The 115343-nt window shown below is 70.1% G+C and carries 99 protein-coding genes, 2 tRNA genes, 3 pseudogenes and 1 riboswitch (2 of these 105 cut by a window edge); of the genes and pseudogenes, 48 read left to right on the top strand and 56 right to left on the bottom strand.

Annotation, left to right across the window (positions count from 1 at the left end; all coding sequences use genetic code 11):
* On the bottom strand, positions 1–263 hold the beginning of the coding sequence (locus tag H516_RS0116655) for a glycerol-3-phosphate dehydrogenase/oxidase (RefSeq protein ID WP_022890838.1). The gene continues 1498 nt to the left of window position 1, outside the view; only the first 263 of its 1761 coding nucleotides appear in the window; the start codon lies at positions 261–263; its stop codon lies beyond the left edge, outside the window.
* Between the two features lie 117 nt (positions 264–380).
* Here H516_RS0116655 and H516_RS0116650 point away from each other — a divergent pair, with 117 nt between their 5' ends.
* From H516_RS0116650 to H516_RS0116600, 11 genes are all read left to right on the top strand, one after another.
* Positions 381–1382, top strand: a complete 1002-nt coding sequence (locus tag H516_RS0116650) for a sugar-binding transcriptional regulator (RefSeq protein WP_022890837.1) — start codon at positions 381–383, stop codon at positions 1380–1382.
* Between the two features lie 165 nt (positions 1383–1547).
* A riboswitch (FMN riboswitch) is annotated at positions 1548–1693 on the top strand.
* Positions 1694–1781: 88 nt separating this feature from the next.
* The gene (gene ribD / locus H516_RS0116645) at positions 1782–2840 is read left to right on the top strand and encodes a bifunctional diaminohydroxyphosphoribosylaminopyrimidine deaminase/5-amino-6-(5-phosphoribosylamino)uracil reductase RibD (protein WP_033197319.1); all 1059 of its coding nucleotides are present in this window, start codon (positions 1782–1784) and stop codon (positions 2838–2840) included.
* 1 nt (position 2841) lies between these two features.
* Positions 2842–3495, top strand: coding sequence for a riboflavin synthase (locus H516_RS0116640; protein ID WP_022890835.1), 654 nt, complete (start codon positions 2842–2844; stop codon positions 3493–3495).
* Positions 3492–4802, top strand: coding sequence for a bifunctional 3,4-dihydroxy-2-butanone-4-phosphate synthase/GTP cyclohydrolase II (locus tag H516_RS0116635; RefSeq protein WP_022890834.1), 1311 nt, complete (start codon positions 3492–3494; stop codon positions 4800–4802). The genes H516_RS0116640 and H516_RS0116635 overlap by 4 nt, the downstream gene beginning before the upstream one ends.
* Complete coding sequence (gene ribH, locus H516_RS0116630; RefSeq protein ID WP_022890833.1) at positions 4799–5269, top strand: 6,7-dimethyl-8-ribityllumazine synthase; 471 nt, start codon at positions 4799–4801, stop codon at positions 5267–5269. The genes H516_RS0116635 and ribH overlap by 4 nt, the downstream gene beginning before the upstream one ends.
* Positions 5270–5469: 200 nt before the next feature.
* Positions 5470–5823 (top strand): hypothetical protein, encoded by a 354-nt coding sequence (locus H516_RS0116625; RefSeq protein ID WP_022890832.1) that lies wholly within the window; start codon positions 5470–5472, stop codon positions 5821–5823.
* 262 nt (positions 5824–6085) lie between these two features.
* On the top strand, positions 6086–7492 hold the full coding sequence (locus H516_RS0116620) for an MFS transporter (protein ID WP_026378931.1): 1407 nt from the start codon (positions 6086–6088) through the stop codon (positions 7490–7492).
* A 163-nt stretch (positions 7493–7655) separates the two neighbouring features.
* Positions 7656–8843 (top strand): heparan-alpha-glucosaminide N-acetyltransferase domain-containing protein, encoded by a 1188-nt coding sequence (locus tag H516_RS20750; RefSeq protein ID WP_169513533.1) that lies wholly within the window; start codon positions 7656–7658, stop codon positions 8841–8843.
* Positions 8840–9850 carry a hypothetical protein gene (locus H516_RS22300; protein WP_022890829.1) on the top strand — a complete coding sequence of 337 codons (1011 nt, stop codon included), beginning with the start codon at positions 8840–8842 and terminating at the stop codon, positions 9848–9850. The genes H516_RS20750 and H516_RS22300 overlap by 4 nt, the downstream gene beginning before the upstream one ends.
* Before the next feature lie 141 nt (positions 9851–9991).
* Positions 9992–11941: an ABC transporter ATP-binding protein gene (locus H516_RS0116605; RefSeq protein WP_022890828.1), complete on the top strand. Its 1950-nt coding sequence runs from the start codon at positions 9992–9994 to the stop codon at positions 11939–11941.
* A gap of 257 nt (positions 11942–12198) precedes the next feature.
* Positions 12199–13026: a hypothetical protein gene (locus H516_RS0116600; RefSeq protein WP_022890827.1), complete on the top strand. Its 828-nt coding sequence runs from the start codon at positions 12199–12201 to the stop codon at positions 13024–13026.
* A gap of 2 nt (positions 13027–13028) precedes the next feature.
* Here the strand turns inward: H516_RS0116600 and H516_RS0116595 are convergent, their stop codons facing one another.
* A complete protein-coding gene (locus H516_RS0116595) occupies positions 13029–13550 on the bottom strand; it encodes a 2'-5' RNA ligase family protein (protein WP_022890826.1) in 522 nt (173 codons plus the stop codon).
* A 180-nt stretch (positions 13551–13730) separates the two neighbouring features.
* Entirely contained in the window at positions 13731–15608 is a 1878-nt protein-coding gene (locus H516_RS0116590) for a phosphoenolpyruvate carboxykinase (GTP) (RefSeq protein WP_026378929.1), read from the bottom strand.
* Between the two features lie 127 nt (positions 15609–15735).
* On the opposite strand from H516_RS0116590, the gene H516_RS0116585 reads away from it, so the two are divergent.
* The 3 genes from H516_RS0116585 (at position 15736) to H516_RS20745 (ending at position 18783) form a co-directional block, all read left to right on the top strand.
* Entirely contained in the window at positions 15736–17178 is a 1443-nt protein-coding gene (locus H516_RS0116585) for a helix-turn-helix domain-containing protein (RefSeq protein WP_022890824.1), read from the top strand.
* Positions 17179–17428: 250 nt separating this feature from the next.
* Positions 17429–17767, top strand: coding sequence for a PadR family transcriptional regulator (locus tag H516_RS0116580; RefSeq protein WP_022890823.1), 339 nt, complete (start codon positions 17429–17431; stop codon positions 17765–17767).
* The gene (locus H516_RS20745) at positions 17767–18783 is read left to right on the top strand and encodes a permease prefix domain 1-containing protein (protein ID WP_051138876.1); all 1017 of its coding nucleotides are present in this window, start codon (positions 17767–17769) and stop codon (positions 18781–18783) included. The genes H516_RS0116580 and H516_RS20745 overlap by 1 nt, the downstream gene beginning before the upstream one ends.
* A gap of 97 nt (positions 18784–18880) precedes the next feature.
* Here the strand turns inward: H516_RS20745 and H516_RS0116570 are convergent, their stop codons facing one another.
* From H516_RS0116570 to H516_RS0116560, 3 genes are all read right to left on the bottom strand, one after another.
* Positions 18881–19669 (bottom strand): SDR family NAD(P)-dependent oxidoreductase, encoded by a 789-nt coding sequence (locus H516_RS0116570; RefSeq protein ID WP_022890821.1) that lies wholly within the window; start codon positions 19667–19669, stop codon positions 18881–18883.
* Positions 19670–19781: 112 nt separating this feature from the next.
* Entirely contained in the window at positions 19782–20957 is a 1176-nt protein-coding gene (locus H516_RS0116565; protein WP_022890820.1) for a thiolase family protein, read from the bottom strand.
* Positions 20958–21095: 138 nt separating this feature from the next.
* The gene (locus tag H516_RS0116560; protein WP_022890819.1) at positions 21096–22589 is read right to left on the bottom strand and encodes a glyceraldehyde-3-phosphate dehydrogenase; all 1494 of its coding nucleotides are present in this window, start codon (positions 22587–22589) and stop codon (positions 21096–21098) included.
* Positions 22590–22776: 187 nt separating this feature from the next.
* On the opposite strand from H516_RS0116560, the gene H516_RS0116555 reads away from it, so the two are divergent.
* Both H516_RS0116555 and H516_RS0116550 read left to right on the top strand, forming a co-directional pair.
* Positions 22777–23340, top strand: coding sequence for a TetR/AcrR family transcriptional regulator (locus H516_RS0116555; protein WP_022890818.1), 564 nt, complete (start codon positions 22777–22779; stop codon positions 23338–23340).
* A gap of 60 nt (positions 23341–23400) precedes the next feature.
* On the top strand, positions 23401–24342 hold the full coding sequence (locus H516_RS0116550; RefSeq protein WP_022890817.1) for an AraC-like ligand-binding domain-containing protein: 942 nt from the start codon (positions 23401–23403) through the stop codon (positions 24340–24342).
* Here the strand turns inward: H516_RS0116550 and H516_RS0116545 are convergent, their stop codons facing one another.
* Together H516_RS0116545 and H516_RS20740 are read right to left on the bottom strand one after the other, a co-directional pair.
* Entirely contained in the window at positions 24343–24912 is a 570-nt protein-coding gene (locus H516_RS0116545) for a hypothetical protein (protein WP_157432305.1), read from the bottom strand. It abuts the gene before it with no gap.
* 16 nt (positions 24913–24928) lie between these two features.
* On the bottom strand, positions 24929–26440 hold the full coding sequence (locus tag H516_RS20740) for an APC family permease (protein WP_022890815.1): 1512 nt from the start codon (positions 26438–26440) through the stop codon (positions 24929–24931).
* A 247-nt stretch (positions 26441–26687) separates the two neighbouring features.
* On the opposite strand from H516_RS20740, the gene H516_RS0116535 reads away from it, so the two are divergent.
* The 4 genes from H516_RS0116535 to H516_RS0116520 all read left to right on the top strand — a co-directional run bounded on the left by H516_RS0116535 (position 26688) and on the right by H516_RS0116520 (position 31562).
* Complete coding sequence (locus H516_RS0116535) at positions 26688–28778, top strand: primary-amine oxidase (RefSeq protein WP_026378926.1); 2091 nt, start codon at positions 26688–26690, stop codon at positions 28776–28778.
* A gap of 34 nt (positions 28779–28812) precedes the next feature.
* Positions 28813–29175, top strand: coding sequence for a nuclear transport factor 2 family protein (locus H516_RS0116530; protein ID WP_022890813.1), 363 nt, complete (start codon positions 28813–28815; stop codon positions 29173–29175).
* Complete coding sequence (locus H516_RS0116525) at positions 29175–30827, top strand: amidohydrolase (RefSeq protein WP_022890812.1); 1653 nt, start codon at positions 29175–29177, stop codon at positions 30825–30827. Before H516_RS0116530 ends, H516_RS0116525 begins: the two co-directional genes overlap by 1 nt.
* 141 nt (positions 30828–30968) lie before the next feature.
* Positions 30969–31562, top strand: coding sequence for a TetR/AcrR family transcriptional regulator (locus H516_RS0116520; protein ID WP_022890811.1), 594 nt, complete (start codon positions 30969–30971; stop codon positions 31560–31562).
* Positions 31563–31595: 33 nt separating this feature from the next.
* On the opposite strand, the gene H516_RS0116515 is transcribed toward H516_RS0116520, so the two are convergent.
* Genes H516_RS0116515 through H516_RS0116505 form a run of 3 tightly spaced genes read right to left on the bottom strand, consistent with a single transcriptional unit; the run spans position 31596 to position 34866 of the window.
* Complete coding sequence (locus H516_RS0116515) at positions 31596–32699, bottom strand: phosphotriesterase family protein (protein ID WP_022890810.1); 1104 nt, start codon at positions 32697–32699, stop codon at positions 31596–31598.
* The gene (locus tag H516_RS0116510; RefSeq protein WP_022890809.1) at positions 32696–33865 is read right to left on the bottom strand and encodes a phosphotriesterase family protein; all 1170 of its coding nucleotides are present in this window, start codon (positions 33863–33865) and stop codon (positions 32696–32698) included. Before H516_RS0116510 ends, H516_RS0116515 begins: the two co-directional genes overlap by 4 nt.
* Positions 33866–33867: 2 nt before the next feature.
* Entirely contained in the window at positions 33868–34866 is a 999-nt protein-coding gene (locus H516_RS0116505) for a methyltransferase (RefSeq protein ID WP_022890808.1), read from the bottom strand.
* 196 nt (positions 34867–35062) lie between these two features.
* Between H516_RS0116505 and H516_RS20735 the strand changes: the two genes are divergently transcribed.
* On the top strand, positions 35063–35812 hold the full coding sequence (locus tag H516_RS20735) for an alpha/beta fold hydrolase (RefSeq protein ID WP_022890807.1): 750 nt from the start codon (positions 35063–35065) through the stop codon (positions 35810–35812).
* 58 nt (positions 35813–35870) lie between these two features.
* Here H516_RS20735 and H516_RS0116495 read toward each other — a convergent pair whose 3' ends face one another.
* On the bottom strand, positions 35871–36854 hold the full coding sequence (locus H516_RS0116495; protein ID WP_022890806.1) for an aldo/keto reductase: 984 nt from the start codon (positions 36852–36854) through the stop codon (positions 35871–35873).
* 112 nt (positions 36855–36966) lie between these two features.
* Between H516_RS0116495 and H516_RS0116490 the strand changes: the two genes are divergently transcribed.
* Positions 36967–37707, top strand: a complete 741-nt coding sequence (locus H516_RS0116490) for an SDR family NAD(P)-dependent oxidoreductase (protein WP_022890805.1) — start codon at positions 36967–36969, stop codon at positions 37705–37707.
* A gap of 77 nt (positions 37708–37784) precedes the next feature.
* Here the strand turns inward: H516_RS0116490 and H516_RS0116485 are convergent, their stop codons facing one another.
* On the bottom strand, positions 37785–39212 hold the full coding sequence (locus H516_RS0116485) for an amidohydrolase (protein ID WP_022890804.1): 1428 nt from the start codon (positions 39210–39212) through the stop codon (positions 37785–37787).
* 112 nt (positions 39213–39324) lie between these two features.
* On the opposite strand from H516_RS0116485, the gene H516_RS0116480 reads away from it, so the two are divergent.
* The 7 genes and pseudogenes from H516_RS0116480 to H516_RS0116455 all read left to right on the top strand — a co-directional run bounded on the left by H516_RS0116480 (position 39325) and on the right by H516_RS0116455 (position 46277).
* Positions 39325–40434, top strand: coding sequence for a zinc-binding dehydrogenase (locus tag H516_RS0116480; RefSeq protein WP_022890803.1), 1110 nt, complete (start codon positions 39325–39327; stop codon positions 40432–40434).
* A gap of 17 nt (positions 40435–40451) precedes the next feature.
* Entirely contained in the window at positions 40452–41414 is a 963-nt protein-coding gene (locus H516_RS0116475) for an aldo/keto reductase (protein WP_022890802.1), read from the top strand.
* Positions 41415–41416: 2 nt separating this feature from the next.
* Complete coding sequence (locus tag H516_RS0116470; protein WP_245561867.1) at positions 41417–42430, top strand: alpha/beta hydrolase; 1014 nt, start codon at positions 41417–41419, stop codon at positions 42428–42430.
* Complete coding sequence (locus tag H516_RS0116465; protein WP_022890800.1) at positions 42427–43419, top strand: alpha/beta hydrolase; 993 nt, start codon at positions 42427–42429, stop codon at positions 43417–43419. The genes H516_RS0116470 and H516_RS0116465 overlap by 4 nt, the downstream gene beginning before the upstream one ends.
* 72 nt (positions 43420–43491) lie before the next feature.
* A pseudogene (locus H516_RS22790) lies at positions 43492–43920 on the top strand (MFS transporter); the annotation flags it as partial.
* A gap of 58 nt (positions 43921–43978) precedes the next feature.
* Positions 43979–44740, top strand: a complete 762-nt coding sequence (locus H516_RS22785) for an MFS transporter (RefSeq protein WP_245561866.1) — start codon at positions 43979–43981, stop codon at positions 44738–44740.
* 103 nt (positions 44741–44843) lie between these two features.
* Positions 44844–46277, top strand: a complete 1434-nt coding sequence (locus H516_RS0116455) for an aldehyde dehydrogenase family protein (RefSeq protein WP_022890799.1) — start codon at positions 44844–44846, stop codon at positions 46275–46277.
* Between the two features lie 95 nt (positions 46278–46372).
* Here the strand turns inward: H516_RS0116455 and H516_RS0116450 are convergent, their stop codons facing one another.
* The 5 genes from H516_RS0116450 to H516_RS0116430 all read right to left on the bottom strand — a co-directional run bounded on the left by H516_RS0116450 (position 46373) and on the right by H516_RS0116430 (position 52192).
* Positions 46373–47209, bottom strand: a complete 837-nt coding sequence (locus H516_RS0116450) for an ABC transporter ATP-binding protein (protein WP_022890798.1) — start codon at positions 47207–47209, stop codon at positions 46373–46375.
* Positions 47206–49089 carry a dipeptide/oligopeptide/nickel ABC transporter permease/ATP-binding protein gene (locus H516_RS20725; RefSeq protein ID WP_022890797.1) on the bottom strand — a complete coding sequence of 628 codons (1884 nt, stop codon included), beginning with the start codon at positions 49087–49089 and terminating at the stop codon, positions 47206–47208. The genes H516_RS0116450 and H516_RS20725 overlap by 4 nt, the downstream gene beginning before the upstream one ends.
* Positions 49086–50027: an ABC transporter permease gene (locus tag H516_RS0116440; protein ID WP_022890796.1), complete on the bottom strand. Its 942-nt coding sequence runs from the start codon at positions 50025–50027 to the stop codon at positions 49086–49088. Before H516_RS0116440 ends, H516_RS20725 begins: the two co-directional genes overlap by 4 nt.
* Positions 50028–50109: 82 nt before the next feature.
* The gene (locus H516_RS0116435; protein WP_022890795.1) at positions 50110–51645 is read right to left on the bottom strand and encodes an ABC transporter substrate-binding protein; all 1536 of its coding nucleotides are present in this window, start codon (positions 51643–51645) and stop codon (positions 50110–50112) included.
* A gap of 241 nt (positions 51646–51886) precedes the next feature.
* Positions 51887–52192: a hypothetical protein gene (locus H516_RS0116430; protein ID WP_022890794.1), complete on the bottom strand. Its 306-nt coding sequence runs from the start codon at positions 52190–52192 to the stop codon at positions 51887–51889.
* Between the two features lie 116 nt (positions 52193–52308).
* Between H516_RS0116430 and H516_RS0116425 the strand changes: the two genes are divergently transcribed.
* The 3 genes from H516_RS0116425 to H516_RS22295 all read left to right on the top strand — a co-directional run bounded on the left by H516_RS0116425 (position 52309) and on the right by H516_RS22295 (position 55686).
* The gene (locus tag H516_RS0116425) at positions 52309–53514 is read left to right on the top strand and encodes a metallophosphoesterase family protein (protein ID WP_022890793.1); all 1206 of its coding nucleotides are present in this window, start codon (positions 52309–52311) and stop codon (positions 53512–53514) included.
* Between the two features lie 187 nt (positions 53515–53701).
* Complete coding sequence (locus tag H516_RS0116420) at positions 53702–55384, top strand: thiamine pyrophosphate-binding protein (RefSeq protein WP_026378920.1); 1683 nt, start codon at positions 53702–53704, stop codon at positions 55382–55384.
* A gap of 149 nt (positions 55385–55533) precedes the next feature.
* Positions 55534–55686: a hypothetical protein gene (locus tag H516_RS22295; protein ID WP_169513530.1), complete on the top strand. Its 153-nt coding sequence runs from the start codon at positions 55534–55536 to the stop codon at positions 55684–55686.
* A gap of 79 nt (positions 55687–55765) precedes the next feature.
* On the opposite strand, the pseudogene H516_RS20995 reads toward H516_RS22295, so the two are convergent.
* Positions 55766–57123 (bottom strand): annotated as a pseudogene (locus H516_RS20995) (MFS transporter).
* Between the two features lie 202 nt (positions 57124–57325).
* Between H516_RS20995 and hpaH the strand changes: the two are divergent.
* The 6 genes from hpaH (at position 57326) to hpaD (ending at position 64075) form a co-directional block, all read left to right on the top strand.
* On the top strand, positions 57326–58111 hold the full coding sequence (gene hpaH, locus H516_RS0116405; RefSeq protein ID WP_026378919.1) for a 2-oxo-hept-4-ene-1,7-dioate hydratase: 786 nt from the start codon (positions 57326–57328) through the stop codon (positions 58109–58111).
* On the top strand, positions 58096–58977 hold the full coding sequence (locus tag H516_RS0116400) for an HpcH/HpaI aldolase family protein (protein WP_026378918.1): 882 nt from the start codon (positions 58096–58098) through the stop codon (positions 58975–58977). The genes hpaH and H516_RS0116400 overlap by 16 nt, the downstream gene beginning before the upstream one ends.
* A gap of 98 nt (positions 58978–59075) precedes the next feature.
* Positions 59076–60593 (top strand): fumarylacetoacetate hydrolase family protein, encoded by a 1518-nt coding sequence (locus H516_RS0116395; protein WP_022890788.1) that lies wholly within the window; start codon positions 59076–59078, stop codon positions 60591–60593.
* Positions 60590–61309, top strand: a complete 720-nt coding sequence (locus H516_RS0116390) for a GntR family transcriptional regulator (RefSeq protein ID WP_022890787.1) — start codon at positions 60590–60592, stop codon at positions 61307–61309. The genes H516_RS0116395 and H516_RS0116390 overlap by 4 nt, the downstream gene beginning before the upstream one ends.
* A gap of 57 nt (positions 61310–61366) precedes the next feature.
* A complete protein-coding gene (hpaE, locus tag H516_RS0116385; protein WP_022890786.1) occupies positions 61367–62860 on the top strand; it encodes a 5-carboxymethyl-2-hydroxymuconate semialdehyde dehydrogenase in 1494 nt (497 codons plus the stop codon).
* 72 nt (positions 62861–62932) lie between these two features.
* The gene (hpaD, locus tag H516_RS0116380; protein WP_022890785.1) at positions 62933–64075 is read left to right on the top strand and encodes a 3,4-dihydroxyphenylacetate 2,3-dioxygenase; all 1143 of its coding nucleotides are present in this window, start codon (positions 62933–62935) and stop codon (positions 64073–64075) included.
* A gap of 176 nt (positions 64076–64251) precedes the next feature.
* Here hpaD and H516_RS0116375 read toward each other — a convergent pair whose 3' ends face one another.
* The 14 genes from H516_RS0116375 to H516_RS0116310 form a co-directional block, all read right to left on the bottom strand.
* Positions 64252–65193 (bottom strand): type IV toxin-antitoxin system AbiEi family antitoxin domain-containing protein, encoded by a 942-nt coding sequence (locus H516_RS0116375; protein WP_169513532.1) that lies wholly within the window; start codon positions 65191–65193, stop codon positions 64252–64254.
* Between the two features lie 294 nt (positions 65194–65487).
* Entirely contained in the window at positions 65488–65958 is a 471-nt protein-coding gene (locus H516_RS0116370; RefSeq protein WP_022890783.1) for an Lrp/AsnC family transcriptional regulator, read from the bottom strand.
* 95 nt (positions 65959–66053) lie between these two features.
* Positions 66054–66845 (bottom strand): ABC transporter ATP-binding protein, encoded by a 792-nt coding sequence (locus H516_RS0116365; RefSeq protein WP_022890782.1) that lies wholly within the window; start codon positions 66843–66845, stop codon positions 66054–66056.
* Positions 66846–66859: 14 nt separating this feature from the next.
* Complete coding sequence (locus H516_RS0116360) at positions 66860–67753, bottom strand: ABC transporter permease (RefSeq protein WP_022890781.1); 894 nt, start codon at positions 67751–67753, stop codon at positions 66860–66862.
* 30 nt (positions 67754–67783) lie between these two features.
* A complete protein-coding gene (locus H516_RS0116355) occupies positions 67784–68779 on the bottom strand; it encodes an ABC transporter substrate-binding protein (protein ID WP_022890780.1) in 996 nt (331 codons plus the stop codon).
* Between the two features lie 138 nt (positions 68780–68917).
* On the bottom strand, positions 68918–69997 hold the full coding sequence (gene hisC, locus H516_RS0116350) for a histidinol-phosphate transaminase (protein ID WP_022890779.1): 1080 nt from the start codon (positions 69995–69997) through the stop codon (positions 68918–68920).
* Positions 69998–70191: 194 nt separating this feature from the next.
* Positions 70192–70971, bottom strand: coding sequence for an alpha/beta fold hydrolase (locus tag H516_RS0116345; protein WP_022890778.1), 780 nt, complete (start codon positions 70969–70971; stop codon positions 70192–70194).
* Positions 70968–71579: an isochorismatase family protein gene (locus H516_RS20715; protein ID WP_022890777.1), complete on the bottom strand. Its 612-nt coding sequence runs from the start codon at positions 71577–71579 to the stop codon at positions 70968–70970. Before H516_RS20715 ends, H516_RS0116345 begins: the two co-directional genes overlap by 4 nt.
* Positions 71580–71717: 138 nt before the next feature.
* A complete protein-coding gene (locus tag H516_RS20710) occupies positions 71718–73178 on the bottom strand; it encodes a D-alanyl-D-alanine carboxypeptidase/D-alanyl-D-alanine-endopeptidase (protein WP_022890776.1) in 1461 nt (486 codons plus the stop codon).
* A gap of 203 nt (positions 73179–73381) precedes the next feature.
* Positions 73382–74644, bottom strand: coding sequence for an ABC transporter permease (locus tag H516_RS0116330; RefSeq protein WP_425393481.1), 1263 nt, complete (start codon positions 74642–74644; stop codon positions 73382–73384).
* Between the two features lie 134 nt (positions 74645–74778).
* A complete protein-coding gene (locus tag H516_RS0116325; RefSeq protein WP_026378915.1) occupies positions 74779–75456 on the bottom strand; it encodes an ABC transporter ATP-binding protein in 678 nt (225 codons plus the stop codon).
* Positions 75453–77117, bottom strand: a complete 1665-nt coding sequence (locus tag H516_RS0116320) for an efflux RND transporter periplasmic adaptor subunit (protein WP_022890775.1) — start codon at positions 77115–77117, stop codon at positions 75453–75455. Before H516_RS0116320 ends, H516_RS0116325 begins: the two co-directional genes overlap by 4 nt.
* Positions 77114–78091 carry a hypothetical protein gene (locus H516_RS0116315; protein ID WP_022890774.1) on the bottom strand — a complete coding sequence of 326 codons (978 nt, stop codon included), beginning with the start codon at positions 78089–78091 and terminating at the stop codon, positions 77114–77116. Before H516_RS0116315 ends, H516_RS0116320 begins: the two co-directional genes overlap by 4 nt.
* Positions 78092–78229: 138 nt before the next feature.
* On the bottom strand, positions 78230–79216 hold the full coding sequence (locus tag H516_RS0116310) for a Gfo/Idh/MocA family protein (RefSeq protein WP_022890773.1): 987 nt from the start codon (positions 79214–79216) through the stop codon (positions 78230–78232).
* Positions 79217–79307: 91 nt separating this feature from the next.
* On the opposite strand from H516_RS0116310, the gene H516_RS0116305 reads away from it, so the two are divergent.
* Together H516_RS0116305 and H516_RS20705 are read left to right on the top strand one after the other, a co-directional pair.
* On the top strand, positions 79308–80138 hold the full coding sequence (locus H516_RS0116305; RefSeq protein WP_022890772.1) for an SGNH/GDSL hydrolase family protein: 831 nt from the start codon (positions 79308–79310) through the stop codon (positions 80136–80138).
* Positions 80135–80959 carry an SGNH/GDSL hydrolase family protein gene (locus H516_RS20705; protein WP_022890771.1) on the top strand — a complete coding sequence of 275 codons (825 nt, stop codon included), beginning with the start codon at positions 80135–80137 and terminating at the stop codon, positions 80957–80959. The genes H516_RS0116305 and H516_RS20705 overlap by 4 nt, the downstream gene beginning before the upstream one ends.
* Before the next feature lie 344 nt (positions 80960–81303).
* On the opposite strand, the gene H516_RS0116295 is transcribed toward H516_RS20705, so the two are convergent.
* The 5 genes from H516_RS0116295 to topA form a co-directional block, all read right to left on the bottom strand.
* Positions 81304–81376: transfer RNA gene (locus H516_RS0116295), tRNA-Thr, on the bottom strand.
* A 130-nt stretch (positions 81377–81506) separates the two neighbouring features.
* Positions 81507–83087 (bottom strand): alpha/beta hydrolase, encoded by a 1581-nt coding sequence (locus H516_RS0116290; protein WP_084620749.1) that lies wholly within the window; start codon positions 83085–83087, stop codon positions 81507–81509.
* Positions 83084–84274: a DNA polymerase III subunit delta' gene (locus H516_RS0116285; RefSeq protein WP_022890769.1), complete on the bottom strand. Its 1191-nt coding sequence runs from the start codon at positions 84272–84274 to the stop codon at positions 83084–83086. The genes H516_RS0116290 and H516_RS0116285 overlap by 4 nt, the downstream gene beginning before the upstream one ends.
* Before the next feature lie 34 nt (positions 84275–84308).
* Positions 84309–84941, bottom strand: coding sequence for a dTMP kinase (tmk, locus tag H516_RS0116280; RefSeq protein WP_022890768.1), 633 nt, complete (start codon positions 84939–84941; stop codon positions 84309–84311).
* Positions 84938–87724, bottom strand: a complete 2787-nt coding sequence (topA, locus tag H516_RS0116275) for a type I DNA topoisomerase (RefSeq protein WP_022890767.1) — start codon at positions 87722–87724, stop codon at positions 84938–84940. The genes tmk and topA overlap by 4 nt, the downstream gene beginning before the upstream one ends.
* Positions 87725–87933: 209 nt before the next feature.
* Here topA and H516_RS0116270 point away from each other — a divergent pair, with 209 nt between their 5' ends.
* Positions 87934–88170, top strand: coding sequence for a hypothetical protein (locus H516_RS0116270; protein ID WP_022890766.1), 237 nt, complete (start codon positions 87934–87936; stop codon positions 88168–88170).
* Between the two features lie 48 nt (positions 88171–88218).
* Here the strand turns inward: H516_RS0116270 and H516_RS21910 are convergent, their stop codons facing one another.
* The 5 genes and pseudogenes from H516_RS21910 to H516_RS20695 all read right to left on the bottom strand — a co-directional run bounded on the left by H516_RS21910 (position 88219) and on the right by H516_RS20695 (position 91536).
* Positions 88219–88692, bottom strand: a complete 474-nt coding sequence (locus H516_RS21910; protein WP_022890765.1) for an Rv3654c family TadE-like protein — start codon at positions 88690–88692, stop codon at positions 88219–88221.
* The gene (locus H516_RS0116260) at positions 88689–88997 is read right to left on the bottom strand and encodes a TadE family type IV pilus minor pilin (RefSeq protein ID WP_245561865.1); all 309 of its coding nucleotides are present in this window, start codon (positions 88995–88997) and stop codon (positions 88689–88691) included. Before H516_RS0116260 ends, H516_RS21910 begins: the two co-directional genes overlap by 4 nt.
* Before the next feature lie 16 nt (positions 88998–89013).
* Positions 89014–89163, bottom strand: a pseudogene (locus H516_RS22950) (DUF4244 domain-containing protein); the annotation flags it as partial.
* 190 nt (positions 89164–89353) lie between these two features.
* Positions 89354–90382, bottom strand: coding sequence for a type II secretion system F family protein (locus tag H516_RS0116250; protein ID WP_022890763.1), 1029 nt, complete (start codon positions 90380–90382; stop codon positions 89354–89356).
* The gene (locus H516_RS20695) at positions 90379–91536 is read right to left on the bottom strand and encodes a TadA family conjugal transfer-associated ATPase (RefSeq protein WP_245561864.1); all 1158 of its coding nucleotides are present in this window, start codon (positions 91534–91536) and stop codon (positions 90379–90381) included. Before H516_RS20695 ends, H516_RS0116250 begins: the two co-directional genes overlap by 4 nt.
* A gap of 460 nt (positions 91537–91996) precedes the next feature.
* Between H516_RS20695 and acs the strand changes: the two genes are divergently transcribed.
* Complete coding sequence (gene acs / locus H516_RS0116240; RefSeq protein WP_022890761.1) at positions 91997–93952, top strand: acetate--CoA ligase; 1956 nt, start codon at positions 91997–91999, stop codon at positions 93950–93952.
* A gap of 207 nt (positions 93953–94159) precedes the next feature.
* Here the strand turns inward: acs and H516_RS0116235 are convergent, their stop codons facing one another.
* The 3 genes from H516_RS0116235 to sp36 all read right to left on the bottom strand — a co-directional run bounded on the left by H516_RS0116235 (position 94160) and on the right by sp36 (position 95666).
* Positions 94160–94675: a hypothetical protein gene (locus tag H516_RS0116235; protein ID WP_157432302.1), complete on the bottom strand. Its 516-nt coding sequence runs from the start codon at positions 94673–94675 to the stop codon at positions 94160–94162.
* A gap of 287 nt (positions 94676–94962) precedes the next feature.
* Complete coding sequence (locus H516_RS0116230) at positions 94963–95433, bottom strand: RidA family protein (protein WP_022890759.1); 471 nt, start codon at positions 95431–95433, stop codon at positions 94963–94965.
* Positions 95433–95666, bottom strand: a complete 234-nt coding sequence (sp36, locus tag H516_RS0116225; protein ID WP_022890758.1) for a Sp36 family protein — start codon at positions 95664–95666, stop codon at positions 95433–95435. Before sp36 ends, H516_RS0116230 begins: the two co-directional genes overlap by 1 nt.
* 149 nt (positions 95667–95815) lie before the next feature.
* On the opposite strand from sp36, the gene H516_RS20690 reads away from it, so the two are divergent.
* The 3 genes from H516_RS20690 to H516_RS0116210 all read left to right on the top strand — a co-directional run bounded on the left by H516_RS20690 (position 95816) and on the right by H516_RS0116210 (position 99570).
* A complete protein-coding gene (locus tag H516_RS20690; RefSeq protein WP_022890757.1) occupies positions 95816–98419 on the top strand; it encodes a transglycosylase domain-containing protein in 2604 nt (867 codons plus the stop codon).
* A 2-nt stretch (positions 98420–98421) separates the two neighbouring features.
* A complete protein-coding gene (locus tag H516_RS0116215) occupies positions 98422–99390 on the top strand; it encodes a metallophosphoesterase (protein WP_022890756.1) in 969 nt (322 codons plus the stop codon).
* Between the two features lie 106 nt (positions 99391–99496).
* Positions 99497–99570: transfer RNA gene (locus H516_RS0116210), tRNA-Pro, on the top strand.
* Between the two features lie 51 nt (positions 99571–99621).
* Here the strand turns inward: H516_RS0116210 and H516_RS0116205 are convergent.
* Positions 99622–100923 carry a UDP-glucose dehydrogenase family protein gene (locus H516_RS0116205; RefSeq protein ID WP_022890755.1) on the bottom strand — a complete coding sequence of 434 codons (1302 nt, stop codon included), beginning with the start codon at positions 100921–100923 and terminating at the stop codon, positions 99622–99624.
* Between the two features lie 175 nt (positions 100924–101098).
* On the opposite strand from H516_RS0116205, the gene H516_RS0116200 reads away from it, so the two are divergent.
* The gene (locus tag H516_RS0116200) at positions 101099–103495 is read left to right on the top strand and encodes a cell wall-binding repeat-containing protein (protein WP_157432300.1); all 2397 of its coding nucleotides are present in this window, start codon (positions 101099–101101) and stop codon (positions 103493–103495) included.
* A gap of 105 nt (positions 103496–103600) precedes the next feature.
* On the opposite strand, the gene H516_RS0116195 is transcribed toward H516_RS0116200, so the two are convergent.
* The 4 genes from H516_RS0116195 to H516_RS0116180 all read right to left on the bottom strand — a co-directional run bounded on the left by H516_RS0116195 (position 103601) and on the right by H516_RS0116180 (position 107920).
* Positions 103601–104686 carry a DUF418 domain-containing protein gene (locus H516_RS0116195; RefSeq protein WP_022890753.1) on the bottom strand — a complete coding sequence of 362 codons (1086 nt, stop codon included), beginning with the start codon at positions 104684–104686 and terminating at the stop codon, positions 103601–103603.
* Positions 104683–105534, bottom strand: coding sequence for a universal stress protein (locus H516_RS0116190; RefSeq protein WP_022890752.1), 852 nt, complete (start codon positions 105532–105534; stop codon positions 104683–104685). Before H516_RS0116190 ends, H516_RS0116195 begins: the two co-directional genes overlap by 4 nt.
* Positions 105535–105599: 65 nt before the next feature.
* Complete coding sequence (locus H516_RS0116185) at positions 105600–107144, bottom strand: hypothetical protein (RefSeq protein WP_022890751.1); 1545 nt, start codon at positions 107142–107144, stop codon at positions 105600–105602.
* Positions 107141–107920, bottom strand: coding sequence for a glycosyltransferase family 2 protein (locus tag H516_RS0116180; RefSeq protein WP_157432299.1), 780 nt, complete (start codon positions 107918–107920; stop codon positions 107141–107143). The genes H516_RS0116185 and H516_RS0116180 overlap by 4 nt, the downstream gene beginning before the upstream one ends.
* A gap of 61 nt (positions 107921–107981) precedes the next feature.
* Between H516_RS0116180 and H516_RS20685 the strand changes: the two genes are divergently transcribed.
* Both H516_RS20685 and H516_RS20680 read left to right on the top strand, forming a co-directional pair.
* Positions 107982–108431, top strand: coding sequence for a GtrA family protein (locus tag H516_RS20685; RefSeq protein WP_051138875.1), 450 nt, complete (start codon positions 107982–107984; stop codon positions 108429–108431).
* Position 108432: 1 nt separating this feature from the next.
* Positions 108433–108855, top strand: a complete 423-nt coding sequence (locus tag H516_RS20680; RefSeq protein WP_022890748.1) for a VanZ family protein — start codon at positions 108433–108435, stop codon at positions 108853–108855.
* A 93-nt stretch (positions 108856–108948) separates the two neighbouring features.
* Here the strand turns inward: H516_RS20680 and H516_RS0116165 are convergent, their stop codons facing one another.
* From H516_RS0116165 to H516_RS0116140, 5 genes are all read right to left on the bottom strand, one after another.
* Positions 108949–109977 carry an LCP family protein gene (locus tag H516_RS0116165; protein WP_026378910.1) on the bottom strand — a complete coding sequence of 343 codons (1029 nt, stop codon included), beginning with the start codon at positions 109975–109977 and terminating at the stop codon, positions 108949–108951.
* A gap of 146 nt (positions 109978–110123) precedes the next feature.
* A complete protein-coding gene (gene galE, locus H516_RS0116160; protein WP_022890747.1) occupies positions 110124–111122 on the bottom strand; it encodes a UDP-glucose 4-epimerase GalE in 999 nt (332 codons plus the stop codon).
* A gap of 97 nt (positions 111123–111219) precedes the next feature.
* Positions 111220–112923, bottom strand: a complete 1704-nt coding sequence (locus H516_RS20675) for a DUF4012 domain-containing protein (RefSeq protein ID WP_169513531.1) — start codon at positions 112921–112923, stop codon at positions 111220–111222.
* Between the two features lie 259 nt (positions 112924–113182).
* Entirely contained in the window at positions 113183–114616 is a 1434-nt protein-coding gene (locus tag H516_RS0116150) for a lipopolysaccharide biosynthesis protein (RefSeq protein WP_157432298.1), read from the bottom strand.
* On the bottom strand, positions 114588–115343 hold the 3' portion of the coding sequence (locus tag H516_RS0116140) for an O-antigen polysaccharide polymerase Wzy family protein (protein ID WP_022890745.1). Its footprint extends 705 nt past the window's final position; the window shows 756 of its 1461 coding nt (coding positions 706–1461); its start codon lies beyond the right edge, outside the window — the gene reads right to left on this strand; it ends in the stop codon at positions 114588–114590. Before H516_RS0116140 ends, H516_RS0116150 begins: the two co-directional genes overlap by 29 nt.

Genomic DNA, 115343 nt, shown 5'->3' with positions numbered 1-115343 from the left:
CCGTTCTCGAGGTAGCGGATGCCGCCGTGGATCATGTGCGACGAGGCCGACGACGCACCCGAGACGAAGTCACCGCGGTCGACGAGCACGACGTCGACGCCCTGAAGGGCGAGGTCGCGGAAGGTCGCGATGCCGTTGATGCCCGCGCCGATCACGAGCACGGATGCCTCGGGGCGGGCGCGGAGTGCGGCGATCTCGCCCCGGGTCGACGGAGCGCCGCCGTGGTGCTCCGGGCGGTGCTGGTTCGTCGATTGGGTTGACATCGCTGTCCTCTCGGAAGTGACGGGCTTGCATGAGCCTGCCGGGTGTGGATGAATACATCGTGAACACGTCGGCACGAACTTGCAAGCCGCATGAAAATATGTGCAAGGGTGGGAGCCATGATCGACAAGGAGTTCCTCGCGACGATCGACGTCGACGAGGCGGTACCGGGCAAGACCCGTGACGCGCTGCGCGCAGCACACCTGTACTACATGCAAGACCTCACGATGGACGCCATCGCGCAGGAGCTGCACACCTCACGCTCCTCCGTGTCGCGGCTGCTCAGCCACGCCCGCGCGAGCGGGCTCGTCGAGATCTCGATCCACTCCCCGCTCGACCTGCCGAGCCGCATCGAGCACGAGATCCTCGAGCGGTTCGCGGTGCAGGCCCACGTCATCCCAGTGCCCGACCACGCGAGCGACGTCGACCGGCTCGACCGGGTCGCGCTCTCGGCTGCACGCATTCTCGGCCGGTTCATCGACTCGAACCTCACCGTCGGTCTCGCCTGGGGTTCGACGATGGGCGCGATGAGCCGACACCTCGTGCCGAAGGCGACGCACAACTCCGAGATCGTGCAGCTGAACGGCGCCGGCAACCTGCGCACGACCGGCATCGTCTACGCGAGCGAACTGCTGCGCCGCTTCGGCGACGCGTTCGGTGCACGCGTGCAGCAGTTCCCGGTTCCCGCATTCTTCGACGACCCGGCGACGAAGCAGGCCTTCTGGCGCGAGCGCTCGACGCAGCGCCTGCTCGACCTGCAGGGCCGGCTCGATCTCGCGCTCTTCGGCATCGGGTCGCCGTTCGCCGAGGTGCCGAGCCACGTCTACCAGGGCGGCTACCTCGAGCGCCCCGACTACGAGGGCCTCAGCCGCGACGGGGCGGTCGGCGACGTCGCCACGGTGTTCTACCGCGCCGACGGCTCGACCGACGGCATCTCGTTGAACGAACGCGCAACGGGCCCCGACTTCGCGGTACTGCGACGGGCACCGCGGCGCATCTGCGTCGTTTCGGGCCGGGCGAAGCTCGCGAGCCTTCGCGGTGCACTCGCCGCGGGCCTCATCACCGACCTCATCGTCGACGAGGGCACCGCGCGCGTGCTCGTCGAGACCCAGGCGGGTTGAGGAGGGAGCGCAGCGACCGTCTCGAAAAGCGGGTTGAGGAGGGAGCGCAGCGACCGTCTCGAAACCCGACGCAGCGGTTTCGGGACGCTCCTTCGTCGCTCGTCACCCCTCCGTCGCGACGGGAATAGGGCGGCCTCCGCTGCGTTGACCTACAATCGACACGAGAAACGTGCTCCGGGGTCGGTGTAATTCCGAGCCGGCGGTGACAGTCCGCGAGCCAGGCGCGTTCGATCGCGAGATCGAATGTGCACGGTTGAACTGGTGAAACTCCAGTACCGACGGTGAAAGTCCGGATGGGAGGCGGCACGTGTCGGCTGCGCTGTGCGCCGCCGACGTTCGCGGTGACGACACCGCAGAACCAGCCGAGCATTCCCGGAGCCTTGGACACGAGGACGAGGAATGACGAGCGCTGATCACCGGGCGACTGCACAGTTCGCAGCGGATGCCGCGGCGATGCGCCGCGCCCTCGAACTCGCCGATCGCGGCCCGGCCGACGGGGTGAATCCGCGAGTCGGCTGCGTCATCGTCTCGCCGAACGGTGAGGTGCTCGCCGAGGGCTGGCACCGCGGCGCCGGCACCGCTCACGCCGAGGTCGACGCACTCTCGAAGCTCGCGCCGGGCGCCGCCGCAGGAACAACGGCGGTCGTCACCCTCGAACCCTGCAACCACACGGGTCGTACCGGGCCGTGCGCGCTCGCGCTCGTCGAGGCCGGCATCGCTCGGGTCGTCTACGCGGTCGGCGACCCCGGCGTCCACTCCTCGGGCGGCGCAGCGCGTCTTCGCGCCTCGGGTGTCGAGGTGTCCGGCGGGGTGCTCGCCGACGAGGTGGAGGCGCTCCTCGAGGACTGGCTGTTCGCCGCCCGCCACCGTCGGCCCCGGGTGATCGTGAAGTGGGCGTCGACCCTCGACGGCCGGGCGGCCGCCGCCGACGGCACGAGCCGGTGGATCACCGGTGCTGCGGCGCGCCGCGACGTGCATCGCCGCCGCGCTGCCGCCGACGCGATCGCCGTCGGCACGGGCACGGTGCTCACCGATGATCCCTCGCTCACCGCGCGCGACGACGCGGGCAACCTGCTCGAGCACCAGCCGGTGCCCATCGTCTTCGGGCGACGGCCCGTTCCGCAGGGCGCCGCGCTGCGCTCGCACCCGCGCACTCCCCTGTTCTTCGCGGGCGCCGAGCTCGCGGGCGACCTCGAAGAACTGGCGCGCCGGGGCATCCGTTCGCTCTTCATCGAGGGCGGACCGACCCTCGCGAGCGCCTTCATCACCGCGGGTCTCGTCGACGAGCTGCTCGTCTACCTCGCCCCCGCCGTCCTCGGCGGGCCGATGCTCGCGCTGGGCGATCTCGGAATCCCCACGATCGCCGACGCTCTCCGCTTCGATTTCACCGCCGTCGAGCGGCTCGGCGACGACGTACTGCTCGTCGCGCACCCGACCACCAGAGATGAGAGAGACTGACATGTTCACCGGAATCATCGAGGAGCTCGGACGCATCGCGGGCGTCGAGCGCACCGCCGACGCCGTGAGGCTGACCGTGCACGGGCCGCTCGCGGTCGAGGGCGTGAAGCACGGAGATTCGATCGCGGTCTCGGGCGTCTGCCTCACCGTCGTCGACTTCGACCAGCTGGGCTTCACCGCCGACGTGATGGCGCAGACCCTCGCGATGTCGACCCTCGACGGTGCGCACGAGGGCCTGACGGTGAATCTCGAGCGGGCCGCGAAGGTCGGCGACCGCATCGGCGGGCACATCGTGCAGGGGCACATCGACGGCACCGCACAGGTGCTCGAGATCCGGCCGGGCGCGTCCTGGCGGGTCATCCGCTTCTCGCTCGACCCCGAGCACGCGTCGCTCGTCGTCGACAAGGGCTCGATCGCCGTCGACGGCGTCTCGCTCACGGTCAGCGCCGTCGGTGTCGATGATGCCGGCGACTGGTTCGAGGTATCGCTCATCCCCGAGACGCTCACGGCGACGACCCTCGGCGAGCGCGAGGTCGGCGACCGGGTGAACATCGAGACCGACATCCTCGCGCGGCAGGTGGCGCGGATGCTGCGCTTCGGGGAGCACCGCACGCTGCCGTCGTCCGTTCCCGCGACGAGCGGGGGTCTCGCATGAGCCTCGCCACGATCCCCGACGTGCTCGACGCGCTCCGCGCGGGCAAGCCGGTCATCGTCGCCGACGACGAGGCCCGTGAGAACGAGGGCGACGCGATCATGGCGGCCGAGTTCGCCACGCAGGAGTGGATCGCCTGGATGGTGCGCAACACGAGCGGCTACCTCTGCGCGCCCATGCCGAACACGGTCGCCGACCGGCTCGAGCTGCCGCTCATGGTCGAGCGCAACGAGGACGCGCGCTCGACGGCGTACACGATCTCGGTCGACGCGGCCGACCGCAACTCGACCGGCATCTCGGCCGCCGAGCGCGCCCACACCCTGCGTGTGCTCGCCGATCCCGGTTCGACACCCGAACTGCTCATCAGGCCCGGCCACGTGATCCCGCTGCGCGCGGTCGACGGCGGCGTGCGCGAGCGCCCAGGCCACACCGAGGCCGCGGTCGACCTCATGCGCCTCGCCGGTCTCTCACCCGTCGGCGTCATCGGCGAACTCGTCGAGGACGACGGCGAGATGATGCGCCTGCCCGGGCTCATCGCGCTCGGCGAGCGCGAAGGGCTGCCCGTGACGACGGTCGCCGCGCTCATCGACTGGCTGCGCGAGTGGCACGACGGCGAGGCCCTCGACGCCGAGGCCGCCGCCGCCGCAACCACGGTGCCCGAGTCGTCGCCGGTCGCCTTCGAGGTCGAGACCACGCTGCCCACCGAGCACGGCGACTTCCGCGTGCGGGCCTATCGCGACCGCGGCACCGGCGCCGACCACGTCGCGATCATCGTCGGCGAGCCGGGCGACGACGAACGGGGCGCGGTCGTCCGGGTGCACTCCGAATGCCTGACGGGCGAGGCGTTCGGCTCGTTGAAGTGCGAGTGCGGTCCGCAGCTCGACGCCGCGCTCGAGGAGATCCAGCGCCGTGGCGGCGTCGTGATATACCTGCGCGGCCACGAGGGTCGCGGCATCGGTCTCATCAACAAGCTGCGGGCGTATCGCCTGCAGGAGGACGGCCTCGACACGCTCGACGCGAACCTCGCGCTCGGCCTGCCGATCGACGCCCGCGACTACTCTGCGGCCTCTGCGGTTCTCGCCGACCTCGGCGTCTCGCGGGTGCGACTGCTCACGAACAACCCCGACAAGGTGCGCCAGCTCGAGGCGCACGGCATCGAGGTCGTCGAGCGGCTGCCGCTCGTCGTCGGCGTCGGCACCGTCAACACCGGGTACCTCGACACCAAGCGTCGCCGCATGGGCCACGCCATCGAAGACCAGCAGCTCGCGGATGCCGCGACTGAAACCCTCCTGGAAGGACACGCATCATGAGCGGTCACGGCTCGCCCACCCTCGACATCGACGGCTCCGGCCTCCGGGTCGTCATCGTCGCAGGCAGCTGGCACGACGAGATCACGAACGGCCTCATCGCGGGCGCGACGCGCACCCTCGAGGCGGCGGGCGCCGAGTTCGAGCTCGTGCGGGTGCCCGGCAGCTTCGAACTGCCGGTCGTCGCGAAGGCCGCACTCGAAGCCGGCGCCGACGCGGTCGTGGCGCTCGGCGTCATCATCCGCGGCGGCACGCCGCACTTCGAGTACGTCTCGGCGGCGGCGACTGATGGACTCACCCGCGTCGCGCTCGACACCGGCAAGCCCGTCGGGTTCGGCGTGCTGACCCTCGACGACGAGCAGCAGGGCCTCGACCGTGCCGGCCTGCCGGGTTCGAAGGAGGACAAGGGCCGCGAGGCCGCCGAAGCCGCGATCGCGACCGTGCGCGCGCTGCACGCGCTGCCCGCCTGAGCGCGGTGTAGAACCATCGCGGGGGTGCTTTCCCGCAAGAATCAAGGCCGATTCGATCCGTGCCTTGCGTGAAAGCACCCCCACAATGCTCGATCGGTCGGGTGGTGCGGCTCCGGACCAGCGCACGACCGGTGGCGACACACCGTTCGTCGTTCAGGTTTCGACTTCGACGTGTCGTAGAACCGACTACACTCAGCACCATGGAGACCCTGCGCCACATCGTCGTGTTCGTACACCTGATCGGCTTCGCCGTGCTGTTCGGCGCCTGGGTCGTCGAGGCGGTGAACCGCCGCTACCAGCTGACCCGCCTCATGAACGTCGGGCTCCTCATCGCGGGCGTCGCGGGCCTCGCTCTCGCGGCGCCGTGGGGCATCGACTACGACATGAACTACGCGAAGATCGGCACGAAGCTCGTCGTACTGGTGGCGATCGGCGCGCTGCTCGGCATCGGCTTGGGGCGTCAGCGCAAGAACGGCGCGGTGCCGCCCGCGATCTTCTGGTCGATCGGCATACTGACGGCACTCAACGCGGCGATCGCGGTCATCTGGCGGTAGTCCGGCCACGAACGACGGGCGGATGCCTCGAGCCCACGTCGGCTCGGGGCATCCGCAGTTTCGACGCACGTGCCGTTCGCCGCGTCGATCGCGCCGTTCGTCGCACAGCCGCCCCCCGTTCGCGGGGTGGCGGTGCTGACGAGGCGTAGTGTAGGTGGGTTGCCACAAGCGACGATTCCACCCCCGCTGTCTCACGGCCAGACGCCAGACCGACGTGCCCGAGCGCAGCACCGTTTTCGCAACCCTGGAGTCTTCGCCAGCGATGTCAGCAACACCCGCGGCCCCCGCCGCACCCACCGGTTCCCCCACTCCGGCCGCCCCGGCCAATCCGCGCAGTCGCGTGATCCTCGCGAGCCTCATCGGCACGACGATCGAGTTCTACGACTTCTACGTCTATGCGACCGCGGCCGTGCTCGTCTTCCCGCACCTGTTCTTCCCGACGGGCGACCCGACGACCGCGCTCCTCTCCTCGTTCGCCGTGTTCGGCGCCGCGATGGTCGCCCGTCCGCTCGGCGCGATCGTATTCGGCCATCTCGGCGACAAGCACGGCCGCAAGGCGACCCTCGTCGGCGCCCTCCTCACGATGGGCATCGCGACCTTCCTCATCGGCGCGCTGCCGACCTACGAAGCCGTCGGCTGGTTGGCACCGCTCTTGCTCGTCGTGCTGCGCATCGCACAGGGCTTCGCCCTTGGCGGCGAGTGGTCGGGAGCCGCGCTCGTCGCGACCGAGAACGCGCCCGCCGGCAAGCGCGCCTGGTACGGCACCTTCCCGCAGCTCGGCGCGCCGATCGGCTTCATCATCGCGAACGGCCTGTTCCTCGTCATCGCGGCGCTGCTCCCGAGCGAGGACCCGACGATGCCGTCGCAGGCGTTCCTCGACTGGGGCTGGCGCATTCCGTTCCTCTTCTCGGTCGTGATGGTCGCCGTCGGCCTCTGGGTGCGTCTGCGCCTCGTCGAGTCGACGGCGTTCCAGTCGGCGGCCAAGCGCGGCAAGCTCACTCGTCTGCCGCTCGCGAGCGTCTTCAAGCACTACTGGAAGCAGCTCATCCTCGGCACCTTCTTCATGCTCGCGACGTACGTGCTCTTCTACCTGATGACGACGTTCTCGCTGAGCTACGGCCGGGCGGCGGCCGAACCGGCCGACGGTGCCCTCCCCGGTCTCGGCTACTCGTACAACACCTTCGTCCTGATGCTCATCGGCGGAGTCGTGTTCTTCGGTGTCTTCACCCTCCTCTCCGGACCGTGGGCCGACAAGTGGGGCCGCCGCAAGACCCTGATCTGGGTCACGCTCGGCATCATCGTGTTCGGTCTCGCCTGGGTGCCCCTGCTCGGCGCCGGCTTCTGGGGCGTCATGGCGTGGCTCGTCGTCGGCTTCTCGCTCATGGGCATGACCTTCGGCCCGATGGGCGCGCTCCTGCCCGAGCTGTTCCCGACGAACGTCCGCTACACGGGCTCGGGCATCTCGTACAACGTGTCCTCCATCCTCGGCGCCGCGGTCGCGCCGTTCATCGCGGTCGCCCTGTGGCAGGCCGGCGGCGGCAGCCCGTTCTGGGTGGGCGTCTACCTCTCGGTCATGGGCGTGCTCACGCTCATCGCGCTGCTCGTCTCGAAGGAGACCCGCGACGTCGACTTCGACGAGGCGGGGCTCGAATCCTCAGCGGTCCTGTGAGCGTCGGGTCGTGAAACGGGGTGGATGCCTCGACTCGCGCCGTGCGCGAACCGAGGCATCCACCCCTACGCTGTACCGCTCGGCCTCGCCCACGAGCGGCGGTGCACCAGAAGTGCGGACGCAGCGACGCCGGTGCCCGTGAGCAAGGCTTAGAATGTCTCGCGTGCCTACGGGAGACCGACCGACTGAGCCCGTGACCGACGAGGCTCCCATCGAGGTCCCCGACCTGAAACGCGCACGGATCGCAAGCCTCGATTGGGCGCGCGGCTGGATGCTCATCGCCAGCGTCACCGTCAACAGCCTGCTGATCGTGCCCGCCTGGTTCGACCATGCTCCCTGGGATGGTGTGCATCCCATCGACACGATCTTCCCGATCTTCGTGACGCTCTCGGGCTGCGGCCTCGCGTTCGCCATGGCCCGCACCGTCAAGGTCCGCCCGCTGCTCCGACGCGTGGTCGTCCTCCTGCTGCTCGGCCTCGTCTACAACGCCATCACCGAGTGGTCGCTCGATGTGTTCACCTGGCGAATCACCGGAGTGCTGCAGCTCTACGCCGTGCTCGTCGCGGTGATCGGGCTCCTGCATCTCGTGACCCGATCCTGGCGCGGATGGGCCGCCATCACCGCGCTCGTGGCCCTCGCGCACACGGCACTCCTGACCGTGTACGCGACGATCTGCCCTGCCTCCGTACTCACTCGCGAATGCAACCCGAGCGGACCGATCGATTCGGCCCTCTTCGGTGCGGCCCACATCTATGCGGAGGGCGCGGCCGGACACGACCCCGAGGGGATCGTCACCATCTTCGGCGCCTTGATCTCCGCATCCGCCGGCGCGACGATCGGCCACCTCCTGCTCGCGACGCGACGTCGTGGGCTGGCCCTCGGGCGCGGCCCCGAGGCGGCCATCGTTCCCGTCGTGTCGGCCGCGGCCGGCTTCCTCGTGTTCGCGGGTCTCATGATGGTGACGCTGCCGATCGCGCTCGGCGTCGAGTTGCCCGTCATGAAACGGCTCTGGACCGCGCCGTTCGCATTGACCATCGCTGCCGGGTCGGCCTTGGCGCTGCTCGTCGGCCATCTCCTCCTCGACCGTGCGAAGGTTCCCCGATTCATCGAGGTCTCGTCATACCCGCTGCTCGCGCTCGGCCGCAACAGCCTGCTCGTCTACTTCGGATCCCACGCGCTGATGAGCGTGCTGAAACGCCCTGTCGGGTCGGGCCCCTCGATCGCCGATCGCATCAGCGGTGCGTTGGCACTGGTCGGACCCCCGCAACTGCTCTGGACCGCGCTGCTCCTGATCTTCTGGATCGGGCTCGCGACGCTTCTGCACCGGCATCGAATCTACCTTCGACCATGACGCCGACCGATCCGCCCGCACCGGGCGCGCGCGGGCGTCACGTTGTCGCTTGGGCCGCGCTCATCGGCTTGCTCGCCCTCGTGACCGGCGGGCTGCTCGCGGTGTCGCTCGCGAACAGCCCGGCGCAACGAGTGGTGACCATCGCCGTCATTCCGCACCCCGACGACGAGTTCCAGCTCTGGTCGCTCGTGGAGGGCACGCCTGACGAGTACAAGATCTTCGTCTCGATGACCAACGGCGAGGAGACCGGGTTCTGCGAGCCCGACGTGCTCGACGCGAGCCTGCAGACCGAGCTGGGCGAGCTCCCACCGCTGCCCACGCCCACCGGACGATGGGGCATCGAGTGCGAGCAGGCGCGGTCGGCTTCGCTGCTCGGCTACCTCGAGCAGATGTCCGAGACCGACCCGTCGATCCCAGGCGACTTCGGACCGCGGCAGGAGTTCGCGCCGCTGCCGGGCGACGGCACCTCGATCTGCCGGGTGGACGACGGTGCCGAATCGTGCAACGACGCGAACCGCGAGGTGAGCGTGTGGACCGACCGGCACGATCGCGGCGCGGTCGTCTTCTTCGACCTCGGCGACGGCGACGTGACGTCTGACGAGGTGACGTGGGCGCTGCGGTCCCTCATCGAGCGGCGGGCGGAACTCGGACTCGAGGGCGACGAGCGCATCGCCTCGCTGATCGGCGCATTCGCCAACGACAGCCAGCCGTGCTTCTCGTATCCGCATCCCGACCACGTCGCCGTTCACGAGGCCCTGTGGAGTACCGATTTCGGCGTCGGGCCGCAGCTCGGGGCGACCTGCTTTCTCGATGGCAGGCAGCGCTTGACCACGTTCGTCGACCGGAGTTCGGTCGACGCGGCGTTCGAGCAGGCGGTGGACGGCACACGCATCGGCGCGCACGGACGCCACTACGGCTGGCTCCACGCGACGGCCTACCCCATCGCGAACACGATGCAGTCGGCGCTCTTCATGCGAGTCCAGTCCTTCTGGGTCCGATTCAACTGACCCACCGCCATGCACGTGTCTCCACGCAGGCGGTGGACGAGAATTGCAGGCGCAGCTGAGGCGCGTAGGCTGCAATGCGGCGATGATGCGAGCGACGGGGGCGCGAGGCATCCGATCGCCCTTCTCGTCAGGAAAGTGAGCATGAGCACCAGCGAGCCCCGAACCCGCCGCGACGAACGCGCTGCACGTAACGCGCGCCCCGCGCGTCGCATCCCGTCCAGCCGTCGCACCTCCCCGTTCGGCCGCCGCGACAGCGAGCAGCCGGTAGGCCCCCGTGCGACCTTCCGGCAGCTGCTGCCGTTCATCTTCGAGCACCGTCCGGTGCTCGTCTGGGTCGCCGTGCTCTCGGTCGTCGGCGCGCTCGCGAGCCTCGCCCAGCCGTTGCTCGTCAGTCAGGTCATCAACGTCGTCGAGGCGAGCGAGCCGCTCGGCGGCATCGTCTGGGCGCTCATCGCCCTCGTCATCGTGAGCGGCGTGATCTCGGGCTACCAGCACTACCTGCTGCAGCGCACCGGCGAGGGCGTCGTGCTCTCGAGCCGCAAGCGGCTCATCCACAAACTGCTGCACCTGCCGATCGCCGAGTTCGACACCCGCCGCACCGGCGACCTCGTCTCGCGCGTCGGCAGCGACACGACGATGCTGCGCGCCGTGCTCACGCAAGGCCTCGTCGAAGCGGTCGGCGGCGCCGTCACTTTCGTCGGCGCACTCATCGCCATGCTCATCATCGACCCGGTGCTGCTCGGGCTCACGGTGCTCGTCATCGCGGTCGCGATCACGACCGTGACGCTGCTCTCGCAGCGTGTGCGCGAGGCTTCGCACGCAGCGCAGGCGAAGGTCGGCGACGTCGCCGCCTCGGTCGAACGGGCCATCGGCGCCGTCCGCACCATCCGCGCCGCCGGCGCCACCGAGCGCGAGGTCACCGCCGTCGAGGCCGAGGCCGAGGGCGCCTGGCGCATGGGCGTGCAGGTCGCGAAGATCTCGGCGCTCATCGTGCCGATCGCCGGCATCGCGATGCAGGTTTCGTTCCTCGTGGTGCTCGGCGTGGGCGGCTTCCGCGTGGCCTCCGGCGCGATCACCGTGGCGAACCTCGTCGCGTTCATCCTGTTCCTCTTCATGATGATCCTGCCCCTCGGACAGGCGTTCGGCGCGATCACCTCGGTCAACCAGGCGCTCGGCGCGCTCGGTCGCATCCAGGAGCTCCTCGAACTCCCCGACGAGGACGCCCACGATCGCGAGCTCGCGCCGCGAGCGCTCATCGTCGGCGACGCCAACGAGGGCCTGCTGCCCGACGCCCCGGCCATCGCCTTCGACGACGTGCACTTCGCGTACGCGTCGACCCTCCAGGACCCGGCCGACCCGGCGAACGACTCCCCCGACGAACACCTGCCCGAGCCGAACGTCACCGAGCGCCAGCCCGTGCTGCGCGGGGTCTCGTTCGACGTGCCGCGCGGCCGGCGCGTCGCACTCGTCGGGCCGTCGGGCGCGGGCAAGTCGACGATCCTCGCGCTCATCGAGCGGTTCTACGACCCGTCGGTCGGCTCGGTCCGCATGGGCGGACTCGACCTTCGCGCGCTCGACCGCACCGAGCTGCGGGCCCAGATCGGCTACGTCGAGCAGGACGCCCCCGTGCTCGCCGGCACCCTGCGCGACAACCTGCTGCTCGGCTCGCCCGACGCGAGCGACGCCGAGTGCGAGCACGTGCTGCGGGCGGTCAACCTCGGCGCCGTGCTCGACCGGGATCCGGCCGGCCTCGGCGCCGCCGTCGGCGACGACGACATCATGCTCTCGGGCGGCGAACGCCAGCGGCTCGCGATCGCCAGGGCGCTGCTCGCCGCGCCCCCGATCCTGCTGCTCGACGAGTCGACCTCCTCGCTCGACGGCGTCAACGAGCGCATGATGCGCGAGGCGATCGACGCGGTCGCCGCCGGCCGCACCCTCATCGTGATCGCGCACCGCCTCTCGACCGTGATCGACTCCGACCGCATCGTCGTGCTCGACGACGGGCGGGTGATCGGCGAGGGAACGCACGCCGAGCTGGTCGACGCGGTGCCCCTCTACCGAGAGCTCGCCGAGCACCAGCTGCTCGTCTGAGCCGCCCGCGCGGCGCTCCAGGCCCCCGGGTTTACAGGACATCGGCGCGTCTACAGGACGCTTCAGCCGCAATGCGTCCTGCGAATCCGCCGATGTCCTGTATTCGGGCAGGGCGCGGATCGGGACATCCGTCGCTCAGTGCTGACCCGAGCGAACCTCAGTGCTCGCTCGGATGGAACCGCGACGTGTCGTTCGTAGCGTGGGAACCCGCATCCGCCATTGGATGCCCCCGGCCCATGCCCCACGGAGGATCCACCATGACCATCGCGACCGTGTCGGACGCGCGCGACCTCAGCCGCTTCGACGAACTGCCCGTCGAACTCATCGACGAACTGCCCGATGCCGCGAGCGACACCACCACGACCCGTCGCTCGGGGCTCGGCAACTCCTTCGACCGGGTGCAATCCGGCATCCAAGGCTGGCTGCGCCACTGGGAGCCGCTGCAACTGCCGGCGTTCACCGGAGTGCGCGACGTGATGCCCGCCGACGACCGCGGCCGCAGCTCCCTGCACGCCGCACCGACCCGACCCGACGGTGCGGTACGAATCACCGCGAGCGTCTACGATCGGCCGAATCGCGCGGGCGGGTCCCTCGCCTGGTCGCGCAACTGGGCGAGCCTCGCGGTGCTGCCGCCGGCTCGGGAGGCCGGACGACTGTTCTACCGGTTCAGCGCGGCGAGCCGGCTCGTGCTCGACGGCCAGGCCGAACTCAGCCTCGTTTCGACGAGCGTCAACTTCGGCGTGGTCGCCGACTCGGCCAAGCAGAGCCCGTTCCAGACCGCAGGATTCGCGACGCCGCTCGTGCGCCCGCTCGTCGGCGTCCAGTGCCGCGCCGACGTCGACGCCACATCGTCGCAGACCTTCGAGGGCTCGATCGCCGTGCGCCAGGGCGACACGCCCGCGATGGCCTTCGTCATCGGCACCGACCTGCTGTTCGAGCACGGCTGGGTGCGCATGCACGAGGGATCGAGTACCTGGATCGGCCCGAGCGAGGCCGGCGCGAGCGGCACGATCGAGTTCCGCTACGCCCCCGCCGCGCTGCTGCGCCTGCTCGGGCACCTCGACGACCCGCACACCGTCGGCTGAGCTCAGTCCTGCCCCGGCCGGGCGGGCTCGGCCTTGCTCGCCGCGCCGGCTTCGCCGAGCGGCCAGGACCCGAGGATCCGGCCGTGATGCGAAGTCTCGGGCGGGCGGAGGCGCACGAGCGCGAGCGTGCCGAGCTCGAGCCGGTCGCCGCGGTGCACCCGCCAGTGGCGTTTGGCCGTCACATGCGGCCGGAAATCGGACCGCACGCGCCTGAGCTCGACGCCTTCCGCCCGCAACGCCGCGATCGCCTCGACGCGCAGGGTCGCGATCTCACCCCCGTCGCGCACGAGCGAGACGAGGATGTCGCGGCGCGGCCCGAACATCGCGTCGTCGCCGACCGTCACCGTGATCGGGCGCACTCCCGATGACTCGGCGCCGGCGGCGATCGCCGTGCAGAGCGCGTCAGCGTCGAGCTCGGTCTCGAACGGTTCGACGAGCGTGACGTGCAACGGCCACTGCGCCACCGTGAACTCATCGCCGACACTGAGCGGCGAGAGCGGCAGCACGACCACGAAGCGCGCCATCCCGCGAGTCTAACCGCGTGCGGCCCGGCCGCTCCTCGACCGGGTATCACGCCCGGGTTTACAGGACATCGGCGGGTTTACAGGACATCGGCGGGTTTACAGGACGCAGCCATCCCGGCCCCGTCCTGTAAACCCGCGTTTGTCCTGTAAACCCCGAATGCTCGCGACCGCGGGGGCTCGCTATTCGGCGACCGGAGCCGAGGCGTGCTCGAGGTGGTAGCGCAGGCTCGCGAGTTCGGCATTGAGGGCGGCGGGCACCCGGTCGCCGAACTGGGCGAAGTACTCGTCGGTCAGCGCGCACTCGGCGAGCCACGAGTCGCGGTCGACATCGAAGAGTTGCTCGATCGCCTCATCGGTGATGTCGAGCCCGTCGAGGTCGAGTGAGTCGGCGGCCGGGAGCAGGCCGATCGGCGTCTCCACCGTGTCGGCGGTGCCCTCGACGCGGCCGACGATCCACTCGAGCACGCGCGAGTTCTCGCCGAAGCCCGGCCAGAGGAACGAACCGTCGGCGCCCTTGCGGAACCAGTTGACCTGGAAGATCTTCGGCGCGTTGGTGCCGAGGATGCGACCCATCTTCACCCAGTGGCCCCAGTAGTCGGCCATGTTGTAGCCGCAGAACGGCAGCATCGCGAAGGGGTCGCGGCGCAGCTCGCCGACGGTGCCCTCGGCGGCGGCGGTCTTCTCCGACGAGATGGTGGCGCCCATGAAGACGCCGTGCTTCCACGAGCGGGCCTCGGCGACGAGCGGCACGTTCGTCGCACGGCGACCGCCGAAGAGGATCGCGTCGATCGGCACGCCGTCGTGGGCGTCCCAGTCGTCGGAGATCTGCGGGCACTGCGCGGCGGCGACCGTGAAGCGCGAGTTCGGGTGCGCCGCCGGGCGGCCCGAGGCGGGCGTCCACGGCTTGCCCTGCCAGTCGGTGAGCTCCTCGGGCGTCTCGTCGGTCAGGCCCTCCCACCAGACGTCGCCGTCGGGGCGGAGCGCCACGTTCGTGAAGATCGTGTTGCCCCAGAGCGTCTGCACCGCGGTCGGGTTCGTCGTCTCGCCGGTGCCCGGCGCGACGCCGAAGAAACCGGCCTCGGGGTTGATCGCGTAGAGGCGGCCGTCGGCGCCGGGGCGCATCCAGGCGATGTCGTCGCCGATGGTCTCGACCGTCCAGCCGGGGATGGTCGGGCGCAGCATCGCGAGGTTGGTCTTGCCGCACGCCGACGGGAACGCCGCCGCCACGTGGTAGGACCTGCCCTCGGGCGAGGTGATCTTGATGAGCAGCATGTGCTCGGCGAGCCAGCCCTCGTCGCGCGCCATGACGCTCGCGATGCGCAGGGCGAAGCACTTCTTGGCGAGCAGCGCGTTGCCGCCGTAGCCCGAACCGAACGACCAGATCTCGCGCGAGTCGGGGAACTGCACGATGTACTTCTCGTCGTTGCAGGGCCACTCGATCTCGGCGCGGCGGTGGCCGATGCCGTCGACGAGCGGGTAGCCGACCGAGTGCACCGTGCGCACCCACGGCTCGCCGGCCTCGATGAGGCGGTACACGGCGTCGCCCATGCGGGTCATGATGCCCATGGAGAGCACGACGTAGGGCGAGTCGGTGATCTCGACGCCGAGCTGCGAGATGGGGCCGCCGAGGGGCCCCATTGAGAACGGCACGACGTACATCGTGCGGCCCTTCATCGAACCGTCGAAGACCTCGGTGAGTTCGGCGCGCATCTCGCGCGGGTCGCGCCAGTTGTTGGTGGGGCCCGCGTCCTCCTCGTAGGTCGAGCAGATGAAGGTGCGGTCCTCGACGCGCGCGACGTCTGAGGGGTCGGTGCGTGCGAGGTAGCTGTTGGGACGCCACTCGGGGTTCAGCTTGATGAGCTTGCCCTCGGCGACGAGCTGCTTCTCGAGCAGGTCGGCCTCGTGCTGCGAGCCGTCGACCCAGACGATCTCATCGGGCTTGGTGAGGCCCGCGATCTCGTCGACCCATGCGCGCAGCGCCGCATCGGTCGTGCCGCGTCGCGCGGGCGATGCAGAGTCGGATGCCTCGGTGCCGATCGAGAACTCGGAGATGGTCATCGTCGTCCCTTCCATGGGTTCCCGGCGTGCGCCGGAGGAGTTCGTATTTCCAGAATGCGCCGTTTCGCGGCATCCGGATGACCAGATCACGGGTTAAGAACTCGCATTCTTTCGATATTCTTAACCCATGAAGGCAGGCTCCCCCGACCTCGCGACGCTCGGTCATCGCATCCGCCACTTCCGCGGCGAGCGCGGGCTCACGCTCGACCAGCTCGGCGCGGCTGTCGGCATGGCCGGCAGCCAGCTCTCGCTCATCGAGAACGGCAAGCGCGAGCCGAAGCTGTCGACCCTCGACGCCCTCGCCGCAGCCCTCGACGTCGAGCTCGCCGAGCTGCTCTCGCGTGAGGCGCCGAGCCGTCGGGCCGCCCTCGAACTCGAACTCGGCCGAGCCCAGTCGGGCCATCTCTACGCGAGCCTCGGCCTGCCGCCGATCAAGGCCTCGCGCGGCATCACCGACGAGACGCTCGAGGCCATCGTGGGGATCCATCGCGAACTCCAGCGGCGGGCGACGGAGGCGATCGCGACCCCCGAGGAGGCTCGGCGGGCGAACACCGAGCTCCGCGAACGCATGCGCGAACGCGCGAACTTCCTCCCCGAGATCGAGACGCTCGCCGAAGAGCAGGTGCGCGCATCGGGGCACCGCTCGGGTGCGCTGACCCACCGCGAGGTGAGCGTCATGGCCGAGCGGCTCGGGTTCCAGCTCTTCTACGTCGACGACCTGCCCGACTCGACGCGGTCGATCAGCGACCTCTCGAACGGCCGAATCTACCTGCCGCCCGCCTCGATTCCCGGGGGGCACGGCCTGCGTTCGATGGCGCTGCAGGCGATGGCGCACCGGCTGCTCGGGCACACGCCCCCGGCCAGCTACACCGAGTTCCTCTGGCAGCGACTCGAGATCAACTACTTCGCCGCCGCGTGCCTCATGCCGCAGGACGCCTCGGTCGCGTTCCTCCAGGAGGCGAAGAAGGAGAAGCGGCTCGCGATCGAGGACTTCCGCGACGCGTTCGGCGTCACCCACGAGGCGGCGGCGCTGCGCTTCACGAATCTCGCCACCTCGCACCTCGACATGACCCTGCACTTCCTCCGGGTCGCCGGGGACGGGGCGCTGCTGAAGGGCTACGAGAACGACGGACTGCCCCTGCCGACCGACGTCACGGGGTCGATCGAGGGCCAGTGGGTCTGCAAGAAGTGGAGTGCGCGCACGGCCTTCGCGCACACCAACCGCACGACCGAGAACTACCAGTACACCGACACCCCTGCGGGCACCTTCTGGTGCGCCACGCAGACCGGGCGAACGGATGCCGCGGAGTTCTCGATCACGGTCGGCGTGCCCTTCGCGCAGGCGAAGTGGTTCCGCGGGCGCGAGACGACGCTCCGGGCGGTCTCGACCTGCCCCGACGAGTCGTGCTGCCGCAGCGCGCCCTCAGAGCTCGCCGAGCGCTGGGCGGGCCGGGCCTGGCCGAGTGCGCGCCTGCACGCGCACGTGCTCTCGCCGCTGCCGTCGGGCACCTTCCCCGGGGTCGATGACGCCTCGGTCTACCAATTCCTCGAGGCGCACGCCGAGCAGTAGCGCCCTCCCCGCCCATTTCCCCACCGCGACGACCCTTTGCCGGGTGACGCACTTTTCCACACGCATCCAAGCGTCGTGGGCCGTCGAAAGGTCGTCACGGCGCGTTTCGCGATGCGATGCGATGCGGTGCGGTGCGGTGCGGTGCGGTGCGGCGAACTTCGCGGGCACGTCGCGGGCGCCGAGCACGAGGCATCCACGCGCAATGAAGTCTCTCTTGCATTAGTGTGCGACACACAGTATCGTGTGTCTCATGAACACCAGCGAGACGACCGCCGGGCACCTGCAAGAGCTGCGCCGCGGCACTGTCGTGCTCGCCTGCCTGATCCGGCTGCGCACGCCCGACTATGGTTACGCCCTGCTCGAGTCGCTGAACAGCCTCGGCATCCTCGTCGACGCGAACACGCTCTACCCGCTGTTGCGCCGGCTCGAGAAACAGGCGCTCCTCACGAGCGAATGGAACACCGATGAGGCGCGGCCCCGCAAGTTCTACCGCACGAGCCAGACCGGCGTCGAGCTCGCCGACGCCCTCATGACCGACTGGCGACGCATCGACGATGCCCTCGCCGGACTCACGACCGGAGACGAATGATGACCGAGCTCACCGACCGCTACCTCTTCGCGGCCACTCGCAGCCTTCCCGCCGCGCAGCGCGAGGAGCTCTCCCACGACCTCGCCGAGCGCATCGCCGACACGATCGACGCCCGTGTCGATTCGGGCGCCTCGACGCCCGAGACCGCCGAGCACGACGCGCTCGTCGAGCTCGGCAATCCCGCCGTGCTCGCCGCCAGCTACAGCGACCGCCCGCTCATGCTGATCGGCCCGCGCTACTTCCTCGTCTGGAAGCGACTCCTGGTCTTCCTCGAGTCGTTCGTCCCCGCCACGGTCGCCGCGGCAGCCGCGCTCGGCCTCGTGATCTCGGGCGGCGGCTGGGAGGTCATCGGCGCGGCGATCGGCATCGGCCTCAGCGTGGCCGTGCACGTCGCGTTCTGGGTGACGCTCGTCTTCGCGCTGATCGAGCGCTACGACACCGGCGCCGTCGGGAGCACCGACGAGCTGCTCGGGTGGACCCCCGACCAGCTTCCGCAGCTGCCCGAAGCTCGTCGCCCGCACCGGCGGAGCGACCTCATCGCCAGCCTGGTGTGGCTCGCGATCGCCGCCGCGTTCATCGTGTGGCAGCAGTTCGGCATCGTGTGGATCGGCGGCGAGCGCTCCTCGGTGCCCCTGCTCGATCCCGCGCTGTGGTCGTTCTGGCTGCCGTACCTCCTCGTGCTCATCGCACTCGAGGCGGCGTTCGCCGTGTGGATCTACCGCAGCGACTGGAACTGGACGAACGCGATCGTCAACGTCGCGCTGAGCGCCGCCTTCGCGATTCCGGTCATCTGGCTCTTCGTCGAGGGGATGCTGCTCAGTGCCGAGTTCGTCGCGATGGTCGAACCGCACCTCGACGCCGACGCCGTGCGGGCGCTGTCGGTGCTCTTCATCGGCGGCGTCGCCGCGATCTGCGCATGGGACTCGATCGACGGCATCGTCAAGGCCGCGCGCGGCGGCGGGCGCGGCACGCTCGACTTTCCGGGCAACCGCAGCCCGCGCCCGGCAGGGCGCTGAGCCCGGCACGGCGTTCGAACCGTGGATGCCTCGGGGCCGGCGATCGTTCGATCGCCGGCCCCGAGGCATCCGGTTCGTGGTCGGGTCGTTCGCCCGTCTACTTCGGCCCCATGCGGATCGCGCCGTCGAGGCGGATCGTCTCGCCGTTCAACATCGGGTTCGCGATGATCGAGCGCACGAGTGCGGCGTACTCGGCGGGCGAGCCGAACCGCGAGGGGTGCGGGATCTGGGCGGCGAGGGAGTCCTGCACCTCCTTCGCCATCGAGGCCATCATCGGCGTCTCGAAGATGCCGGGCGCGATCGTGACGACGCGGATCAGCAGCTTCGAGAGGTCGCGCGCGAGCGGCAGCGTCATCGCGGCGACGCCGCCCTTCGAGGCCGAGTAGGCGGCCTGGCCGATCTGCCCGTCGAAGGCCGCGACGGAGGCGGTGTTGACGATCACGCCGCGCTCGGCCGTCTCGGGTCCGCCGGGCACCCGACCCGTCGCGGGTTCGGTCTGCGCCATCGCGGCGGCGGCGAGACGGGCGACGTTGAACGTGCCGATGAGGTTCACGCGGATCGTGCGCTCGAACACATCGAGCGGGGCGGGGCCCTCGCGTCCGACGGTGCGATTGCCGGTCGCGATGCCGGCGCAGTTCACCGCGACGCGGAGCGGACCGAGCGCCGTGGCGGCCTCGACCGCGGCCTGCACCTCGGCCTCGTTCGCGACGTCGGCCGCGACGAAGCGCGCGCGATCGCCGAGTTCGGCCGCGGCCTCCTCGCCGCGTGGGCCGGGCAGGTCGACGAGCACGACGGAGGCGCCGCCCTCGATGAGCGCCCGCGCGGTCGCCCGTCCGAGCCCCGAGGCGCCGCCCGTGACGAGCGCCGATGCTCCGTTGAGTTCCATCTGCTGTCCTTTCTCGGTGTCGAAGCGACACCAATGGTCGGGTGAGGCGCAGCGATTCCGACGACTTCCGTCATCTCGATCGCTGCGAGTTGAGAAGTGGGACGGGTGCGATTCAGAGGCGTTCGATGATGGTGGCGTTCGCCATGCCGCCGCCCTCGCACATCGTCTGGAGTCCGTAGCGGCCGCCGGTCGCCTCGAGCTGGTTGACGAGGGTCGTCAGCAACCGCGTGCCGCTCGAGCCCAGCGCGTGGCCGAGTGCGATCGCGCCGCCGCGCGGGTTGAGCTTCGCGGCATCCGCGCCCGTGTCGGCGAGCCAGGCGAGCGGCACCGAGGCGAACGCCTCGTTGACCTCGTAGGCGTCGATGTCGTCGTGCGTGAGTCCGGCCCGTTCGAGCACCTTCGCCGTCGCCGGGATGACGCCCGTGAGCATGTACAGCGGGTCGCTGCCGACCACCGAGAACGTGCGGAACCGCGCGCGCGGTGTGAGCCCCAGCTGCGACGCGCGCTCGGCGCTCATGATCAGCGCAGCGGATGCCCCGTCGGTGAGCGGTGACGAATTGCCCGGCGTGATGCGCCAGTCGAGCTCGGGGAAGCGCTCCGCGAGCGGCTCGGTGCGGAACGCCGGGTTCAATCCCGCGAGCGACTCGACGGATGTCGCGGGCCGCACGGTCTCGTCGGTGAGGGTGTCGACGCCCGCGACCGGCACGAGCTCGGTCGCGAACGCGCCCGACTCCCCCGCCGCCGCTGCGAGCCGGTGCGATCGAGCGGCGAACTCGTCGAGCTCGTCGCGCGAGAAGCCCCACTTCGCGGCGATGAGCTCAGCCGAGACGCCCTGGTTCACGAGTCCGTCGGGGTACCGCGCGCGGATGCGCGAGCCATAGGGGTCGGCGCCCGCGGCGCTCGAGCCGAGGGGCACGCGGCTCATCGACTCGACGCCGCACGCGATCACGATGTCGGCCTGGCCGGCGAGCACCGCCTGCGCGGCGAACGTCGCGGCCTGCTGGCTCGACCCGCACTGCCGGTCGATCGTGGTGCCCGGCACGTGCTCGGGAAAGCCGGCGGCGAGCACGGCGTTGCGGGTGATGTTGTAGCTCTGCTCGGCGACCTGGCTGACGCAGCCGCCGATGACGTCGTCGATGAGCGCCGGGTCGAGGTCGTTGCGGTCGACGAGCGCCGTCAGCACACCGGCGAGCAGGTCGACGGGGTGCACGCCCGAGAGGATGCCTCCGGATTTGCCGCGCCCCACGGGCGTGCGGATGACGTCGACGATGACGGCTTCAGTGCTCATTCCCTCAGCCTACGACGGGTGAGCCACGCAGGTTGAAGAGCGCCCGACGAAGGTGGGCGCGTCTCGAAACCTGACGGGTGCGAGCGGGTTTCGAGACGCTTCGCTCCTCAACCCACGGGTTTCGAGACGCTTCACTCCTCAACCCACGGGGACGGCCTCGCGCGCGAGCACGACGGGCTGGCGCTCGGGCAGCACGACGGGGTGGCTGCCCGCCATCGCCTCGATGACCCGCACGACCTGGCAGGAGTAGCCGTACTCGTTGTCGTACCAGACGTAGAGCACTGCATCGGTGCCGTCGGCGATCGTCGCGAGCCCGTCGACGATGCCGGCGCGGTTCGAGCCGACGAAGTCGGTCGAGACCACCTCGGGCGACTCGATGTAGTCGATCTGCTGGCGCAGCGGCGAGGTGAGCGAGGTCTGGCGGAGGTACCTGTTCAGCTCCGCCTTCGTCGCGGAGCGCTCGAACTGCAGGTTCAGGATCGCGAGCGACACGTCGGGCGTGGGCACGCGGATCGCCGAACCGGTGAGCTTGCCCTCGAGGGCGGGCAGCGCCTTCGACACGGCCTTCGCGGCGCCGGTCTCGGCGATGACCATGTTGAGCACCGCCGAACGGCCTCGGCGGTCGCCCTTGTGGAAGTTGTCGATGAGGTTCTGGTCGTTGGTGAACGAGTGCACCGTCTCGACGTGGCCGCGCACGACGCCGTACGCGTCGTCGACGGCCTTCAGCACGGGGGTGATCGCGTTCGTCGTGCAGGAGGCGGCCGAGAGGATGCGGTCGTCGGCGGTGATGTCGTCGGTGTTGATGCCGTGCACGATGTTCTTGATCGCGCCCTTGCCCGGGGCGGTGAGGAGCACGCGGGCGACACCCTTCGACTGGAGGTGCCTGCTCAGGCCGGCCTCGTCGCGCCAGCGCCCCGTGTTGTCGACGACGATCGCGTCGTCGATGCCGTAGGCGGTGTAGTCGATCGTGGCGGGGTCGTCGGAGTAGATGACCTGGATCAGCGTGCCGTTCGCGAGGATCGTGTTCGCCTCTTCGTCGACCTCGATCGTGCCGGCGAAGGGGCCGTGCACCGAGTCGCGGCGCAGCAGGCTCGCCCGCTTCACGAGGTCGTTCTCGGCGCCCTTGCGCACGACGACGGCGCGCAGCCGCAGGCCCTGGCCGCCGCCGGTGTGCGCGATGAGGATGCGGGCGAGGAGCCGCCCGATGCGGCCGAAGCCGTAGAGCACGACGTCGGTGCCGGATGCCTCGGGGGCGCCCGCCTCGGCGATGACCGGGGCCAGTTCGGCCCTGACGAAGTCGACGAGCTCGCGTGCGTCGCCCTCGCCGACTGCATCGGCGTAGCGGCCGACGATGCGGGCGACGTCGACCGAGGCGGGGCCCGGCGCGATCTCGCGGAGCACCTCGAGCACCCGCATGGTGTCGACGAGGTCGAGCTCTTCGTCACCGGCCTGGCGGGCGAAGCGGTGCGCCTTCAGCAGCTCGACCGCCGAACGGTTGATGAGCCGTCGTCCGTGGATCGACGTCACCACCCCGTGGTCTCGGTACAGGCCGCCGATCAGCGGAATCATCCGCTCGGCGAGCTCCTCCTTGGCGATCCATTCGGCACGGCGGGCGTCGAACTCGTGGCTCACGGTCTTCCTTCTCGGTCGAGCGCACGCGGGCGTCGTCGACCAGGGTCGTGCGGGCGCGCCTGCCGGTGGGCCGCGCTGGCCGCATACTTTCCGGGGATGTCTCGATCATACCTAGACATTCATGCGCGGTTGCTGTAACCGGCTCGATCCGGCTCGCGCGCGAACCGTGCGCCGTTATGGTCGATACGTGGCCATCACCGCTCCCGCCGGACGCCGTTCGCTCCTCGAGGCGACCATCACGGTCGTCGCCTCGTCGGGGCTGCGAGCTCTCACGTACCGCGCGGTCGCGGCCGAAGCCGGCGTCTCGCACGGGCTCGTGCGACATCACTTCGGCTCGCGCGACCAGCTGATCGCCGAAGCACTCGAGTTCGCGGTGGCCGAGAGCCTGCGCGAGACGAGCTTCGCCCCCGATGATCATCCCGACGCGAACTCGTTCGCCGCGGGCATCGAATCGCTCGCCGAGCGCAGCACCGACATGCAGGCCTTCCAGTACGAGTTGCTGCTCGAGGCGCGCCGCCGCCCCGAGTTGCGCGAGCACGTCGAGCGGTACTACGAGAGCTACCGAAGGGCGACGGCGGCCCGCCTCGAGGAGCTCGGTGTGCACGACGAAGCGTTCGTCGAGGTGGTCTGGTTCGCTCTCGACGGACTCGTGTTCAAGCAGCTCGTGCTCGGCGTCGATCGCGCCGAGAGCGCGGAGGTGCTCACCCGCCTGCGCGAGCTGATCGACTCGCAACGCACTCGGGCAAGTTGACTATCCATATGGATAGTTTTAGGGTGTTCGCCAAGACACGACGCCGTGGGAGGTATCGGGATGCGATCGACGATGACGCCCGCTGCGCCGGCGGTGCTCGACTTCTCGTCGTTCCGAGCCGCGGTCAGCGAGTCGTTCGTGCCGCTCCGGGTGACGAGCGGTGAACCCGAGCCGTTCACCGGCTCGATCCGCCACGTGCAGGCGGGCGACGTGCACTTCTCGATCGTCTCCGCATCGGAGCATGCCGTGGAGCGCACCCCGCGCCTGATCGAAGACGACGACCGGCGTTTCTACAAGGTGGGGCTTCAGCTCGCCGGCTCCGGGCTGCTCGTGCAGGGCGGCCGCGAGACGACGCTGCGACCCGGCTCGATCGCCGTCTACGAGACCGACCGCCCGTACTCGCTCGCCTTCGACGGCGACTCCGAGACCTTCGTCGTCATGTTCTCCAGTCGTGTCGTCGACCTCCCTCGACGTGCCGTCTCCGAACTCACCGCAACGCCGCTCGGCGAGGCCGGCGGCCTCGGCGGGGTCGTCGTGCCGTACCTGACGAACCTCGCCGAACGCCTCGAACTCGTCGACGGGCCCGTCGGCGAACGCATCGCGCGCAGCACCGTCGACCTCATCCTCACGATGCTCTCGAACGAGCTCGTCGCGAGGCCGAGCGAACTGCACCCCCGACAACGACTCTTCGGCGAGCTGCTGCGCTACATCGACGAGCAGCTGCAGTCGCCCGAGCTCAGCCCGAGGTCGATCGCCGCAGCCAACTTCATCTCGACTCGCCATCTGCATGCGCTCTTCCACGAGCACGAACTGACCGTCTCCGGCTGGGTGCGCCGCCGCAGGCTCGAGGAGTGCCGACTGCGTCTGGCCGACCCCGCTTTCGCCCACCTCTCGATCATGAGCATCGCGGCCGCCTGGTGCTTCACCGATGCCGCGCATTTCAGCAGGGTGTTCCGCGCCGAGTTCGGCTGCTCGCCGAGCGAGATGCGTGCCGCCCGCTGATCACCCGGCCGAGGGGCCCGTCGCCATCGCGGCAGCCATGAGGAGCATCCCCGCTGCCATCACGAGGTGCGACCATTCCGACGGGGCTCTCCGTCTCTCGCCGAGCCGCAGTCTCGCGACCGCGATCGCGAGCAGCGCGCCCGCCCCCGCCGCGGCCGCGGCGAGCAGCACGAACGACCACGACGTCATCGCGTGGTGAACGAGGTGCGACGAGCGCAGTCCGTCCGCCTCGAGCGCACCGCCGAACGGCATCGCCGACCACATCACGGCCATGACGAGGTATCCGCCGGCATGGCCGGCGGCGTCGGTCCGTGCGCACGGGGCGGAGCGCGCTGCGACGAGGAGTGAGGCGACGAGCAGCGCGAGCATCGCCCCGACCCACGCGATCGGATGCAGCGCCCCGAGGCCGATCGTCATGTCGGCGGTCGACAGGGCCATCAGCGAACCGCCGAGGATCTCCACGACCCGTGCGGGGCCCCGCACTCCGCGGACGACGCCGAGCGCGAGGCCGAGCACGGCCAGGAGGAGGGCGCCGCCCGAGCAGGCGGCGCCCATCCAGCCGTGGGCCATCGTCGGATCCGTCAGCTCAGCCGTCGCTTGCGCCGAGCGTGGCGCCCTCGTCGGTGCCGTGCCCGATGCGACGGTAGACGTCGGGGCGCGTGGCTCTGATGCGGTAGGCCCACCTGACGCCGAGGAGGCCGGGAACGACGACGAGCGCCGGCAGCACGAACGTCGTCGCGTTCGACTCCCCCTGACCGAGCAGCACGTCGAAGTTCGCGAGGATCAGCCCGAAGACGGAGATGAGCCCGACGCCGGCGAGGGCGGGAGCGACGAGTCGCGACCCGACGCCGACGCCGCGGCGGTCAGCGCGGAAGAATCCGATGACGGCGAACGACACGACGGCCATGAGCAGCACCAACCCGAATGCTCCGGCGTTGGTGAGCCAGGTGAAGAGCGTGATGACCGGGTACGGCCCCTGCTCGGGGTTCCAACCGGCCTCGGCGAGCGCGAACCCGGCGACGACCGCCACGGCGATCGCGGTCTGCACGATCGAGCCGGCCCACGGCGCACCGGAGCGCCTGCGCACCGCGGCGAGGCCGGTCGGCAGCACCCCCTCGCGGCCGAGTGAGAACAGGTACCGTGCGACCGCGTTGTGGAAGCTCACGAGCGCGGCGAAGAGCGAGGTGATGAACAGGACCGACATGAGGTCGACCCACAGGGTGCCGAGGTGCTCGGCGACGAAACCGAAGAACAGTGGCGGCCCCGCTTCCTCCGGGGTGGTCCCTGCGGGGTCGGCGATCTTCTCCGGGCCGATCGCGAGCGCGAGCGCCCAGGCCGAGATGGCGTAGAAGACCCCGATGACGGCGACGGCGAGGAAGGTGGCGCGGGGAATGGTGCGCTTCGGGTCCTTCGACTCCTCGCCGTAGATCGCGGCGCCCTCGAAACCCATGAACGCGGCGATGCCGAAGGCGAGGACGGCGCCGACGCCGGGCACGAACAGGCTCGAAGGTTCGACCGGGGCGGTCGAGAATCCCTCGGCCGGGTTCGCGAACGCGACCACGTCGAAGACGATGACGACGAGGAACTCGAGCGCGACCAGCACGCCGAGCACCTTCGCGGAGAGGTCGACCCGATTGACGCCCATCCACCCGACGAGCGCGATTCCGCAGAGCACACCGACCCACCACGGGACATCCGAGCCGGTCTTCTCGCCGATGAACGTCGACACCTGGAAACCGAACATGCCCCAGATGCCGATCTGCATCATGTTGTAGGCGACGAGCGCCACGATCGAGGCGCCGACACCGGTCGGGCGCCCGAGCCCACGGGCGACGTACGCGTAGAACGCGCCCGCGTTCGTGATGAAGCGGCTCATGGCGGCGTAGCCGATGGCGAAGACGGCGAGCACCGCGGCGAGCACGATGAACCCGACCGGGACGCCGACGACGTGCGTCACCGAGAACGTCGAGGTGACACCACCGGCGATCACGGTGAGCGGCGCCGACGCGGCAACGATGAGGAACGCCACGGTGATGACGCCGAGACGGCGACGGGAGTCGATGCGTTCGGCGGGCGGATGCTCGAGCTGGGCGGACATGCGGTTCTCCTTCGAACCTCGACGGGGTGGGAACCCGGCCATCCTGTCGCGTCCGGGAGCGCGACGATGTGCCCCGGGCGCACGGCGATTGACCGGAACCGCAGAATCGAACGCAGCCGGGGAGCTTTCTTTAGTCTACACTTGTTGACAACATGGGCGCTCGCGGACAACCGGCCCGCTCTCCGAGTCAACACGTGGTTCCGCTCGCTTCCGATACTTGAGGCACACCACCGACGACGAGGTTCCGATGCCGCACCAGCACCAACCAGACCGCACCCACACCCACGGCGCCCGGGTCACCACCCCGATCGCCGCCGAGCACCCGCTCGACCAGCTCACGTCCGACGAGATCGCCGCGGCACGGCGTATCCTCGCCGATGCAGGGCACCTCACCGAATCGACCCGCGTCCCCCGCATGCTGCCGGTCGACCCCGCGAAGCCGGCCCTCGCGACGTGGCGCCATGGCGACGCCCTCGACCGCCGCATCCGGGTGACCCTGCTCGACCGTGCGACGGGTGTCACGAGTGAAGCGATCGTCGCCGTCACGCGCGGCGAGATCGACGACCTTCGCGTGCTGCCGAACTCCGAGGCCCCCTACGGCCAGCCGCAGTACCTCTTCGAGGAGTACGACGACGCCGCCACGATCGTCAAGGCCTCACCGGAGTGGCGAGCGGCCATGCTCCGGCGCGGCCTCGAGGAGCACATGGACCTCGCGTTCTGCTCGCCGCTCGCACCCGGCTTCTTCGGGCGCGACGACGAGGTGGGCAAGCGCATCGTCCGCTCGCACACGTATCTGCGCCTCGACGAGCACGACAGCCCATGGGCGCACCCCGTCGAGGGGCTCGTCGTGCATGTCGACCTCACCGAGCGTCGGGTCATCCGTATCGACGACGAGGGCGACGTGCCGGTGCCGATGCAGCACGGCAACTACGGTCTCGACGCCCAGGGCCCCGCTCGCACCTCGCTGAAGCCGATCGAGATCACCCAGCCCGAGGGGCCGAGCTTCTCGGTCGACGGCGGCCTCGTCGAATGGCAGAACTGGAAGTTCCGGGTCGGATTCACGCAGCAGGAGGGGTTGGTGCTGAACCAGATCACCTTCCGCGACGGCGACGAGGACCGTTCGGTCGCCCATCGCGCGAGCGTGCCCGAGATGGTCGTGCCGTACGGCGACACCTCCGTGAGCCGGTACTGGATCAGCTACTTCGACGCCGGCGAGTACCTGCTCGGCAAGAACGCGAACTCGCTCACGCTCGGGTGCGACTGCCTCGGCGTCATCCACTACTTCGACGCCTTCGTGCCCGATGACCACGGCAACCCCGTGAAGATCCCCCAGGCGATCTGCATGCACGAGGAGGACTACGGCATCCTCTGGAAGCACACCGACCTCGAGGGCCACGCCGACACGCGGCGAAGCCGCCGGCTCGTCGTCAGCTACTTCGCGACGATCGGCAACTACGACTACGGCTTCTTCTGGTACTTCTACCTCGACGGCTCGATCCAGGTCGAGGCCAAGGCGACCGGGATCGTGTTCGCGGGCGCCGGCATCCCCGGCAGCCGGAACCCGCACGCCCCCGAGATCGCGCCCGGCATCTTCACGCCCGTGCACCAGCACCTGTTCTGCGCCCGTATCGACGCCGCCGTCGACGGTGAAGACAACACGCTGCACGAGATCGAGATGCAGGGCATCCCGATGGGGCCGGAGAACCCCTACGGCAACGCCTTCACCTGGACCGACACGAAGCTCGCGACCGAGCAGCAGTCGCAGCGCGTCGCAAACGGTCTCACCTCGCGAGTCTGGGAGGTGCGCTCGGCGCACCGCACGAACCACGTCGGGCAGCCGACGGGCTACCGTCTCATTCCCGAGGGCAAGGCCCTGCTCGCGGCGCAGCCGGGCTCGAGCGTCCACGCCCGCGCGACGTTCGCGACGAAGCATCTCTGGGGCACGCGGTTCGACCCCGAGCAGCTCTACCCGGCCGGCTTCTCCCCGAACGCCCACTCGGGCGGTGGACTGCCCGAGTGGACGGCGGCCGACCGCTCCATCGACGGCGAGGACCTCGTGCTCTGGCATGTCTTCGGCCCCACGCACATCCCGCGCACCGAGGACTGGCCGATCATGCCCGTCGACTACTCGGGATTCTGGTTCAAGCCGCACGGCTTCCTCGACCGGAATCCGGCGATGGACCTCCCCGAGAGCGCCGCGGCCCACTGTCCGCCGTCCGCCGGCGACGTCGCCGACTCCCGCGGCGGATGCTGCACGAGCGGCGGTTGCGGGTGCTGCGCAGGCGAGACCTGCCGGTGCGGCAGCCCGGCCTGCGGGTGCGGACGAGCCCGTGCATGACCGACCGAACCCACGAAGAGACCGGGAGACGGAGATGGAAGAACAGGTGCGTGCTGCGGTCGAGCTCTACGTCACCGGCGTCAGCACGAACGATCCCGCCGTCGTCATGCGCGCCTTCAACGACGATGCGGTCATGTGGGGCTACCTCGGTCCCGAGCTCGTGAGCCAGTCGGCGCGCTCGTTCGCCGAGCACGTCGTCGCGACCGCCCCGCCCCCCGATCCGGAGTACGCCCACGAGATTCACGGCATCATGATCACGGGCGACATCGCGACCGCCGTGCTCGACGAGTGGTCGTATCTCGGCTCGGACTTCCGCAATCACCTCGGATTGGTCAGGGTCGAGGGCGTCTGGCGGATCGTCAGCAAGGTGTTCACGACCCTCGAGCGGGCGCGCTGATGGCCGCGGCAGACCTCGTCCTGACGGGCGGCCGCATCTACACCGGCGACCCGACGGCGCCGTGGGCCGAGGCGCTCGCGATCGCCGAAGGTCGGCTGCTGACGGTCGGCGCGGATGCCTCGGCGCGGGCGTTCGCAGGCGAGGGCACCGTCGTCCGCGAGCTCGACGGGGCGTTCGTCATGCCGGGGCTCGTCGACGTGCACAACCACCACGCGCTCGCAGGGCGCACCGAGCTGTTCGAGCTGTCGATCGCCGTGGGCGCGAGCCTGGACGAGATCCTCCGGGCCGTGCGCGAGTACGCGGCCGGACTGCCCGACGGGGCCTGGGTATCGGGCGGCGCATGGGGCAGCACCCTGCGGTCGCAGCTGTCGACGGAAGCCTCGTTGGCCCGGCTCGACGAGGCGGCCGGCGGCCGACCGGTCATGCTGATGGAGGACTCGCGGCACAACCGCTGGGTGAACTCCCGCGCGCTCGAACTCGCCGGGATCACCGCCGACTCCGACCCGGGTGAAGGCGGCGTCATCGAGCTCGACATGACGAGCGGGCGCCCCACGGGCGTGCTGCTCGAGTCCGCCGGTCTCCCGGTCGAACAGGCGATGGCGGCGACCAGCACGTTCTCGGCCGAGCAGCACCGCGCCGCGTCCAGGCGCGGGGTCGAGTTGCTGAACTCCTACGGCGTCACCTGCTTCCAAGACGCGGCGGTGTCCCTCGAGATCTTGGGCGCCCTGCGCTCCCTCGACGAGGCGGGCGAGCTCGACGCCTGGGTGGTGTCGTCGCTCACGGTGAACGATCAGATCTTCGGCTACGACCCCGTCGGCGAGGGGCTCGTCTGGCAGGGCGAACAGTTCCGCACCCGGCACCACCGGCCCGACTTCGTCAAGATCTTCCTCGACGGGGTGCCGCCGGCCCGCACCGGCGCCTTCCTCGAGCCGTACCTGCCCGACGAGGCGCACGGCGCGCACTTCCATGGCGAGACCGCGCTCTCACCCGCCGAACTCGAAGACTGGCTCCGCCGCACCGCGAAGCGTGGTCTCTCCGCGAAGATCCACTGCACCGGAGACGCGTCGGTGCGGCTCGTACTCGACACCGTCGAACGCCTGCGTGACGAGGGGTCGACCTCGGCGCGCTACCAGATCGCCCATGGCCAGTTCGTCGCCGAGTCCGACCTCTCCCGCTTCGCGGAGCTCGGCGTCGCCGCCGACATGTCGCCGTTCGTGTGGTTCCCCGGCGAAATCCCCCAGGCGATCGCCCAGGTGCTGCCGCCTGAACGCGCGTCGCGGATGCAGCCGAACCGCTCGCTGATCGACGCGGGTGCGCTGGTCGCGGGCGGTTCCGATTGGCCGGTCTCCCCCTCGCCGAACGCCTGGGAGGGCATCCACGGGCTCGTGACGAGGGCAGACCCTGCGGGAGCTGTTCCGGGCACACTGTGGCCCGAGCAGGCGATCACGCTCGACGAGGCGATCGCCGCGTTCACGATCAACGCGGCCGAGGCCATGGGCCTCGACACCGAGACGGGTTCGCTCCTCGCGGGCAAGTCGGCCGACTTCGTGGTACTCGACCGCGACCCGTTCGCGCACCCGGTCGAGGAGCTCAGCCGCACCCGGGTCGTCGAGACCTGGTTCGCGGGACGGCAGGTCTACGTGCGCAGCTGAGCCCAGGTCCGCGGTCGGCGCCGGCCGAGGCATCCGAAACACCGTTGGAAGCCCCGGCCTCGGCGGCGGGTCCCTCTACACTGGTTGACACGAGTACGCCGTCGACCCGTCGGCGCGATCCCTGCGCTGAGGAGCCACCGCATGCCGAAGGTCATCGATCACGACCAGCGCCGACGCGAGATCATCGACGTCACCTGGGGCCTGATCGTCAAGGGCGGCATCGAGGCGGCGACGATGCGCGAGATCGCCGCCGAAGCCGGATTCGCGAACGGTGCGCTCAAGCACTACTTCCCCGGCAAGGACGAGATCATCGAGGGCGCCTACGAGCGCTCGCTGAACCGGCTCGGCGACATCCTCGTCGAGGCGATGGCAGGCAAGCACGGTCTCGATGGGCTCCGCACCATGATGACCGTCACGATGCCGATCGACGACGAAGACGTGACCGCGGGCAAGGTGCTGCTGTCGTTCTGGGAACGGGCCGCATTCAACGACGAACTGCACGCGAGCTACCGCAAGCACCTCACGGTCTGGCGCGAGGGACTCGAACAATACCTGCGCGAGGGGCGCGAAGCCGGCGAGATCATCACCGAGGTCCCCGATGAACAGCTCATCGACGAGATCGTGCTCGTCAACGCGGGTGCGACGATCATGCGGGTCATCGCCCCCGAGACGACGACCGCCGAACTGCTGCATCGTCACGTCGACACGTTCATCGAACGGCTGACGCGCCCGTAGCGCGCCGCCCGGTGGCGTGACCGGCGTGGCGGTTCAGCCCACCGGCGCCCGGAACGTCAGCGCCCGTGCCGGGTTGTCGACCATGATGCGCGAGACGACCTCGTCGGGCATGCCGAGCTCGACGAGCGTCGGCAGGAAGTGCTCGGTGACGTAGGTGTAGCCGTGTCCGCCGTACCGCTTCAGCTGGATGCGCTGGCAGACGTCGGTGCCGACGAGCATCTGGTCCGCCCAGCCGTCCTCGGCGAGGGCGACGAACGAGGCCGCCGTCGTACGGTCGGTGAAGGGCCAGAGGGTGCCCCACGGGCTGCCCGTCGTGCCGAGGAAGTCGGCCTCCACGTACACTCCCCGAGACAGCAGGCGCCGAGCGAACGCGAGGTCGTCGCCGATGCCGCCGGTGTGCCCGAAGACGACACTCCGCGGGTCGACCCCCTCCTCCTCGAGCACATCGAGCACCCGCAGCTTCTCCTCGCCGAAGCCGCCCTGGTGGAAGGTGATCGGCGCGCCGGTGAGGGCGGCCGCACGTCCGGTGGCGCGCACGCTCTTCAGCTCGTCGTCGGAGAGCGGGTTGCCTTCGACGCCCACCTCGCCGATGATGCCGGCGCGCACGCCGGTGCCGTCGACACCGTCGATGACGTCGCGCACGATCTCGGCCGCGAGCTCGTCGACCGTGCGGCTGCCGAAGTCGGCCGGGTGGAAGTTCTTCTCGTACCAGCCGCCGCCCATCACGATGTTGAGACCGCTCGCCCGCGACAGCCGTTCGAGCGCCCGAGCGTCGCGGCCGATACCGAGGCTCGTCACCTCCACCATCGTGCGGCCGCCGGCGTGTGCGAACTCGGCGACCTCGGCGAGCATCTCATCGAAGTCGCCGAGCACGTCGTTGTCTTCGATGATGCGACCGCTGCGCACCGCCGCGAGGTTCTCGAGGGTGAGCGGCTCCTTCGACTCGGGGGTGCCCCACCCGGGGCGCGGATTGTGCTCGGGGCGGCGCAGGTCGACGAAGACGTGCTCGTGCATGAGCGTCGGGCCGAGCGACTCGGGCGGGACGGGCCCGGTGACGGTCTGCACGAGGCCCTCGAGATTCGGGATGGCGCTCAGCTCGGCGACACCCAGGTTCGCGAGCAGTTCGGAGTGGCTCATGCGATGGGCTCCACTTCGGAGAATGCGAGGAATCGGGCTGCGTTGCGCTCGGTGACGGCGTCGAGCAGTTCGGCATCGGCGCCGAGCATGCCGAGGTAGGGCGCGAACCGGGCGGGCACGAATTCGTAGCCGTTGCCGCCGAACGCCGCGAGGCGGTGCTTCTGGGCGATACCGCTGCCGAGCAGCACCCGGTCGGAGACACCGCGTTCGGCGAGGGAGAGCACGGCGAGCGCGACGTCGTGATCGGCGACCTCGGTGCGCGCGGTGGGGATGCGGCCGAGGCCGTCGAAGAGCAGCTGCACGCCACGGTCGAGTGCCGCGTCGAGTTCGCCAGGCCGTGCGAGCAGGCACGAGGCGTCGGCCAGTGCGATGCGCTCGCCGGCGATGCCGGCGGCGAGGAGACGATCGAGCGCGGCGTGCGCCGCGGCGATGCGCTCGGCGGGTGCGAGGGTTCCCGAGCCCGCGCGGTGCGGGGCGATGCCCGAGCGCGCCGCCGCGGAGCGGCGGAGGCCGAGCGTCGCATCGGCTTCGTCGATCCGCAGCACGAGCGGCGCACCGGTCGTGATGGCCGCGCGACCCGCGGCCTCGAGCAGCGCCCGGCTCGAGGCATCCGCCGCCCGGAACGGGCCGACCACGACCACGCCGGCCGGGTGCGGATCGTCGTCGATCTCGGCGACGATCCGAGTGGAGAGGTCATCGGCGGAGGCGCCCGCGAGCTCCGGCGACCACGCCGCCTCGTGCCATCCGGCAGCGCGGACGATGTGCACGCCGGCGTGCCGAGCGACGCGGGCGAGCGCGCTCGGGTCGGGCGAGCACCCGAACGCGGTGAGTTCGACGATCGTGCCGCCGCCGTTCGCGGCGAACGTCTGCGCCCCGGCGAGCGCCGTGACCTCGTCGAGCCGCAGGTCGTCGTCGTTGTACGCACCCATCGCGAGGCGTCCGAGCGTGTCGATCGACACGGGCAGACGAGCGAAACGAACCTCGGTCGCCGCGCGCGGCCGGTCGCGCCCGATGCGCGCCCAGCCGGCGTCGGTGTCGTCGGGGGTGGCGAAGTTCGAGACGAGATGCTCGCCTGCGACCGTCGCCCCGAGCGCGGAGGGAGCGACGGGGCCGAGCACGGTGCGGATGGAGCCGGCGATGGGATCGACCGTGCGTGGCCCCGCCACGATCAGACTGCAGTCGCGAGCAGGATGCGCGGGCTGCCGGGCAGGTCGACGGTGCCCTCGGCACGCCAACCTGCGGACTCGAGCCACGCGTTCACCTCGGACTGCGGGTACACGACGGTGCCGTCGATGTTGTAGTACTCGCCGGCGTGCAGCGCGTCGATCTTGCGCTGGCGCTCGGCGTCGTCGAGGTAGAAGTCGAGCAGCATGAGCTTCGCGCCGTCGGCGGCCGCCGCGCGGGCGTTCGCCAAGATCGTCTGGTTCTCCTCGGCGCTGAACCGGTGCAGCACGTGGTTCACCATCACGAGGTCGTGGTCGCCGCCCGGCAGCACGGTCGCCGTGTCGCCCCCCTCGACGGTCGAGCGCTCGCCGAGACCGGCAGCGTCGACGGCCTCCCGGACCGAGTCGGTGAAGTCGGGTGCGAAGACGAACCGGGTGATGAGCTCGGGGTTCTGCTGCATCGCGCCGATCGCGAAGGCGGGGCTGAGTCCGCCCAGGTCGAGCGCCGAGCGGTAGGGCGAGAAGTCGAAGTTCGCGGCGAGCTGCTCGCCGTGCAGCACGTTGTACGTCATGACGCCGGCCATGAAGTCGCCCCAGCCGGCCTCGTCGAGCTCGAGCGTTCCGGGCTCGTCGGTGTCGACGGTCGAGTCGTACTCGAGCCACTGCGTGTAGCTGATGTCGTTGAGGAACGCGAGGAAGGGCGTGAGGTCGACCTCGCCCGTGCCCGACAGGTAGGCCGCGGCATCCGGTTCGAGCCGGTAGCGGCCCTCGCTGCGGGCGAGCAGTCCCTGCGCGGCCATGCTGTCGGCGAGGATGCGAACCTGGCGCGGTGCGCGGCCGGTGGCGGCGGCAAGCTCGTCGAGGCTCTTCTCGCCCTCGGCGAGCGCAGCGAACAGCCCGATGCGGCTGGCCGCGAAGAGCTGCTTCGCGCCCATGAAGCCGATCGCGATGTCGAGGATGCGCTCGGGAGTGGCGGGGGCGGTGGCGGTGGAGTCGTCGGTCATGGAGACGTCTTTCTGTCGCGGCCGCCGGGAATCCTCGGACGGCGGTGTCGTGAAGGTCGAGTGATAGTCTACGAACGTTGAAAAACAATGTCCAGCGCAGTCGCCGGTATTTTCTCCATACTGAGAAAAACACACTGGATGCCCCGGACGCCCGTTTCACCGTCGAAACCCGTCGACCCCGCTGAAAGAGGTTCGAATGCAACTCGCCACCACCGTCACGCCCGCGGCGGGGGCCGCGGTCTCCGTCGGCGCGACCGTGCTGCCACCCGTCGTCCTGCTGCACGGCTTCTCCTCCTCGGGTGAGGAGGACTTCACCGCGACCGGCTGGCCCGCCTCTCTGGCCGCGGCCGGCCGCACCGCGATCCTCGTCGACCTTCCGGGGCACGGCGCGAATGCGGCGATCGCCGACCCCTCCGAGGCGACGACCTCCGCGGTCGTCGCGGCGATCGCCGACGCGGTGGCCGGCTCCGGCGTCGAGGCTCCGTCGTTCGACGTCGTCGGCTACTCGCTCGGCGCGCGCCTCGCCTGGGAGCTTCCCGCCGCCACCGGTGGTCGGGTCCGCAGGCTCGTGCTCGGCGGCCTCAGCCCGTTCGAGCCGTTCGCCGCCGTCGACCCGGCCGAACTCGCCGAGGCGATCGCCGGAACCGGCGCGCCGACGAACCCCGTGACGGGCATGATGGCCGCGATGATCCAGGCTCCCGGGCGCGACACCGCCTCGCTCGCGAGGCTCATCACCGGCCTCGCCTCCGAGCCCTTCGAGCCCGCGACGGGCGCGCCGGGCGTGCCGACGCTGTTCGTCGCTGGCGAAGGGGACCCGATGTCGCAGGGCGTCGAGGCGCTCATCGAGCTCGTGCCGGACGCTCGTCTCGATCGCGTGCCCGGTGACCACCGCGGCGCACTCGACTCGCCCGAGTTCCGGGCGACGACGATCGCGTTCCTCGCATAACACCGCGACGAACGAACGGCCCGGTTCCGTCGGAATCGGGCCGCTCGTGTATTCGTCGTCAGGCCGCGGGCGGCGCCCACGTTCCGTCGGCCGCGACCGCCCGGTCGAGCCAGAGCTCGGCGGTCGCGTCGCGCAGCGGCTCGGCGCCGACGCGGGCGAGGAGTTCGATCGCCCCGAGGTTGTCGTCGAGCTGCTCGACGCGCGAGGCGCCGAACAGCACGTTCGCCGTGGCGGGGTTCGCGAGGCAGAAGGCGATGCCGAGCTGCGCGGGGGTCGCCTCGAACCCGGCCGCGATCTCCTCGAGGCGCGGGTAGGCGGCCACGATCGCGTCGCGGATGCCGCCGACGTCGGCGCCGATCTTGCGTGCCGGCGAGGTCTTGCCGACGAGGATGCCGCCCTCGAACGCGTCCGAGGCCTGCAGTGCGAGTCGCCCCTCGGCGAAGTACCGGCCGTAGCGCTCGCCCTCGGCCATCGCACGGCGGACGAGCCCGTACTTCAGTTGCGCGAAGGTCGGCGGGGTGAGCCCCTCTGCCGCGGCGAAGTCGAGGGCGAGGTCGAGCGCGTCGGCCGGCCAGTTGTTGACGCCCCAGGAGCCGAACCGCCCGGCATCGATCTCGGCCTGCACATCGACGACCACCTGCCGGATGTCGAGCTCGCCGAAGAAGTCGCCCACGACGACGGTGTCGGCCTTCTCGACGCCGATGCGTTCGAGCGAGGTCGTCATCTGCTCGGCGAACCCGGTCTGCGGGTACTCCCAGAGCCAGAGCTTGCCGCAGAGCAGGTAGTCGTCACGCGAGAGCCCCGCCTCGCGCACCGCCTCGCCGAAGTAGAGGTCGGTACGGCTCGCCTCCGCGTGCGGGCCCATGTTGTAGTAGGCCACGTCGAAGAATGCGGCACCGACCTCGGCCGCGCGTCGGATCAGCGCGACGCGGTCATCGGGCGCCATCCGGTCCCAGATGTTCCACGAACCGAGCGCGAAGACCGGCACGTCGGGGCCTCCGGGGCCGAGTCGGCGGGTGGGAACGGTTCCGGTGGAGCTCACGGGCGCCTCCTTGCAGACGTGTTGTTTTTCTACGTTTGTATAATATAACTGCGCTGCGGTTACCGCACGTGTCGGCGCGCCGCGCCCGAACCCCGACGACGAAGGAGTCTCCATGACCGAATCACGCACCGTGCTCATCACCGGCGGAGCCGGCGGCATCGGGCGCGGCATCGCAGCCGCGTTCCTCGAGGCGGGCGACCGCGTCGTGCTCGCCGACGTCGACGAGGCGTCCGTCACGAGCGCGGCCGCCGAGATCGGCGCCGCAGCCGTCGTCGTCGACATCAAGGATGCCGCGGCCGTCGCCCGCTGCCTCGAGCAGGTCGAGCGCGAACACGGCGCGGTCGACGTGCTCGTGAACAACGCCGGCATCCTCTCCGTCCACGGCTCGGTGACCGAGCTCGACGCCGACGCGTACCGTTCGATCATCGACGTCAACATCGTCGGCACGTTCAACATGACCCAAGCGGTCGCCAAGCGGCTCATCGCCCGCGGGCGAGGCGGCGCGATCGTCAACATCTCCTCGATCGGCGGCCGCCAGCCCACCCCGGGCATGGGCGCCTACGAGTCGAGCAAAGCCGCCGTCGACTCGATCACCCGCTGGGCCGCGATCGAGCTCGCCGGCAACGGCATCCGGGTGAACGCGGTCGCCCCGGGCCCGGTGCTCACGCCGATGCTCGCAATGGGCATGCCCGAGGGCTCACCCGCACGCGCGGCGTGGACGAGCCGCATCCCCCTCGGCAAGCTCGCCGACGTGGACGACATCGCCCCCGCCGTCGTCTTCCTCGCCGGCGCGAGCGCCGGTCACATCACGGGGGTGAGCCTCGCCGTCGACGGCGGGCAGCTGCTCACCTGAGCAGCCCTCGCGTGAGCGGCTGGAGGGGTGCCCCGCGGGGCACCCCTCCAGCCCTCTAGTTGCGCGTCGGGTCGCCGTCAGCCGATCGCGGCCGTCGCCCGCTCGTACACGATGTCGCCGTCGACGACGGTGAGATCGATGCCGACTTCCGGAAGCTCTGCGGGCGAGACATCGAAGGGATCGCGCTCGAGCACGACGAGATCGGCCACCATGCCGGGGGCGAGCGTCCCCTTCCAGCCCTCGGCGAGGTCCTGTCGTGCCGGCGCGACCGTGTAGGCGCGCAGCAGCGCCCCCATCCGCGCGACGCGTTCGGCGTCGGAGGCAGGGGTTCCGAGCCAGGCATCGGCCGCCGCGACCCCGTGGCGCCAGTCGGGCGCGAGAATCGGTGCGTCCGACGACAGCGACAGCACGCCCGCGCGCAGCGCCTCGGCGATCGGCCAGGCCGCCCGGGTGACCTCGGCCCCGAGCACACCCTCGAGCCAGCCGGACGTCGCGGCGGCGATGCCCGCCTGGAGGTTGAGGCCCATTCCCGCCTCCGCGAGGCGTGCGACCGCCGCGGGCGTGGCGAGATCGCCGTGGATGACGTAGTGGCGAAGGTCGGCCGGAGTTCGGGCGACGGCCAGCGCGACCTCGTCGACGACGGTGTCGATCGTGAGATCGCCCGTGGCGTGCACCCCGACCTGGAGACCGGCGTCGTGCGCGAGCCGGATCATCGCACGAAGCCGTCGTTCGCGATCGGCCGGGTCGGCGCCCTCGACGAGGAGCCCGCCGTGCGAGCCGTCGGGATAGTCGTGGCGGGTCCACGCCTGGAGCATCGGCGGAATGCCGTCTCCGAAGATCTTGACGCCCGCGAGGCGCAGCCGCTCCGGGTGCGCGGTCTCCCGGACGAGCCGGTTCAGCCCATCGCCGAACTCCTCGAGGCGAGAGGGCCCGTCGAGCACGCCGAAGAGGGCGAGCACGTTCACCCGGGCGCGCAGCGCCCGCTCGGCGTCGAGCTCGAAGTACGCGTCGAACACGTCCTGCCCGAAGCATCCCGTCTCACCACGGTCCTCGCCCGGCCCGATGCCGGGTTCGGTATAGCTCGTGATCCCGAGCGAGGCGATGAGCTCGCCCGCGCGCAGGATCGCCGCGCGGCGCTCGGCCCGGCTCGACAGCAGCGGCGCGGCGGCACCCGCGGTGTGCGGGTCGACGGATGCCTCGGCCGCACCCTGCGCCGGATCGCCACCGCCGAAGAACGTGGTCGGCCAGATCGCCCCGAGCCAGCACGCGTGCAGGTGCGAGTCGTTGATCCCCGGCATGACGGCACGGCCGGCGAGGTCGACGACACGGGTATCCGAGCCGATGACGCGTTCGACCGATGCATCGTCGCCGAGTTCGACGACGCGACCCCGTCGTACGGCGATCGCGGTGCCGCGGGTGTCGGCATCGTCGAGGGCGAGTACCGCGCCGCCGCGTAGCACGAGGTCTGCTTGGCCGTCGGCACCTGGTCGTTCGGCGTGCTGCACGTCTCCTCCTCGAGCGCTGGCAATTTTGGTCAACATCTGTAGAATAACCCACATCCGGCGGCCCGGTCGACAACGTCGCGACGCAGCGGTCCGCCCCGAACGGAGCAACTCGATGACGATTCCCACCTCCACCCGCGCCGCCGTACTCACCGAGCACCGCGCCCCGCTCCTGCTGCAGGAACTGCCGCTGCCCGCGACGATCGAGCCCGGCGCCGCACTCGTACGCATCACCTGTTCGACCCTCTGCGGCACCGACATCGAGATCTGGGAGGGCAAGATGACCTTCCCCGGCATGCTGCCCATGGTGCTCGGCCACGAGATGGTGGGCGAAGTCGTCGCCGTCGGCGAGGGCACCCGCGACGCCATCGGCCGCGAGATCACGGTCGGCGCGCGCATCGGCTGGTCGGAGTCGACCTGCGGCGAGTGCTTCGGCTGCACCGTGCTGCGCCAGCCGGTCGCGTGTTCGCGTCGCGGTTACGGCTTCCTGCAACGCTCCGATGTTCCGCCGTTCGCGACCGCCGGCCTCTCGGAGTACGCCTACGTCGTGCCCGGCGCCGCCAAGCTGCTGCTGCCCGACGAGGTCAAGGACACCTGGGCCTCGATGGCCGGGTGCGCCGCGAAGACCGTGCTGCGCGCATTCGAACGGGCGGGCGGGGTGCGCCCCGGCTCGCGCGTCGTCGTCCAGGGCTCGGGCGCCCTCGGCATCTTCGCGACCGCCGTCGCCCGAATCTCCGGCGCCGGCAAGGTCATCACGGTCGGCGCCCCGGCCGAGCGGCTCGCCGTCGCCCGGCGCTTCGGTGCTGACGCGGTCGTCGACATCGCCGACGGCTCCGAGTCGACCGTGAACCAGGTGCTCGAACTCACCGGCGGCGAGGGAGCCGACCTCGTGATCGACCTCGCGGGCGCCCCCTCGGTCGGACCCGAGGCCATCGGCATGGCCGCCCAGCAGGGCACCGTCGTCATCGTCGGCTCGACCGGTCCCACGGGCGACCCGATCACCCTCTCGGCGATCATGGGCAAGGAGCTCACGCTCGTCGGCTCGCTCAACGGCGACGTCTCCGACTACTACCGGGCGATCGAGTTCTTCCGCGCCTTCGCCGACCGCTTCGCCTGGGACGAACTGTTCTCCGAGCCGTGCGGACTCGCCGAGGCGTCCGACCGCATCGCCGACATGTCGACGCTCGGCGAGATCAAGGCCGTCATCGACCCCCGCCTGCCGTGACCGAGAAGGAGACAGCTATGACCACCGCTCTCGTCCCCCGCCGTGCCATCGGCACCTCGGGGCTGCATGCCCCTCGGCTTTCGCTGGGTTCGTGGCACACCTACGACCGCATGCACTTCGAAGACGCCGTCGGACTCGTGCGAACCGCGGTCGACCGCGGAATCAACCTGTTCGATGTCGGCGTGTACGCGTTCCCGGGCGGGCCGCCCGCCTTCACCGACGTACTGTTCTCGGCGATCATCCGCGCAGCGGGCGTCGAACGCTCCGACTACCTGCTGAGCGAGAAGCTCTGGCTCGAGGGGTTCGGCGACGGGGGCTTCCGGCCCCAGCTCGACCGGGCCCTGTTCCGCGTCGGCACCGACTACTCCGACCTGGTGATCCTCGGCGACCTGCGCGAGAACGTCATCGACTTCCGCGACCTCGTGCTCGACCTCGCCATGCTGCGCGAGACAGGCCTCATCCGCGCGTGGGGCGTCAACAACTGGTCGGCGACGAACATCCAGAGCCTCATCGACGTCGCGGCACGAGAAGGCGTGCCCGGGCCCGACATCGCACAGTTGAAGTACAGCGTGTCACGGCGTTCGATCCCCGACGGCGAGCCGTTCGCGGCGCTCTGGCGGCAGGGCCTCACGATGCAGGCCTCCGACGTGATGGAGGGCGGCATCCTCGCCGGCAACGTCGCCCCGACGCGCGAGGTCGGTCGCGACCCGGGCGGCATCCGCGAACGCATCGTCGCCTCGGTGCCCGATTTCGAGGCGATCGCCGCCGAACTCGAGACGACCCCGGCGCAGCTCGCGGTCGCCTTCACCCTCACCCACCCCGCCGCCGCCACCACGCTCTTCGGCGCCACGAAGCTCGCCCAGCTCGAGTCGAACCTGGGTGCACTCGACCTCGTCGAACGCGTCGGAGCGGCCCGCCTCCGCGAACTCGTCGAGCCCTTCTGGGCCGACCGCGGCGTCGTCGACCCGGAAGGACCGTGAACGTGACCGACGCCGTCCTCCGCCCCGTGCCGTTCGACCCCGAGATCGCGCCGATCATCGAGGCCATGGCGACCGAGCCCCAGCCCGCGATGACCGAGGAGACGCTCCCGCTCATGCGCGGCAGCGATACCGCCTTCCCGGCAGCCGACGCTGCGCTCGTGGCGCGCGAACGGGGCATCGAGGCCGAGGAACGACGGATCCCCGGCCCCGCAGGCGCCCCCGAGCTCGAGCTCACGCTCTTCCGCCCCGTCGAGCATTCCGCTGCGGCCTCCGTCCCGGCCATCGTGAACATCCACGGCGGAGGCATGATCGTCGGTCACCGCTCGTGGGAACACGCCCGCATCGCCGACCTCGTCGAAGAGCTCGGCGTCGTCGGCGTCAACGTCGAATACCGGCTCGCCCCTGAGCACCCGTTCCCGGCGGGCGTCGACGACAACTACACGGCCGTCGCCTGGGTCGCCGCCCACGCCGCCGAGCTCGGCGTCGACGCCTCGCGCATCGTCGTGATGGGCGGCAGCGCCGGCGGTGGCTTCTCGGCCGCGGTCGCGCTCATGGCACGCGACCGGGGCGGCCCCGCGCTCGCCGGTCAGCTGCTCCTGTGCCCGATGCTCGACAACACCAACACCAGCGTCGCGAGCCGGCAGTACGACGGCATCGGCACGTGGCAGCGCGAAGCGAACCTGTTCGCCTGGCGCTGCGTGCTCGGCGAGGAGCTCGCCGGCTCGCCCGAGGCACCCGCCTACGCTGCGCCGAGCCGCGCCGACGACCTCTCGGGGCTACCCCCTGCCTTCATCGAGGTCGGCGCTGCCGAGATGTTCCGCGACGAGGACGTCGACTACGCGAGCCGGATCTGGGCCACCGGTGGCCAGGCCGAACTCCATGTGTGGCAAGGCGGCTTCCACGGTTTCGACATGTACGCACCCGAAGCCGAAATCACGAAGGCCGCCCTCGCCACCCGCGTCTCCTGGCTGCGTCGTATCCTGGGCCTGGCGGCGCCCATGGGAGACAACGAATGACCGGCCGCGGTCCCGCCCCCGTTCCCTACGACTCCGAGCTCGAGCCCGGCCTCGCGTTCTTCCTCGACCTCGTCGAGCAGATCCCACTCCGGGCAGAGACGATCCTCGCCAATCGCGAGCACTTCGCGACGATCATCCAGCCGATGTCGACGCAGGTCGGCGAGCTGCCGGTCGAATGGGAGGATCGGGTCATCCCAGGCCCTGAGGGTGCTCCCGACGTCGCGATCACGATCGTGCGCCCGGCAGGCTCGGCCGGCGGGGCACCCCGCCCCGCGCCCGGCGTCCTCGGCATCCACGGCGGCGGATACGTGCTCGGCACCCGCTTCTTCGGCACCGGCGAGCTCATCGACCTGGCCCTGCGGTACGGCACGGTCGGCATCGCGGTCGAATATCGGCTGGCTCCCGAACACCCCGCGCCCGCGCAGGTGGAGGACTGCTACGCCGCGCTCGAATGGTTCGCCGCCAACGCCGTCGAACTCGGCATCGACCCCGACCGCATCATCGTCTCCGGCGCGAGTGCCGGCGGCGGGCTCGCCGCAGCCGTCTCGCTCGTCGCGCGCGACCGTGGCGGGCCGGCGCTCGCCGGCCAGCTGCTCAACACCCCGATGATCGACGACCGCAACGACACCGTCTCCGCGCACCAGTACGACGGCATCGGCGCGTGGGACCGCAACAACAACGACACGGGGTGGAACGCCATGCTCGGCGCCGATCGCGGCACCGACCGCGTGTCCCCGCATACGGCGCCCGCTCGGGCGGCCGACCTCGGCGGCCTCCCGCCCGCCTTCATCGAAGTCGGCTCGGCGGAGGTCTTCCGCGACGAGGCCACCGATTACGCACTGCGCATCTGGGCCGCCGGCGGCCGGGCCGAACTGCACGTCTGGTCGGGGGCCTATCACGGCTTCTCCGGCTTCTCGCCCGACGCGATCGTCTCGCACGCGGCGATCTCGGCCCGCGACAGCTGGCTGCGGCGGGTCTTCGCCGGCTGAACCGAACCCCTCGATGGATGCCCCGGCCCGCGCTCACGGCATCCGTCGGCCTGCACCGACCGGAAGTGAAGAATGACGACCGCGAAACCCGTGATGAGCGTGCGCCGATCCATTCTCGTGCTCGGCCTGCTCGAGGCCTTCGGGCCGCTGTCGATGGACCTCTACATGCCGCAGCTGCCGCAGCTCGCCGCGTCGCTCGGCACGAGCGACGCACTCGCGCAGGCGACGATGTCGGTATGCATGATCGGGCTCGGCCTCGGGCAGCTCGTGGCCGGCCCGCTCTCCGACCGCTTCGGCCGCCGCCGCCCGCTCCTCGTCGGGGTCGCGCTCTTCGCGGTGTTCTCTCTCGCCTGCGTGTTCGCGCCGACGATCGAGCTCCTGCTCGTCGCACGCGCGCTCCAGGGTCTCGCCGGCTCGGCGGGCATCGTGATCTGCCTGGCGGTCGCCCGCGACATGTACCACGGCGCCGAACTGAGTCGGATGCTCTCGCTGCTCGCACTCGTCTCGGCGAGCGCGCCGATCATCGCACCGGTCATCGGGGGGGCAGCTGGCGCTCGTCATGGACTGGCGCGGCATCTTCGGTGTGCTCACCGGCATCGGCGTGCTGCTCTTCGTGCTCGCCGCCACCTTGCTGCGCGAGACGCTGCCTCCCGCGCGCAGGCACGGCGGCGGCGTGCTGCGCACCACCGGTCGCCACCTCGGAGAGCTCGGGCAGGACCGCGTCTTCGTCACCCTGCTCATCGCCTCAGCAGCTGGCGGCGTCGCATTCTTCACGTACCTCTCGCAGTCGAGCTTCGTGCTGCAGAACGAATACGGGCTGAGCCCGCAGCTGTTCAGCCTCGTGTTCGCCGCCAATGCGCTCGCGAACATGATCGGCGCGCAGGCGTCGCGCCTCGGCGTGCGCCGACTCGGCCCGGTACGCATGTACCTCGGCGGGCAGACCGCGACCGCGTTCGCCGCCCTGCTGTTCGCCGGTGTCGCGCTCGCCGGCCTGCCCGTCGCCGCGGTCGTCGGCGCGCTCGCCCTGTACCTGTTCTCGACCGGCATCGGCGGCCCCAACGGCACCACGATCGCGCTCGGCGCACACGCCGAGCGCGCCGGCACCGCCTCGGCCGCACTCGGCACGCTGCAGTTCACGATCGGTCCGATCGTGGCACCGTTGGCCGCCGTCGGCGGGTCGAACGCCATCTCGATGTCGGGCACCATGGCCGTCGCCTCCTGCGTCGCGGCGGCACTCGCCTGGCTCGTCGTGCGCCCGCTCGCCGTACGCGCCGCCGCGGGGCCCGCCGACGGCACTCCGTCCCGCGCCGACGAGCGATGAACCGGCGTGCACGCCGGTACAAGCGCCACGCACCTGAAGACAAGCGGTGCGCCGGGCACCGTCCTAGCGTGAGACGACCACTGGACTCGACGTGGAGGAACCCATGACCCATGACACCCCGACCGGCCTCGACTTCGCCGCCCTGCTCGCGGCGATCACGCCCGCGGCGGGCCCGACCCGCGAGGTGCACGACCCCGCGACCGGCGAGCTGATCGGCACCGCCCCGGTGCAGGACATCGCCGATCTCGAGGCGGCCGTCGAGGTCGCCGTCGCCGCCCAACCGGGCTGGGCGGCCCTGAGCGACGGAGAACGACGCAGCCACCTGCACAAGGCGGCCGACGCCATCGACGCCTCGGCCGAGGCGCTCGCCGAACTGCTCTCGCGCGAGCAGGGCAAGCCGCTGAACGGCCCCAACGCCCGATTCGAAGTGGGAGCCTGCTCGGCATGGCTCCGCGCCACGGCCGACACCGAACTCCCGGTCGAAGTCGTCGTCGACGACGGAGAGAACTACGCCGAACTGCACTACCGCCCCATCGGCGTCGTCGGCGCGATCGCCCCGTGGAACTGGCCGATGATGATCTCGATCTGGCAGATCGCGCCGTCGTTGCGCATGGGAAACACGGTCGTGGCGAAGCCCGCGGAGACCACGACCCTCTCGGGCCTGGCGCTCGCCACCGTGATGAACGACGTGCTCCCCGCAGGCGTGCTGAACATCGTCGCGGGCCCGGGCCGCACCGTCGGCGACGCCCTCACGAAGAGCCCGAAGGTCGGCAAGATCATGTTCACCGGGTCGACCCCGGTCGGCAAGCGCATCATCGAGGCCAGCGCGGGCAACGTCACCCGGCTCACCCTCGAGCTCGGCGGCAACGACGCCGGCATCGTGCTGCCCGACGTCGACCCGGCCGCCATCGCCGAGAACCTCTTCTGGGGGGCGTTCATCAACACCGGACAGACCTGCGCCGCGCTGAAGCGGCTGTACGTGCACGATTCGGTCTACGACGCCGTGGTCGAGCACTTGGCGGCCTTCGCGAAGCACGTTCCGATGGGCGTCGGTCTCGACGAGCAGAACGTGCTCGGCCCGCTGCAGAACCGCGGCCAGTACGAGATCGTCGACCGCCTGGTCGAGTCGGCCAAGGCCTCGGGCGCACGCGTCGTGCTCGGCGGCGACCCCGATCACGGTGCCGTCGGCAACTTCTACCCGACGACGATCGTCGCCGACATCGACCCGCACAACGACCTCGTCGTCGAAGAGCAGTTCGGTCCGGCGCTGCCGGTCGTCCGCTACACCGACCTCGACGAGGTCATCGGGCTGGCGAACGAACTCGAAGTCGGCCTGGGCGCCTCCGTGTGGTCGAGCGACCGCGACGAGGCCCGCCGCATCGCCGCGCGCCTGCAGGCCGGCACCGTGTGGATCAACTCGCACGGCGGCCTGCACCCCATGGTGCCGTTCGGCGGCGCGAAGCAGTCGGGGTACGGACGCGAGTTCGGCGTCGAGGGCCTGAAGGCCGTCGCCGAGCCGCAGGTCGTCAGCGGCTGACGTTCAACACGAGGCATCCCGCCGTTTCTGCCGGACGACGAAGGAGGGGCCCTGCGCGAGCGGGGCCCCTCCTTCGTGTGGTGCGATCGCAGCGCCTACGCCGCCTGCTCGGCGCGCAGCGCCAGCCATGCCTCGCGCCGCTCGGCCTGCAGCACGGGGTCGGCGACGGGAGAGGCCATGAGCAAGCGCCTGCTGTACGCGTGCTGCGGGTCGTTCGTGATCTGCTCGCCGTCGCCGGTCTCGACGAGATCACCCCGGTACATCACCGCGACGCGGTGGCACACCCGACGCACGACGCCGAGGTCGTGCGAGACGAAGAGGTACGAGACCCCCGAATCGCGCTGCAGCTCGATCAGCAGCTCGAGGATGGTCGCCTGCGTGGTGAGGTCGAGCGCGCTGACGGGTTCGTCGCAGATGATGAGCCGAGGCCGGCGCACGAGGGCGCGCGCGATCGCGATGCGCTGCCGCTGCCCGCCCGAGAACTCCCTCGGGTAGCGGTCGAGCACGTTCTTCGGCAACCGCACCCGGTCGAGCATCTCGCCGACGGCGGCCTTCGCCTCGGCCCTGCCGGTGCCCGCCGTCGCGAGGGGCTCGGCGAGGATGTCGCCCACCGTCATGAGCGGGTCGAGCGAGCCGTACGGGTCTTGGAAGACGACCTGGATGTCGGCGGCGAGCTCCCGCCGGTCTCGGCCCTTCGCGTGCGTGATGTCGCGGCCGTCGAAGGTGATGGTGCCCGACGCGACCGGCACGAGGCCGAGTACGGCCTTGCCGAGCGTCGACTTGCCCGACCCCGATTCGCCCACGAGGCCGAGGCACTCGCCGGCACCGACCTGGAGCGAGACGCCGTGCAGCACCGGCGTCGGCTCGCGCCTGGTGCCGTAGGCGACGACGAGGTCGGAGACCTCGAGCAGCGGCTTCTCGATCGTGCTCATGCCCGTACCTCCCGGCGGTCGGCCTCGTCCGAGGCATCCGTGTTCTGCGTGGCGGCCGCAGGGTCGGCGGCCCTCGTTGATCCTGCGGGTTCCCGGGCCGCCCGATCGAGTTCGCCCCGGCTCTCCGCACCGTCGAGCGAGGCCGCGATGAGTTCGCGGGTGTATTCGCGCTCGGGCGCCGCGAAGAGCCGCGTGGTCTCCCCGATCTCCTCGATCGAACCGCTCCGCATGACGACCACCCGGTCGCAGATGTCGGCGACGACGCCGAAGTTGTGGGTGACGATGACGAGCGCCATCCGGTACTCCTGCTGCAGCTCGCGCAGCAGCTCGAGCACCTCGGCCTGCACGGTCACGTCGAGGGCCGTCGTCGGCTCGTCGGCGACGAGCACCGAGGGGCGGCCCGCGATCGCGCCGGCGATGAGCACGCGCTGGGCCATGCCGCCGGAGAGTTCGTGCGGGTACGAGCGCATCACGCGGGCAGGGTCGGCGATGCCGACGCGCTCGAGCATGGCGAGGGCGCGGGCCTTCGCGACACTGCGACTCATGCCGTGCACGGCGCGCAGCGGCTCGGTGAGCTGGTGCCCGACCGTGAACGACGGGTCGAGGTTCGTCATCGGCTCCTGCGGCACGTAGCCGATCCTGTGGCCGAGCAGCTTCGCGCGCGCGGCGCGCGGCAGTCGCGTGACGTCCTCACCGCCGATCCAGATCGCGTCGGCGGTGTAATAGCCCGACTTCGGCAGCAGGTCGAGCATCGAGAACACGGTCTGCGACTTGCCGGAGCCCGACTCGCCGACGATGCCGAGCACCTCGCCGGGGGCGACGTCGAGGGTGATGCCGTGCACCACCTCCACCACGCCGCGAGGAGTCTCGTGCTTCACCCGCAGGTTCTCGAGCCTCACCGCCGAGTCGGCGGCCGCGTGCGAGACCGAGCCGGTCGCCGCCTCGACGGCGCCGGCCGGCAGCGCGTCGGCGTTCGTCGCCGCGAGCCTGCGGCGCTGGCGCCTGGTGAGCGTCGTCGTCTTCACGCTGATGACGTCGGCGAGGGTGGAGCCGAGCACCGCGAGAGCGGCGATCGAGATTCCGAGCGCGAGCGAGGGCCAGAGCAGCAGCAGCGGGTCGGTGCGCATGACGCGGAAGCCCTCGTTCATCGCGGCACCCCAGCCGGGGGTCGTCCCGCCGCCGATGCCGAGGAACTGCAGGCCGGCCTGCATGCCCATCGCCATTCCCGCGGTGAGCGCCGACTGGATGACGATCGGTGCGAGCACCGGGCGGATGACGTGCCGTGTCATGATCCTGGTGTTCGAGAGCCCGGCGACGCGCGCGGCGTCGACGTAGGGCTCGTTCCGCACCGCGAGCACCGTCGAACGGGTGAGGCGGAAGTAGCCGGGCGCCATGAACACGCCGACGGTGATCATCAGGAGGTCGAAGTTGTTTCCCGTGTTCGCTCCCACGATCAGCAGGATGATCATGCCGGGCACCGACTGGACCGCGTCCGAGATCCAGGTACCGATGCGGTCGGTCCTGCCGCCGAAGTAGCCGGCCGCGAGACCCGACGGCACGCCGATCACGATCGACGTGCCGACGGCGACGAAGGCCCCCCAGAGTGTGATCCGGGTACCGTAGATGAGCCGGCTCAGCACGTCTCGGCCGGTCGTGTCGCCGCCCAGGGGGTGCTCGGGGCTGGGCGCGGCGCGCGTGATGGCGAGATCGACGAAGTTGGGGTCGTACGGGGCGAGCAGCGGAGCGAAGACCGCCACGAGCACGATGAGCACCAGGATGGCGAACGAGATCGCCCCCGCGGGCCGCTTCAGCAGCCGCACGAAGGTCGACCCGCGGCGGTGCTCGCGGGAGCCGATGTTGTCGGTGAGCGGGGCGGTCATTTCACACGCACCTTCGGATTGATCCAGCCGAGCAGCACGTCGAGCAGGAGGTTGATGATCACGACGAAGACGACCGTGATGACGGTGATGCCGAGCAGCATCGGGATGTCGCCGTTCTGCGAGGAGGACTGGGTCAGCGGCCCGACACCCGGGAGCGCGAAGATCTGCTCGACGATGATCGCCCCGGAGAGCAGCCCGACGAACATCAGCGCCAGGATCGTCAGCGACGGCGGTGCGGAGTTGCGCAGGAGGTGCGTGACCAATCGCGGCCGCGAGAGTCCTCGACTGCGGAGGGTTCTCATGTAGTCCTGGCCGTCGGCCTGGATGATCGCATTCCGGAGCTGCTCGGCGATCATGACCACGGCACCGAGCGCGAGCGAGATCGCGGGCAGGGTGATCGATCGCAGCCAGTCGGGGATGGACTGCCCGGGCGGCACGTAGCCGACGGCCGGGAACCACTGCAACTGCACGGCGAAGGCCATGACGAGCACGAGCGCCACCCAGAACCCGGGCAGCGCGAACAGGATGACGGCGGCCGCCTTGACGACCCGGTCGATCCAGGTGTCGGGCCGGAGACCGGCGAGCACGCCGAGCAGCCCGCCGAGGACGGCGGAGAGCACGATCGCGAAGGTCACGACCGAGAGGGTCACGGGCAGCTTGAGCGCGATCTGCGCGCCGACGGGCTGGAAGTTCTTCCACGAGGTGCCGAGGTCGCCCTGCACGAGACCGCCGAGCCAGTCGAGGTACTGCACGAGCACCGGGCGGTCGGTGCCGATCTTCTCGGCGAGCGCGGCCTGCGCGTCAGGGGTCGCCGCGCTCCCGAGCAGGCCCAGCGTCGGATCCGGGATGGCCGCGTGCGCGAGGAAGAACGTCGCGGTCGACATCACGAACAGCAGGATCACGCCGGACACGAGTCGCTTGAGCGTGAAGATGAACATCGGGACTCCCGGGGTCGGGTCGGGGCGAGTGGTCGGGGTCGGACCATCGGGGCGGGTTCGTCGCCGAACCCGCCCCGTCCGGTCAGCCGGCGACCGTGATCTGGCGGAGCGTCGGGAACATCATGCCGGTGACCGGAGTCACCTCGAAGTCCGACGTCGTGATGTAGGTGTTGGTCGACTGGCTCCACACCGAGAAGAAGGCCTGCTCGGTGACGAGCTCGTTGAGCTTCTCGACCTCGGCGATCTGGGCGTCGCCGGGCTCAGCCGTGAGCACGGTGTCGAGTTGCGTCTGCACCTCGGGGAAGGCCTCGAGGCCCGGGGTGGGGTTGTACCACTGCGGCTCGGCGATCTGACGCTGGACCGTGGCGATCGGGTTCGCATCCATGGCGATGACGCCGACGAACATCGGGTACTCGGGGGCGACCGACATGTACTGCATGAAGTCGGTCTCCTTCCAGGTGACGTCGATGCCGAGTTCCCCGAAGGTCTGCTCGATGATGGCCTGCCACGGCTGGAACGGCGGGGCCATCGGCATGGTGACCGCGAAGCCGTCGGCGTACCCCGCTTCGGCGAGCAGCGCCTTCGCCTTGTCGAGGTCGTAGGCGTACTCGCCGGTGATCGACTCGACGTAGCCGGGCGTGCCGACGGGGAAGACCTGGTTGGTCGCCTCGCCGACGCCCTGCGCGATGGTCTCGACCATCTCGGGGCCGTTGAAGGCGTAGTTGAGGGCCTGACGCACGCGGAGGTCGCCGAGGGGCTTGCCCATCTCCGTGGCACCGGCGCGGTCGCTGAACTGCAGTCCGACCCAGGTCGCGAGACCGCTCGCGACGTTCCATCCCATGTCGGGCGCCAGGTCGGTGCCGGCCTTGTCGCCGTAGATCATCTGGAACTGGCCGCTCTGCATGCCGTTGAGCATGGCGGTCGCGTCGCTCAGCGGGGTGACGGTCAGCGGGTCGAACGGGAATTCGTCGGCGGCCCAGTGGTCGGCGACCTTGTCGAAGTGGTACTCGGCGCCCGGCACCGAGCTCGCGCCCATCGTGTACGGCCCGGAGCCGACGGGGGTCTCGGCGAGGGTGCCGGCGTCGATCGCGTCGGGCGACATCATGTAGCTGCGGCCGAGGCCCATGTAGTACAGGATCGTGTCGTCGCGCTGCGCGAGGTTGATCGCGATGGTGTCCTCGTCGACGGCCTCGAAGCTCTCGACGTTGCGGTAGGCCTCCTGCGAGCGGACGCCCGCCTTGAGGTAGTCGAGGCTCTTCACCGCCGCGTCCGCGTCGAACGCAGCACCGTCGGAGAACTCCGCGTCGGTGCGGAGGTTCATCGTGATGGTGAGGAAGTCCTCGGACGTCTCCCAGTCCGTGGCGAGGGCGGGCTGGGGTTCGCCCTGGCCGTCGATCGCGAGCAGCGGGTCGTAGATCGCCGACAGGTAGGGGCCGTCGAAACCGATGTCGGCCAAGGACGGGTCCCAGCTGGTGACATCCAGGAAGTTGCCGATGCTGAGCGGCTTGGCGGCGACGTCGCCGCCCCCGTCAGCGGGCGATTCTGAGCCAGAGCTGCACGCCGTGAGCGCGAGCGCGGCGACCGCGGTGAGCGAGACCGCCGCAAGTGCCTTCTTCATGTCTTCTTCTCTCGTAGCCGGTGCAAGGGAATGCTGAGGACGTGCGCTGTGATCGGCCGGGTCCTCGGAGTCGCGAGTGATGCGACCGGCTCCGGTGATGCCGTTCCCGAGGCTTCGAGACTGGTCACTCCGGTGTGCCGTGCGGTTAGTCTACAACCGTTGACAAGAAAAACAACTCAGAAACGGAAGACGCGGCGAGGCGCTCTCCGCCCAGCCGCGTCGGCCCTCCCGAAGGAGTCGATCAGTCGATGCGCACGCCCTCGACGTACGAGATCTCCTTGCTCGCGATGCGCTCGGGGATGCCCTCGAACGCTCCCGCCCGCTCGGGCGAGACCAGGTACGCCGCCTCGACGCGCGCGAACTCCTCGCGGTCGCCCGCGACGCTGACCGCCCAGACGAACTCGTCGGCCTCGGGAACGCCGTAGGCGAACTCGACCTCGAACCCGGTCGCGCGCCGCACCGGCGGCATGGTCGCGCTGAACCACGAGACGAACGCCTCGTACTCGCCCGGGACGATCTGGTAGCGACGCAGCTGCACGGTCTTCATGCGTCCATCATGCCGCGATCGGGCGGGGCGAACGTTCACCCGCTGGTCGCGCCCGAGACATCCGGCCGCCCTACCGTCGCACCGGCGAACGTCGCCCGACGAAGAGGAGACCAGACATGCCCGACCGACTTCCCGTGAGCCGCCGCGCCGTGATCACCGCCGGAGCGCTCGGCGCCGTCGGCGCCGCGCTGCCCGCCGGCGCCGCGAACGCGGCACCCGCGACCACGCGCCGCTCCCCCGCGGGCGGCCCGCGCGCCAACGGCCCGAAGCTGCGCTTCCACGGCGACGGCACCTTCAAGGTGGTGCAGTTCAACGACACGCAGGACGACGAGCGCACCGACCGCCGGACGGTCGAGCTCATCGAGAAGACGCTCGACCAGGAGCAGCCCGACTTCGTGCTCATCAACGGCGACGTCATCACGGGCGGCTGCGAGACCCGCCTCGCGGTGAAGCAGGCCATCAACAACGTCGTGTGGCCGATGGAGAGCCGGAAGATCCCGTGGGCCGTCACCTACGGCAACCACGACGAGGACTCGCTGCCCCAGTCGGGCGTCGATGAGGCGGGCATGCTCGACTTCTACCGCTCGTACGACTACAACATGAACGCGTCGAACATCGCGGGCGTCACGGGCACCGGCAACACGATCGTGCCGGTCGGCTCCTCGACGAAGAAGAACCGCGAGGCCTTCGCGCTGTGGCTGCTCGACTCGGGCCGCTACGCCCCCGGCACGATCAACGGGCAGGACTTCGCCGGCTACCCAACCTGGGACTGGCTGCGCATGGACCAGGTCGCCTGGTACCGGGAAGAGTCGCAGCAGCTCGAGCAGAAGCTCGGACGCAAGCTCCCCGGCCTCATGTTCATCCACATCGCACTGTGGGAGCACCGCTTCATGTGGTGGGGCGGCGTCGATACCCGCACCGCCGCCGACGCCGCCCGCGGCAAGGCCCGCCACTCGATCGTCGGCGAGCGCAACGAGGACGAGTGCCCCGGCCCGATCAACTCGGGCATGTACAACGCGATCCTCGAGCGCGGCGACGTCAAGGGCGTCTTCGTCGGCCATGATCACGTCAACGACTACGTGGGCGACTACTACGGCGTGCTGCTCGGCTATGCGCCCGGCACGGGTTTCGGCGCGTACGGGCTGCCGGGTGCCGCGCGCAACCGGATGCGCGGCGGCCGCGTGTTCGAGCTCACCGAGGCGGGCGACGACGTGACCGTCGCGACGCGGGTGGTCTACGCCCGCGACCTCGGCATCGACCTCACCGCGAACGACCAGCCGATGGAGCCGACGCCGCTGGCGCGCAGGCAGGAGCGGATCTGAGGCAGGGGCGGCGCCTGCTGGCGGCTTCGCGAGCCGGCGCCGCCCTCGTCGTATACTCGACCTCGTCGAGGTGCACCGCGACGCAGATCGCGAGTGCACCGGTGCTCGAAAAATGGGCACGAAGCGGGCTCTGCCGCGAGACACATACGGAACCACATCATCCGTCATCGTCTCGAAAGGCTTCGCCATGCCCGCACCCTCGAACACCACCGTCGCCGCGCACGTCGCGCGCACCCTCGCCGCACACGTCGACCACGTCTTCGGCGTGATGGGCAATGGCAACGCCTACTTCCTCGACGCGCTCGAACGCGAGACGGATGCCTCGTTCACGGCCGTGCGCCACGAGGCGGGCGGTGTCGTGGCCGCCGACGCGCACTATCGCGCCTCGAAGCGGCTCGCCGCGGCGACCGCGACCTACGGCGCAGGATTCACGAACACCCTCACCTCGCTCGCGGAGGCGGCGCAGGCCCGTGTGCCGCTCGTGCTCGTCGTCGGCGACGAGCCCACCTCGGGCCGTCGCCCGTGGGACGTCGACCAGATCGCGCTCGCCTCCGCGGTCGGCGCGCGCACCTACACGGTCGGGCGCACGGATGCCCCGGCCACGACGGTCATCGCGATCGAGCACGCGCTGAGCTACCGCGTGCCCGTGGTGCTCGCGCTCCCCTATGACGTCGCCGCGGCCGAGGCCGGGCCGTTCGTCGAGGCGCCCGCGCCGCGGCATCCCGCGCCCCTCACGCCGACCGGCGCATTCTCGTCGGGGGTGCTCGCCGAGCTCGTCGCCGCCCTCGCGGGCGCCGAGCGGCCGTTCCTGCTCGCGGGCCGCGGCGCGTGGCTCGCCGACGCGGGCGAGGCGCTCGGCGAGCTGGCAGCATCGACCGGGGCGATCACCGCGTCGACGGCGCTCGGCCGTGGCGTCTTCCCCGACACCCGGTACGACCTCGGCGTGACCGGCGGCTTCGGCGCCGAGGGCGCGATGGAGCTCGTGCGCGAGGCCGATGTCGCCGTCGTGTTCGGCGCCTCGCTCAACCAGTTCACGATGCGCTTCGGCGAGCTCTTCGCACCGGGCACGCGGGTGTTCCAGGTCGATGTCGCCCCGTCGGCGACGCACTCGCACGTCGGCGGCTACCTCCGCGCCGACGCCGGGGTCGTCGCGCGCGCGCTCGTTGCCGAGCTCGCGGTGACGGGGGCTGCACCCTCGGGCTGGCGCGAGCGCGTCGACGTGGCGTCCCTGCGCGCCTACCCGGCCCCCGAGCGCGGCGACGGACTCGCCGACGACGGCCGTCTCGACCCGCGCGCCGTGGCGCTGCGCGTCGCCGAGCTGCTGCCCGAGGACCGCGTCGTCGTCTCGGACGGCGGCCACTTCATCGGCTGGGCGAACATGTACTGGCCGGTGGCCTCGCCCGACCGCATGATGATGGTCGGCACGGCGTTCCAGTCGATCGGGCAGGGCTTCCCGAGCGTCGCCGGGGCGGCGCGCGCGACCGGTGCCGAGACGACGATCGTGCTGACCAGCGGCGACGGCGGCGGTCTGATGGCCCTCGCCGATCTCGAGACCGCGGTGCGCACGGCGGGCGGGCGCGGCGTCGCCGTGATCTGGAACGACGCGGCCTACGGCGCCGAGGTGAACCTCTACGGGCTCAAGGGGCTCGCCGAGGGCCCGATGCTCATTCCCGAGGCCGACTTCGCGGCGGCCGCAGCCGCCTTCGGCGCCGAGGGCGTCGTCGTGCGCGAGCTCGCCGACCTCGACGCGCTCGCGGCCTGGGCGGCGCGTCCCGTCTCCGAGCGTCCGTTCCTCCTGCTCGACTGCCGCATCTCGGGCACGGTGGTCGCGCCGTACCAGGAGGAGATCATCCGGGTGAACTCCCGCTGAGCAACGGCCCGATCTGCGAGCCGAGGCTCGCGCCCGCGGCCCGGCGCCTCCCAGCGGCGGGCCGCTCGACGTTCTCCCAGCGAGCGCCTGAAAGGATACCCCCGGGGTATCCGAATCACCCCGGGATGCGAGTGACCATGTGCCGAGCGGTGAGCTGCAAGACCTGCGGGAAGACGACGTGGGCCGGCTGCGGCCAGCACGTCGACCAGGTGATGCGCGGGGTCCCGCGCTCCGAGCGGTGCACCGGCCACGCCGACGAGCCGAAGCCCGCAGGCCTGCTGGCCCGCCTGTTCGGGCGCTGAGCCGCCCTCGAGGGCCCGACACCGGAGACGACGACGGCGCCCCGCCCGGATGGGCGGGGCGCCGTTCGGCGGCTCGGGCTCAGCGCATGCCGTAGACGGCCCCGCGCGACTGCTCGGCCTCGTGATCGGGGCCGAGCGGGATGCCCGTTCGGTCGCGGAGCAGCAGCGTGGCCGCGAAGGCGACGACCATCACGCCCGCGATGTAGAAGGCCACGGAGGTCGCGGTGCCCGTCTCCTGCACGAGCCAAGTCGCGATCATCGGCGCGAACGCGCCGCCCAGGATCGCACCGATCGCGTACGTGATCGACACGCCCGAGTAGCGGATCGAGGCCGGGAAGAGCTCGGCGAAGTACGCCGCCTGCTGCCCGTACGTGAAGCCGTTGCCGATCGCGAAGAGCGAGACGCCGAGGAAGAGCAGCCACGGGCTGCCGGTGTTCACGAGCGGGAAGAGCAGGAAAGGGTCGCGAGGAACGCGATCCACCCGATGATGTAGGTGTTGCGCCGGCCGATCCGGTCGGAGACGACGCCCGCCGCGAAGGTGCAGACGAGCCAGACGACGGAGGCGCCGGCGACGGCGAGCAGCACGGGCGTGCGCTCCATGCCGACGAGGCCGCCGTCGGCGACCGGCGTGGTCGCGTAGTTCTGGAGGTAGCCGCCGGTCGTCATGTAGCCCGCCGCGTTGTTGCCCGCGAAGGTGAGCGCGGCGAGCAGCACGAGCAGCCAGTGCTTGCGGAAGAGCGTGAGGATCGGGGTCTTCGCCTCCTCCTTCTTCGCGGCGATCTCGAGGAAGACCGGGCTCTCGTCGACCGCGCGTCGCACGATGATGCCGACGACGATGAGCACGAAGCTGAGCAGGAACGGCACGCGCCAGCCCCACTCGAGGAAGGCGTCGCCGGGCGAGATCACGCCGGTCATGAGCGCGAGCACGCCCGAGGCGAGGAGGAGGCCGATCGGCACACCGATCTGCGGGAAGGCGCCGTAGCGACCGCGCTCCCCGTCGGGGGCGTGCTCGACCGCCATGAGCACAGCACCGCCCCACTCGCCGCCGGTCGAGAGCCCCTGCACGATGCGGAGGAGCACGAGCAGGAGCGGGGCCGCCATGCCGATCTGCTCGTAGGTCGGCAGGAAGCCGATGAGCGTCGTCGCCGACCCCATCAGGATCAGCGTGACGACGAGCATCGCCTTGCGGCCGATCTTGTCGCCGAAGTGACCGGCGAGGAACGCGCCGAGCGGGCGGAAGAGGAAGCTGACGCCGACCGTTGCGAACGAGAGGATCGTCGCGAACTCGGCGCCCGCGGGGGCGAAGAAGAGCGACCCGAAGACGAGGCCCGCGGCGCTCGCGTACAGGAAGAAGTCGTACCACTCGATGGTGGTGCCGATCACGGTGGCGAAGGCGACCGCTTGAGTTCGCGGCGCTTCGCGGCATCGACGGGCGATGGGGCGGGAAGGGTTTGTGCGGTCATGCGGCGACTCCTCTGTCGAGTCCGCGGTCAGGGGGATGCGCCCGGACCGGCAGCTCCGCCCCGAACACGTCTGGAATCATATACGATTTCAGATACCCCGCAACCGGGGCGTCCCCGCCCCGATCCGGGAGCGGTGACTACGATCTCCAGTGGACCCTCGATGAAGTGGAGCGCCTGTGCTTGACCAGCCCGTGATCGACGCGATCGCCGACGAACTCGTCGCCGCCGACCGCGACAAGACGACCGTGCCTCTGCTCACCGCACGCCACCCCGGCATGAGCGTCGACGACGCCTACGCCGTGCAGCGCGTCTGGGCCGAGCGGCGCATCGCCGCCGGCGCCCGGCTCGTCGGGCGCAAGATCGGACTCACCTCGAAGGTGATGCAGGTCGCCACCGGCATCACCGAGCCCGACTACGGCGTGATCCTCGACGACATGGTGATCGAGTCGGGCTCGTCCGTCGAGTTCGACCGCTTCTCGAACGTGCGCATCGAGGTCGAACTGGCCTTCGTGCTCGCGAAGCCCCTCCAGGGCCCGAACACGACGATCTTCGACGTGCTCGACGCGACCGCCTACGTGGTTCCGGCGCTCGAGATCCTGAACTCCCACATCGAGATGCAGGGCCGCACGATCGTCGACACCATCAGCGACAACGCCGCCATGGGCGCGATGGTGCTCGGCGGGAGGCCGGTGAAGGTCGACGCGGTCGACCTGCGGTGGGTCTCGGCACTGCTCTCGCGCAACCAGACCATCGAGGAGTCGGGCGTCGCCGCAGCGGTGCTCGGCCACCCCGCGATGGGCGTCGCGTGGCTCGCGAACAAGCTCGCCCACCACGGCCAGTCGCTCGGCACCGGTGAGATCATCCTCGCCGGCTCCTTCACCCGCCCCATGTGGGTCGAGCGGGGCGACACCGTGCACGCCGACTACGGACAACTGGGGACCATCTCATGCCGATTCGAATGAACCTCCCCGAGACCCTCACCGCCCGCATGGCGGCGGCCGACCGCCCCCAGATCGGCATGTGGGTGTGCTCGGCGAGTCCGCTCGTCGCCGAGGTCGCGGCAGGCAGCGGCGTCGACTGGCTGCTGATCGACGCGGAGCACTCCCCCAACGACCTGCAGACGATCCTGCACCAGCTCTACGCGGTCTCGGCCTACCCGGTCGCGCCGGTGGTGCGGCCGCCGATCGGCGATCCCGTCGTGATCAAGCAGTACCTCGACCTCGGCGTGCAGAACCTCCTCGTGCCGATGGTCGACACGGCCGAGCAGGCACGCGAGCTGGTGCGCGCCGTGCGGTACCCGGGCACCGCGGCGAGCGCCACGCCGGATGCCTCGGGCCATCGCCCCGGCCCGACCGACCACGGTGTGCGCGGCGTCGGAGCCTCGCTCGCCCGCTCGTCGCGCTGGAACCGCGTCGAGGGCTACCTCGGCCGCGCCTCGTCGACCGTGAGCCTCATCGTGCAGATCGAGTCGGCGACGGCGGTCGCGAACGTCGAGGAGATCCTCGCCGTCGACGGCGTCGACGCGATCTTCGTCGGCCCAGCCGACCTCGCGGGCTCGATGGGCCTGCTCGGGCAGCCCTCGCACCCCGACGTCGTCGAGGCCGCGCTCACCGCGATCCGAGCCGCGCAGGCCGCCGGAAAACCGGTCGGCATCAACGCCTTCGTGGCGGAGGATGCCGAGCGCTACCTCGCTGCGGGCGCGTCGTTCGCGGCGGTCGGCGCCGATGTCGCGATCCTCGCCCGCGCCTCGGAGGCGCTCGCCGACCGCTTCATCGCCTCGCGCACGAACGAATCGGATGCCTCGGGCCCGCCGCGCTCGAGTTACTGAGCCCCGCGCCATCCGCACCCGGAGACCGGGGCTCGCCCGCCCCTTGCGCCGCTGCGCAGATCGTATATGATTTCTGATATCACGAGACGAGGACGTCAATGACCATCGCTGGCATCGCCACCCCCGGCAAGATCATCGCCGTGCACCTCAACTATCCGTCGAGGGCCGCACAGCGCGGGCGCACTCCCGCCCAGCCGAGCTACTTCTTCAAGCCCGCATCGTCGCTCGCCGGCACCGGCGGCACGATCGAACGTCCGGCCGGCACCGAGCTGCTCGCCTTCGAGGGCGAGATCGCGATCGTCATCGGCGAGCGCGCACGCCACGTCTCCCCCGCCGACGGCTGGACGCACGTCGCCCAGGTCACCGCCGCGAACGACTTCGGGCTCTACGACCTGCGCGCCGCCGACAAGGGCTCGAACGTGCGCAACAAGGGCGGGGACGGCTTCACCCCGCTCGGCCCCGTCGCACTCCCCGCGCACATCGCCGGCGAAGACGGATGGCGCGTGCGCACCTGGGTCAACGGCGAGCTCGTGCAGGAGGACACCTCCGACACGCTGCTCTTCACCTTCGGCCGCCTCGTCGCCGACCTCTCGCAGCACCTCACGCTCGAACCGGGCGACGTCATCCTCACCGGCACGCCCGCGGGCTCCTCGGTCGTCGTGCCGGGCGACATCGTCGAGGTCGAGGTCGACGCCCCCGGCGCTCCGGGCGCACCGAGCACCGGCCGTCTGATCACGACCGTCACCCAGGGCGACGTGCCCTTCGGCGACTACGGCACGAAGCCGAAGGTCGACGACGCGCAGCGCATCGAGGCCTGGGGCAGCGAGGCCGAGCACGCGGCCGCGCTGGCCGCCGGGCTCGCGAGCCAGCTCGACACTCCCGCGGCCGCTTCGGGCGTACTCACCGACGAGGTGCGCGCGCTGCTCGACGGCGCTGCCGTCGCCACGCTCTCGGTCGCGCTCCGCAAGCGCGGCTATCACGACATCTTCATCGAGGGCGTGCGCGCCAATCACCCCGGTGACCGCATCCTCGGGTACGCGAAGACCCTCCGCTTCATCCCCTTCCGCCCCGACCTCTTCGCCTCGCACGGCGGCGGGTTCAACGCACAGAAGCTCGCCTTCGACACCGTCCGTCCGGGCGAGGTGCTCGTCGTCGAAGCCCGCGGCGAGCGCGGCACCGGAACCGTGGGCGACGTGCTGGCGCTCCGCGCCCAGGTGCGCGGGGCGGCCGGCATCGTGACCGATGGCGGCGTGCGCGACTTCGACGCCGTCGCGGGCTTCGAGATCCCCGTCTTCTCGCAGGGACCGCACCCGAGCGTGCTCGGCCGCCGCCACGTGCCGTGGGCGGTCGACGTCACGATCGCCTGCGGCGGTGCGGCCGTGCAGCCGGGCGACGTCATCGTGGGCGACGGCGACGGGGTCATCGTGATCCCGCCGCAGCTCGTCGCCGAGGTCGCAGCCGAGGCGGCCGAGCAAGAGCGGCAGGACGCCTACGTCGCCCGCCAGGTCGCCGGAGGCGCCGCCGTCGACGGGCTGTTCCCGATGAACGCCGAGTGGCTCGCGCGCTACCACGCAGGGGCCGACGCCGAGGCATCCGCCGGGGGCGTCGACCGATGAGCACCGCGACCTCGGCCGGCACCACACGCCCCGCGAGCGCCGCCGGCCCCGCGACCGAGTCGAAGTCGCAGCGCGCCTACCGCTTCATCCGCGAGCGCATCGACGACGGACGTTACGTGCCGGGCTTCCGCCTCGTGCTCGGCTCGATCGCCGGCGAGCTCGAGGTCAGCGTCGTGCCCGTGCGCGAGGCGATCCGCCGCCTCGAGGCCGAGGGTCTCGTCACCTTCGAGCGCAACGTCGGCGCGCAGGTCGCCCTGATCAAAGAGACCGAGTACCTGCACACGATGCAGACGCTCGCGCTCGTCGAAGGGGCCGCGACCGCCCTGTCGTCGCCGACGCTCACCGCAGAGCAGATCGCCCGGGCCCGCGCGATCAACGACCGCATGCGCCGAACCCTCGACGACTTCGACCCCCACCGCTTCACCGAGCTCAATCTCGCGTTCCACGCCGTGCTCTTCGAAGCGTGCCCGAACCCGCACATCCTCGACCTCGTGCACCGGGGCTGGAACCGCATGAAGGTCCTCCGCGACTCCTCGTTCAGCTTCGTGCCGGGTCGCGCGCACGACTCGGTCGCCGAGCACGAGCGCATCCTCGAGCTCATCGAGGCGGGTGCCGACGCGCTCGAGATCGAACTCGCCGCCCGCTCGCACCGCACCGCCACGCTCGACGCGGTGCTCGCCCACCAGGCCGAGCTCCGGCATCCGACGACGCCCTGACCGACGCAGCACCGCGTGACCTGCTCAGACCTGAACCATCTCAGAACGGAAGAGAACATGACCGACTACACGCCCGAGGGCCTGCCCGACCGCATCCGCCACTACATCGACGGCGAGTTCGTCGACTCGATCGACGGCGACACCTTCGAGGTGCTGAACCCCGTCACGAACGAGACCTACGTGCACGCCGCCGCAGGCAAGAAGGCCGATGTCGAGCGCGCCGTCGCCGCGGCCCGCCGCGCGTTCACGGACGGCCCGTGGCCGCGCATGCTCCCCCGCGAGCGCTCGCGCGTGCTGCACAAGATCGCCGACCTCGTCGAGTCGCGCGACCAGCGCCTCGCCGAGCTCGAGTCGTTCGACTCGGGGCTGCCGATCACGCAGGCCCTCGGCCAGGCCCGTCGCGCGGCCGAGAACTTCCGCTTCTTCGCCGACCTGATCGTCGCGCAGTCCGACGACGCCTTCAAGGTGCCGGGCAAGCAGATGAACTACGTGAACCGCAAGCCGATCGGCGTCGCCGGCCTCATCACCCCGTGGAACACCCCGTTCATGCTCGAGTCGTGGAAGCTCGGCCCCGCCCTCGCCACCGGCAACACGGTCGTGCTGAAGCCGGCCGAGTTCACGCCGCTCTCGGCGTCGCTCTGGGCCGGGATCTTCGAGGAGGCGGGCCTGCCCAAGGGCGTCTTCAACCTCGTCAACGGCCTCGGCGAAGACGCGGGCGACGCGCTCGTGAAGCACCCCGACGTGCCGCTCATCTCGTTCACGGGCGAGTCGAGCACCGGCCAGCTGATCTTCGGCAACGCCGCGCCGTACCTCAAGGGCCTCTCGATGGAGCTCGGCGGCAAGAGCCCGGCCGTGGTCTTCGCCGACGCCGACCTCGACACGGCGATCGACGCGACCATCTTCGGCGTCTTCTCGCTGAACGGCGAACGCTGCACCGCGGGTTCGCGCATTCTCGTGCAGCGAGAGGTCTACGACGAGTTCGTCGAGCGCTACGCCGCGCAGGCGAAGCGCGTCGTCGTGGGCCACCCCCACGACCCGGCGACCGAGGTCGGCGCGCTCGTGCACCCCGAGCACTACGACAAGGTCATGAGCTACGTCGAGCTCGGCAAGACCGAGGGCCGGCTCGTCGCCGGCGGCGGGCGCCCCGAGGGCTTCCCGACGGGCAACTACGTCGCCCCGACGGTGTTCGCGGATGTCGCGCCCGACGCCCGCATCTTCCAGGAGGAGATCTTCGGGCCCGTCGTCGCGATCACCCCGTTCGACACCGAGGAGGAGGCGCTCGCGCTCGCGAACGACACGAAGTACGGCCTCGCCGCGTACATCTGGACGAACGACCTCAAGCGCGCCCACAACTTCGCCCAGTCGGTCGAGGCGGGCATGGTGTGGCTCAACTCGAACAACGTGCGGGACCTCCGCACCCCGTTCGGCGGCGTCAAGGCCTCGGGTCTCGGCCACGAGGGCGGCTACCGCTCGATCGACTTCTACACCGACCAGCAGAGCGTGCACATCACGCTCGGCGCGCCGCACAACCCGACCTTCGGCAAGGCCTGATCGTCGTTCGAGTAGCGAAGCGTATCGAGACCACGTTCCCCGAGACATCCCACCCCACGCAAGGACCTTGACATGACCAACCGCGACGACATGACCCTCACCTCATCGGGCTTCTACGTTTCTCAGGAAGCCCCGATCCGCACCGACAACCCGGTGCCGACCCCCTCGGTGCCCGCCCCCGACATCCTGCGCTGCGCGTACATGGAGCTCATCGTCACCGATCTGGCGGCGAGCCGCGAGTTCTACGTCGACGTGCTCGGCCTCTACGTCACCGAGGAGGACGACGAGGCGATCTACCTCCGCTCGACCGAGGAGTTCATCCACCACAACCTCGTGCTCCGCCGCGGCGAGCTCGCCGCCGTCGCCGCGTTCTCGTACCGGGTGCGTTCGAGCGACGACCTCGACAAGGCCGTCGCCTTCTACACCGAGCTCGGATGCCGCGTCGAACGCCGCACGGAGGGCTTCACCAAGGGCATCGGCGACTCGGTTCGCGTCGAAGACCCGCTCGGCTTCCCGTACGAGTTCTTCTTCCAGTCCGAGCACGTCGAGCGGCTGTCGTGGCGCTACGACCTGCACACGCCGGGCGAGCTCGTGCGCCTCGACCACTTCAACCAGGTGACCCCCGACGTTCCGCGAGCCGTGAACTTCATGCAGTCGCTCGGCTTCCGCGTCACGGAAGACATCCAGGACGAGGAGGGCGTCGTGTACGCGGCATGGATGCGCCGCAAGCCCACCGTGCACGACACCGCCATGACCGGCGGCGACGGCCCGCGCATGCACCACGTCGCGTTCGCGACGCACGAGAAGCACAACATCCTCGCGATCTGCGACAAGCTCGGCGCCATCCGTCGCTCCGACGCGATCGAGCGCGGACCGGGTCGCCACGGCGTCTCGAACGCGTTCTACCTGTACCTGCGCGACCCCGACGGCCACCGCGTCGAGATCTACACGCAGGACTACTACACGGGCGACCCCGACAACCCCGTCGTCACGTGGGACGTGCACGACAACCAGCGCCGCGACTGGTGGGGCAACCCGGTCGTGCCCTCGTGGTACACCGAGGCCTCGCTCGTGCTCGACCTCGACGGCAACCCGAAGCCCGTCGTCGCCCGCACCGACTCCTCGGAGATGGCGGTCACGATCGGCGCCGACGGCTTCTCGTACACCCGCAAGGGCGACGAGGAGCAGGGCTTCAAGCTCGGCCACACGCTGTAGTCGCCGCTCGGAGGGGGCCGGGCATCGTCCGGCCCCCTTCGTCGTCCCGTCCTCTGTGCAGAACTCAGGATGCCTCGCCCGCCACGCCGCACGTTCGCCCCGCCCGCTCGGCGTGTCGCCCGAAGCATCCTGAGTTCTGCACACGCCGCGGCGCCGCAGGCGTTCGGACGCAGCCGTCAGGCCGGCCGGTCGAGCCCCTCACCCCACACGTGCGCACCGCGCCGCATCAGCATGCGCACGACTGCTTCGACCGAGTCCCACTCGTCGAGCACCTGCCGATGGCTGAAGGCCGCGTGCGTGTACCCCGCGGCCTTCAGCCACGCCGCGCGGCGGCGGTCTCGCTCGAACGCCCCGGGCGCGGAGTGCGGCCCCTCGCCCTCCACCTCGAAGATCAGTCGCTCGCCGATCAGCAGGTCGCCGTGGTACCCGCCTGGGAGGGGGAACTGCGCCCGCACGGGGATGCCGAGATCTTCGAGCCGCAGGCGTGCAACCGTCTCGCCCACCGCTTGACTGAGGGGGCTCGAGCGCACGGCGATCGCGCGGCTCCCAGCCGGCAGACACGCGAGCAGCCGCTCGTACCCGAGCTCGTCGAGCCGTGCTGTCGGCGGCGCTCCGCTCCCGTTCCAAGGAACCGATTCTCGGGCCGAGTCGAGTGCGCAGAGCGCGTCGAGGGCGGGCAGGCATGCCAGCATCTGCTCGAGGCACTCCCCGAGCGGGACGAGGAAACCGCGCGGCGAGATGCTCCCCGGAGGCGACCAGTGCAATCGGGCGCCGGCGCACGCAACACCTTCAGCGGGCAGCTGCGTCGCGGCATCGTCGGGGCCGCGAAGCCGCGATGCATGCCGCATCACCCCGACGTGCAGATACGCGGGGTCGCGCAGCACCCTGAGGCCGTGGAGTCGAGCCGCCGAAACGCAGGCGAGCCTCCCCCCGACCCGGAGAGCCCGTTTCGCCTCGACCGGGATCCAGGGGTCGGCATAGACCCCTCGCCTGATCCGTTCGAGGCGCCCCGAGGCGAGCGCCGCCTCGACAAGGCGGCGCGGCACCCCGGCCCCGATGAAATCGCTTGCCCGGCACACACCACCGCCCTCGCGCAGCACCCGGGTGATCGACCTCACCCTCCGATGGTGCCGGGTCGAGCACTCCACCGACGGCCGGATCGGCTCGGGGAGCACGATCGGCGGCTCCGGAACGCTGGGGAGGAGCAGTGGGCGCGCAACCGGCATGTGCAGAACTCAGGATGCCTCGCCCGCCACGCCGCACGTTCACTCCGCCCGCTCGGCGTGTCGCCCGAAGCATCCTGAGTTCTGCACAATGACCCGCGCGAGGCAGCGACCCGCGCGAGGCAGCGCCCCGCGCAACGCCGCACGAAGCAGAACCCGCGCGCGGCAGCGCCCCGCGCGACCCACCCCTCAGTCGGCCGGCGTCGCCTCGACGAGCGGCATGACCCGGTGCGGGATCGGCGTGTCGAGCACGACCAGCGTCGACGTGCGCTCGATGCCCGGCACGCGCACGAGCTGGTCGACGACGCGCTGGAGGTCGCGGTTCGACGCGGCCACGACCCGCACGAGCAGGTCGCTGCGTCCGGTGATGGTGTGCGCCTCGATCACCTCGGGGATGCCGCGCAGTTCGTCGAGCATGAGGTCGCTGCGCGAACCCTGCGCGATCTCGATCTCGACGAACGTCGTGACGGGGTACCCGAGCGCGGCCGTGTCGACGTCGGGTCCGAACCCGGTGACGATGCCGAGCCGCTGCAGACGGTCGAGGCGGGCCTGCACGGTGCCGCGGGCGACGCCGAGACGCCGCGACGCCTCGTAGACGCCGATGCGCGGCTCGTCGGCGAAGAGCGCGACGAGTCGCGCGTCCAGTCGATCGATGGGCATCGGCACCTCCCCCGCTTCCAGCGTACGCGGACGATCGCGAGGCGGACGGGCGGATGCCTCCGCATCCACCCGTCCGCGGGTGCCGGCGTGCCCGCTCAGCCGAGCATCGCGCGGTCGTCGAGCGCCGCGCCCTTGATCTTCGCGAACTCCGCGAGGAGTCCGGCGACGGTCATCTTCTGCTTCTCCTCCTCGGGCAGGTCGAGGATGATCCGCCCCTCGTGCATCATGATGAGCCGGTTGCCCACCCGGAGCGCCTGCTCCATGTTGTGGGTGACCATGAGGGTGGTCAGCTTGTCGCGCTCGACGACCGACTTCGTGAGCCGCGTGACGAGGTCGGCCCGCTGCGGGTCGAGCGCCGCGGTGTGCTCGTCGAGCAGCAGGATGCGCGGCTGCGTGAAGCTCGCCATCAGCAGCGACAGCGCCTGGCGCTGGCCGCCCGAGAGCAGCCCGACACGGGCCTTCAACCGCTGCTCGAGTCCGAGCTCGAGGGCGAGGAGCTCCTTCTTGAACCGTTCGCGACGCGCCGGTGTCACGCCGAGGTGGAAGCCGCGCCGCTGCCCGCGGCGAAGTGCGAGGGCGAGGTTCTGCTCGATGGTGAGGTCGGGCGCGGTGCCGGCCATCGGGTCCTGGAAGACCCGGCCGATGTACGCGGCCCGCTGGTAGTCCTTCATCCGCTTCACCGAGCGCTCGTCGATGAGGAGCTCCCCCGAGTCGACGGCGATCTTGCCGGCGATGATGTTCAGCAGCGTCGACTTGCCGGCGCCGTTCGAACCGATGACGGTGACGAAGTCGCCCTCGTCGAGGTGCAGCGACACGTCGTTCAGCGCGACGCGCTCGTTGACGGTGCCGGGGAAGAAGGTCTTGGTGACGTGATCGATGGTGAGCATGTTCGTCGCTCCTCTCAGGCCCGGACCGCGCGGCGGTTGAGCTGCCGGAAACTCGGGACGCGTTTCAGGAAGCCCCAGCGCGGCAGCAGCAGCGCGGCGACGACGAGCACGGCGGAGATGAGTTTCATGTCGTTCGGGTTGAGGCCGGCCGCGAGCGCGAGGAAGATCACGAGGCGGTAGACGATCGCACCGACGAGCACCGCGAGGGTCGCCACCCACACCGAGCGTCCTGCGATGATCGCCTGTCCGATGATGACCGAGGCGAGGCCGACGAGGATGAGGCCGATGCCCATCGAGACATCCGCGAAGCCCTGGTACTGCGCGACGAGCGCGCCGCAGAGCGCGACGAGCGCGTTCGAGATCGCGAGCGTCAGGATCGTCGTGAAGTGCGTGTTCACGCCGAAGGAGCGGATCATCTGCTCGTTGTTACCGGTCGCCTGGATCGAGAGGCCGAGGTCGGTCGAGAGGAACCAGTCGATGGCGAACTTCAGCACGAGCGCGAAGATCGCGAAGATGAGGATGCTCCATGGCCCGCCGAGCAGGCCGTTGTCGCGCAGCGGCGTCATCACGGTATCCTCCCTGAGCAATGGGAGGTTCGACTTGCCCATGATCCTGAGGTTGATCGACCACAGCGCGATCATGGTGAGGATGCCTGCGAGGAGGCCGTCGATGCGCCCCTTCGTGTAGAGCACTCCGGTGACGATGCCGGCGACCGCCCCCGACGCCGCACCCGCGAGGGTGGCGACGGGGGCGGGCACGCCCTGCACGATGAGCGACGCCGCGACGGCGGCGCCGGTGGTGAAGCTGCCGTCGACCGTGAGGTCGGGGAAGTTGAGCACGCGGAATGTGAGGTACACACCGAGCGCCATGATCCCGTAAAGCAGGCCGAGTTCGAGTGCGGCGTTCATGCAGGGCCTTCCGGATGTCCCGTGGGCGTGTTATTCGATGGTCTGGTCGGCGTCGGCGACCAGGTCTTCGGGGAGCGTGACGCCCTGGCGCTCGGCGGCGGCGGGGTTCACGATGAGCGAGAGCTCGTCGAGGGTCTCGACGGGCATCTCGGCCGGGTCGGCGCCGTTCTCGAGGATCTCGATCGCCATCTTGCCGGTCTGGTAGCCGAGCTCGGTGTAGTCGATGCCGTACGTGGCGACGGCTCCGCGCTCGACCTGGCCGCCCTCGGCGCCGAACAGCGGGATCTGCTTCTGCTCGGCGATCTGCACGACCGCCTCGAGACCCTCGGTCACTCGGTTGTCGGTCGGGATGTAGATCGCGTCGACGTCGCCGAGCGACTCGGTCGCCTGGGCGACCTCGCTCGAGTTCGTGACGGTCGCCTCCTTGATCTCGAGGCCGAGCTCGTCGGCGGCCTCCTTCGCGAGTTCGACCTGCACCTCGGAGTTCACCTCGCCCGAGCTGTAGACGATGCCCACGGTCTTGGCGTCGGGAACGACCTGGGTGACGAGCTCGAGCTGCTGCTCGACCGGGTTGAGGTCGCTCGTGCCGGTGACGTTGCCGCCCGGCTTCTCCCAGCTGTCGACGAGGCCGGCCTCGGCGGGCTCGGTGACCGCGGTGAAGAGCACGGGGATGTCGGCGATCGACTGCGCGGCAGCCTGCGCGGTGGGCGTCGCGATGGCGAGCACGAGGTCGACACCGTCGGTCTGGAACTTCGCGGCGATGGTGGTGGCGGTCGCCTGCTCGCCCTGCGCGTTCTGCTCGTCGAAGGTGATGTCCTCACCCTCGACGTAGCCGGCATCGGCGAAGGCCTGCTTGAAGCCCTCGCGCGTCGCGTCGAGCGCGGGGTGCTGCACGATCTGGCTGATGCCGATCGAGACGGTGTCATCGGATGCTGCGGCGTCGCCGCCGTCCGATGCGCAGCCGGTGAGGGCGAGGGCTCCGGTGGCGAGCAGTGCGAGTCCGGTGAGCTTCGAGCGGGTTCTCATCGTGGGGTCCTCCTCAGGTCGGTGTTGCGGGGTTCCGTGCGCGGGGCGCAGGTCTCTGGGTCGGGCACGGCCGCGAAGGTGCGGCCGACCCGGGTCGGCGGGGGTGGAGCGGGCCGCTCGGTTCGCGCGTGACCCACGTCAGCCGGCGGGCACCGCGACCGGTGCGGTCGCGAGGGCCTCGGCCGCAGCGGCGAGGAATCGGTCGTTCGCCTCCGGCGAGCCGATGGTCACGCGGATGCCCTCGCCGGCGAAGGCGCGTGCCACGACACCGTGTTCGTGCAGCACGCCGTCGACGCGCTCGGTGTCGTCGCCGGTGCGGAGCCACACGAAGTTGCCGAACGAGTCGACGAGCCGCCATCCGCCGTCGCGGAGCGCGGCGGTGACGCGCCCGCGCTCGGCCACGATCTCGCGAATGCGCACCTCGAGCTCGGATTCGGCGTCGAGCGACGCGATCGCCGCACGCTGGGCGAGGTCGCTGACGGCGAACGGCACGCCGACGCGGCGGAGGTTTTCGGCGACCCGGGCCGGGGCGATCGCGTAGCCGACGCGGAGCCCGGCGAGCCCGTACGCCTTCGAGAAGGTGTGCAGCACCGCGACGTTCGGGTGGCTGCGGAAGAACTCGAGCCCGCTCGCCGAGCGGGGGTCGTCGTCGAAGTGCACGTAGGCCTCATCGACGACGACGAGCACCTCGGCGGGCACCTTCGCGAGGAACGCCGTGAGCTCGTCGGCGGTCACCGTTGCGCCGGTCGGGTTGTTCGGGTTGCAGACGAACACGAGCCGGGTGCGGGGGGTGATCGCCGCGGCCATCGCATCGAGGTCGTGGCGCTCGTCGGCGGTGAGCGGCACGGGCACGGGTGTGGCGCCCGCGACCTGCACGAGGATCGGGTAGGCCTCGAAGGAGCGCCAGGCGAAGATCACCTCATCGCCTTCACCGGCACTCGCGTGGATGAGCTGGGCGGCGACCTCGACCGAGCCGGCGCCGAGCGCGATCTCGGCGGGGTCGACCTCGTGGTAGTCGGCGAGCCGGCGCGTGAGCTCGGTCGCGGCGAGGTCGGGGTAGCGCGCGATCCCGTCGAGGCCGGCGACGACCGCGTCGACGACCGAGGGCAGCGGCGGGAAGGGGTTCTCGTTCGAGGAGAGCTTGACGGCACCCTGCGCGGCAGGCCGACCCGGCGTGTAGACGGGGAGTCGGCCGATGGCGTCGCGCTGGTGGATCATGTCCCTACTTCCTCGTGGGTCGTCACCACGGCGCCCGTCGCCGCTGACGATCGCAGCCTACGGAGGAAGTCGGCGGGGCAGCAAAGCGACGATCGAACACCCGACAAGGTGCCCGATCGTCACCGGACGATCCGATTCGAGCTGTACAAGATGTACAGCTGCTCGCGGACACCCGGTGCAAGCACCGGCCGCCGTCAGTCGCGCAGGAACCCGATCGCCGCGTCCTTGAACACCCGCGAGGTGAGCGTCGCGACGTGATCGCGGCCCGGTACCGAGACGAGGTCGACGCCCCAGTCGAGGGCGAGCTGCTGCACTCCCGCAGGCACCGGGTCATTCTCGCCCGCGACGAAGAGCGTCGGGATCGTACCGGGGATGCCGAGCGGGGCGCCAGAGACCCCCTCGACGACGGCGAGGAGCGCCTCTCGATCGGCGCCCGCGTCGATCGCCGGCCGCAGCACCTGCTCGATGACCCGGTTCTCGCTCGGCCGGTCGTCGAGAAGGAGCGCGCGCACCTCGTCGATCGCCCACGAGGCGAACAGCTCGTTCGGCCCCGCCCCGCCGAGCACGACCCGTCGCAGCCGTTCGGGGGCGATCGCCGCGAGCGCCGAGACGACGCGGCATCCCATCGAATAGCCGACCGCGTCGGCGACGGGCACGCCCGCGGAATCGAGCACGGCGGCGAGGTCGGCGCCGAGCCGCAGCGGTGCGTATTCTGCGGCCGTGACCGGCTTGTCGCTGTCGCCGTGGCCGCGCAGATCGAGGGTTACGACCTCGCGACCGGCGTCGGTGAGCGCCTTCACCCAGCCCGTGCCCTCCCACGTGATGCGCGAGTCGGAGGCGAAGCCGTGCACGAGCAGCACGGGCGGCGACGAGGCGTCGCGATCCGGGGCGCGGTGCACGCGGTAGCCGATGAGCACCCCGTCGGCGCTCTCGGCGTGCAGCAGCGGCGGGCGCGAGGCATCCGTCGCGATCATTCGGCCGACCCGGATGCCTCGGCGACGACGCTCGAGGTCGCGATCAGCGCCCCGGCGTGGCCGAGCTCGGCGAGGGCGGCGGCCGACGACTCCGCCGCGACGCCCGCGACGAGGTCGGTGAGCACGCGCACGTGCTGCCCGTGCTCCAGCGCGTCGAGCGCGCTGGCCCGCACGCAGTAGTCGGTCGCGAGGCCGACGACGTCGACGTCGGTGATGCCGTGCCGGGCGAGGAGCTCGCTGATCGTGTCGCCCGCGTCGTCGGTGCCCTCGTAGATCGAGTACGCCGGAACGCCCTGCCCCTTGCGGATGTGCACGTCGACCTCGTCGGTCGCGAACGCCGGGTGGTACTCGGCGCCCATCGTTCCGGCGAGGCAGTGGGGCGGCCAGGTGTCGATGAAGTCGGGCTCGGCGTCGGTGGCGAAATGGCCGCCGTTGTCGCCCTCGCCCGAGTGCCAGTCACGTGAGGCGACGACGAGCTCGTAGGCACCGCGGTGGCGGGCGAGCAGCTCGCTCACGCCGGCGGCGACGGCGGCGCCGCCTGCGACGCCGAGCGCCCCGCCCTCGGTGAAGTCGTTCTGAACGTCGATGATGAACAGCGCGCGGGTCATGGCTCCATTCTCCCCCTCCGGCTCCCCCTCGTCCCCCGGGTTTACAGGACATCTGCCGATGTGCAGGACGCTTCGACCCCCAACTCGTCCTGTAAACGCCCCGATGTCCTGTAAACCCGGGAGTGCCCCGGTTGGCGCCTACTGGTTCGAGAGGTTGTCCCCGCAGAGGTAGAAGCCCGTGGCGAGCGTGTCGATCGCGGTCTTCGCCTCATCGGTGACGTCGCCCAGTGCGTAGATCGCGAAGGTGAGGTCGGTGCCGTCCTCGGCGCGGATCACGCCCGAGAGGGTGTAGCCCGTGTTGATCCACCCCGTCTTGGCGATGACGCTCCCGTCGGCCACGGCGTTGTCGCCCCAGAACCGGTCGTCGTAGGCGAGGGAGCCCCGCTCGCCCGACACCGGCAGCGAGTCGAGCAGGTACCCGAGGTTCGCCTCGCGCGCGTTGATCTTCACGAACAGCCGGGTGAGGTACGAGGGCGGCACCGCGTTGTCGTCGGAGAGTCCCGAACCGTCGACCACCACGACACCCGCAGTGTCGACCCCGTAGTGCCCGAGCCCCTCGAGCACGCCCGCATTGATCGCCGCGAAGTCGTTGCCCGAGCCGGTCTCGATCGCGACGAGTCGCGCGAGCATCTCGGCGACGGTGTTGTCGGAGACGACGAGCGCCTTGTCGACGAGCGCCGAGACCGGCGGCGAGACCACCTGCCCCAACTGCGTCGCCCCGGCGGGCGCTGTGCCGCGTTCGATGGTGCCGACGCCGCCGAGCTCGTCGGCGAAGGCCTGGCCCGCACGGCCGATGGGGTCATCGCTGCGCCAGGAGGTGTTCGAGTACGGATCATCGCGGTCGCCGTCGACCATGAGCGCCGTGATGAGCGACATGTAGCCGTCTTCACGCTCGACGAGGTCCCAGCTCGGTTGCCACTCCTCGCCGCCGAAAAAGCTCGCGTCGAGGATCAGCTTCGTGATCGGCGGATTGGCGGGATCGGCGGCCCAAGCCTCCTCGACCTGACGGGCCAGCTCGTCGAGGTGCGCCGCACCCGGGTACGCGGTCTCGTCGCCCGACGGCGTGCGCGAGAGCGTCACGTCGCCACCGCCGACGAGCACGATCGACCCGGGCTCCGCACCCTTGACGACGGTCGTGGCCGCGCGGTGATCGGGCCCGAGCACCGAGAGCGCCGCCGCCGAGGTGAGCACCTTCATGACGCTCGCGGTGCGTGACGGCGTCGTGCCGCCGCGGTCGTAGAGCACCTCGCCGGTCGACGCCTTCATCACCTGCGCCTGCAGGTTCGCGAGGCGGGGGTCGGCGGCCGCCTCGGCGACCGAGCAGGTGCGCACGCGGCTCACCGCCGCGGCGGACTCGGGCACCGGGCGGGCCTCGGGGGTCGGCGTCGGCGTCTCGCTCGGCACCGCGGCGGCGGTCGTCTGCTCGGGCGCGACCGCGACCCCGAGCGCGACCGCGCCGCCGCCGAGCAGCGCGAGGGCGAGCACGCCCGAGGCGATCGCGAGCGGCAGCCGGTGCCGCGTGATGAAGGCGAGCACGGATGCCGCGGCGCCGCCACGCTCGGGCGACGTCGCCCCCGTGGCATCCGTCTCATCGATCACGCGGGAATTGTACGCGCCGTACCTCCACCCCCGGCACCCCGGTTTCTCAGGAGCGGGGTCGGGTTTTCGGGTGTTTTCTCAGGAGACCCGGATGCCACAGCGGCCATCTGTGCCCCGGACAGCCGCCGATCGGCGCCGCGGCACCGCCGCCGCCCTCCTGAGAAACACCCCGTCGCTCCTGAGGAACACCCGGGGACCGACGCTCAGACGCCGGCGCGCAGGGCGGCGATCGGCTCGATGCGCGAGGCCTTGCGCGCCGGGTACGCCCCGGCGCCGAGGCCCACGACCGCGCCGAGCACCGCCGCGCCGAACACCATCGGCAGGTCGATGATGGGCGTCCACTGCTGCACGAGCGCGACGACGACGACGGCGAACACGCCGACCGCGGCCCCGATGAGCCCGCCGAGCAGGCCGATCACGACCGATTCGACCATGAACTGCCGCGCGATCTGCCGACTGGTCGCCCCGAGGGCACGTCGCAGCCCGATCTCTCCCGTGCGCTCCGACACCGAGAGCAGGGTGACGTTCGCGATGCCGAGCCCGCCGGCGAGCAGGGCGATCACCCCCAGGATGAGGAAGACCACGTTGATGTCGGCCTGCACGCTCTCCTGCAACGACGAGCCCGAGCGCGGGGCCTGCACGTCGAAGTTCTCGGGGGCGTTGGGGTCGAGCGCGATCGGCGCCTGCTTCGCGACGAGCGGCCCCGCGCCGGCATCGATGCGCAGTTGGAGTTCGCTCGCACTGCGCAGGCCGAAGTCGGCCCGTGCCGTGCCGAGCGGGAGGATCACCGAGTCGAGCAGGTCGGGCCGGCGCTCCATGCCGTCGACGATGCCGATGACGGTGTACGGGCGCTCGCCGATGAAGATCGAGGGCTGGCTGTCGACGCGATTGATGCCGAGCTTCTCGGCGGCCCGCACGCCGATCACGGCGACCCGATCGGCACGGGAGTCGTGCCCGTCGTCGAAGTAGCGCCCGGCCCGCACCTCGCCGCGCACGGCGTCGAGCAACCCGGGCGAAGTGGCGAGCAGCGTCGGGCTCAGCACCTCGGGCGCAGATGGGTCGTTGATCGGCACGGCCGTGATCTGGAGCTCGCCGATCGGCACCTCGCCGATGAGCCCGGCGCGTTCGACGCCGTTCAGTCGCTCGACCCGCGCCGGCGAATCCCACGGAAGGGTCGACGTCGCGACTTCGTCGCCGCCCGAGTTCGCGGTCTCGGGCTTCACGACCGCCTGCGTCGCGGCGACGGCGTCGAACTGACGGCTGATCTGCCCCGCGGCGGTCTGCGCGAAGCCGATCGTGACAACGAGCGACGCGATGCCGAGCACGGTGCCGAGCGTCGTCATCACGAGTCGGCCGGTGTGGCCGCCGATGCCGTGACTCACCTCGACGAGCAGGTCTTGGTTGGTGAATCGGTCGGCGCGCGCGACGGCAGGCAGGGCGGCGGCGTCGCGCGCGCCGTCGGTCACCGAGGCGTCGCCGTCGGTGACCGCGCCGTCGCCCTCGGACGCCGAGCCGTCTCTCTCGGTGGCCGAGTCGTCGGTCGCCGATCCGTCGCCCTCGGTCGCCGCGCGACGCCGGAACCGCCGGAGGATCGATCGTGTCACAGCTCGCTCACCCGCCCGTCGGCGATGCGGATGCTTCGCCGCGCCCGGTCGGCGACGTGCTGGTCGTGCGTGATGACGACGAGGCTCAGCCCGTCGGCGTTGAGCTCCTCGAAGAGGTCCATCACCTCGCCCGAGGTCTGCTGGTCGAGGTTGCCGGTGGGTTCGTCGGCGAGGATGAGCTCGGGCGAGGCCATCACGGCCCGGGCCACGGCGACGCGCTGACGTTCGCCGCCCGAGAGGGTCGTCGGCAGGAAGTCCATTCGGTGCGCGAGCCCCACCCGGTCGAGGGCGGCCTTCGCCCGAGGCATCCGCTCGCGACGCGGCACCCCGCTGTACAGGGTGGCGAGGAGCACGTTGTCGAGCACCGTGCGGCGGGGCAGCAGATGGAAGGCCTGGAACACGAAGCCGATGGTGCGCGCCCGGAGTCCGGCGCGCGCCTCCTCGTCGAGCGCGGCGGTGAGCACCCCGCCGAGCCGGTACTCGCCGACGGTCGGCCGGTCGAGCAGGCCCAACACGTTGAGCAGCGTCGACTTGCCCGAACCGCTCGGGCCCACGATCGAGAGGTAGTCGCCCCGGTCGATCGCGAGGTTGACGCCCTTCAGCGCCTGCACCTCGGGCGGACCGGGGAAGGAGCGGGTGACATCGATGAGCTCGACCACGGGGGCCTGGCTCATCGGCCCACCACGACGAGGTCGCCCTCGGCGATCTCGCCGGCGATCTCGACGAAGCCCTCGGCCGAGAGGCCCGTCTCGACCTCGACCAGCCGGGTCTCGTCGCCGTCGTGCACTTCGACGCGCGATTCGCCGCCGGGCCCGGCGGTGAGCGCCGCGAGCGGAACCGCGAGCACCTCGCCCTCGGTCGCCCCGATCGAGATCTTCACGCGCACGTTCTGCCCTCGCAGTGCCTCGACCTGCGCATCGCTCGGTTTCGTCGGCGCGAGCACCACGTCGTAGCGCGGCCCCGACTCGGCGGCCTCGCCGCCTTCGGCCTTGCGCGGTTCGACGGAGGTGATCGCGGCCGCGAGCTCCGAGCCGTCGGGCATGGCGAGGGTCGCCACGTCGCCGACCGTCAGCAGCTTCGCGTCGCTCTCGGCCGCTGAGGCGTTGATCGCGAGCGTCGCACCCGACACGAGCATCGCTGCGGACTGCACGATGCTCCCGCGTTCGACCATGACCTCGTCGACCCGGCGCGGCAGGTCTTGCAGGTAGAGCACCTCGCTGACCGGGAGGAAGGCGAGGGTGCCGGTCTCGGCCTCCTCGAGGAGTTCGTAGGCGTCGCCGAGCTGCGAGCGGGCCGACTCGAGCGCCGCTCGCTCGGCGCTCGCATCGCGCGGCGCGAGGCCGGCGTCGCGCTCGACCCGCGCGAGCTTCAGGGCGTCTTCGGCATCGCCGATCGCGACGGCGTCGCCTTGGGCTTTCGCCGCGGCGAGGGCCCGCTCGGCGGCGCGCACGGCGTTCTCGAGTTGCACGCGCTCCACCGACGACGGGCCCGACTCGGCACCGGCGAGCGCGCGCTCTGCCGAGGCGACCGCCTCTTCGGCACCGGTCACGGACTCCCGCGCCGAGCGCACCGTGTCGGCGGTGCCTTCGGGCGCCTCGGGCAGCGGATAACCCACCTTGTCGTAGAGTGCGGCGACGCCTGCGGCGGTCGCCGAGTCGAAGACGTTCGAGCCGACGTCGCCGGGGTCGATGCCCACGGCCTGCAGCGCCTGCTTGAGCTGGGTGACGTCCGGTCCGGAGAGCCCGGCGCGCAGGGTGCGGTAGGCCGGCAGCTCGCCCGGCAGCACGATGACCGGTCGGCCGGTGACCTCGAGGGCGATCGCGGCGGGGCCGAGGGTCGCACCGACCTCGGGCACACGACCGGTGACGACGGCGGGACCGCCGAGATCGCCCGTCTCGAGCTTCACCTCGACGGAATCGGCGAACGCCGCGTCGCCGCGGATGGTGACGTCGTTCGAGAGCGAACGCAGTTCGACCGGCACCGTGATGGGCCCGGCATCGGGGGCCGCAGCGTCGGCGGCGGCCTGGCCCGGGGAGACGATGAGGAAGCTCAGGCCGACGCCGGCGACGAGCGAGGCGACGGCGACCGCCGCGAGCACCCACAGCACCCGGTTGCCGCGGAGCACGCGCCGCCAGCCCTGCACCGCGGGGTCGACGGGCTCTGCGGGTGAGTTCTCGGTCGGTTCGGATGCCTCGGCGGCGACGAGCTCGTCGAATCCGACGGCCGTGGCATCCGACGCGTCACCGCCCGCGGCGGCGCCCGCCTCGTCGCTCGTGCTGGCCTCGCCCGTCGCACCCGTCTCGCCGGCTCCGCCCGCGCGAGGTCTGCGAATCACTCGTCGCCCTTGCTGTACGCGGCGAGCAGCGCATCGAGCTCGGACTCGTTGTCTTCGATGAACTGCTCCTCGAGCGCGAACTGCGCCTTCAGCTGCGTGTTCTGGTAGTCGAGCTTCTCGGCGCAGCGGAAGTCGGCGACCGCGATGTCGATCTCCTTCTGCTTCAGCTCGGCGAGCTGCTCTTCGCTCGGTCCCTCGGCGTTCTCGCCCTCCCAGAAGGCGTTCTGTTCGTCCATGATCGAGGTCTGCGCATCGCTGCGGGTCTTGAGGTCGGGGTACTCGGCGTCGGCCATGCACGCCGACCACTTCTCATCGAGCGCGAGCATGTCGGGCTGCTTCGCGAGCCCCTCCCAGAGGGCGCCCATCGCCTCGGTGAGGTCGGCGAATTCCTCGTCCTCCCAGTAGTTCTCGCCCTGGAGTTCGTGCTGCGCCGCGCCATCGCAGCCGGCGGTCTCCCAGTTGTACTCGTAGGAGCCGTCCTCGTTCATCTCCTCCTCAGCCGGCGGCACGCCGTAGAGGGTGGCGTAGTAGGCCTCCTGCTCGGTTGGCGAGAGCGACTCGACGTAGGGCTGGTTCGGGTCGACGAACTCCTCGGCCTCCTCCTGCTGGGCGTCCATCTCCTCCTGGGTCTGCACGAAGCCCCATCCGTTCGCGGCGACCCACTCCTCGGTCTCGCGCTCGGCCATCTCGTCCTCGTCCATGAAGCCCATGTTCTGCGACTGGTCGACGGGCGTGTACTCGAACCCCTCTTCGGCCATGCACTCGGCCTTGAACTCCTCGACCTTCTTCTGGTCGGCGATGATCCGTTCCTCGTCCCACGTGCCGTTGACCGGCTCGAGGTACTTCGTGAGCGGGCTGTCTTCGTAGCTGAGCTTCTCCGCTCCGCCGGCGGGTCCGCCGGCGCAGCCCGTGAGGGCGAGCAACGCGACCGCGGTGAGGGCGGTGATGCCGAGGACAGGGCGACGTGCAGACACGGGGGCTCCTTCGGGTCGGTGCGCGTGAACCCGCGTCGGCAGGGAGGCGCTCCGGCGAGCCTATCGACGCATCGGAGCACAGCACCATCCGTCCAGAGGATGATTCGGGGTCGGATCAGGGCGATCCCTGATCGACGTTCACTCCCCCGGGTAGCGCAGGCCGATCTGCTCGCGAATGAGGTCGAGCGTCTCCATGATCGCGACGCTCTGCCGCGTCGGCAGGATGTCTCCGCCATCGGTGCGCCCTTCGGCGACGAGTCGTTCGAGCGCCGCCGCCTGGTAGTGCATGCCGCGGCCGTTCACCTCGGACACGTACTCCTCGAGGACCTCTCCGTCGGGGCGGATCAGCCTGAAGGTCGTCGGCGCGTACCAGATCGGATCGATCTCGATACGCGCCTCGGTGCCGAGCACCGCCGCCGTGTTCGGCCCACGGGTGTTCGAAGCGGAGAGCGTCGTGGCGATGCGTCCGCCGCCGTAGGTGAAGATCGTCGCGACCTGCGCGTCGGCCCCGGTCGGTTTGAATGTCGCCGAGGAACGGACCCCGGCGGGGGCGCCGAAGAGATCCCAGGCGAACGAGATCGGGTAGATGCCGAGGTCGAGGAGCGCCCCTCCACCGAGCTCGAGCGAGTTGAGCCGGTGGGCCGGGTCCTCGGACAGCAGCTGCGTATGGTCGGCCATGAGCGTTCGCGGCTCGCCGATCGCTCCCGACGCGACGAGTTCGCGGATCCGCATCATGTGCGGCAGGTAGCGGGTCCACATCGCCTCGAGCGCGAGGAGCCCCCTGGCCTCGGCGGTCTCGGCGATCTGCCTGGCCTCCCGCGCGGTGAGCGTGAACGCCTTCTCGACGAGCACGTGCTTGCCCGCCTCGAGGGCGAGCGTCGCGTTCGCCGCGTGCATGGGGTGCGGGGTCGCGATGTAGACGACGTCGACCTCGGGGTCGGCGACGAGCGATTCGTAGCTGCCGTGCACCCGCGGGATTCCGAATTCCTGAGCGAAGCGCGCCGCGGATGCCTCGTTGCGCGAGCCGACCGCCCGCACATCGAATCCGTTGAGCTTGAGATCGTTGACGAAGAGTCGGGCGATTCCGCCGGTCGCGAGGATGCCCCAGCGCAGAGATTCGGTCATCCGGCCAGAATACGGCGAGTTCCGCGCAGAGCAGCCCCACCCCCACATCTGGGTTGCTGTGGATTCCTCAATTCGGGCCTAGCGTTGGCCCATGAGTGCACTTTCAACCCGAAAGGCTCGCCACGGCATCGTCGCCGCCGCGGCCGCAGTCGCCCTCCTCGCGATCCCGATCGGGATCGCACTGCCCGCCCAGGCAGCGCCACCGCAGACCTCGGTCGCGAAGTACGTCGCGCTCGGCGACTCGCTCGCCGCAGGTCAGGGCACGGGCACCCCGCTCGACGCCTGTCTCCGAACCGGCGCCGGCTATGCGAACGGCCTTGACGCCCTCCCCCGTATCAATCTCCTCCGCAACCCGGGGTGCAGCGGAGCCTCGATCGGCGATGTCGCCGACTCCCAGCTCGGCCAGGTCAACCGGGGCACGACGCTCGTCACGATCACGGCAGGCGCCGGCGACCTCGACGTCGGCGCGGTCTACGCGGCATGCGCACCCGACCCGACCTCGCCCTCGTGCGAGTTCGCCTACGGCCAGGCCCTGTCCACGCTCCAGTCGGGCGTCATCGGCGAGCGACTCGCGACGCTCATCGCCGCAGTGAGCGAACGTTCCCCGCGCACCGACATCCTCGTCACCGGCTATCCGCTGCCCTTCGACGACGTCGTGCCCGGGCTGCCGCAACAGATCAACGACGCCGTCGGCCTGCTCAACGCGAACATCGCCGGCGCGGTGGCGAGCCTCGCTCAGGCCGTCCCGGTCGGCTATGTCGACGTGACCGAAGCGTTCGCCGACCACGGCGCCGGCAGCGCCGACCCGTGGCTCGGCCAGAACCCGGGCGACCCGATCACGTTCCTGCACCCGAACGCCGCCGGGTACGCCGCGTACACGAACGTTGTGCACGCCGCCTACCTCGTGGCGGTGGCGTCGTGAACGCGCGGCGCATTCTCGCCGGTGCAGCTGCGGCCGTCGTCATCACGGCCCTCGCACTGGCGGGTGCCGGTCCGGCGTTCGCCGCGAAGGGCGGCGGCAAGCCGGGCGGTGGTGGCGGCGGCTCGAAGGAGCTCGCGTACGTCGCGCTCGGCGACTCGTTCGCCTCCGGCCAGGGCGGTGGCAGCTACCTCGACACGAGCTGTTACCGGAGCAACAACAGCTACCCGAAGCGACTCGACGCGAGCCGCGCGTTGAAATTGACCGCCTTCCCCGCCTGCGGCGGGGCCTCCACCGTCGAGGCCCTCGTCGCGCAGGTTCCGGCGATCCCGGCCGGCACGCGACGCGTGACCCTGACCATCGGCGGCAACGACGTCGGCTTCGCCGCGGTGATGCAGAACTGCTTCGTGTTCGTCTCGACCACCGCCTGCGAAGCGGATCTCGCCGTCGCAGAGAGCATGGTGAGCGACGACACGATGTACGACCGGGTCGCCTCGCTCATCCAGGCCATCCGCGCGAAGGTCGGCGCCGAGGCGAAGATCGTCGTCGCGGGCTACCCCCAGCTCTTCCATCTGCCCTCGCAGTACGCGTACGCGGCACGCGTCAACACCGACACGAGTGCGTTGAACGACGAACTCGAAGCGGCCTCGGCTGCGAACGGCGCGACTTTCGTCGACGTGGAGGCGGCCTTCGCCGGGCACGGCATCGGCAGCCCATCGCCGTGGATCAACGCGTTCAGCATCTTCAACACCACGGCCGCGTTCCACCCGAACTCCACGGGCTACGCGAGCTACGCGACGCTCCTCGCGCCGGCGCTCCGCTGAAGAGCTGGCGATCTGCATGGGACGACGAAGGGCCCAGACCCCTGGATCCTGCCAAGACCCGGGCCCTTCTCGGCGCCGCCTGTGGCTCACCTGCACGCTCAGCACGACCGACGGGGGCAACTGCTCGGAAGAGGCGTGTGCCGGCGAGAGGATGCTCGCGCACGGGGGAATGCAGCCGGGTGGGCGTCGGGTCGAGACTGCCACCGCGAGATCGTGCCGGGCCGTGGAGCCGCGGATTCGACGGACGCGACAGCGACGCCGTAACGGGATCGACCCCCTCGAGCCGACCTCCAACGAAGAAGCCCGGAATCATGCAGTCTGCGTGGTTCCGGGCTTCGTGTCGGAGCCGCCTGTGGGAATCGAACCCACGACCTTCTCATTACGAGTGAGACGCTCTGCCGACTGAGCTAAGGCGGCGTGACGACCGGCGCGAGGCGCACCGACTGGCACGAGAGTCAATAGTAGCGGATGCACGAGGCCCCGGTTGACCACCGCCGCCGAGGTGCGGACGGCTCGCGGCGCCTGCCGCGAGGCATCCGCACCTCGATCAGCACTCGGGATCGCCCTCCGGTACCGTTCCCTCGATGAGGTACCCCTCGACGGCGTCGTCGACGCAGGAGTTCGATTTGTTGTACGCCGTGTGCCCCTCGCCCTCGTAGCTGACGAGTACGCCGCTCTCGAGCTGATCGGCGAGCGCGACCGCCCACTCGTACGGAGTCGCGGGGTCGCCCGTCGTGCCGACGACCATGATCGGCGCGGCGCCCTCGGCGTGGATCTCGGCCCGCTCGCGATCGGACTGGTAGGGCCAGTTGATGCAGCTCAGGTCTCCGTAGCCCATGTAGGGGCCGATCGTCGGGGCGGCCTCGGCGATCGCCGCCGCCGACTCGCGCATGACGGCCACGTCGGACTGGTAGGTGTAGTCGAGGCAGTTGATCGCCCGGAAGGCCTCGGTCGAGTTGTCGAGATACGTGCCGTCGGGGTTGCGCCCGTTGTAGCCGTCGGCGAAGGCGAGCGCGGGGTCGGCGTCACCGAACATCGTCGCCTCGAGCATGTCACTGAGGTAGGGCCAGGTGTCGGCGCTGTAGAGCGGGTAGATGATCGCGGTCAGAAGGGTGTTCGCACCCACCATGCGACCGTCGCTGCCGCGCAGGGGGCTCTGGTCGACCGAGGCGAGCAGGCGGCCGATCTCGTCGCGCGACTCGTCGACGGTGCCGTCGAATGGGCACTCGTCGGTGGAGAGGCAGTCGTCGAGGTACGCGTCGAGCGCACGTTCGAAGCCGACGGCCTGCGCCTTCGAGACCTCGAAGTCGCTCGCGGAGGGGTCGATCGCTCCATCGAGCACGAGCCGGCCGACCTTCTCGGGGTAGAGCCCGGCGTACGTCGCCCCGAGAAAGGTGCCGTACGAGAAGCCGAGGTAGTTCAGCTGCTCGTCGCCGAGGATCGCGCGCAGGAGGTCCATGTCGCGGGCGGCGCTCACGGTGTCGACGTTCGGGAGGAGCTCGCCGGTGTTCTCCGCGCACGCCGCCCCGAAGTCGGCCGCAGCGCTGCCCACGGCCTCGATCCACTCGTCACTGCCGCGCTCACCTGGCGCGATGTCGTAGAGGTAGTCGTCCATCTCGGCGGCGTCGTAACAGGCGACGGCCGAGGAGCGCCCAACCCCGCGGGGGTCGAATCCGACGATGTCGAAGCGCTCCTGCAGGGGCTCGCCGACGGCATAGTCGAGCGTGTCGAACACGAAGTCGTAGCCCGAGCCGCCAGGGCCTCCCGGGTTCACAAGCAGCGAACCGATCTTCTCCCCGCTCGCAACGTGCCGCACCACGGCGAGGTCGATCTCGCCCGCCGAGGGGTCGCTCCAGTCGAGCGGGGCCTTCGCGGTGGTGCAGCCCATGCCGTCGCCGCAGCGCTCCCACTCGAGGACCTGGGTGTAGAACGGCTCGAGCTCGGCCGAGACCTCTTCGCCGGTGGGGGTCGACACCGGCGCCGTCTGCTCGAAGAAGGAGGGCACGCAGGCGCTCAGCGCGAGCACGGCGGCGAGTGCCACGCCGATCGCCGCCGCGCGCCGGCCCCGCTGCATCCGCCCGTTCGACCCCTCAGCCTGCAATCGTCGGACGGTGCTGGGTGCGCTCATGCGGCTCCTCGTTCGTGGTCGGTGGTTCGGACTGCTGCGACGAGCATCGCCTCGAGCGCGAGGGCGGGCTGCACATTGCCCTCGATGCGGGTGCGGGCGACCTGGACGGCGTCGAGCGTGGCGAGCGTTCGTGCCGGCGTCGCCGCGGCGGCGGCCTGCTCGATGCCCGGCAGCAGCTCGCGATTGACGAGCGGCACCTCGGCGGCCAGCTGCACGAGCAGGATGTCGCGGTAGAGCGACGCGAGGTCGACGAGGATGCGGTCGATTCCGTCGCGGAGACTCCGTGTCGCCCGCCGCTTCTGGTCGTCTTCGAGCGCTTTGATCTGCGGACGGAGCGCCGGCGGCACCGCCTGCCCCGGGGCGATGCCGAGCGAGTGCAGCGCGTGCTCGCGCTCCTCCGCGTCGCGGAGTTCGGTGATCGCCTTCGCGTCGTCGCCGGCGATCTCGAGGTACCGCGCCGCGGTCATCACCGCGGTCGCCGTCGAGCGCACCCGCAGGGCGAGTTGGAGGGTCTCGGCACGGCGATCGCGCGCCTCGGAGTTGGTCGCGAGCCGGTGCGCCATGCCGATGTGGCTCTGCGCCTCGCGAGCGGCGCGTTCGGCGAGCTCGGCGTCGACGCCGTCGCGGCGCACCAGCAACCCGGCGACGTCGGCGACGCTCGGCACCTGGAGGCGCACCGAGCGCACCCGCGAGCGGATCGTCGGGATCAGGTCGGCCTCGCTCGGCGCGCAGAGGATCCAGACGGTGCGCTCGGGCGGCTCTTCGAGCTCCTTCAACAGGAAGTTCGAGGTCTGCTCGGTCATGCGGTCGGCGTCTTCGACGATGATCACGCGATGCCGGCCGATCGAGGGCGCGTAGTGCGAGCGTTTCACGATGTCGCGCACATCGTCGCGCTTGATGATCACGCCCTCGGTCGCGAGCACGTGCAGATCGGGGTGACTGCGCACGTCGACCTGGATGCGCGTGGTCTCGTCGCCGTCGGGATCACCCGAGATGAGCGCCGTCGCGAAGGCGTACGCGAGATTGGAGCGCCCCGAGCCGGGTGGGCCGGTCACGAGCCACGAATGCGTCATCTGCTGCGACGCACCGGCGGATGCCTCGCGGCCGCCGCCGCGCGCAGCCTCGGCCGCCGCCCGGAACACGGCGATCGCCGCGTCTTGACCGGTCAGTTCGCTCCACACGCTCACGGCTCCACGCTACCTTCCGCCGCCGACGACGGGCTCAGCGGTCGCCCAGGAGTGCGCCGACCCGCACGCGGATCGCGAGCGCGATCTCCTCGACCGGCAGCGCCGCATCGACGACGAGGAACCGCCCGGGCTCGGCCTCGGCGAGTCCGAGGTAGGCGGCGCGCACCCGGTCGTGGAACGCGGATGCCTCGGCCTCGAGCCGGTCGTAACGCGTGCGCGCCCCGTCGAGACGCCCCCGGGCGGCGGCGGCGTCGAGGTCGAGCAGCACGGTGAGGTCGGGCACGAGCCCCTCCGTCGCCCACTCGGAGAGCCCGCGCACCGCCGCCGGGTCGAGCACCCGCCCGGCGCCCTGATAGGCCACCGAGGAGTCGATGTAGCGATCCTGGAGGACGACGTCGCCGCGTTCGAGTGCCGGCCGCACGACCGTCGCGACGTGATGCGCACGGTCGGCCGCGTAGAGCAGGGCCTCGGCGCGCGGCGCGATGTCGCCGCGGTGGTGCAGGACGATCTCGCGCACCTCGACGCCGACCTCGGTACCGCCCGGCTCGCGGGTGCGCACGACCGTGCGCCCCTGCCCGGTCAGCCACTCGCCGAGCAGTTCGGCCTGCGTGGTCTTGCCCGAGCCGTCGCCCCCCTCGAGGGTGATGAACAGCCCCGAACCGCTCACTTCTTCGACGCCGCCTTCTTCGCGGCCGGCTTCTTGGCCGGCGCCTTCTTGCGCGGTGCGGCCGGGCCCTTGTCTCGCTTGATCTGCAGCAGTTCGACGGCACGCTCGAAGGTGATGTCCTCGACCGACTCGGCGCGCGGGATCGTCGCGTTCGTCGTGCCGTCGGTGACGTACGGTCCGAAGCGGCCGTCCTTCACCTTGATCGGCTTGCCGCTCACCGGGTCGTTGTCGAACTCCTTCAACGCGCTCGACGCGCGACGGGCGCCGTACTTCGGCTGCGCGAACAGCTCGAGGGCGCCGGTCAGATCGAGGTCGAAGATCGCGTCTTCGCTGGGCAGGGTGCGCGTATCGGCGTCCTTCTTGAGGTACGGGCCGTAGCGGCCGTTCTGCGCGGTGATCGCGACGCCCGACTCGGGGTCGGCGCCGACGACGCGGGGCAGATCGAGCAGCTTCAAGGCCGTCTCGAGATCGATCTCCTCGAGGTGCATGCTCTTGAACAGCGACGCGGTGCGGGGCTTCGGCGCGGCGGACTTCTTCGCTCCGCGCTTCGGCTTCGCAGCCGCCTCGACCACCTCGCCGGTCGCGGGGTCGACGGTCGCCTCAGCCGGCGCGGCCGCCTCGGGCTCGAGTTCGGTGACGTACGGCCCGAAGCGGCCGTCCTTCGCGACGACCTGCTTGCCGTTCTCGGGGTTCACGCCGAGCACGCGGTCACCCTGTACGGGCGCCTCGATCAGTTCGCGTGCCTTCGCCTCGGTGAGTTCGTCGGGCGCGAGCCCTTCGGGCAGGTTCACCCGGCGCGGCGTCGGCTCACCCGTCGCCGAGGGCGCGGCCTCGGGGTCGACCGTCTCGAGGTACGGGCCGTACTTGCCGATGCGCAGCGTGATGTCGGGCGCGATCACGACCGAGTTGATCTCGCGCGCGTCGATCTCGCCGAGGTTGTCGACGACCTGACGGAGCCCGCGGTGCTTGTCGGAGCCGAAGTAGAAGCTCGAGAGCCAGTCGACCCGGTCGGCCTCGCCTGCGGCGATGTGGTCGAGGTCATCCTCCATCTCGGCCGTGAAGTCGTACTCGACGAGGTCGCCGAAGTGCTCCTCGAGGAGGCGCACGACCGAGAACGCGATCCAGCTCGGTACGAGCGCCTGGCCGCGCTGGGTGACGTATCCGCGGTCGATGATCGTCGAGATGATCGAGGCGAACGTCGAGGGTCGACCGATGCCGAGCTCCTCGAGTCGCTTGACGAGGCTCGCCTCGGTGTAGCGCGGCGGAGGGCTCGTCTCGTGACCCTTGGCCTCGAGCAGGTCGAGCGTCAACTGCTGCCCCTCGGCCAGCTGCGGGAGCTTGGCGTCGCCCGAGGCGTCGTCGCGGTTGCGCTCCTCGTCGCGGCCCTCTTCATAGGCCGCGAGGAACCCGCGGAAGGTGATGACGGTGCCGCTCGCGGTGAACTCGGCGATGGTGCCGCCGACCTTCGTCGTCGGCGCGGCCGGAGCCGGGGCATCCGTCTTCGTCGGGCCGACCTCGATCGTGACCGTCGCCGTCTGCCCCTTCGCATCGGCCATCTGCGAGGCGACCGTGCGCTTCCAAATGAGGTCGTAGAGGTCGAACTCGCGCCCGCGCAGTGCGCTCTGAAGGGAGGCAGGGGTGCGGAAGACCTCGCCAGAGGGGCGGATCGCCTCGTGCGCCTCCTGCGCGTTCTTCGACTTGCCCGCGTAGACGCGGGGCTTGTCGGGCACCGAGTCGGCGCCGTAGAGCGACGTCGCCTGCGCGCGCGCCGCCGAGATCGCCTGCTGCGACAACGAGTTCGAGTCGGTGCGCATATAGGTGATGTAGCCGTTCTCGTAGAGCGACTGCGCCACGCGCATCGTGTCCTTCGCCGAGAGCCGCAGCTTGCGCGCGGCCTCCTGCTGGAGTGTCGAGGTGGTGAACGGGGCAGCCGGCCGGCGCGAGTACGGCCTTGTCTCGAGCTTCGAGACGCGACGGGCGACGGTGTCGTCGCGGAGCGCCGAGGCCAGCGCGTCGGCGGTCGTCTCGTCGATGACGACGGCCTTCGAGGTGAGCGTTCCGGAGTCGTCGAAGTCGCGGCCGGTCGCGATGCGCTCACCGCCGACACGCACGAGCTTCGCGTCGAACGCGCTGCCCGGGGCATCCGTGGCGAAGGTGCCGATCAGGTCCCAGTAGCCGGCCGCGACGAAGGCGAGCCGCTCGCGTTCGCGGTCGACGACGAGCCGCGTGGCGGCCGACTGGACGCGGCCCGCTGAGAGGCCAGGGCCGACCTTGCGCCAGAGCACCGGCGAGACCTCGTAGCCGTAGAGGCGATCGAGGATGCGGCGGGTCTCCTGGGCGTCGACGAGCGCGGTGTCGAGCTCGCGGGTGTTGTCCTTCGCCTTCTGGATGGCGTCCTTCGTGATCTCGTGGAAGACCATGCGGCGCACGGGGACCTTGGGCTTCAGCTCCTGGAGGAGGTGCCACGCGATGGCCTCGCCCTCGCGGTCCTCATCGGTGGCGAGCAGGAGTTCATCGGCGTTCTTCAGGGCGCGCTTGAGTTCGGCGACCGTCTTCTTCTTGGAGTCGGAGACGACGTAGTACGGCTCGAAGCCGTTGTCGACGTCGACCGAGAACTTGCCGAGCGGGCCCTTCTTGAGCTCGGCGGGCAGGTTCTTGGGCTCGATGAGATCGCGGATGTGACCGACCGAGCTCAGCACCTCGTACCCCTCGCCCAAGTACTGGGCGATGGACTTCATCTTGGTCGGCGACTCCACGATGACCAACTTCTTCGCGCCTGACACCAGACTCCTTCTGACAGCTCGAATGAGACGAGAACGCACAATGTATGCCGCGCCCCCGAGCGGTGTGCCATGTCCGGCGGAACGCTCCGCCGACAGCCACACGATACACACCCTGACCGGAAGAGCGCCCACTCCACCGCGTCCATACGGCGAGGAGCGACTCGCCGCGACCCTCTTGCGCATCCGCAGGCCGGGAGGAGAATGGCGGCATGGACACGTCATCTCACGGCTCGTACACGGCCAAGCTGATCGACGGGCCGCTCGAAGGCAAGACCGTCGCGACGGCCTTCCTCGATTCCGGCGACCCCAGGCCGCGCCTCGAGCTCAACACCGATGCGGGAAAGCACTACGTCTACTCCCGATCGGCCGGGCTCGAGTTCGAGACGCCCGATGATCCCCGCCCGTCGGCGGTCGAGTACCGATTCATCGAGACCGTCTTCGACTGACTCGACGCGGCGCGACCACGGGCGTACGCGTCCCGCCGCGCTGGGAGGTCAGCCCGACCAGCCGGGCGGTCCGGCGCGCGCCGTCGCCGCCAGCGTGAAGCCGAGCACCACGGTGCGCACCGCCACCGTGGCGGCCGGCCCGTCGAGCTCGCACGACACGAGGTCGGCGCCGTTCCGCTGCGCGAGCGCCGAGGCGAGGGCGCAGGGCACCCCTGGCACGGCGCCGCTCGACGCGTCGGCGGCCGCGAGCGCGGCGGCGTCGGCCGCATTCGCGGCCCGCTGAGACCCGACGAACGCCCCGAGCACCGGCACGACGAGCGCCGTGAGCCCGAGGATCGCCCCGACGAGCCCCAGTGCGACGACGGAGGCGGCGCCACGATCCGCAGCAGGGCCGGCAGCGGGGCCGGCAACGCGGCCGGCAGCCTGGCCGGCAACGCGGCCGGCAGTCTGGCCGGCAGTCAGACTGCCGGCCAGACCGCCGCCGCCCGGGCTGCCCGCCAGGCGGCCGCCCGGCCGACTCATCGACCACCCCCGACGGCGCAGGACTCCGCGCTCAGCCGCACGGCCGCAAGCATCCCTGCGCCCGAGGCGGTGAGCCGAGCGCAGACGAACTCTCCTTCCTCCGCGACCTCGAGCGCTGCGGCCCCCGCGACTCGCACGGCGATCGCCTGCGCCGTGGCGCTCGACTCGCCCCGCCCGAGCGCCCGGGCCGCGTCGGCGGCGGCGTCGGTGAGCCGAACCTGCTGGGCGGCGAGCTGCACCGAGGCGAGGCATCCGGCGAGCACGAGCGCGACCGCCGGCAGCGCGACGGCGAACTCCGCCGTCACGCTGCCCCGCTCCCGGTCACCCCACCGTGAGCGCATTCCGCACGAGATCGGTGAGGATGCCGCGTACCTCGTCGCCGCGGAGGATGACGACGAGCAGGCCCGCGAAACCGACCGCCGCCATGGTCGCGACCGCGTACTCTGCGGTGGCGGCCCCGCGCTCCCCGGCGAGGCGGAGGAGGAGACGGCGGGCCGTTGACCGCCGCGAGGCAGGCTCGACGTCGCGGGGCGGCGGTGCGACGCTCGATGCGACGTTGCCCGATCGCGCTCGCTCGTCGACGTGGTCATCGGAGTTCTGCATGGGGTTCCCTTCTGTAGCGCCGGTGGTCCGGCGGATGGTCGGCACGAGTCCTGGGCCGTCACGCCGCACCGCCGAGGGTGCCCGTGACGACGGAGATCATGAGCGGCGCGACCCCGAGCAGCACGAACGCCGGCAGCACGCAGAGGCCGAGCGGCAGCATGAGTCGCACGCCGAGCGCGGCCGCCCTCGCGGCCCCCGCCGAGCGCGCTGCCCGGCGCACCCGGAACGCCTCGGCCCGGAGCAGCTCGGCGACCGGTGCACCCGCCCGGGCCGCGAGTGCGACGACCTCGTCGACGGTGCGGCCGTCGTCCGAGTGCGGCACGTGGGTGCGCATGGTCTCGCGGGTGAGCGCCCTGGCCCGATCGATCGAGGCACCGCTCGACATCGCGATCGCGAGCAGTTCGAGCTCGAGCCCGGCGTCGGCTCGCGAGAGCGAGGCGGTGCGTGCGAGCCGACGGTTCCACCGCGATCCGCCCCACAGCAACAATGCGCCGAGCACGAGACAGGCGATGCCGATCGGGTTGCCGATGAGCACGCCGATGGTGTCGAAGCCGAGCGTCGCACCGAACGCCACCGCGATCAGGGGAAGCGCGGTCACGAGCCGCGCGCTCGCAGCGGGGCCCGCGAGCGCCGTGCCGACGTCGCGACGGAGCTGCGCCTCGTCGCGCAGCACGACGGCGAGGCTCCGCAGGCTCGCTGCGAGCGGCGCGCCCGACTCGGCGGCGACCGACCAGGCTGCAGCGAGCACGGGCCAGGCGAGGGATGCCTCGGGGTGGGCCGCGCGCGCGACGGCGATCGCCGCCGCGACCGGCTCTCCCTGCGACGCCGCCTCGGCGGCCGCGGAGAGCACCCGTTCGTCGCCCGTGACGACGGCGGCGACCTGGCCGGCCGCACCGCGCACCCCACCGGCACCGCCTCCGGACCCGGGCCCCGGCCCGTTCTTGGCCGACACGTGACGCCAGGCGCTCGATGCCGGAACCCCCGCCGCGAGGAGCACCGCCAGCCGCTCGCTGATCGACGCGATCGCATCGATGCCCGCACCCGGGTCGGCCGCGCGACGGCGCAGGAGCTTCGTCAGCGCGGTCACAGCGGCTCCACCCCGAGCCGATCACCGTGCACGGCGAATCTGCCGATCTGGGCGAGCCGCCGGCATCCGTCGACGCGTTCGAGGTGCAGTACCAGGTCGAAGGCACTCGCCGTCTGCCTCGCCACGGCGTCGGGCGAGAGCCCGGCGGTCGCGCCGAGCGCCTCGAGTCGCGCGGGAACATCGGCGAGCGAGTTGGCGTGAAGGGTTCCGGCTCCGCCGTCGTGGCCGGTGTTGAGTGCCGCGAGGAGTTCGCGCAGTTCGGCGCCGCGGCACTCGCCGACCACGAGCCGATCAGGGCGCATGCGCAGCGCCTCGCGAAGCAGGGCGTCGAGGCCGATGCGCCCGCTGCCCTCGAGGTTCGCCTGTCGCGCCTCGAGCGAGACGACGTGCGGGTGCGCGAGCTGGAGTTCTGCGACGTCCTCGATGACGACGATCCGCTCGTGCTCGGGCGCACCGCTCAGCATCGCCGCGAGCATCGTCGTCTTGCCGGTGCCCCCTGCACCGGTCACGAGGACGTTCCGGCGTTCGCGCACCGCGAGCTCGAGGAGCTCGCGCTGCACCGCGTCGAGCATGCCGGTGCCCGCGAGCTCGGCGAGCGAACGGCCGGCCGCCCTCGGGATGCGCACCGAGATGAGCGTGCCCCCGGTCGAGACGGGCGGAAGCACCACGTGCACGCGGATGCCGAGCCCGAGCCGGACGTCGACGGTCGGGGTAGCCTCGTCGACATGGCGCCCGCCGCGGGCGATGAGTTTCACGGCGAGCGCGCGCACCTCGGGCTCCTCCGCCGTCCAACCGGGTTCACGGCGGGCCCCGTCGCCCCGATCGACCCAAAGCCCGGCGCCTCCGTTGACGAACAGGTCGGTGACCGGCCCGTCGGCGGCGAAGGGTGCGAGTGCGCCGAGCGCGTCGAGGTCGAGGCGGGATTGCGCCGCGTGCGTCGCCGCCCACGCCGCCGCGAGCCCCGGGCCGGGCACGGGCTCAGGCTGAGGCCCGGGCTCGGGCTCGAAGCCGGTGAGGATCTCGGCGAACCGGTCATCGGTCGCGACCACCGACGGCACCGGCTGCGATGGCGCGGCCCGAATCATCGACGAAAGACTCGACGCGGCGTGTTCAGACGTCTGCCAGGAGGGCGTCGCCACGAATGGGATGGACATGCGGCGAGCGTACGGAGCGAGGTGAGCCCCGAGGCATCCACTCGACGATGCACAAGAAGAAGTCCTCCTCCACGTCGTTGTGGAGGAGGACTCGACCCGCACCCGCGTGAGGTGCTGTTGACGAAAAAGGGGGCGGCACCCATTGGGGGGAACAGGTGCCGCCTCGGCAGCGCAAGGATTGGGGGGAATCGCGAGCGCTGCAGGCCTCGAAACGAGTGTTCGGGCGGTATTCAGTGTAGGGCTTCAAATTGAATGCGCAAGTATTTTTGTCCTCATTTGTGCGGACACACAGATTTCCTTGCGCAAAGGCACAGTAATACCTCCGAGGCCGTGCGCGGAAGAGCAAACGGACGATGTGTTTCGCCGCTCGTCCGACGCATCCGTGAGCGCGGGGTAGGGTGCTGCTTGGGGCAGGCGACCCAACCGATGAAACAGATCGCGAAGGAGCGACCGGAGAACCATGACCGTTCAGATCGATCACGCACTCGAGGAGATCAGGCGCTTCCGTCCGAGCCCCGAGTTCGCCGCCCAAGCCGTCGCCGGTGAAGAGCTCTACGAGTCGGCGCGCGCCGACCGCCTCGGCTTCTGGGCCGAGCAGGCGCGAGAGCTCGTCACCTGGCAGAAGCCGTTCACCCGCACCCTCGACTGGTCGAACCCGCCGTTCGCGAAGTGGTTCGACGACGGCGAACTCAACGTCGCTGAGAACTGCCTCGACCGCCACGTCGAGGCGGGCCTCGGCGACCGCGTCGCCATCCACTTCGAAGGCGAACCCGGCGACAGCCGCGACATCACCTACGCCGAACTCACCGATGAGGTCAAGCGCGCCGCGAACGTGCTCGAGGGCCTCGGCGTCGGCGAGGGCGACCGGGTCGCCATCTACCTGCCCATGATTCCCGAGGCGATCGTCTCGATGCTCGCCGTCGCGCGCATCGGCGCCATCCACTCGGTCGTCTTCGGCGGGTTCAGCTCAGACAGCCTCGCCTCGCGCATCGACGACGCCGAGGCGAAGCTCGTGATCACCGCCGACGGCGGTTACCGCAAGGGTCGCGTGTTCCCGCTGAAGCCGACGGTCGACGAGGCGATCGCGAAGTCCGCCGGGTCGATCGAGAACGTCCTCGTCGTGCGCCGCACCGGCAACGAGGTCGACCTCATCGACGGCCGCGACCACTGGTGGCACGACACCGTGGCCGAGGCATCCGCATCGCACGATGCCCGCGCCTTCAACGCCGAGCACCCGCTGTTCATCCTCTACACGAGCGGCACCACCGGCAAGCCGAAGGGCGTCGTGCACTCGAGCGGCGGCTACCTCACCCAGGCCGCGTTCACCCACAAGAACGTCTTCGACCTCCATCCCGAGACCGACGTCTACTGGTGCACCGCCGATGTGGGCTGGATCACGGGCCACTCGTACGTCGTCTACGGTCCCCTCGCCAACGCGGCGACGCAGGTTCTCTACGAGGGCACTCCCGACACCCCTCACCCCGGCCGCTGGTGGGAGATCGTCGAGAAGTACAAGGTCTCGATCCTCTACACCGCGCCGACGGCGATCCGCTCGTTCATGAAGCTCGGCCGGCAGATCCCGCAGCAATTCAACCTGCGCTCGCTGCGCCTGCTCGGCTCGGTCGGCGAGCCGATCAACCCCGAGGCGTGGATCTGGTACCGCCACGTCATCGGCGGCGGGTCCATCCCCGTCGTCGACACGTGGTGGCAGACGGAGACCGGCGCGATCATGATCTCGGCACTGCCCGGGGTCACCGACCTGAAGCCGGGTTCGGCGCAGGTGCCGGTGCCGGGCGTCTCCATCGACATCCTCAGCGACGACGGCGCCCCCGTCGAGGGCGAAGACGGCGGGCTCCTCGTCGTCACGGAGCCTTGGCCGTCGATGCTGCGCGGCATCTGGGGCGATCCCGAGCGTTTCAAAGAGACGTACTGGGAGAAGTTCGGCGACAAGTACTTCGCCGGCGACGGCGCCCGCCGCGACGAGGACGGCGACATCTGGCTGCTCGGACGGGTCGACGACGTGATGAACGTGTCGGGCCACCGGCTCTCGACCGCCGAGATCGAGTCGTCGCTCGTCGCCCACCCGTGGACGGCCGAGGCCGCCGTCGTCGGCGCAGCCGACGAGACCACAGGTCAGGCGGTCGTCGCCTTCGTCATCCTGAAGGAGAGCCAGGTCGAGGCCGCGGCAGCCGACCTGCCTGCGGCATCCGAAGAGCTGCGCAAGCACGTCGCGACCCAGATCGGCGCCATCGCCCGACCCCGTCAGGTGTTCATCGTCAACGAGTTGCCGAAGACGCGCTCGGGCAAGATCATGCGGCGCCTGCTGCGCGACCTCGCCGAGGGCCGCCAGATCGGCGACACGACGACCCTGGCCGACACCTCGATCATGCAGATCATCAGCGAGCAGGTGAAGTAGCCGCTTCGCGTTGCCGCCCTCCTCGGGTTTACAGGACATCGCGCGGTTTGCAGGACGCCCTGGCGTCGGAGTGTCCTGCAAACACGCGAATGTCCTGTAAACGCGGGGGTGACCGAAGCGCGGCGGGGAGGCTGCGGCTGCGGCTGAGAACAGGGATGCCTCGGCGGAATCGATTCCGCCGAGGCATCCCCGCTCGTGCAGCCGCGTTCACCAGAGGTGACGACCCTGCGCGATCAGGCTGAGCACGGTCGACTCGACCGTCGGCCAGTCGTATTCGACCTGGTCAGAGCCGTACCGCAGGACGATGTAGCCGCGGCGCACGAGTCGCTCGTCTTCGCGAAGGTCTTTGGTGCGCTGTGCTCTCCCGCTGTGCGGACCGAAACCGTCGAACTGGATACGGAGCGGTCGCCGATCTCGCGCCCAGCTGGGCGGCTCGAACACCAGCCGCGACGCGTGTCGGCCCGCACTCACGTGCAGCCCCGGGGTGGTGAACTCCCAGATTCCGTGCACTGCCGCCGCAGACACGCACCCGAGCGCCGCACCGACCTGCAACGCGCGCTCGAGCGCGGGGTTGCAGTCGATCGCCGCGATCCAGTCCCGGCGAATGGCGCGCACGCGCCCCGCCGCGACCGCCTGCTTCACGTGCAGCGCGCTCACCCCGGCTTCGCGGAGCGTTCGCCGGTGGGCGGCCTTGAGCGGCCCGAGCGCGGCTTCGACAGACATCATCCTTCGAGGATGCCGCGGCCGGACCGTTCGACGACGCGGGAGGCCTCCCGTGTGGGAAGGATCACCGATTCGCACGCTGTCGAAGACGAGTCACCCCGCCGTGCGCCGAACGCCCCGCGCCCGCGCCCCCGCCACGCCCCCGCGCCGCCCCCGCCGCGAGTTGACAGGACATCAGCGTGTTTACAGGACACTTCAGGGCAGGGTCGTCCTGTAAACGCGCCGATGTCCTGTAAACCCGGAGGAGGCCGAGGAGGAGGCCGAGGAGGAGGAGGAAGGTACGAGGGTCAGGCGAACTCGACGATGAGCTCGAGCTCGACCGGCGAGTCGAGCGGCAGCACGGCGACGCCGACGGCCGAGCGCGCGTGGCGACCGGCCTCGCCGAAGATCTCGCCGAGCACCTCGGAGGCCCCGTTGATGACCCCCGGCTGACCGGTGAACCCCGGGTCGCTGGCCACGAAGCCGACGAGCTTCACGATGCGCGTGACACGATCGAGCGATCCGATCTCGGCGCGCACCGCGGCGAGGGCGTTGAGCACGCAGGTGCGGGCGTAACCCTTCGCGTCGTCGGCCGGCACGAGCCCGTGGCCGTCGCCGACCTTGCCGGTCGCCGGCAGCGCGCCCGCGGTGAACGGCAGCTGGCCCGAGGTGTGCACGTACGGGCCGGTGACGACGGCGGGCACGTAGGCTGCGACGGGAGGCGCGACGTCGGGCAGCTCGATGCCGAGCTCGGCGAGCCGTGCTTCGAACGCGGCCATCAGGCGCGACCCTCGCCCTCGAACTGCTTCGCGGCCTGCGCGGCCGCTGCGGCACCGGCCGACGCCGCCGCCGAGTCCTCGCCGCCCTTGGGGCGTTTCAGGTAGGCGACGAGGCCGCCCTCGGGGCCCTGCACGATCTGCACGAGCTCCCAGCCCTCGGACCCCCAGTTGTTGAGGATCGCGGCGGTGTTGTGGATGAGCAGCGGGGTGGTGATGTACTCCCAGGCCGGCATGTGGGCTCCCTCGGTGGATGTCTCGTGCAGGATGCGTGCGGAATCGCGGTTCGCGGCGTGTCGCCTCCGGATGCGACGCCCAGCGCACATATCGGGATTTGCCAGCCTTCTCCGTTACGCTCCACTATATGTCTGCCCAAAAACGTACGATGAGCGACGTCGGCACCGGAATCCTCGGGTTCGTCGGCATGAGCGCTCTCGCCGGCGTCCTCGTGACCGCCGCGGTGACCCCGGCCCTCGCCGTGACCGGCATGGCGGCCAACAACAGCATCACGATGTTCGAGAACCTGCCCGGGTACCTCGAGATCGGCGAGTTGGCGCAGAAGTCGACGATCTACGCGGTCAAGGCCGACGGCAAGCCCTCGGCCATGGCCCACTTCTACGACGACAACCGCGAAGAAGTCGCGTTCGAGTACATCTCGCAGTACCTGAAGGACGCCGCGGTCGCCGGTGAGGACCCGCGGTTCTACGACCACGGCGGCATCGACATCGCGGGCACCGTGCGTGGCGCGGTGACCACGGTGACCGGCGGCGGCACCCAGGGCGGGTCGTCGATCACGCAGCAGTACGTCAAGAACGTGCTCGTCGCGAACGACATGTCGAAGGCGACGACCGATGAAGAGCGCATTGCGGCGTGGAACAAGCACACGGAGACCTCGGTCGACCGCAAGCTCAAGGAGATGCGGTACGCGATCAGCGTCGAGAAGGAGTACTCGAAGGATGTGATCCTCGGCGGCTACCTGAACATCGCGGGCTTCGGCGGCCAGATCTACGGCGTGCAGACCGCCGCCTCGTATTACTTCCACACCAACGCGAAGGACCTCTCGCTCGCGCAGGCCGCGAGCCTCATCGCGATCGTGAACAGTCCTGAGGAGTTCCGCCTCGACTACCCCGACGACGAGCTCAACGGCGCGGCCACGGTCGTCGACGGTGAGACCGTGCCGTATGCGCGCAACAAGGAGCGCCGCGACTACATCCTCGGCAAGATGCTCGAGGAGAAGAAGATCACGCAAGAGGAGCACGACGCGGCCGTCGCCGAGCCGGTCGCTCCCAAGATCACCGAACCGTCGAGCGGCTGCCAGGCCTCGAAGGTGTACGCGTACTTCTGCGACTACGTCACGTGGGAGATCAAGAACAAGATGGACAACCCCGAGACCGAGGAGAACGAGGGCGCTCGCATGCTCGAGCGCGGCGGGCTCGACATCTACACGACGATCGACATGGACATGCAGGCCGAGGCCTACAGTGCGGTGCACGACAATGTTCCCGCCTCGGCCGAGGGCATCGACGTCGGCGGCTCGGCCGTGTCGGTGCAGGTCGACACGGGGCGCATCCTCGCGATGGCGCAGAACACGACCTACAACGTCGACCCCGAGGTCACGGGCGACGGCTACGACGCCGTCAACTACAACGCCGACATCGACTACGGCGGCTCGAGCGGCTTCCAGCCCGGCTCGACCTACAAGGTGTTCACCCTCGCCGAGTGGCTGAAAGAGGGGCACGCGCTCAACGAGGGCGTCGACGCCCGCCGCCGCGAAGCCTGGGGTGACTTCAAGAACAGCTGCCAGGGCACCATGACCGACAACGGCGAATGGGAGAACCCCAAGAACGACGGCGGCGAGCAGGGCGGCTACTGGACGGCCGTGCAGAACACCGTGAACTCTTACAACACGGGCTTCATCGCGATGGCGAAGCAGATCGACCTGTGCGGCATCACGAAGACCGCCGAGTCGCTCGGCGTGCACCGCGCCGACAACACGCCGCTGCTCCAGTTCCCCTCGACGATCCTCGGCACCAACGAGATCGCCCCGATCTCGATGGCCACGGCATTCGCGGGCATCGCGAACCAGGGCAAGGCATGCACGCCGATCGCGATCGACCGCATCACCGACGGCAACGGCGATGAGCGCGAGGTGCCGAAGTCGGAGTGCACCCAGGGCCTCACCCCCGAGGTCGCCGCGGCGACCGCCTATGCGATGCAGAAGGTGATGAGCGAGGGCACCGGCACCTCGTCGTCGCCGTACGTCGACCCGTGGTACCCGATGATCGGCAAGACCGGAACAAGCGACAACAACGAAGCCACTTGGATGAGCGGTGCGACGACGAAGGTTGCGACGGTCGTCGGCGTGTACAACGCGACCGGGCACGTCAACCTGCGTGACACCTATTTCGACGCCGGGCAGGCGGCCACCCTGCGCCACAACATCTGGCCGCGGATCATGTCGGTCGCGAATGCGAAGTACGGCGGCGGCGACTTCCCCGACCCGAAGTCGTCGTACCTGAACGCGCCGCAGGTCGCCGTGCCGAACGTGCTCGGTCTCTCGCCCGAAGCCGCCCAGAAGGCGCTCCAGGCGGCCGGCTTCGGCTGGACCATGGACGGCGAGGTCGATGCGGCGCAGCCGAAGGGCACGATCGGCGCCCAGAGCCCGTCGGGCACCGCCGGTCGCGGCGCCATCATCTCGCTGAAGACGAGCCGCGGCAACCTGAGCGGCGTACCCGACGTGACCGGCATGCAGGCCGACGTGGCCGAGGCGACGCTCGGCGCAGCCGGGTTCCGCGTCGACCGCGAGGAGGAAGACACGGACGACGAGAGCAAGAACGGCCTCGTCATCTCGCAGTCGCCCGGCGCGGGTGAGAATGCGAAGCCCGGTCAGAAGGTGACGATCGTCATCGGCCGCTACACCGGAGGCGGCGACGGCGGCGACGGCGATGGCAAGCCCGGCACCGACGGCAACAGTCCGGGCAACGATTGAGCATGCGTCTGACGCCCGTCGCGCGGATCGCCCTGGCGATCGGCGCGGCGGGCGTCGCCGCGTTCGCCTGGGGTTCGCTCGTCGAGCGGACCCGCTGGACGCTTCGCCGTGCCGAGGTGCCGGTGCTGCCGGCGGGCGCCGAGCCGATCCGCATCCTGCACCTCTCCGACCTGCACATGGCGCCGTGGCAGCGCGACAAGCAGGAGTGGGTGCGCGAGCTCGCCCTGCTCGAGCCCGACCTCATCGTCGACACGGGCGACAACCTCGGCCATGAGCGCGGCCTCGAGGGTATCCGCCGCGCATTCGAGCCGTTCGCGGGCATCCCCGGTGTCTTCGTCAACGGCTCGAACGACTACTTCGGACCCACCCCGAAGAACCCGTTCGCGTACTTCGCCGGCCCATCGCGTCTCCGCCGAACGGCGAAGCGGCTCGACATCGAGGCGCTGCACGGGTTCTTCGCCCAGCTCGGCTGGCAGGACCTCGACAACACCGCCGCCGCCCTCGACCTCCGCGGCACGCACTTCGAGTTCTTCGGCGTCGACGACCCTCACAAGGGCTACGACCGACTCGACCTCATCGCCGGAGCGATCGACGAGCTCCGCGCCGACGACCCGCTCGGCGACGAGAGCTGGCTCGACGAGACCCCGCAGCGCACGACGCGGCCGACCGTGACCATCGGCGTCGCGCACGCGCCGTATCAGCGCGTGCTCAACTCCTTCGTGAACCACGGCGCCCAGCTGATCTTCGCCGGGCACACGCACGGCGGCCAGGTCTGCGTGCCCGGGTACGGTGCGCTGGTCACGAACTGCGACATCCCCCGCAGGCAGGTGAAGGGGCTCAGCGTCTGGCGTCACGGCCTGCGGTCGGCGTTCCTCAACGTCTCCGCCGGTCTCGGCACCTCGATCTTCGCGCCCGTCCGCTTCGCGTGCCCGCCCGAGGCGACGCTCATCACACTGGTTCCCGCCGAGTAATAGGGCATCGGATGTCTCGGCGCGGATCCCGCGCGACGGGCGGCGCCCGAACTGGTCAGCGCGAGCAGAATTATCGGCTATCCTTGTGGAGGCCCTGACGGGCCACCGGGGTGTGGCGCAGCTTGGTAGCGCGCGTCGTTCGGGACGACGAGGTCGCAGGTTCAAATCCTGTCACCCCGACCGGTGAGAAACCCCCTCCGCGAGGAGGGGGTTTCGTCGTTCTCCAGGAGCCTAGGGCCGCCCGATCCCCCGGTACTCCCAGCCCGCCGCCCGCCAGGCCGCGGCGTCGAGCACGTTGCGCCCGTCGATGATGCGACGTCCGGCGACGAGGCGGGCGGTCTCCACCGGGTCGAGTGCGCGGTACTCGCGCCACTCGGTGACGAGTACGACGAGGTCGGCGCCGCGCAGTGCCTCGCCGGTCGAGGTCACGTAGTCGAGCTGGGGATGCCGGACCCGCGCGTTGTCGATGCCCTCGGGGTCGGTCGCGACGACGTCGGCGCCGAGGCCCTTGAGCTGCACGGCGACGTCGAGCGCGGGCGAGTCGCGCACGTCGTCGGATTCGGGCTTGAACGTGACGCCGAGCACGGCGATGCGCTTGCGGTGCGCACTGCCGTCGAGCGCGGCGACGGCGAGGTCGACCGCACGCTGCCGTTGGCGCAGGTTGATGGCGTCGACCTCGCGGAGGAATCCGAGCGCCTCGCCGCGGCCGAGTTCTTCTGCGCGAGCGGTGAAGGCGCGGATGTCCTTCGGCAGGCATCCCCCGCCGAACCCGACCCCGGCGTTGAGGAAGCGCCGGCCGATTCGGGCGTCGTGCCCGATGGCGTCGGCGAGCGCGGTGACATCGGCGCCCGAGGCATCCGCGATCTCGCTCATCGCGTTGATGAAGCTGATCTTCGTGGCCAGGAAGGCGTTCGCGGCGACCTTGACGAGCTCGGCGGTCGCATAGTCGGTGATGATACGCGGTGTGCCCGCCTCGATCGCGGCGCGGTACACCTGGTCGAGCACGGATGCCGCGTGGTCGTCGCCGACCCCGTACACGAGCCGGTCGGGCTCGAGCGTGTCGCGCACGGCGTAGCCCTCACGGAGGAACTCGGGGTTCCAGGCGAGCGAGGCGTGCGGCGCCGCGTCGGCGAGCCGCGCTGCGAGCCGTGACGCCGTGCCGACGGGTACGGTGCTCTTGCCGACGACGAGCGCACCGTCGGCGAGGTGGGGCACGACGGCGTCGAAGGCCGCGTCGACGAAGCGCAGATCCGCGGCGTTGCTGCCCGTAGCCTGCGGCGTGCCGACGGCGAGGAAGTGCACTTCGGCTTCGGCCGCGTCGGCGATCTCGGTCGAGAACCGCAGCCGCCCCGTCGCCGTCGCCGAGCGGAGGATCTCGGCGAGGCCCGGCTCGAAGAACGGGGGCCGCGCGGCCGCGAGCTCGGCGATCTTCGCCTCGTCGACGTCGATGCCGATGACGTGGTGCCCGAGTTCGGCCATCGCCGAGGCGTGCACGGCGCCGAGGTAGCCGCAGCCGATCACCGAGATGCGCATTTCGGGTCCTTTCGAGATGAGGCATCCCATTCTCGCGCATGCGCCTCGACGCACGTCTCCTGAACGGCTTCGGCACCCGCCCGGGCGGGGCCGTGGAGGTCGGACGACGTCATGTGCGCGCACCTGTGCTAGGTGGTTGCTAGTTTGAGTGCCGACCCGAATCGAAAGGTGCTCGATGTCCACAATCCCCTCTCGCACACTCTTGGCCGTCGTCACGGCCTTCGGCGTGTGTCTGACCGCGATCGCCGCCCCTGCTGCGGCGCTTGCGGAGCCGCTCACGCCGAGTTCCGTCGGCGTCTCCGAAGTGTCCGCCGGGAGCGGGTTCGTCGTCGATGACGCACCCGTCGCCGAGACGCCCGAGATGGGCGAGTACGCGGCCGAGAACTACCTCTCCGCAGCCAGTGCGCTGCCGAGCGAGCTCGTCGCCGCCCTCGAGAGCGATCTGGGCCTCACCCCGTCCGAGTACCTCGCCCAGTCCGACGCCGCGGTCGACGCCGGCGACGTGCTCGACTACCTTTCGACGCTCGGCGTGCCCACCGACGACGCCGTGCTCGAGGGAACTGAACTCACGGTGCTCGTCGACGACGAGGCCCAGGCCGAGGCCGTCGCCGCCGTCGGCGCGACGGCCGTCTTCGAGCCGATCGAGGGCATGGGCGCCGACTTCTCCGACGTCACGTTCACCGCTGCGGCAGACCTGGTCGGCGGCACCGGATGGACGTACGACGTCGGTGACCGCAACGGCGACGGCAAGAGTGACGGCTACAGCCTCTGCTCGGTCGGCTTCAACGGTCGCGCGACCTCGAACGGCGCGCACCAGTTCGCGACGGCGGGCCACTGCCTCGACGGCCAATCGACCGACAGCACGCCGCTCTACGCGCTGACCCAGTCGAAGCCGGCCGACAGTCTGACCGACGTCGGCACCCACCTCGGCTCGCGGGTGCCTGGCACCGTCAAGTACGGCTCGAACGTCGACTCCGCGCGTGTCGCCGTCGCTGCCGGCTGGACGCCGAAGCCCACGGTCTCGACGTGGGGCGGCGGCAAGGGCGCTCCGACTGCAGGTACGCCCGTCACCGTTCGCGGCGCGACGCCGGGCGTGGTCGGGGCGAAGCTGTGCAAGTCAGGTCGTACCACCGGCTGGACCTGCGGTACCGTGCAGGGCTTCCAGACCGTCGAGGTCGGCGGCCGCACCGTCAACTCCGTGGTCGCGAACGTCTGCGCCATCCCCGGCGACAGCGGCGGCGCCGCGCTCGTCGGCAACTACGCGGTCGGCATCACCTCGGGCTCGAACGCGAGTGACACCGCCTGCGCCACGAAGCCGCTGGCCGCGTTCTTCGCGATGAGCTCGTCACGCGGACAGGACGTGCTCGAGTACAACGCCGGCTGGCAGCTCTCGGTGGCCGTGAACACGCCGACCGTCAACGCCCCGAGCTACAACCGCGTCTTCGCAGGCGGATCGCTCGCGGGCTCGGTCGCCCAGGCGCCGAGCGGCACGGTCGTGTCGCTGTACGTGGACGGTTCGACCACGGCGACGTCGACGTCGAAGCTCACCAAGACCGGCGGCGGCTTCTCGCTTCCGCTGACCGGCGTTGCGGCCGGCGCGCACAAATGGAGCATCGTCGCCGGCTACGGCAAGTACTCGAAGTCGAGCGCAGCGACCGGCACCGTGACGGTGCTGGCGACGCCGAAGGTCGATCGACTCGCCGGTGCCGACCGTTACAGCACGGCGATCGCCATCTCGAAGGCGGCGTTCCCCACGACCGCTCCCATCGTGTACGTGGCCGCCGGCGATGGATTCGCCGACGCGCTCGGTGCCGCGCCGGCAGCGGCGAAGGGCGGCGGACCGCTGCTCCTCACGCCGAAGAGCTCGGCCCCGGCGGCGCTGCTGACCGAACTGAAGCGGCTGAAGCCGCAGAAGATCATCGTCGTCGGCGGCACCGGCGTGGTCTCGTCCTCGACCGCAAGCGCATTCGGCAAGATCGCTCCGGTCACCCGACTCGGTGGCGCCGACCGCTACGCGACCAGCCGCAAGGTCGTCGACTACGCGTTCCCGTCGGCGACGACGGCCGTGTACGTCGCGTCGGGAGCGAACTTCCCCGACGCGCTCGGTGCGAGCGCCGCGAGCGCCCGCTACAGCTCGCCCGTCGTGCTGACCCCGGGCAAGTCGCTCGATTCGGCGACCAACGCGCTCGTCAAGCGTCTCGGCGCGAGCAAGATCCGCGTGGTCGGGGGCAAGTCGATGATCTCCGATTCGGTGCTCAACGCACTGAAGGGTTATGCGAGCGACACGAAGCGTGTTTCCGGCAGCGACCGATTCGGCACCGGTCTCGCCATCAACAAAGACGCGTTCTCCTCGAGCAGGCGCGTCTTCGTGGCCAACGGCATGAACTTCCCCGATGCCCTCGCCGGTGCGGCGTTCGCCGGCGGCGTGAAGGCCCCGCTCGTCCTCTCGCCGGCGACCTGCCTCGCCGATGGCACGAGGAACGAACTGCTGCGACTCGGTGCGAGCCAGGTGACCCTCCTCGGTTCCAACGGCGTGCTCAACGGCAACGTCGCCACACTGCGGGAGTGCTGACCCCGAGCTCGTGATCAGGAGCCCCTGCGATCCCCCTGGGAGCGCAGGGGCTCCTGCGTTCTCGCCGGACGCTGCGACGTGCGGCACGCGCCCGGTGCGCTCGAATCAGACCTCGCCGCGCCCACGCCCGCTTGCCGCACGCAGCAACCGCTCGAGCGGCCCGCGACCGAGATACCGCCGCCAGAGCCACGCGAACGCCATCCCTCCGACGATGAGCCCGACCGTCAACGCCCAGGAGTCATCGGTCACGACACCGTCTTCGACCCGCTTGGCCGCCGAGATCGCCACCAGATGCAGGGTGTAGATCGTGAGCGGCATGGCCCCCATCGCGGTCAACGGCGCGAGCACGGGCCTCGCGATCCGTGTCACGGCCGGACGGGCGCGCGCGGTGAGCGCCACCATCGTCGCAACGACGACGAGTCCGACGCCCACGTTGCCGAGCGCGAGCGCCGAGGCGGAGATCGCGTGCTCCGCGGGCGATGCGGTGGCATCCGCTTCGGCGGGCAGCAGGCGCGTGAGCGGAAGCATGACGACCGCGGTGAGCGCGCCCACGAGCGCGTAGCGCGGCACCGCCCGTGCATCCGCGGCCCCGAGTCGCGCGAGCCCGAGGCCGATGAGCATCACCGGCACCCACACGATCACCGGGTACGCGCCGGTGAGCAGCCAGTCGAACAGGAGACGCGCGTCGCCCTCTCGCGCCGCCATCAGCTCGGGGGCGTACTGCGCAGCCATCGCGAGGCCGGGTGCGACCGCGAGCAGCGCCGCGCCGAGGCCCAGTGCGACGCGGGCCGGCAGAAACAGCAACGGCAACATGATGAGGAACGCCACGCCGTAGACGTCGAGGATGATGAACACGAGCGGGTGGAGCGTCGCTCCGATGATGAGACCCAGTGCGATCAGGATGACGGCGCGCACGGCGAGCTGGCGGCGCAGCACCCAGCGGCCCTGCGTCACGGGGCGGATGCCCCCGGTGAGGAACCCGAGCCCGAACCCGGCGGTGAGCGCGAAGAGCAGCCGCGGCCGTTCGTCGGCGATCGCGATGAGCTCGGCGAGCTCGGGGGTCGCCGCGGCCGGCGCGACGTGGGCCACGAACATGCCGGTGAGGGCGAGGCCGCGAGCGGCGTCGATGCCGTCGACACGGGGCTCCGGGCGGTCGCGCACCCGCGCGCCCAGCCCGGCGGGGGCCGTCACCGCACGACGACCGTAGGGGCCTCGAGGCGGGCGAGCACGCCGTGGCTGACCGAGCCGAGCAGGAACCGCGCGAGGGCGCCTCGCCCGTGGCTTCCGACGACGAGGAGCTCGGCCTCGGCTGCGGCATCGGCGAGGGCGATGACCGGGTCGCCGGCGACCACCCGGCGATCGATCTCGAGCCCCGGGCGGGATCGTTCGAGCGGGGCGAGCGCATCGGCGAGCACCTCGTGCGCGGCCCGCGTGAGGTCGTCCATGGCGAATGCGGAGACGCCGTAGCCGTACTCGCCGCCGGCCATCAGCGCGAGATCCCACGCGTGCACCGCGATGAGCGGGCAGCCGAGCCGCTCGGCCTCGCCGGCCGCGAATTCGAGTGCTCGCGCCCCGACGTCCGAACCGTCGATGCCGACGGCGACGCCGGATCGCGCGGAGACGTCGATGTCGGGCACGACCGCGACCGGGGCGTGGCTCGCCGCGGCGATGCGGAGGCTGTGCACACCGCGCCGGCTCGGCCGCTTGCCGCCGTGCGAATCGCTGGCGACGACGAGGAGTTCGGCGTCGCGCGAACGCTGCTCGAAGTGGGTGATCGGGGAGCCCTGCTCGAGGTCGGAGACGATCTCGAGCGACGGGTCGACCGCACGGGCGGCCTCGGCCGCGACCGCCAGCGACTCGCGGGCGGCGTCGATCACCGCGAGGAGCAGATCGGCGTCGCCGCTCGCTTCGATCGCCTCGTCGACGACGTGCAGGAGCCGCAGCCTCGTGCGGCGAGCGACGGCCTGCTCCGCGGCCCACCGAACGGCCAAGAGGCCCGCGCGTTCGGCAACGCTCACTCCGACGACGATCTCCTTCATGCGGCGACCTCCTCGACTCCATCTTCACGCGGATGGGGTCGCTGCGCCAGAGGCGGCCTGGCGGGTCAGGGAGATGGCGCCGCGCAGACGCGGTAACGACCCGCCTCGAGCAGGGGGTCGCAGCTCTCGGGAAGACGTGCGGCGTGCCAGAGCTGGAGGTCGCCCCGCACGGCGTCACCGGCGTCGACGAGCCCCGAGTGCGCCCCCGACAACACGACGATGACGACCTCGGAGCCCCACGGACTCGCAAACCACTCGGAGCCGAGTTCGGCGACGCGACTCGCAGCCGCACGCTGGTCGGTGAGCGTCTCCCCCGTCGGGTAGCCTGGCTGCAGAGTGCGGCCCCAGACGGATGCCACGAGCAGGGCGATGCCCGCGACGGCGAGTGTTCCGGCGACGGCCTTACGCGCCCGCTCGGCAGGCGCTCGCTCGGCACCCCGCAGTGCGATGCGGCCGAGCGTGATCGCTGCGGCGGCGAGCACCGGAGCGAACGCGAGCACGGCCGGCGCCGGATGGCGCAGCCAGGTCGGCGTGTGCGATGAGAGCAACCACCACGCAAGGTAGCTCGCGAGACCGAGGAACGCGACACCGATCACGACGGCGAATTCGCGAAGGCTGACGCGCGCATGCCCGACCACTCCGAGCGACCGCGGCTCGCGCAACACAACTCTGGCCCCGGTGACCGCAAGTGCAAGCGCGATGGCGATCACGATCGTCACGAGCCACCACGGCAGATGCCAGGCCGAGAACATCGCTCCGAGCTTCTCGATCGGCGGCACCGCGAACCCATGTTGCCCACCGCCGAGCAGGAATCCCGCGAAGTTCCGCAGGTTCTGAAGGTAGCCGGCCCAGCCGAGCGACGCGAGCTTCACGAGCTCGAACACGACCGTCGGTGCCGCGGCGCATGCGGCGGCGGCGAGCACGCGCGGCAGCGCGCCGCGAGCCCGCTGCAGGATGCTCGACCCGGGCTGGTCGAGCAGCGCGGCGATCGCGAACGCCGGCAGAGCCAGCGCCGCGATGAACTTCGTCTGCATGGCGAGGCCGACGAGGAGACCGGCGAGCCAGGGCCGGCGATGCAGCACGAGCAGCGCGGCGACGAGCAGCCCCGCCGCGCTGACCTCGCCGAGCAAGTCGATGGGGGTCTGGATAGGCGACAGCCCCACATCGGCCGCGTAGGCGAGGGGCAACGCCGCTGCCGCAAGGCCGGCCCAGCGCCCGCCGAGGCGCGCGCCGAGCAGCGCAAGGCTCACGATGAGCAGGAGGTAGCCGGCGAGCCCGACGAGGCGGCCCGCGACCACCGGGTCGAGGCCCGCGCCGATGAGGCCCGCGACCGGCAGCAGCATCGTGGGCCCGGTCGAGATGCGCACGTCGAACGGGGTGAGCTCGCTGCCCGAGAGGGTGCCGTCGCTCGTGTAGCCGAGACCGCGCAGCAGGTTCAGCGGCACGGTGAGGTTGAAGGCCTCGTCCTCCCAAAGGCGCACGGTCGTGAACGCCGACGCGATGACGACGACGTTCGCGACGACGAGCACGGTCGCGATGACGGTCCAGAGGAAGGTCGCGCCACTGATGCGCCCGCTGCGCCCGAGCGTGTACGAGGCGACGAAGCTCAACGTGCCCGCCGCGGGCTCAGCGACACCCGCCAGAGTTCGCCGGCCGCGGCACGGGCGAAGGTGCGCAGCCGCCTTGGGGGCAGCATCGGGGCGCGCCGCGCCGGGGCATCCGTCTCTGCCCACATGGTGCCCTGCTCGTCGCCGCCGCGACGCGGCAGGCTCGCCACCCGCAGGTAACGTACCGCGAGGCCGCGGCGGGCTTCGGCGAGCGAGAAGTGCACGTGCGGCACCAGCGCATCTGCGGGCACAGCGGTGACGAGCGTCGTCAGCACCTGTGGCCGATAGGCGCGCAACGGCGTGTTCACGTCGGGGATGCGGCGGCCCGCGACGACCGTCACGATGCCCCCGACGCCGGCGGTGAGCACGCGGCGGAACCACGGGTCGGTGCGCCCCGTTCGAACTCCGTGCACGACGTCGGCTCCGGTGTCGAGGGCCGCTTCGACGAGGCGCGCGACATCGGCTCCGGAGAACTGCCCGTCACCGTCGATGTGCACGATCAGCTCGGGCCCGAGCCCGAGCCCGGTACGGTAGGCGGCGAGGGCCGTGGGCCCGTGCCCCCGGTTGACGTCGGCGGTCTCCGACCGGAGGCTCGTCAGCTCGCCTGCGAGGGAGGAGAGCACTGTCGCCGTGGCATCCGTCGACCGGTCGTCGATGACGACCAGGTCGAGCCGATGCGTCAGCGGCGCGAGGTGTTCGTCGAGCTCGGTGAGGAATCCGGCGATGCCGGCCGCCTCGTTGTACGCCGGCATGACGACGGCGAGGTGATTCAGGCGCACGCCATCTCCCACAGCGACCGCCGTGCGCGGGTCGCACGGCTCGAGTAGTAGCGTAGTCGAGATGTCGAAACGAGCCCGCTGGCGCCGTCTTGCCGGGCTCGGGGCCCGGTTCCTCACTGTTGGCGCGATCAGCACCCTGATCGAGGTGGCGGTGTTCAACGTGCTCTACCTCGCGCTCGGGTGGGACGTGGTGGCCGCGAAACTCGTCGCCTCACTCGTCGCGCTCGTGAACGCGTACTTCGGCAACCGCGAGTGGACGTTCAAGCACCGCGATCGCCGTGGCCGCATCGCCGAGGTGGTGCTGTTCGTGCTCGTGAACGCCGCCTGCACGGCGCTCGGCGCCCTGCTCGTCTGGGCGGGAGTCGAGGCGGCGGCGCTCGTGCTCGACCGCGAGATCGGCCCGTACATCGTGAACGCGGTGAACCTCGTGAGCATCGTGGTCGTCGTGCTCGTGCGGTTCACGCTCTACCACTCGATCGTGTTCCGGCCCGGGGCGCCGAAGGCGAGCTGAGGTGCGCACCGCTGTCGCCGCGCGCTGCGCCCTCCTGCCCTACCTCGTCGCGGTCGGGCTCATCGTGTTTCTGCCGGCGCCCGAGGCGGGCCGCGTGACCGGGCTGGTCGCGTGGGCCGCCGACCTCGTCGCCACCGTCGGCGTGCCCCGCGAGCCCGCGGCGGTCGTGATCGAATTCGCCGCGAACATCGTGCTCTTCGTGCCGTTCGGCGCGCTCGTCGCCGTCGCCTGGCGCGGGCTGCCCGCGTGGGCGGTGATCGCGCTCGGCTTCTCGACGAGCCTCACGATCGAGCTGGTGCAGCTGAGCCTGCCGACGCGGTTTCCGACGGTGAGCGACGTGGTCGCGAACACCGCGGGGGCGGCGGTCGGAATCCTCGTGGTCGGTGTGCTGGCACGTCGGCGGGTGGCCTCACCAGCTGGTTGAGGAGCGAGCGCACCCAGTGGGTTGAGGAGCGAGCGCACCCAGTGGGTTGAGGAGCGAGCGTCAGCAAGCATCTCGAAACCCCTTTCGCATGTTCTAGCCAGCCGCGGATTCCGCGAGAACCTTCGCGGCGAACTCGTCGAGCGTGCCCCTCGCGAATGCAGCCTGAACCTCCGGGAGTCGTGCCCCGTCGAGCACAACGATCGATTGCCCATCGTCAGAGGTGCCCGTCCCCGAGGTCGGCAGCGTGAAGAATGTGATGTCATCGCCGCGTACCTCGCGCAACTCGAGGCCGAGCCCGCCGGCATACCCGCTCGTGAGCTCCCGGTCGACGGTGAGGAACGGCGCGATGGCGCCGATCGATTCGCCGATGCGGGCGGGATTCGTGAGCGTCTCGCTGCTCAAGAATCGGTTGATGATCGCTCGCAGGTACAGCTGCTGGTTGCGGACCCGCTGGTAATCGCCGTCATCGAAGGCGTAGCGCTCGCGCGTGAAGACGAGCCCGTCTTCACCGTTGAGATGGATGAACCCCTCATCGAAGACCAGCCCTGGTTTTTGTGAGCTTTCGAAGGCGATCGGGTTGCTCACATCGACACCGCCGAGCGCGTCCGTGAGTCCCTTGAACCCTTCGAAGTCGATGATGGCGACGTGGTCGATCCGCGATCCGGTGAGCGACTCGACGGTCTGCACCGCGAGCGGCACGCCGCCGTACGACAGCGCCGCGTTGATCTTGGCGCTCCCATGCCCGGGAATGTCGACCCACGTGTCGCGCATGATCGACATGACCGTGACATTCTGCCGATCGGCCGGCACGTGCACGATCATCATCGTGTCTGATCGCTGCCCTTCGAGGTCATCGATATCGTCGACCTCTCCGCGCGTGTCGGAGCCGAGCAGCAGGATATTCTGCGCCCCCGCCGCGGCGCCCGTGGGCTCTGCCGGCCGCGATGACTCGTCGGGAAATGCCTTGTCGATCTTCTCGGTGCCACTGTCGAATTTCGATGCAACCGAAGCCGCCCAGATCGTGCCCATCGCTACGGTGCCGAGAACGGTGACCCCGATCACGATGAGAGTGATTGAGAGTCCACGCCGTCGGCGCGTCGGAGCGAGGCTGGTTTCAGTCACCGTGCGAGATTATTCGTCAATCCTGAGTGAGTCGGGTGAACTGCCGCCCGGTGAACGCAGCTATCAGCCACACTACGGCTCTCCCCGCCAGCTGTTGGGTCCTGTGCAGAGAGTGTCTGGAACTCGCGGTTCGAAGCCGCGAAGCGCTACCCGTGCAGGGTCTTCTGCCACTTCCAGCTATCCTCACAAGCATCCGCGACCGTACGGCGAGCAGTCCAACCGAGCTCGGTCGCGGCCTTCGCTGCGTCGGCATAGCACGACGCCACATCCCCCTGGCGTCGTTCCCCGATGATGTATTCGATGGGGTTTCCGGACGCTCGCTCGTACTCATGGATAAGTTCCAGGACCGACGTACCTCGACCTGTACCCAGGTTGAACGTTTGGACGCCCGGTCGTAGTCCCGCGACCGCAGCGAGATGGCCATCCGCGAGATCCGTCACGTGGATGTAGTCTCGTACGCCGGTGCCATCCGGAGTCGCGTAGTCGTCTCCAAAGACGACGACGTGATCTCGTGCCCCGACCGCCGCCTCGGCAATCAGAGGGAACACGTTCGTCGGCCTACTGGACGGGTCTTCACCGATGAGCCCACTCTCATGTGCACCGATGGGATTGAAGTATCGGAGGAGCGTGATCTCAAGCTCCGGATGGGCGTTCGCCGCATCCTGAAGGAGCAACTCCGCGATGTATTTCGTCCGCCCGTAGGGATTCGTCAAGCCGAACCCGACCATGCTGTCCTCCGTCAGCGGCAGTCGTTCTGGAGCTCCGTAGACCGTCGCCGACGAACTGAACACCAACCGGTTTACTCCGTTCGCGGCCATGCGCTCTAGGAGGCGCATGGTACCGCCAACGTTGATGTCGTAGTACTTGAGCGGAGTGTGGACCGAATCGCCGACGGACTTTGCGCCAGCGCAGTGGATGACGGTATCGATCCCCTGCTCGAGAACAGCATCGAGGGCATCGGGTGATCTCACGTCTCGTGTGACTCTTTGAGGCGCGATCCCTGTCACTCGACGGATCCGCTCCACAGCCGTGGCACGGCCTGTGGATTCGTCATCGAGGATTACGACTTCGTGGCCATCGGAGATCGCACTTACCGCCACCTGTGATCCAATGAATCCCAAACCTCCGGTGATGAGGATGCGCATGCAGTCGGGCTCCTTTCTGGTTATCGCTGCCCGATGGGCGGGCTCGGTGCGCGAAGGGTCCCGAACCGCAACGACGTACTCGCACTTCCAAACCTGTTCAGCATCGCGGCTCGCTCACACTCACCGGGGTATTTCGTACCATCGGAGTGTGCCTCACTTCAATCGGGCCACCTTCCTCGCCACCCTCGGGACCAGTGAACGTGAATCCGACCTCATGGACGGACAAGGGCCCGCTTCGGACTTCCACCTTTACGGCAGGGCGGCCGAGATGGTTGCCGGAGCTGAGAATCTCGGCCGGAGTGCCATCAAGCGTCACAGCCGTCAGCGAGCCGCCGACCGGACCGTAAAGCACGAGATACGTGCTGATCGTATCCGGCGCGAAATACGGACCTCTGACGTAATCGGGCAGACCTGCGGCCGTCGCCTCATCGAGCGCGGACGTGAGCGTGACAGTGCCGGTGAACTTCGGCGGAGCATTGACCTCACACCGTGTCGCGTGCGCCACGATGGCCATGTCGATGTAGTAGTCCTTTTTAGACGCCGTGTTGTCATTCACGAAGACGCCCAAAGTGGTGACTTCTTCGTTCGTTGTCGGCAGCCGCCCTGCGATGCTGGTTCCAGCGATGGCATCGGCTTCGGCGTCGCTCGAGGGGGCGTACATCAGACGTCTTTCGTCCACAGCCCGGGCGAGTGCGGCGACGAGCGCCTGCGGCTCGGCGCCGCCCCGAGTGAGCGAGGTGAACACGGTCCCCGCCGTCGCCGCGAAGAAGGCATCCTGCATCGAAGGTTCTTCGTAGCGGAAATACACCTCATTCAATAGGAGCGATACCGCGTTCTCAGCGGTGAGCTGTTCGCCCGTAGTGAGCGTCAGCGGTCCTGTGGCGGTCAGGAGATAGCTGAGAGCAACCGGGTCGAACGAAATCACGCCATCGATGGGTGTACCAAAGGTTTCAGCCCAGTATGCCCGCATCAATGCCGCGGAGTATGTGAAATCGGGCGTCATCGTGATGTCGGGGATCCATCGACCAATCTTGTCGCCATAGATCGCGACTGCCTCGGGGTCAAGCTCCATCACCGGCGTGGAGCGAGCGTTCTCGAAATCAAAGCTGGAGGCCTGCTGCGCAATCGAGACGGCACCGCCGTCGACTCTGAGGACGAGGAGAGCCGCGGGGTTGCCGCCAAGACTGCGCGCCTCGGAGTTGCCTTGGAACATCATCAGGTAGCGGCGCGGCCCATCGGCGCCGAGCGCGGCTGGCAGCACCCGCAGGGTTCGCTGAGCCGTCTCGAGGATCGGCTCGCCGTTCGCCACCGTGTTGTCGAGTTGCTCGATCCCATCAGCAACCGGATCGAGCAGCTCACCGCGGTCGATCGTGTCGAGTTCTTCGGCGACGGCGCGAACCGTAGCTGTGGCGCCGTCGACGACGTCAGCGAGCTCCGCCAACGAGGCCAGATCGAATGCTCCATCGACTGGTTTGAGCGCATCGAGACTCAGCGCAGCGGCCGGTTGGACGGCACCCTTGACGAGCTCGTCGGTCGACTTCGCAGCCAGTCGCACAGCTTCGAGGTTCGACCCGAGCACCGGTACCCATTCGAACGCGCGCCAAAGCGGCGAATCGGTTTGGGCACGAGCCTCCGCTGTGTGATCCGCGAGCTCGTCAGCTGTGGCTGAGGCGGTGGAATCGCCTGCAACGATCTGCGCCTGGACCCTCTGCGCGAGTGGGATCGCCTGTTCGAGTGAACCTTTCGCGGCGAGGGCACGTGTCGCTAGCACGATCGCGATGACCGTGAGCGTGACGACCACCACGGCAATGCATACCGGAACCCATAGCCGAGCGCTCTTCATCAGCGGTCGCTTCGTCTTCGCCTGTGATCGTCTACCCACTCGAGGAATCCTAATCGGCCGTGGCTAGACGGACGTCGAGGCCGGCGGAAACGGCCGCTGATGGACCGCTGGACTCCTTGATCGATGACTCGGGGCCGCACGCGAAACCGGCACAGCCCTCCCTCCAAGGGTGACGCATCGCGATTCGATGACCATTCTGAGCCATTGGTCCGATGTGTTACATCGCAGAACGAAGCGCGGCCGCACCATCCGCGAATCTCCGGTGCACACCGAGCCAGTAGCCTGCGCAGACCAGCCCATAGCCCAGCATTCCGAGAGGCAGGGGAAGCCAGATGGTCGTTACAAGGAAAACGCAGACCATCGACGCATCGATGACGGCCCAGCTCAGCCATCGACCACCGATAATGCGCGTGAGGACTGCCTCCGAAACGGCACATCTGATGGCGGTGACGAGAAGCACTGTCGCGAGTGTGAGCTCGATACTGTGAAACACCGATGCGCCCAACCACGAGAGCGGCACGATCGCGGCGACACTCGCAATGTTGATCCACATCAGTGTCCGTTCCCGTCGAATCGCCTTGAGGAAGTTCGAGGCGAGCACCCGGAGCCGCGCTTCATACACGAAGGCGGGGAACAGGATCGAAAGGAACAGAACCGCGGGCCCATAGTCGGGGATGAGCCAGTCGACGGCCGCGGCGACCACGTAGAACAAGAGCAGAATGGCAAAGAGAACCGGGGTGATCACAGACCGAGCTGCCTCGAAGAGCGTCGGATAGCGCCGTCGATCGAGCCGACGCAAGGCGGGGAACACAGTGATCGACAGCGACATTACGACGACGAGCAGCATGTTCGAGACGTTGAACGCGAGACTCACCATGCCGAATTCTTCGATTGACCAATATTGCTCGACGACAAAGCGAGCCACACCCGGAACGAGGATCACCGAGAGGTTCGCAACCAGCACCATCGAGCCGGCACGCACGTTCGCGCACGTTTCAGACACGACACCCTTGAACGAAGGCCAGCGACTGAACACCAGCGACCTCTCAACGACGACTGAAACGGCGAGTGCGATGAGTTTCGCTCCGAGGTCGGCCAACACGAGCCAGTAGAGTTCCCGCACTCCGAGGGCGATCAAGCCGACTGTGAAGACGCAAGCGAGAACACGATCTATCGAGTTCAGCATTGCGAATCGACTCAGCTCGTTCGCAGCCTGGGCAGAACTCGTCACAAGCGTCCGCGGAATAAACAGCATGGATCCAAGTGCCGCGGCCCAGAGGAGGACCTCGTTCACGGAGTCCGTCTCGAATTGAGAAGAGATATATGCGATCAGCCCCAGCATCGGGGTAACGAGAAGGCCGAGTATCCAGAACTGCGATGAGATCGATCCTGCGCGGAGGTCCCTGCGAAGACTCCCCGCATACCGTAGGAGCACGCCGTCGGTGATGCCGAATGTCACGTACCCCAGATAGAGGGAGAAGAACTGGTAGAGCTGCCAGTAGCCGTACTCTTCGGTCGTGAGAACGAAAGGAAGTCCGAATATCAGGACCGAGTTCGCAAGAAGTCCGGTCAGGTTCGACCCAAGCACATACGTGAATCCGCGGATGAACCTCTTCGAGCCCTCAGACAACGTGCCTCGATCGATCGACACGGGCCACCCCGAGGCGCCCCTGATACCCCGAGAAGGTCCAGACGACCAGCATCAGAATCAGGACAGCCAGCACCGGTGGGCTGAACGGCAGGACGACCCATTGGGTCAGACTAGCTCGCGGCGCGAAGAGCAACTGCTGTACCAGCAACAGCGAGAGGAGACGCGCGAACCAGCCTCGCTGCATCCACCGTGGGATGACCATGAGGATGGCCCCGAGAATCAGGGCGCCGATGGCAAGGCCGGCGAATCCGAAGTCCACAATCAACTCGGCGACGAAGCTCGAGCCGTAGCCGCTACCCGTCAGATATACCTGCGGCATCACGATGTAACTGATGGTGTGAGCAAGCTGGTGTCCGTCCGCAGCCCGTTCCGCGCTCTGACCGACGAATTCCTGGCCGCTCCCGAAGAGGGGGGCAACGCGCGACATCCAGAGCTCGATTGGGGACCCGAAAGAATAGTACCGGCCCTGGGGTATCAGACTCTCGAACTCTTTGACGTAGCCGATGACGTTGACACTCACGCCCTGGTCAAAAAAGAAGTCGACGATCCCGAACCCCGGGAAGGTCGAGCCTGTCGTGCGCCCTCGCAACTGGTTAACGAGACCCAGAAGAGCGACCATCGGCAGGAAGGCGACCAGAGCGACCGCGACGCCGCGCCCCGTGATCCAGCGCCTACCAGTCGTTTCGGTTGCGTTCCGGAAGAACACGTAGACGAGAACCGTCAGCGC

The sequence above is a fragment of the Agromyces italicus DSM 16388 genome (assembly GCF_000421545.1).
In the GTDB taxonomy this organism is placed as follows: Bacteria; Actinomycetota; Actinomycetes; order Actinomycetales; family Microbacteriaceae; genus Agromyces; species Agromyces italicus.
The sequence above is the reverse complement of the archived record's forward strand: the minus strand, read 5'-3'. Positions and strand labels throughout refer to the sequence as shown.

Bases quoted from the DNA above. Each gene is read 5' to 3' on its own strand.
- H516_RS0116550 (WP_022890817.1), top strand. From the start codon at position 23,401: ATGCGATCGACGATGACGCCCGCTGCGCCGGCGGTGCTCGACTTCTCG.
- H516_RS0116190 (WP_022890752.1), bottom strand. From the start codon at position 105,534: ATGAAGGAGATCGTCGTCGGAGTGAGCGTTGCCGAACGCGCGGGCCTC.
- H516_RS0116505 (WP_022890808.1), bottom strand. From the start codon at position 34,866: ATGACCGACGACTCCACCGCCACCGCCCCCGCCACTCCCGAGCGCATC.
- H516_RS0116235 (WP_157432302.1), bottom strand. From the start codon at position 94,675: ATGTCTGTCGAAGCCGCGCTCGGGCCGCTCAAGGCCGCCCACCGGCGA.
- ribH (WP_022890833.1), top strand. From the start codon at position 4,799: ATGAGCGGTCACGGCTCGCCCACCCTCGACATCGACGGCTCCGGCCTC.
- H516_RS0116310 (WP_022890773.1), bottom strand. From the start codon at position 79,216: ATGACCGAATCTCTGCGCTGGGGCATCCTCGCGACCGGCGGAATCGCC.
- H516_RS20690 (WP_022890757.1), top strand. From the start codon at position 95,816: ATGAGCGACGTCGGCACCGGAATCCTCGGGTTCGTCGGCATGAGCGCT.
- H516_RS20685 (WP_051138875.1), top strand. From the start codon at position 107,982: ATGTCGAAACGAGCCCGCTGGCGCCGTCTTGCCGGGCTCGGGGCCCGG.
- H516_RS0116465 (WP_022890800.1), top strand. From the start codon at position 42,427: ATGACCGGCCGCGGTCCCGCCCCCGTTCCCTACGACTCCGAGCTCGAG.
- H516_RS0116585 (WP_022890824.1), top strand. From the start codon at position 15,736: ATGAAGGCAGGCTCCCCCGACCTCGCGACGCTCGGTCATCGCATCCGC.
- H516_RS22300 (WP_022890829.1), top strand. From the start codon at position 8,840: ATGACGCCGACCGATCCGCCCGCACCGGGCGCGCGCGGGCGTCACGTT.
- H516_RS0116570 (WP_022890821.1), bottom strand. From the start codon at position 19,669: ATGGAACTCAACGGAGCATCGGCGCTCGTCACGGGCGGCGCCTCGGGG.
- H516_RS0116590 (WP_026378929.1), bottom strand. From the start codon at position 15,608: ATGACCATCTCCGAGTTCTCGATCGGCACCGAGGCATCCGACTCTGCA.
- H516_RS0116595 (WP_022890826.1), bottom strand. From the start codon at position 13,550: ATGGCGCGCTTCGTGGTCGTGCTGCCGCTCTCGCCGCTCAGTGTCGGC.
- H516_RS0116520 (WP_022890811.1), top strand. From the start codon at position 30,969: ATGCCGAAGGTCATCGATCACGACCAGCGCCGACGCGAGATCATCGAC.
- ribD (WP_033197319.1), top strand. From the start codon at position 1,782: ATGACGAGCGCTGATCACCGGGCGACTGCACAGTTCGCAGCGGATGCC.
- H516_RS22785 (WP_245561866.1), top strand. From the start codon at position 43,979: ATGGACTGGCGCGGCATCTTCGGTGTGCTCACCGGCATCGGCGTGCTG.
- H516_RS0116605 (WP_022890828.1), top strand. From the start codon at position 9,992: ATGAGCACCAGCGAGCCCCGAACCCGCCGCGACGAACGCGCTGCACGT.
- H516_RS0116580 (WP_022890823.1), top strand. From the start codon at position 17,429: ATGAACACCAGCGAGACGACCGCCGGGCACCTGCAAGAGCTGCGCCGC.
- H516_RS21910 (WP_022890765.1), bottom strand. From the start codon at position 88,692: ATGAGTCGGCCGGGCGGCCGCCTGGCGGGCAGCCCGGGCGGCGGCGGT.
- H516_RS0116530 (WP_022890813.1), top strand. From the start codon at position 28,813: ATGGAAGAACAGGTGCGTGCTGCGGTCGAGCTCTACGTCACCGGCGTC.
- H516_RS0116650 (WP_022890837.1), top strand. From the start codon at position 381: ATGATCGACAAGGAGTTCCTCGCGACGATCGACGTCGACGAGGCGGTA.
- H516_RS0116490 (WP_022890805.1), top strand. From the start codon at position 36,967: ATGACCGAATCACGCACCGTGCTCATCACCGGCGGAGCCGGCGGCATC.
- H516_RS0116545 (WP_157432305.1), bottom strand. From the start codon at position 24,912: ATGGCCCACGGCTGGATGGGCGCCGCCTGCTCGGGCGGCGCCCTCCTC.
- H516_RS0116480 (WP_022890803.1), top strand. From the start codon at position 39,325: ATGACGATTCCCACCTCCACCCGCGCCGCCGTACTCACCGAGCACCGC.
- H516_RS0116395 (WP_022890788.1), top strand. From the start codon at position 59,076: ATGACCATCGCTGGCATCGCCACCCCCGGCAAGATCATCGCCGTGCAC.
- H516_RS0116430 (WP_022890794.1), bottom strand. From the start codon at position 52,192: ATGAAGACCGTGCAGCTGCGTCGCTACCAGATCGTCCCGGGCGAGTAC.
- H516_RS0116370 (WP_022890783.1), bottom strand. From the start codon at position 65,958: ATGCCCATCGATCGACTGGACGCGCGACTCGTCGCGCTCTTCGCCGAC.
- hisC (WP_022890779.1), bottom strand. From the start codon at position 69,997: ATGATCCACCAGCGCGACGCCATCGGCCGACTCCCCGTCTACACGCCG.
- H516_RS0116345 (WP_022890778.1), bottom strand. From the start codon at position 70,971: ATGATCGCGACGGATGCCTCGCGCCCGCCGCTGCTGCACGCCGAGAGC.
- H516_RS0116425 (WP_022890793.1), top strand. From the start codon at position 52,309: ATGCCCGACCGACTTCCCGTGAGCCGCCGCGCCGTGATCACCGCCGGA.
- H516_RS0116620 (WP_026378931.1), top strand. From the start codon at position 6,086: ATGTCAGCAACACCCGCGGCCCCCGCCGCACCCACCGGTTCCCCCACT.
- acs (WP_022890761.1), top strand. From the start codon at position 91,997: ATGACCGTTCAGATCGATCACGCACTCGAGGAGATCAGGCGCTTCCGT.
- H516_RS0116200 (WP_157432300.1), top strand. From the start codon at position 101,099: ATGTCCACAATCCCCTCTCGCACACTCTTGGCCGTCGTCACGGCCTTC.
- H516_RS0116635 (WP_022890834.1), top strand. From the start codon at position 3,492: ATGAGCCTCGCCACGATCCCCGACGTGCTCGACGCGCTCCGCGCGGGC.
- H516_RS0116435 (WP_022890795.1), bottom strand. From the start codon at position 51,645: ATGAAGAAGGCACTTGCGGCGGTCTCGCTCACCGCGGTCGCCGCGCTC.
- H516_RS0116305 (WP_022890772.1), top strand. From the start codon at position 79,308: ATGAGTGCACTTTCAACCCGAAAGGCTCGCCACGGCATCGTCGCCGCC.
- hpaE (WP_022890786.1), top strand. From the start codon at position 61,367: ATGACCGACTACACGCCCGAGGGCCTGCCCGACCGCATCCGCCACTAC.
- H516_RS0116355 (WP_022890780.1), bottom strand. From the start codon at position 68,779: ATGAGAACCCGCTCGAAGCTCACCGGACTCGCACTGCTCGCCACCGGA.
- H516_RS0116365 (WP_022890782.1), bottom strand. From the start codon at position 66,845: ATGCTCACCATCGATCACGTCACCAAGACCTTCTTCCCCGGCACCGTC.
- H516_RS0116565 (WP_022890820.1), bottom strand. From the start codon at position 20,957: ATGAGCACTGAAGCCGTCATCGTCGACGTCATCCGCACGCCCGTGGGG.
- H516_RS0116230 (WP_022890759.1), bottom strand. From the start codon at position 95,433: ATGGCCGCGTTCGAAGCACGGCTCGCCGAGCTCGGCATCGAGCTGCCC.
- H516_RS0116290 (WP_084620749.1), bottom strand. From the start codon at position 83,087: ATGAGCGCACCCAGCACCGTCCGACGATTGCAGGCTGAGGGGTCGAAC.
- H516_RS0116455 (WP_022890799.1), top strand. From the start codon at position 44,844: ATGACCCATGACACCCCGACCGGCCTCGACTTCGCCGCCCTGCTCGCG.
- H516_RS20725 (WP_022890797.1), bottom strand. From the start codon at position 49,089: ATGACCGCCCCGCTCACCGACAACATCGGCTCCCGCGAGCACCGCCGC.
- H516_RS0116400 (WP_026378918.1), top strand. From the start codon at position 58,096: ATGCCGATTCGAATGAACCTCCCCGAGACCCTCACCGCCCGCATGGCG.
- H516_RS0116600 (WP_022890827.1), top strand. From the start codon at position 12,199: ATGACCATCGCGACCGTGTCGGACGCGCGCGACCTCAGCCGCTTCGAC.
- H516_RS0116420 (WP_026378920.1), top strand. From the start codon at position 53,702: ATGCCCGCACCCTCGAACACCACCGTCGCCGCGCACGTCGCGCGCACC.
- H516_RS20735 (WP_022890807.1), top strand. From the start codon at position 35,063: ATGCAACTCGCCACCACCGTCACGCCCGCGGCGGGGGCCGCGGTCTCC.
- H516_RS0116440 (WP_022890796.1), bottom strand. From the start codon at position 50,027: ATGTTCATCTTCACGCTCAAGCGACTCGTGTCCGGCGTGATCCTGCTG.
- H516_RS20745 (WP_051138876.1), top strand. From the start codon at position 17,767: ATGACCGAGCTCACCGACCGCTACCTCTTCGCGGCCACTCGCAGCCTT.
- H516_RS0116640 (WP_022890835.1), top strand. From the start codon at position 2,842: ATGTTCACCGGAATCATCGAGGAGCTCGGACGCATCGCGGGCGTCGAG.
- H516_RS0116475 (WP_022890802.1), top strand. From the start codon at position 40,452: ATGACCACCGCTCTCGTCCCCCGCCGTGCCATCGGCACCTCGGGGCTG.
- H516_RS0116205 (WP_022890755.1), bottom strand. From the start codon at position 100,923: ATGCGCATCTCGGTGATCGGCTGCGGCTACCTCGGCGCCGTGCACGCC.
- H516_RS0116515 (WP_022890810.1), bottom strand. From the start codon at position 32,699: ATGAGCCACTCCGAACTGCTCGCGAACCTGGGTGTCGCCGAGCTGAGC.
- sp36 (WP_022890758.1), bottom strand. From the start codon at position 95,666: ATGCCGGCCTGGGAGTACATCACCACCCCGCTGCTCATCCACAACACC.
- H516_RS20715 (WP_022890777.1), bottom strand. From the start codon at position 71,579: ATGACCCGCGCGCTGTTCATCATCGACGTTCAGAACGACTTCACCGAG.
- H516_RS20740 (WP_022890815.1), bottom strand. From the start codon at position 26,440: ATGTCCGCCCAGCTCGAGCATCCGCCCGCCGAACGCATCGACTCCCGT.
- H516_RS0116525 (WP_022890812.1), top strand. From the start codon at position 29,175: ATGGCCGCGGCAGACCTCGTCCTGACGGGCGGCCGCATCTACACCGGC.
- H516_RS0116270 (WP_022890766.1), top strand. From the start codon at position 87,934: ATGGACACGTCATCTCACGGCTCGTACACGGCCAAGCTGATCGACGGG.
- H516_RS0116325 (WP_026378915.1), bottom strand. From the start codon at position 75,456: ATGAGCCAGGCCCCCGTGGTCGAGCTCATCGATGTCACCCGCTCCTTC.
- hpaD (WP_022890785.1), top strand. From the start codon at position 62,933: ATGACCAACCGCGACGACATGACCCTCACCTCATCGGGCTTCTACGTT.
- H516_RS0116535 (WP_026378926.1), top strand. From the start codon at position 26,688: ATGCCGCACCAGCACCAACCAGACCGCACCCACACCCACGGCGCCCGG.
- H516_RS0116625 (WP_022890832.1), top strand. From the start codon at position 5,470: ATGGAGACCCTGCGCCACATCGTCGTGTTCGTACACCTGATCGGCTTC.
- H516_RS0116360 (WP_022890781.1), bottom strand. From the start codon at position 67,753: ATGAACGCCGCACTCGAACTCGGCCTGCTTTACGGGATCATGGCGCTC.
- H516_RS0116390 (WP_022890787.1), top strand. From the start codon at position 60,590: ATGAGCACCGCGACCTCGGCCGGCACCACACGCCCCGCGAGCGCCGCC.
- H516_RS0116215 (WP_022890756.1), top strand. From the start codon at position 98,422: ATGCGTCTGACGCCCGTCGCGCGGATCGCCCTGGCGATCGGCGCGGCG.
- H516_RS0116450 (WP_022890798.1), bottom strand. From the start codon at position 47,209: ATGAGCACGATCGAGAAGCCGCTGCTCGAGGTCTCCGACCTCGTCGTC.
- H516_RS20695 (WP_245561864.1), bottom strand. From the start codon at position 91,536: ATGTCCATCCCATTCGTGGCGACGCCCTCCTGGCAGACGTCTGAACAC.
- galE (WP_022890747.1), bottom strand. From the start codon at position 111,122: ATGCGCATCCTCATCACCGGAGGTTTGGGATTCATTGGATCACAGGTG.